The following is a 115,343-nucleotide window of genomic DNA, read 5'->3' on the forward strand; positions in this document are numbered from 1 at the left end:
GCAGCCAAGCTGAAAGAAGCCGTTGCCAAAATGAAGGTCGGCGATGGCCTGGAAGACGGCACCGTATTTGGCCCGCTGATCAACGCCAAAGCCATCACCAAAGTCCAGGACCACATTGCGGACGCCACTGCCAAAGGGGCCAAGGTCATTCTGGGCGGCACCCCGTCCGAGCTGGGCGGAACCTTCTTTCCACCCACGATTGTCACTGGCGCCACCCGCGAGATGGCATTTGCCACCGATGAGACCTTTGGCCCCTTGGCGCCTTTGTTCAAGTTCGAAAACGAAGACGAAGTGATCGAGATGGCCAATGACACCATCTTTGGTCTCGCCTCTTACTTCTACGCCAAAGACCTGAGCCGCGTTTACAAGGTCGCTGAAGCCCTGGAATATGGCATCGTCGGCGTCAACACGGGCCTCATTTCAACTGAAGTGGCGCCCTTTGGCGGCGTGAAACAATCCGGTCTGGGCCGCGAAGGCAGCCACCACGGCATCGAAGACTATCTGGAAATGAAATACATCTGCATGGCAGTCTGACATCGCTGACAGGTGCTATTGCTATAGCACCTTCCGGGCCCCGATTTCATATTGGGGCCCGGCTCGACCCCACCACATTCCACCGTCTGCACTTCGGTTCAGGAGTGGGGTACCGAATTGGATTGGGGCTCTGGCTGAAGCAGCTGCATGACACTCGCAATGGCCTGTTCCCAGACAACGCGCTGCTCTGGTGTGAGATCGGGGCCCAGAACATCCTCCAAAGCCGCCATCATAGCCCTACCGGCAATTTCCGTTTCCCGGGGGCCAAGGCAGTAGCGCCCATGTGTCCGTGCCAGGCTTTCGCCGGCAAGGGTCAGGCTCTGATTGTTGACCACGCCTTTGAGGCAATAGGTCAACATGGCAGCAAACATTTCCTTCTGTTTGGAGAAGTCACCACCAAATAGGGTTTCCACCTCGGGTAACAAAGCAAAAAGGTGGAGATAGAAACGGTCCGTCAGCTGAGCTTTTCTTGCGTAAACCTTGGAAAAACTGGACTGCATCTCTTTGACGTCCTTCCCCTCCATTTGGCCACCCCTTACAGTAGGAACATAAATATTATTCTCATTCACATCTTTATAGAACCAGTTGGCCAAGAGGCAAAACCAAAATCAATCCAACGTTGCGCAGCCACATGAGGCTACGCGCAAATAAACGGCATGAATAAACCCTGGTTGGTCTAACGCTTCGCTGCCTCCCGTATCAGGCCCCTATCCGGCCCGTATCAGGCTCCGAACCAAATCTCGCGCATGCGCCGGGGCCAAGCCTGCGCCTTGGTCCACCGGATTTTGACCAAACCGAAAAGACAGGTTGGACCGCGCCGCAGGCAGCAGGCAGACAGCTCCCAATAGTTCGATGGCAAGCGACAGTGCCGCAGCAAAGCCCGCGCCCTGCCACCGGTCTGTCGCCTGGATCAGGGCGGCCAGCGGTTCCAGAAAATCCTGCACCGGGGGGCGCAGGTCATCCGCAACCACAGCCAGGCCCGGACCATCGGTCAAAACACCAATCAGCAAAGCCGGGGCTGAGCGATGCTCCCCAAAAAATTGGGCCAGAGCCATAAAGACCCTCTCAAGCTGCAGCTCGGCCTCCTCTGTCTCTTCCATCGCGGCAAAGAGCAGCTGCACCAGTTCCTGGTTCAACTGCTCCAGGATCGCCCTATACAGCAGCTCCTTTGACTTGAAATGATGCAGCAAGGCCTGTTTGGAGACGCCCACCTCAGCGGAGACCAGTGCCAAGCTGGTACCTTGGTATCCCCGTTCGGCAAAATGGCGTCCAGCGGCGCGCAACAGGTCGCTTTGTGTTTGCTGTGCAGATGACATGGGCAGACCTCGGATCAGATGGCTCAAGCCTAGCACAACCATTCACAACCTACCATCTGGTAAGCAATCAGTCTTACCAATCGGTAAGTCATCTATAAAAGGCTCACATATGCAGCCGAGCACAAACATAGCCCCAGACCACATGCGCGGCCCGGGGCTATGGTCACTCCATCCTGGCTCCCTGGAGAAAGCCTCTGAACGGAAAGGAGTTAGGGGGTTGATCTTAGTTGAGAGACTGGGCTTCAGACTCAATCGCGGCCTGCTGCGGTCCGGTCGTGCTGATCGCGATCCGGCGCGGCTTTAGCGCCTCGGGCACCTCGCGGTGCAGGTCGATATGCAGCATTCCATCGGCGTGACTGGCGCCAGTGACCCGAACATGATCGGCCAGGGTAAACCGGCGCTCAAAGGCGCGGGTGGCAATTCCCCGGTGCAGAAAACTGCGCCCCTCGGCCTCATCCGCCTTGCGGGCAGAAATCACCAGGGCGTTTTCCTTCACCTCAACGGTCAGGTCTTGTTCGCTAAAACCTGCGACTGCAATGGAAATCCGATAACTGTCGGCGGCGGTTTTTTCGATGTTATAAGGGGGGTAGCTCGGCTGCCCCACATCATTGCTCAGGGCGCGGTCCATCAGATCAGCGATCTGGTCAAACCCAATAGTTGCACGGTTGAGTGGTGCAAAATCAAATCTACGCATGTTGTATCCTCGAATATGAGCGACATTCATGTGCCCTCCCATAGGGGACGGGCGGTTGCCATCTGGGCCCCGGTAACCGGCAACCCCGACAAAACATGAAATATGTACGCGCCATCCGATTTCAAGACCCGCCGACGCCCCCCCATTGCGAGGCGCGCGCCACAATGGGTTTAACCGCCGGGGCGCACAAACTTGGCCCCACCTGACGAACGGGCACCGCCAACCTGGACCCTGCCCACGCCTTGGGGCATGCGGCTGCCAATGCGCGTACTGGCGAGCTGTGCGCGCAGGATCTGCAACTCTTCCGCCAAATCCGCCCCCAGAGACACCCGTTGTCCGTCAACCTCGGCTTTTGCCGAAACCACCGAAACGATGCGCGGCTTGCCCCCATCAAAGGAAAACACCGGCGCCCCGGAAGAGCCAAAATCAACGTCACAGGACATGATCAACACCCCCTCCTGACGCGCCATCACCGCACAAAGCTCTTGTATTGACGGCGCTTCTGAGCGGTCATGGGCATAGGAGACAACCCCCACATTCGCACCTTTGCGCGGGCGACTGTCGGTCTGAAACGGAATGACGGTGGTATTGCGGATCGGCCGCTGCAATTGCAACAGGGCAATATCCCTGCGTACCCGGTCGGTCGAGACCTCTCCGTCAAAGATATAGTCAGGATGCACCACAGCATGGGCCACTGTGCGATAGGCCGAGGCGCGGCCATTGCGCCAACCGGCCAGGAACTCGATTGTTTGCGGCTTGATACGGGCGCCACTGCGGGCATCAAACAGACAATGCGCTGCCGTCAGCACCAGATCCGGCGCGATCAGCGCCCCGGTGCAAAAGCCCTCGCCGTTGACATCCAATCGCCCCACGGCTTCCCAGCCACGACCAGCATCAGAGGTCTCCATACGTTGCAGGCGACTGTCAGCCGCCTGTGCCATCACCGGAAGCAGCCCAACAAGCCCAAACAACCCAAACAGCGTGGCAAGGCCCTGTCCAATGAAACGCAAACCCGGCACCTCTGTCTCCTCACCTCGTTGCTGGCATGTTTACCTGCAAGCTCCGGCAAAAATACGGCAACGCCACAGGAAAGACAGCCCCAAAGGGAAATATTTAAATCCTCTATCGGGACTGTTGCAGCAGCAGGGGATCAACGCAGTATTGGCACCTCACTTACGCGCTGAGTTTTAGCCGTCATGGCAGCTGGCTTTGGTCCCCCCGTGGCCCAGTCCAACAGCTCAACCGTATGCAGGATAGGCACATCCGTCGCCGAACCTATCTGCATCATGCAGCCAATATTGCCCGCAGCAATCAGATCCGGGGATTTCGCCTCGAGGGTTTTCACCTTGCGCGCCTTCAACTGCCCCGAGATTTCCGGCTGCATCAAATTATAGGTCCCCGCTGAGCCACAGCACAGATGGCTGTCGGCAGGCTCCACCACCTTGAAACCCGCGCGTTTCAACAGGGTCTTGGGGTGGTGTTTGATCTGTTGCCCATGCTGCAACGAACAGGCCGCGTGATAGGCAACCGTCAGCTCTTTCTCCGCCCCGGCCGGGAAGTCCAACTGCATCAACAGCTCCGAGATATCCAGACAGCGTTCAGAAATACGCGCCGCATCCGCAGCCAGGGGGGCATTGCGAAACATATGGCCGTAGTCCTTGACCGTCGTACCGCAGCCCGAGGTATTGATGACAATTGCGTCCAGCCCCTTGCCGTCGATCTCGGCGCTCCAGGCACGGATATTCCTGGCAGCCGTGGCGTGGCTTTCGGTCTCGCGCCCCATGTGATGGGTCAATGCGCCACAACAGCCCGCGCCTTCAGCAACCACAACCTCGCAACCCAATCGGGTCAGCAGCCGGATGGTGGCATCATTGATATCGGTGTTCAGCGCCTTTTGCGCACAGCCGGTCATCAATGCCACCCGTTTCTTCTGTGGCGCCAGCGCAGCAAAGCTCTGCGGGTCATCATTGCGACTGACCGGCGGGATCTGCTGTGGCGCCATCTCCAACATCGCCCTGAGCCGCGCGTCCGGCACCAGACCCTTGAAAGGGCGCGCCATCTTGGCCCCCAACAGGGCCAGACGGAACCGCCCCGGATAGGGCAGAATACGCGCCAGAACCACCCGCAACAGGCGATCCATAAGGGGGCGTTTGTAATTCTTGTCGATATAGGCGCGGGCGTGATCCACCAGATGCATGTAGTGCACCCCCGACGGGCAGGTGGTCATACAGGCCAGGCAGCTGAGGCAACGGTCGATATGCTTGACCGTCTTGGCATCCGGCACCCGGTTGTTCTCCAGCATGTCCTTGATCAGATAGATCCGGCCCCTGGGACTGTCGAGCTCATCGCCCAGGACCTGATAGGTCGGGCAGGTCGCGGTACAGAACCCGCAGTGCACGCAGGCGCGCAGGATCTCATTGGCACGTTGCGTGCCCGGGTCCTGCAGTTGTTCTTTGGTGAAATTTGTCTGCATCTCAGACCTCCTGCGGTCGTTCTTCGGGGCGCGGCGGGCGCACATGGGGTAGCATCTTGGGCTCGCAGGCGCCGATCATCTGATAGTTCTTGCGCGCCTGCGCTAAGCCAATCGGATTGGCACCTCCCTCGTCAAACTCGGGCGTTTGTCCGGGGTCATCTTCCCAGAAACAGACCGCACAGATCTCATAACGTCCCCGCGCGCAAATCGTCAGGCAATTACAACAATGGCAGGGGAGATGCGGTGTTGGCCGGGCCAGCCGCCGCGCCGTCCCGCGCCTTGCCTGGCGGCGCTTTCCAGGTGACTTCATCCCATGATCCCCGGATTAAGCAGGCCTTTGGGATCAAATTTCTGACGCAGCCCTTTTGCGATCGCTGCCAACGGGGCCACCTGCGGCTGAAACCGGCCCAGCCGGGTTTTGGTTGCGGCACTGCCCCGCACCAGGGTTGCATGTCCCGCAACCCCTGCCTGCGCCATTCTGGCCCGCAGGTCAGCTCCCGCGTCGCATAGGGCCCAGATCAACCCGCCGCCCCAGTCAAACTGCAGGGCCTCGGCCTCCAGCATCGGCGCCAGCAGGGGCGCATCCGACGGCCGGACCGAGATCCGCCAAACATCTCCGACCCGGCCCCGAAACCCGGCAACATCGCGAACCCCCTGCCACAGCGCCTCAGAGCCTGCGTCGATCGCAACCGCGCCAAATCCGGCCAGCTCTGTGGCCAGTTTTTCCTGCCGATACCCAACCGAGGGCGCAAACCCTTCCAGCCGCACATGCACAAGCCCGGTCTTGGGATCATAGGCGGCGCCGCTCACATCATAGGGAGAGCCCAAAGCCGCCGACATCGCCCGCACCGCCACAGTCAAGTCAACCACAGCGACACTGACGGTCACAACAGCTTCGGGAATAGGCAGCACTTTCAAAGACAGCTCGCTCAACACGCCAAGCGTACCGTGGGCGCCCGCCATCAGCTTCACCAAATCATAGCCGGTGACATTCTTCATCACCCGGCCACCGTTCTTGACCACCTGACCAGTGCCATCAACAAAGCGCACGCCCAACAGGTAGTCGCGCGCTGCCCCGCCCTGAATGCGGCGCGGGCCCGAGCTGTTGGTGGCAAAGACACCTCCAATCGTCGCCGCGCCACTGCTGCCCAGCACCGCGCGCGCGTCCATCGGCTCAAAGGCCATACGCTGGCCTTCCACGGCCAATATCTGTTCGATCTCCGCCACTGGCGTTCCCGCCCTGGCCACCAGGGTAAGGGATCCGGGCTCATAGAGTTCAATGCCCGTCAGCCCAGACGTGCGCAGCACGTCCCCCTCCAGGCCAAAACCGCGCGTACCGCCGCCTTCAATACACAAAGGCGCACGCGCCTCGGCAATCACCTCAGCCAGTTCAGCCTCATCCTGTGGAGTATACATTTTCATCTTTCCAAAAATACCTTGGGGGTTTGGGGGCAAAGCCCCCATGACGCTACTTCCGTCACTCAGCCGCCAGAACCGGCAGCCAGAACCGGCACCCGACGTCCCTCGGTCACCGGTAGCGGAAAGACCTTTGCCGGGTTCAGCAGCCACTTTGGGTCAAAGACATCCTTGACCCAAAGCTGCGCTTCCAGATCCACCGGCGCATATTGATACAGCATCAAATCGCGCTTCTCGATGCCAACCCCGTGTTCCCCTGTGAGACAGCCGCCTACATCCACACAGAGCTTCAGCACTTCAGCGCCAAACTGTTCACAAAGCTCCAGATCCCCCGGCTTATTGGCATCAAACAGGATCAACGGATGCATATTGCCGTCACCGGCGTGAAACACATTGGCCACGTCCAACCCATATTTCTGTGACAGCTCACCAATCCGGCGCAGCACCTGCGGCAAGGAGCCAACGGGAATGGTGCCGTCCAGGCACATGTAGTCATTGATCTGCCCCATGGCGCCAAAGGCCGATTTACGCCCCAGCCAGATGCGCGCCGCCTCCTCAGCATCCCCGGCTTCGCGCAGTTCTACCGGGTTGTGAGTCCGGGCAATCTCGGTAATCAGCTCCAGCTGATGGGCGATTTCTGCATCACTGCCCTCAACCTCGATAATCAGCAAGGCCTCGCACATCGGATAACCAGCCTTGGCAAAGGCCTCGCAGGCCTCGATGCAGGGGCGATCCATAAATTCGATCGCAACCGGCAAAACCCCCGCCTTGATGATATCGCTGACACAGGCGCCGGCGACTTCGTTGCTGTCATAGCCGATCAGCACCGGGCGGGCCCCTTCGGGTTTGCGCAGGATACGCAGCGTTGCCTCGGTCACGACCCCCAGCTGCCCTTCGCTGCCACAGATCACCCCAAGAAGATCCAGCCCCCCGGCGTCCAGATGGGCGCCGCCGATCTCGACCACGGTGCCATCCATCATCACCAGGGTCACGCCCAGCAGGTTATTGGTAGTGACGCCGTATTTCAGACAATGCGCCCCACCCGAGTTCATGGCGATATTGCCGGCAATGGCGCAGGCCAGCTGGCTTGACGGATCCGGAGCATAGAAAAACTCTTCCTCCTCCACCGCACCGGACACGCTGAGGTTGGTGCGCCCCGATTGCACCCGGATCACCCGGTTGTCGTAGTCTGTCTCCAGCACCTCGTTCATCCGCGCCACGCCCAGGATCACGCTGTCGGCTGTCGGCAACGCCCCCCCCGCCAGCGAAGTGCCTGCCCCGCGCGGCACCACCGGCACGCCTTCCTCATGGCAGATCCGCAAGATATCCGAGACCTCCTGCGTTGTGCGCGGCAATACAGCCAGCAGCGGCGGACAGCGATAGGCCGCCAACCCGTCGCACTCATAGGCACGCGTCTCCATTTCATCCTGGATCACGGCATCGCCTGGCAGCACCGCCGCCAAGCGGGCAGCAAGATGCGCCTTGCGGGCCAGAATGGTGGAATTGGGGACAGGCATCTCCATGGGGCTCTCCTTTGGTGGCGCTGCATCTGGTAAAGTAATATTACCAATTGCCCCTTTCAAGCAAGCGGGAAGTTGTCACACCCGCTAGACCTGGCAGGCAGACACGCCTTCGTGACTGTACCACCGCCCCAGAAGGGCTAGGCTACCCTGATGAAAAAGCACCTACTTATGATCCTCGCCACCCTCATGGCGCTGCCCACTCTGACTGCTCTGGCCGATGCACCAAAAATCGAAGCTGTCACCGCAATGCCCTCTGGTGCCGCTTGGCGCTTTGATGTCACCCTGTCCCACCCCGATACCGGCTGGGACCACTACGCCGATGGCTGGCGGGTGCTGGACATGCAGGGCAATGCGCTGGCACTGCGGGTTCTGGCCCATCCTCATGAACAGGAACAGCCCTTTACCAGATCGCTGAGCGGCGTCTTGGTGCCCGCTGGCACGACCCAGGTGCAAATACAGGCGCGCTGCCTGATCGATGGCTGGGGAGAAGACCTGTTTGTGGTCGACCTCAAGTAACTGGCGCGGCCCTTTGTCCAGGGGCTACGCCTGTCACTTCCTTGCACAGAGGGGCATCTTGTGACACTGGTCAGGCAAATCGACACCTCCACTTTTGCTATGGGACCCTCTGCCATGACAGCCTCAAAACGCGTCGTTCTTTCCAGCGATCACGCCGACATCCAGCTTCGCCAGACCATTGCCGACCACATCGCAAGCCAGGGCTGGGAGGTGCTTGATATCGGCCCCACCACATCGGAAAGCACGGATTATCCCAAACACGGTCGCGAAGCCGCCGAGCGCGTGGCCTCAGGGGATTGTGATCTGGGTATTATCGTCTGCGGCACCGGCCAGGGCATCATGATGGCCGCGAACAAGGTCAAAGGCATCCGCTGCGGCGTCTGCGCCGATACCTTTTCAGCCCGGATGATCCGCCAGCACAATGACGCCAACATGCTGTCAATCGGCGCACGGGTTGTGGGCAAAGGGCTGGCGCTGGATATCGTTGATGCGTTTCTGTCCGCCGAATTTGAGGGCGGTCGCCATGCCACACGTATGGCAATGATCGAACCTGCCGAAGGCTGAAAACCTGCGCGCCGGTCCGGCCTGGTGCGGAACTGGGCCTGACCGTATCAGCTGCCATCAGCTGCGATGGTAGGGACTGCCTGACAGGATGGTGGCGGCGCGGTAGATCTGCTCGGCCAGCATCAACCGCACCAGCATATGGGGCCAGACCATTTTTCCAAATGAGAGTGAGAAATCCGCTTCAGCGCGCAGGCTGGGATCAATGCCGTCAGCGCCGCCAATGATCAGCGCCAGATCCTGACGCCCGGCGTCGCGCCAATTGCCCAGACGGCTGGCAAAATCAGGCGAGCTGAGCAGCTTGCCACGTTCATCCAAGGTGCAGATCACCGCGCCCTTGGGCAGGGCCTTGCGCAGCAGGTCGGCCTCGGCTCCCATGCCGGCGTTTTTCTTGTCTTCGACCTCAACAATTCGGGCCGGACCAAGGCCCAGCGCCCGCCCGGTGCGGTCAAAGCGGGTGAGATAGTCGTCAATGAGGGTCTTTTCAGGCCCAGCGCGCAGACGTCCAACCGCGCAGATATGAATACGCATCGGAAAACCCTCGCTGGAAGTTGCCGCCTGAACCGCCTCTCACGTCAGGGAAACGAACAATGGCACGTAAGGAATACCCCTTAGTGGCAAGACAGAGATGGCACCAAAAGCGGCGCCACCTCTCGGCGGTCTAAGCCGCAGCTTAGGTCTCACTCTGACCTGGGGTCACGCCGGGCTGCCAGAGCTTTTCGATCTGGTAGAACTCGCGCACTTCCGGGCGAAACAGATGCACAATCACATCGCCGGTATCAATCAAGACCCAATCGCCGGTGTCGCGGCCTTCAACCTTGCTGAGAATGCCATACTCTTGCTTCAGGCGATCAGTCAGCTTTTCTGCGATACCCGCCACCTGACGGCTCGAACGGCCCGTCGCAATGACCATAAAATCGGCGATCGCCGTCTTGCCGCGCAAATCAATTTGCACGACGTCTTCGGCTTTGTCATCATCCAGAGAGCTCAGGATCCGCTCCAGCAATACCACATTGGTTGGGCGGCTCTTGGCAGCACTCTCGGCTGCCTCGCTAGCAGCGGCAGCAGCCGCTTGAGGTTCGGTCGACAGAACACTGTCCTCCATAAGGCGCGCCGACCCTCCCCCGGCGCTGGGGATATGCTAAAAATAGCAATTCCCGCGCCAGATTTCAATAAATGCGGCAACGGGTCTCGAATCATCGACACTCTCTGCCTGATCTGCGGCCCCACCGAAAGAGGGAAGGCATCATATTTACAGGGATTCAAAGGAAAGATTGCCCAGTTTACGGCGATCTCGCCAAGCGGACCCTTGATCGCCCGCCCGCCCCCCTGTATCTGACGCACATGACCCTCGTATTGGCCCAGACTATTGAGTTGCAAGATCGCGCCCGCCTGCGCGAGCGATTCTATGGTGCCGCCCGCACGGTCCTGGCGCGCCTATAAGGCCGCAGCCCAAGCCCAAAGCCAGCTATATACACCTGAAAATACGGGAGAGGACACATGTCCCCCAAAACGCTCTATGACAAGATCTGGGATGCGCATGTTGCGCATGAAGCAGAGGACGGCACCTGCCTTCTTTATATCGACCGCCACCTGGTTCACGAAGTGACCAGCCCGCAGGCCTTTGAAGGTCTGCGCCTGGCCGGCCGCAAGGTGCATGCGCCAGATAAAACCATCGCGGTGCCGGATCACAACGTACCAACCACAGCGGGCCGTGAAGACCCCGCGCAGATGACGGCCGAAAGCCGCATCCAGGTCGAGGCGCTTGACAAGAACGCCCGTGAATTTGGCGTGCACTACTACCCAGTCTCTGACGTGCGCCAGGGTATCGTGCACATCGTTGGCCCCGAACAGGGCTGGACACTGCCCGGCATGACCGTGGTTTGCGGCGACAGCCACACCGCCACCCATGGGGCCTTTGGTGCCCTGGCCCATGGTATCGGCACCTCCGAGGTGGAGCATGTGCTGGCCACCCAGACCCTGATCCAGAAAAAGTCGCTCAACATGAAGGTTGAGATCACCGGCAAGCTCAGCCCTGGCGTCACCGCCAAGGACCTCACCTTGGCCGTGATCGGTGAAACCGGTACCGGTGGCGGCACTGGCTATGTCATCGAATACTGTGGCGAAGCCATCCGCAACCTGTCGATGGAAGGTCGCATGACCGTCTGCAACATGGCTATCGAAGGCGGCGCCCGCGCTGGTCTGATTGCGCCAGATGAGACCACCTACGCCTATGTCAACGGTCGTCCCCATGCCCCCAAAGGCGCCCAGTGGGAAGCCGCGCTGAACTGGTGGAAGACACTTTACACCGACGAAAACGCTCATTTTGACAAGGTTGTCACCCTGCGCGGTGAAGACATCCAGCCGGTTGTGACCTGGGGCACCTCGCCCGAGGACGTGCTGCCGATCACTGGTGTGGTGCCAAACCCAGAAGACTTTGAAGGTGGCAAGGTTGAAGCCGCGCGTCGTTCGATCGAATATATGGGTCTGACCCCTGGTCAAAAACTGACCGACATCGAGATCGACACCGTCTTCATCGGCTCCTGCACCAATGGCCGCATCGAAGATTTCCGCGCCGTGGCTGAGGTGGTCAAAGGCAAGAAGATCAAAGAAGGCATGCGTGCCATGATCGTTCCTGGCTCTGGCCTGGTGCGGGCCCAAGCCGAAGAAGAAGGTCTGGCGGATATCTTCCGCGAGGCCGGCTTTGAATGGCGTCTTGCGGGCTGTTCCATGTGTCTGGCGATGAACCCCGATCAGCTGTCCGAAGGTGAGCGCTGCGCCGCCACTTCGAACCGCAATTTTGAGGGACGTCAGGGCTACAAGGGACGTACCCATCTGGTGTCCCCAGCCATGGCTGCCGCAGCTGCCCTCACCGGCAAGCTGACCGACATTCGTGATTTGATCTGAAGGAGCGAGACAGATGGAAAAGTTTCAAAAACTCACCGGCATCGCCGCACCTATGCCTTTGGTCAACATCGACACCGATATGATCATCCCCAAGGTGTTCCTGAAGTCGATTGCGCGAACAGGCTTTGGCAAGAATCTGTTCGACGAGATGCGCTATAATCGCGACGGCACCGAAATTGCTGATTTTGTGCTGAACAAACCGCAGTATCGCAACGCCGAGATCCTGGTGGCCGGCGACAACTTTGGCTGTGGCTCTTCGCGCGAACACGCGCCTTGGGCGATTGCAGATTTTGGCATCAAATGTGTGGTCTCGACCTCCTTTGCCGATATCTTCTTCAACAACTGCTTCAAGAACGGCATCCTGCCAGTTGTTCTGCCACAAGAGCAGGTCGACCTGTTGATGAAAGACGCGGAAAAGGGCGCCAACGCCCGCATGACCGTGGATCTTGAAGCCCAGGAAATCACCACCTCGGACGGTGACGTGATCAAGTTCGAGGTTGATAGCTTCAAGAAGCAATGCCTGCTGGAAGGGCTGGATGACATCGGCCAAACCCTGCAAAAGCAAAGCGCGGTTCAGACCTATGAAGGCAAGATGGCGCAGGAACGTCCCTGGGTCTAACGGTCTTGGTTCCAACCATGCGCGCCTGTAGGCGGCGTAAATAAAAATAGGATAAAGCCGCTCCAGCACTCTGGGGCGGCTTTGTTCGTCCGGGCCACACCTTTGGAGCAAAGCCCGGCTGTTGAAAGTTCTGGCCGCGCAACCTGAGCGCAAATCAAGACAAGCCCGCCACAAATCTGCCGCATTCTGGCGCCTGTGACGCAGCCGCCCCAGTTGCAAATCAGATTGGGGGTCGAAAGCCCTGCAACCACAATATCTGGTATAAGCTTGGCAAGTTGCTGATAGGCTTGGTCAAAATTGATGTATTCTCGCATCAGGCCCCATGGCTTTCTTAAGGAAAATCAAATTTCCGCAATTGGAAACTTGAGCCAGGCCGCCGATCCATGCAGAAATGGGGCAAAATTGAGGCGCGCATTCTGGGCAGTCCAGGATGCATCAAGTTGGAACAAGGGCACGGCAAAGTACCGTCCAGTCCAGTTTGAAGGGAAAAAAGCAGTGTTTGCTCGCATATCAGGCGCGGCAGCTCGTGGTGTATTGGTTGCATTGCTGATTGCAATGCCGTCGATGTTACTGCCGGTTTCTGCCACAGAATCTCCAGAGATCATCGCCCTTATGGCGATCCTTGGCGGAGCTTTGACCTTTGCCGAGTATTTCTCTAACTATCCCAGCTTTGTCGAATTCCGCGAGGCGCCGCCGCTGAACCGAATGCGGTTTGTCGCGGCCTTTGTGATGGTCAGCCTGCTCAGCCTGCTGGCGCGTCATGCGCTGGACCCAACCGGCCTTACCGCACTGGTGCAGAGCCTGGGCACGCAGCTGGGCGAGGCTATGGATTTTGCCTACTCACCGGTGCAATTGACAGTTCTGATGTTGCCGCTGGACACCCCCAGCGAGAGCCTTCACCTAACCCGGAGCGCCGCTGGCATCGCCTATATCGTATCGGCATTGGCGGTCTTGGGCTTTATTGTCGCCATCCGGATCGGCAACTGGCCTGTCGCCAATGGCGCCTTTAATGTCTGGGTGAACCTGCCGCTGTTTGATCCGACCACCGGGGGTGATGTCGTCACCCGGCTACAGCGTGATGGCCGCATCAATATCGTCATCGGTGTGTTGCTGCCCTTCGCCATTCCCGCCACGATCAAGCTCATGTCCGGCCTTATTGATGTCAGCCACCTGACCTCCCCGCAGATGTTGATTTGGGTTATTGCGGCCTGGGCTTTTGTCCCGGCCTCCATGATCATGCGCGGGCTTGCGATGCTGCGGATCGCCGATTTGATCGCGCAGAAACGACGGGCCGTCTACGCCCATGCCGAAGCCCTACAGGCCGCATGATGCCCCGGGCGATATGGAGATATCTCTCCATGTCGCCCTATCGTTTTGTTCTGTTTTGCGTGTTATTCGCCCTTTTGCCCCCGCCGCTTTGGGCACAGGCCGAAACTCTGCGCATTGCCACCTTCAATACCGAGCTGTCCCGCAAGGGGCCGGGTCTGCTGCTGCGCGATATTGAGCGCGGTGAGGATGCGCAGATTGCGGCAGTGATTGCCGTCATTACCAAGGTGCAGCCCGATATTCTGCTATTGCAGGGCATTGACTGGGACCACGGCAATCTGGCGCTCAAGGCGCTGGAGCGACAACTGGCACAGGAAGGGGCGCACTACCCGCATCTCTTTGCCGGTCAGCCCAATGCGGGCCTTGCCACCGATCTTGATCTGGATGGCGATGGCCACTTGGGTGGCCCCGGAGATTCACAGGGCTATGGTGACTATACCGGACGCGGTGGCATGGCGGTACTATCGCGCTACCCCTTGCTGGTGGATGAGCTGGTCGACCTGAGCCCGCTTGTGTGGCGCGACATCCCCGGCGCCAGCCTGCCCCGGCACCCGGATGGCAGCCCCTTCCCGTCGCCGCAGGCGCAGGTGGTCCAGCGCCTGTCCTCCACCGCCCATTGGGTCCTGCCGGTGGCGCTGACAAACGGCGACCGGCTGACGCTCTTGTGTTTTCAAGCCACGCCGCCGCTGTTTGACGGGGTCGAAGACCGCAACGCGTTGCGCAATGCCGATGAGATCCGCCTCTGGCAGGTCTTTCTGGACGGCCAGCTGCCGGCAGAGTTGGCATCACCACCAACCCAGAACTATGTCTTGGCCGGTGGCGCAAACCTGGACCCCGACACAGGCCAGGGCCGCCGCAAAAGCATAGCCAGGCTGCTGCAGGATCCCAGGCTGCAAGACCCGCGCCCCCAGTCGCCGCAGGCCGGAACGCAGACCGTGGATTGGGGCCAAGGGCGCCGCATGCGGGTGGACTACCTGCTGCCCTCGCAGGACTGGCAAATTGCGGCCTCCGGGGTGGCCTGGCCTGACAGCGCCACCTCCCCCGCCGCAATTGCCAGCCGCCACAGGCTGGTCTGGCTGGATATCATCCTGGACGAGACTGCAGGCCGCTAGGCCGCCGCTTCCCTGAGCCCTCTGCCCGCTTGAGGTGCCAGCAGCGCCTTGGGCAGGCAATGTGGCAAGGCCTGCTCTAGCGGCGTCGCTTGAAAATCGGGCAACAGCTGCTGGAGCAAATCCCCGCTGAGGCTATGCGGCGTATCCCAAAGGTAACGCATCTCCAACAGGCAGCGCCCCAGGGGCCAGAATGGGCGGGCCAGCTGCAGGGGAAGCCAGGACATCTGGCTCAGCCTGGCAGGCTGGCCCAGATGCGCATTCACCGCCGCCAGCAACTCATGCCCCGTGAGGGTATAGCCTGCAAAGGGAACATCCACAAAGCGCGGCAGTGCGGCGCGTTTTTCAGCCAGCCCCACCGCGGCCCGGGCCACATCTGGCAGATAGCCCCAGGCATGGGGAATATCCGCCCGCCCCGGATAGATGAACTTCCCTTTGTCCAGCTTCGCTGTGATCATCACATCAAACCAGTTCCCCGACGCCTCGGTATCCAGAAAATCCCCCGAGCGCAGCACGATCACCCGAGCCTTGGAGGCACGATAGGCCGCCTCCATTTCCACCCGGATACGCCCCAGCGGGTTTTGCGCCGCATGCGGGCTCTGCTCGGACCAGGGAAACGGGGTTTGGGGGCCAAAGACGTAGACATTGCCGGGCAGAATGACCGTCGCGCCGCTCATTTCAGCCACCTTGATCACCTGCCGGTGTAGGGTTGGCACCTGTTTTGCCCAATCCGGGTAGGCGGGATTCCAGCTATTTACGATCACATCCACCCCTACAGCGACCTGCGCCAGGTTTTCCGTCCCGCGCCGAAAGCGCTTTACCTGCCATCCGGCCCGTTCAAAGGCATCCGCCGCCGCGCGGCCAAACCGGCCCGAAGCGCCAAGTATGAGAGCTGTTTGTGTCATCGAATCTTCTCCTATCCTGAACACTGACCCGAGTTTTCTCCATTCAATAAAGATATGGCATTGCCAAAATTTTCAGATCTGCCATTCATTATTGAATGAATAATCCACATCTCACCGATTGGTCGCTCGTCCAAAGCTTCCTGGCTGTGGCCGACTGCGGCTCGCTTTCAGCGGCGGCACGCCAGCTGGACCGCAGCCAGCCCACCCTGGGCCGCCACATTCAAAGCCTGGAGGCCAGCCTCAGCCAGCAGCTGTTTGAGCGCCACCCGCGTGGCCTGCGCCTGTCGCAGGCCGGGACCGCGCTGTTGCCCATGGCGCGGGAGATGCAGGCCCAGATGTATCGTTTGTCGCTTCAGGCGGCGGGCCAGTCCGAAGAACTGGCCGGCACCGTCCGGATCACCGCCAGCGTTTTTGCCTCCCACTACCTGTTGCCGCCCATTCTGGCAGATATTCGCCGGGCAGAACCGGGCATTGAGCTGGAGCTGGTGCCGACAGATGAAAGCGAAAATCTGTTGTACCGGGCCGCCGACATTGCCCTGCGCATGTATCGCCCCAGCCAGCTGGATGTGATCACCCAGCATATCGCCGATCTGCCCCTGGGGATTTTTGCCGCCCATGCTTATCTGGCGCGACGCGGCACCCCCCGCAATGCAGCGGAGCTGTGGCAACATGATCTGGTTGGCTATGACAGCAACGCGTTGATCCTGAACACCATGCGGGCGATGGGATGGCAGGTTGATCGCAGTACCTTTGCCATGCGCTGTGACAATCAGGCGACCTACTGGCAACTGGTGCGGGCCGGATGCGGCATCGGCTTTTGCCAAAGCGATGTCGCCCGCGCCGATGACACCGTGGCAGAGCTGGATCTGGGCGTCGAAATCCCGCCCCTGCCGGTCTGGCTCACCACCCATAGCGCCATGCGGGAAACCCCCCGCATCCGGCGGGTATGGTCGCTGCTGGCAAAAGGCCTGAAAATGGCCGGTAAATCGGCGCTTTCACCTTTGAAATCAGGGGCTGTTATTGACCCTGAGGCCCCAGAGGAGTAGGCCGTTGCCAACTGTTTTTAGGAGGCACATATGTCCAATCCATCGATTCTGATTCTGCCCGGCGACGGTATCGGCCCAGAGGTCATGACCGAGGTTCGTAAAGTCATCACCTGGTTTGGTGAAGCCCGCGACATTCAGTTCGATGTGAGCGAAGATCTGGTTGGTGGCGCCGCCTATGACAAACATGGCGTCCCTCTGGCGGATGAGACCATGGCACGCGCGCAGGAGGTGGACGCGGTTCTGCTCGGCGCGGTTGGTGGCCCCGCCTATGACGATCTGGATTTCTCGGTCAAGCCTGAGCGCGGATTGCTGCGCCTGCGCAAGGAAATGGATCTCTATGCCAACCTGCGTCCGGCGCAGTGCTTTGACGCGCTGGCCGATTTTTCCTCGCTGAAGCGTGACATTGTGGCCGGTCTGGACATCATGATCCTGCGCGAGCTGACCTCGGGCGTCTATTTTGGCGAACCTCGCGGCATCTTTGAAGAAGGCAACGAGCGCGTTGGCATCAACACCCAGCGCTATACCGAATCTGAGATCGAACGCGCCGCCCGCTCGGCCTTTGAACTGGCGATGCGCCGCAACAAAAAGGTCTGCTCGATGGAGAAGGCCAACGTCATGGAAAGCGGCATCCTGTGGCGCGAAGTGGCCACCCGTGTTGGCAAGGACTACCCCGAGGTAGAGCTGTCCCACATGTATGCCGACAACGGCGCCATGCAGCTGGTACGGGCGCCAAAACAGTTTGACGTCATCCTGACCGACAACCTGTTTGGCGACATCCTGTCGGACTGCGCCGCGATGCTGACCGGCAGCCTGGGCATGCTGCCCTCGGCCAGTCTTGGCGCGCCGATGGCCAATGGCCGCCCCAAGGCGATGTACGAACCGGTGCACGGCTCAGCCCCTGACATCGCCGGTCAGGGCAAGGCAAACCCAATCGCCTGTATCCTCAGCTTTGCCATGGCGCTGCGCTACAGCTTTGACATGGGGGCCGAGGCCGACCGTCTGGAAAACGCTATCGAAAAAGTGCTCTCGGACGGTGCCCGCACCGCAGATCTGCTGGGTGAAGACGGTGTTGACCCGATTTCAACCAGCGAAATGGGCGATGCCGTGGTCGCGGCCCTGCAGGCCAGCCTGTAATCCTATTGCCAATGGCGAGCGCCTGATGGGCGCTCCCTTTGGAACCGCATTTGAAACCAAAAAAGAGGGCGGAAACGCCCTCTTTTCTTTTGGAAACAGGTAGTAAATTTGGCTAGGGTGCCGGTCTGGCGACAGGCAAGGCCTCTCTGGCGAGGTGACGATAGTGTTCCAGCCTTTCGAGATGATGCAGGCAACGGGCCAGCCAACGCATTGCATCGGTGTGGGAAAACACCTCGTTCAGATCAAATAGCCCGGCGTGCTCTCCCAGCAGCAAGCCACGGCGATGCCGGTCCTTGCGGTGATTGACCAAAACCGCAAGTCGCTGCAACCGCGCCTGCTCAGTTTCATTGGACAGCCCCTCTATCAGCCGCCTGAGCACCGCTCCGGTGATCACGGCTGGGCGCCGCAGCAGCGGATCCTCATTCAGGACCGATATCCGCCCCGTCTGGCTCAACCGTTCCAGCAGCCGCAACACATGATCCGTCTGGTGCAGCAAGGCTGACAGCCCCGCCTCCTGTTTTGCATGATCCGCGGTCAGGCGAATATCCGCAAGAAAGGCCTCGATCTCGGCCAGCGCGGCGCGGCAGGGGGTCAGCGCTGCAATCCCACGATAGTCCGCCGGGGCCTGAAGGGCAGAGGCCATCGCCCTATAGATCCGATGTTCAAGCACCTCCAGCGCGGCCTGCACCGCCAGGAGCGCCATAGCCGGATCCGACAGCAAGGCCCGGTCCAGGTTGACCAATGACGCCTTGGGGGTCTCTGGCATCAGCCAGCTGATAAACCGCGCAAACTGCGCCGTGATCGGCAGGAACAGCATCGCCCCAACCACATTAAAGCCGGTATGAAACACCAAAATCGCTGTCATGGTATTGCTCCGCTCGGCCAATTCCTGAAGCGCCCCCAGTCCAAACACCAACACAGGTACCGCTATCAGGCTGGTCGCAACATTGAAGAGCAGATTGGCAACCGCAGTCTGCCGCATTGGCCGCGACCCTCCAAGCGAGGCCAGCAAGGCCGTGCAGGTGGTGCCGATATTCATCCCCGCCACAATCGCAACGGCCTGCGTCAGGCTGATGGCACCACTTTGGATCATGACCAGGGCCAGAGCCATTGCCGCCGAAGAGCTTTGCATCACAACCGTCAGCCCAGCGCCCAGGGCTGCAAGGACCAGCAGGCCAAATACGGTGCTGGACGGCAACATCTCGGGGCGCAGGATATCGCCAGCATCCTTCATCCCTGCCTGCATCAGATCAAGACCGATAAGCAAAAGACAGAGCCCCGCCAGCATCCGCCCGGCCCGCGCCCAACCACCCCGCGCCAAAAGGTCCAGCAGGCTGGCCGGAAACAGCAGCGCCATCGCCAGTGTGCCCAGCTTGAGCTTGAAGCCCAGAAGGCTCACCAACCAGCCCGTCGCCGTGGTGCCGATATTGGCCCCATAAATCACCCCAAGCGCCTGCGGCATGGTCAACAGCCCGGCCCCGACAAAGCCAACCGTCATTACCGTTGTCGCACTGGAGGACTGGATCGCGGCGGTGGTCAACCCGCCTGATATGACGCCGGTAAAGGGGGTTGTGGTAAATCTGGTCAGGATTGCCTGTAGCCCGGTGCCGGCCGCTTCGCGCAGGGCCTCGGTCATCACCTTCATCCCCAAAAGGAACATGCCAATTCCGCCGAGAACATAGAACAGTTGCTCTGTCATGCTTCCCCCTTTTCCGCCTCTCCCTATATGCCCAGCAGACCGAACCTGTGCAAGGCGGCGCCAGGGTAGCACCAAGGTTGGGCCAGGGTTGCGTCAAAGCAACCGCAGGGCGAGGGCAGACCGCGAAACGGTCAGAAATCTAGCTGCCTCACCGTTTGTCGGCCCCTGTCATTTAAGAACCTGTCCGCCCTCGCTGCAATTAGGGTTAGTGACAGCACTGCCCCCAGTGCTGTACTAGTGCGCCCGCACAGGCCATTTTTGTAGAAGCTGTTTCATCTAATGCCACACTCCAAACCACGGCCACTCATCTCTGTCATCATTCCGGTCTATGATGTGGCCGACCATGTGGCGGATTGCCTGCGCAGTCTTCAGGCGCAGACCTTAGGTGATTTTGAAGCGCTGGTCATCGACGACGGCTCAACAGACAACAGCGCCTCCATTGCCGAAAAGGTGATTGGACAGGACCCTCGATTTCAACTGATAAGGCAACAAAATCAAGGTCTTTCCGGCGCCCGCAACACTGGATTAGAGCTGGTACAAGGCACCTTTGTTGCCTTTCTCGACAGCGATGACAGACTGGATCCCAACTATCTGTCACGGCTCTGGCAGGCCCTGGAGACAACTGGGGCAGACTGGGTTTCCTGCGGCATCCGCTTTTGCTTTCCCAATGACCAATATATTGATCATTCCGCCATTCACGGTCGCGCAGAGCAGCACAGTTCCGGCCAGATCACCCGCTACCCGCAACACAGCTGGGAAGACGCGATCCCGCATTTTCCCTCTGCCTGGAACAAGCTCTACCGCCGCAGCCTGATCGAAGGGCTGCGCTTTCCGGAAGGCACCTGGTTTGAGGATCACGAGTTCTACTACCAAGCAGCAGCGCGAACCGATCACCTGCTGCATATCGAGGCGCCGCTGTATTTGCAAACACGCCTGCGGCAAGGGCAGATAACTGGCCGCGACAGTGATCGGGTGTTTGAGCAGTTCTCGGTTCTGGATCGCGTCAAACGGCTGATGGACTCTGCTGATCGGCCTGACGCCGAGCGGGCCTTTGAACAGATTACCAGCCGCCTGCTGTTTGAACGCAGCACAGCCCTGCGCGCACCCGAGCGCCGGGCGCGATACGCCAGCGCCTGTGCCGCCTATCTTGAAACCCATAAATTGACCTACACTCCCGATTGGGATCCTCATATCTCCCGGGCCTGGGGGGTGGAAATGGCAGGCACACTGCCGCTGAGCGTGGTGATCCCCTGGGGAGGCAGGGAGAGCGGCCTGCTTCGGGAAAGCCTGCAATCCCTCGCCCGTCAGGGCGCACCTGGGCGGGAAATCCTGATCCTGTGCAGCTCTGACCATGCCTTGGCAGAGGCCAAGGCCATCGCGGAGGAGCACCCAGAAGCGCGGGTCCTGCAGCATACAGGCAGGGGGCTGGGCGCCGCCTGCAATGCCGGGTTACGGGCGGCTCGGGGGCTCTACGTCAATTTTCTTGTTGCCGGAGATACCCTCACGGAAATGGCGCTCCATGATTGGGTTGATGGGTTGTTGACCTCACAGGCTGATTTCGCCGTGTCGGTGTTCCGCCTGGGGCTGGAGGGGAAAGATTACCACTCGTCCTTTTATCAAGATGATACAGTCTCGCTGGACCAGATGGCCGCAGCTGCTTTTACCTTTTCCCCCGAAGCAGCCATCGCGCTGGACGGTCAGGTTTCGCCAAAGCTCTATCGCCGGGCCTTTCTGACAGAGACAGGCCTGCAGTTTGGAACCGGGGCTTTGCCCGGCTGGACCCTGGCTTTGCACGCGGCCCTATTGGCGAAGAAAGCGGCCTATTTCCGGCACTCCGGCTGCAACGTGAACCAATCCAGCGCGGCCCAGGCCCAATACCAGCCCCCGCATCAAGGGAGAGCGGGGTTCCGGCAGGTCCTGCGCTCTTTTGATCAGCTGGCCCTGGATCTCAATCCAACCATGGTGGCACGGCTTCCAAAGGGCTGGCAGAGACGCCTGTTTGCCCGCGCCCTGCGACAGCGGATGGCGCAGCTCAAACCGCCCTGTCGGAATCTGAAGCTGGCGCTATTATCTGCCTCTGCCACCTGGGTCGCCTTTCGCCGTGGGTTGACCCGCGAGCAAACACCTCTAGACCCGGGAGAAGGACGGCGGATCGCGACCTTGCTGAGCATTGAAGCCCGGCTTCGCCGCACGTCCTGAACCACCCCCGCTTTGGGCGGCGGGCAACCGATAAAACACCATATGGGCACATCAAAATCGCCATGCAGTCGTTCTTAGTTCAAGATACCACAGTGTTTCGCTACACGGCGAGGTTCTCACAGTTCCCCTACGCCAATATTTCGTTTTTTGATCGCGAGCAGAAAAATATCCTGTTCCACCTGTCGCTCCGCCAAGAGGACAGCATCTGTGTATGCTGCAAGCGCACCGGAGAGCAGTGGGCCGCAGAAAAAGCGAAGAAACACCCCCTGCCCAAAACCGGGGTTGAGGTGACCATAACCTTTACTCCGCCGCATGTGACTGTCGCGCTGGACGGAAAGAACGTCTTCACCTTTGGGCGCAGCCTGCTGGGCCGCTCCTACCCTAATCTCGATAAGATCAGTTTTGTCAGCTATCAGGGCGGTATCTCCGCTGCTGATGTTGATTTTGGCGATAGCGTCAGTCCAAAACTCGCCCTTGGTGCGCTGAGCCGCAACAATCAGACCCTCTTAAACAAGGGACGGCTGTGCCTAAGCAACCGTTTGGAGCTGCGCGCCCGGCTGAAGGTTCCACCCCAGACTGGCGCCCTGACATTAGACCTCCCCGGAGAGAGCTCTCCGCCAAAGGTCATTCTTTACCCAGACACAGGGAAAAAGGGCAGCCTGGGGAATGGCTCCCAGGTCTCGGATGTCATTGTGCTCTTGCCCGGTCGTGTCTGGCAGGGCCGTGCCCAGGAAGAGGCCCTGGACCTGGGGCTGGTGCATGCGGATGGCAGTGCGGCCTGTCCCCGTCTGCTCCTGACACGGGAAGATTTGGTCAAACAGATCGAACTGATCATTGCGGAAACTGATCTGGGCAGCGACTCCCTGGCCGCCATGCAGGTTTTTGAACATGTTCAGTTTGGCGGGCTCCTGGACCAGCTTTCCAGCCAAAGTCGGGCGAGCCTGGCCAGTGCCCAGCGCTTTTTTGGCCTGAGCGACTATATCAGACCCACCAAAGACATGTCAGAAGAAACCACCAATGCTGCCAAGGCCCCCGAGCTGACACCGCGAGACCCGGTTGTTCAGGCCCACGCGGAGTTTGGCCAGGCAATGTGGCAAAAGCCAGAAAGAGATCCGCTTGAGGTCCTGAGCGCGCTTTTGACTGATCTCCCCAAAAACCTGCACCCCCACCTCTTTCTCGCACTCAGTGAGTTTTTCTGCCACCCCAGCCGCGATTTTGGCGGTTTCCACGGGCTTTTTTGCCGCGAAGGGTTTGGCTCCAGCCTGTCTCCTGAGGCCGGTAACCTTTTTAAAAACTCGGCTCTGCTGCCCTTCCTCTTTCTCGAAGAGCGGCACGATCAGATTTGCCCGACCCTGCGGTCTCTGATTGCCCCAACTGCCGGTTGGATTGTCACGCCGGCCCTGGCCTGGCTCATGCGGCGGACTATTGCAGCAGAAGGGCTAAACGAGAAGACCCGCGAGAATATCCTAAACGCCTATATGGATCTGATCGACAAACAGGCCTCAAACTACTGGGGGCGGGCCCATTGCACCGCGCTTACCGAGGTTGCCGTCCTGTTGCTGCAGCAGCGCCGCAGCTTTGCAGATGATACGCAGCAATTGATCCTGAATTTTGTCATCCGCACCTATGGGCTGTCCCGGCAATTCTGGCATCAGCTTGACGAACAGTTCAGCTACGACACGTCCCCCGAACTCGCCGCTCTGCGGCAGGCCTTTGCAGGTGTCGAAGCCGCCCCCGGCCACTTTGCCACCTCTGCGCCCAAAGATCGACAAGACCGCACAGAACTGGCGCAGGCCCTGGCCTTTTTCCAACCTTACCAGTGTCGCGATCTGCGGCGCGTGCGCCGCGAATTGCTGGGCCCATCCGGGGTTGAGATTGCCCCCGCAAAAGAGCTGAACCACCAGGCCTTGATACGGGCCGACGTTGTGGTCGAAGAGGCCGCCCTGCGGCATATGGCCTTTCCCGGTGCCGAGCCGGTGCACGAGGATCTGGTCCCGGTCACTGCGACAGCCCTGTCCGGTTTTTACCGCGATGTACCGCGGGCGCCCTACTTTAAACTGCAAATTGAGGTCAGCCAGCGACTACAGGCGCTGCTACAGCAGGCCGCTACGCAGCCCGTTTCCCCTGACCAGATTGCGGAACTGGGCACCGATCTGCATCTTTTGTCGGCACGGCGCAGCCAGTTTCTGGGCCTTGGATTCACGCTGGCGCTGCTCCGGGGGCTGTCCCCCTATGCCCAACAGACAGAAGCCATTGCGGCCCTGTTGAAACAGTTGAAATCCCAGATACAGGGGGTGGACGACACAGAGCTGTCAGCGTTCCGCACTGCCACAGCCCCGCGCCTGGCCCTTGTGGCCCTGCGCGATACAGCTGGCACAAAACAGCTGTTTGAAAAGGTCTGTGCAATCCTGCCGACTATTGCAGACGACCTTCCAGCCCCTCGCCCCCTGCCCAAAGCGGCCCCAGATATGGCGGGCTCTCCGCTGTTTGATACCATTGTCACGGTATTCTCCTGCCTGCCCAACCTGAACAGTCGCATCCCGGCGATGCGCAGCGGCTGGCTGGCCCTGCTGGAGGCATTGGGCGTTCCCTATGTGATCATTGTCGGCAACGGCGATGGCAGCAAAGACGGCGATATCGTGCATGTGGACGCGCCTGACAACTACGAAGGTCTGCCGCAAAAGACCCTGGCCACCATTCGCTGGGTTTATGAAAACACCCGCTTTTCCCATCTGCTGAAGATTGACGACGATTGCTTTTTGAACCCGGATGTCTTTTTCCACGGCCAGAGCTATCGAAAATTCGACTATTATGGCCGCATCCTGACACGCCGCCCCGGCGATATGGATCGTTCCTGGCACAATGAAAAATCATCCTCGGATCGGGGACGGCTTGAATTGGACAAGTCGCCTGAGCCTTCGACCTACACGGATGGCGGCACCGGCTATGCGCTCAGCCGTACCGCCATGGCGGCTGCCATCGCCGCAGAAGAAAGCCCCGAAGGGCAGCATCTGATTCAGATGTCCTTTATGGAAGACAAGATGCTGGGGGACCTGCTGGCGCAGCAGGGTATTCACCCTATTGATGAGGACTATCGCACCTCTATTCGCCGCCGTACCTGGGGCAAGGCAACGCCGGTCTCACGTTGGGTCAACAGCTTTGATGCCAGCCGCGCGGCTCCGGTGGCGCTGGTGCATCTGGATGAACACGACAGCCAGGCACAGGCCTGTGACACCCTGGCAGCAGCGACGCTGACACCAAAAAAGATCTGGCCAAGCTATCAGGATGCCGCCCTTGTCTATCAAAGCAATGCGCTGGAATTGATCAGCAGCGAAGAGCGTCTAGACGCCGCGCGTAACGCCGAGGTGGCCGTTGTTGCCTGCATGCATAATGAGATGTTCATGCTGCCGCAGTTCCTGGCCCATTACCGGCGTCTGGGCGTTGACAGCTTTCTGATCGCCGACAATTGCTCTGACGATGGCACCCTGGAGTTCCTGATGGAGCAGCCTGATGTCGCGCTGTTCTCCGTCGATACAGATTACAGCCTGTCGCAGTATGGCGCCGGCTGGCAACAGGCCATGATGGCAGCCTTTCGCACTGGAAAATGGACCCTGATCGCCGACACCGACGAGCTGTTGGTCTGGCAAAAGAACCAGACACAAACCCTGCCGGATCTTCTGAAAACTCCCGAATTCCAGGGGGTGGATGCCGCGCGTATCTTTATGCTCGACATGTACCCCAAAGCGTCATTGGGCAAGGCCACCTTCAAGACCAATCCCTTTGACGAAGCCGGCTATACCGACAGCGACCCCTTTTTGGCCAACTGGACTGGACAGGGTCCGTTTTCCAATATGCCAACCTGGACCAGTGCTGTGCGTCACAGGTTGATTGCCGGATCGCGCACGGATCTGTTTGTCGCCCAGAAAATTGCCTTGCTGAAATATCAGCCCTGGATGCGCCTCTCTGCAGGCTATCACTTCCTGGCCGACGTTCAGCTGTCCAGCCGCGAGCTGATCTTTGGCCATTTCAAATACAATGCCGATTTCCATCGCAAAGCCCAAATCGAAGTGTCGCGACGCCAGCACTTTAACGATGCAGAGGAATACCGGAAGTATCTCGCCCTGATGTCAGAGGGACGCGATGTGATCTACCAGGAGGGGCTCTCTGTGCCCTGGCACCAAGCGTCCTTTGTCAAATCCCGAATAGAAAACAACGGGTAGCCGTAGGGGCAACCCTCAAAAAGCCACGATGATAAATCCAGCGGCACGGCAGCTATTCGACAACACGTCGGGTAATCGCCGTACCGTCTTGGATTGCAGCAGAGGGGTAGATCACCACCTGCTCTCCTTCGGACAGGCCGCTGACCACCTGCGCCTGGGTGCCATTGTTGTGGCTGATTTCGACCTGCCGCTGGGTGGCAATGCCGTCAACCATAACAAAGACCGACCAGCTGTCACCCGCCCGGAACAAGGCGCTGGAAGGCACCCGCAGCACATCCTCTGCGCGCCAGACGATGATCAGGGTTTCAACCCGGTAGCCATGCCCCAACCCGGCCCGATCTTCAGCCGGGGAGGCCAGCGCAATCACTACAGGAACCCGCTGCTCCTCCACCCCCAGCGCCGAGACCTTGGTGACACCAAAGGGATCAATCCGCGAGACCTCTCCATGCAGGGTGGCCGTCCCGCCCCAGTCCTCGATCAACACCGGATCGCCGCGTGTGACCTGCACCGCATCTGATGAAATCAGGTCCACCACAATTTCCAGATCGCCTTCGATATCGCCGATCTCCATGATCGGTTCACCCGCAGGCAGGGTTGTGGCGCTTTGATGCATGACCTGCAAAATACGGCCACTGGCCGGGGCATAGAGCGGGATATCATCCTGCGGCTTGTCGCGCAGGGCGGCGCCAAGACCAAGATCCTCAAAACCAATGAGCTGCGCCTGTGCATTTGCGAGATCTGCTTCGCGGGTGCTGATTGCCGCCTCGGCCATCTGCACCTGGGCTTCGGAGATGCGAAACTCGCGCTTGGCCCGGTCATAGGCCGCCGGACTGGCAATATTGCGTTGCGCCAATTTCTCGGTGCGTTGCAGCTCGGTCTGGGCCAGATCACGGCTGGCTTCGGCGGCGCTCAGATCCGCATGGGCGCCACGCAGGGCCGCCTCTGCTGATCGCAACGCCGCCTGTGCCTGCTCCCGCGTCCGCAGATCCAGCGCAACAGGGTTGGTCGGCAACATCGTCACAATGACCGTCTCTCCGCGCACCACCGGGTCACCGGGGTTGACCTCAACCCGCTGCAACCGCCCGGCAACCGGGGTCGAGACCACATAGGGTTCGCTCACCCGGGTGCGACCTTCCTCATCAATGGAGATCTGTAGCGCCCCGCGGCTTACCTCTTGCAGATCCACCATCAAGGGGCGGGGCCAAAAGGCTGCCGCCAGGGCCGCCAACATCAGCCCCCCAACAAACAGCATCAATACCAGACGCGACTGTTTTTTTGCCTGTGCCATGGGTTACTCCCGTGTCTTTAATGCGTCGATCAGATCAGACCGGTCGAGATCACGCTTGACCAACCAGCCGGAAACCACTGCTGCGGTAAGAACCACAAGCATCGCCTGGCCATAGCTTACCGGGTCAAAGACAGCCGGGATCTGATATAGATCCGTTGAAAACCCCGCCGCGATACCAAATGAAAGATAATAGCCCAGCAGTGCCCCAACCGGCAGGGCAATCAATGTCACCACTGCCAGCTCTCCGAGCAGCACAAAAGCCGCCTCTCCCCTGCTGAAACCAATCACCCGCAGGCTGGCCAGATCGCGGGTCCGCTCTGCATAGGCGATACGGGCGGCGTTGTAGACAATGCCAAAGGTTATGACAAAAGCAATGGCTCCCATCACATAGCGCATAGCCCCAGCGCCGGTATTCATCACAACCATAAAGGCCTCGCGGGCCTCTTCTTTCAGGCTCACCCCCGCGACCGTGGGCATGTCCTGCAGGGTCTCGTAGATCGCGTCAGCCCTGGCCGCATCAATAGTGAGATAGGCCCCTGTCACCCGCCGCGGTTCCCGCAAGACCTGGTTCAGCGCCGTCAGATCCATATAGGCCGGCGCCCCCAGCAACGCCTGCGCCACCGAGGCAACGGGGATTTGCAAGACTGGTTGCCGTCCCTCCCGCACCTCAATGGTCAGCATCTCGCCCGCCTTAATATGTAAAATCTCAGCCAAGACACTGGACAGCACCACACCGGATTTGGGCATGTCGATTGCTGCCGTTTTTTCATCCAATGCCCGGTTCAAAACCGGATCCTGTGGCATTCCGGTGATGGCGCTACGATAGCTGTGCACCCCGTTGCGCAGCACCACCGGGACATGGCGCACCGGTTCGGCCCGCGACACGCCGACAATGCGCCGCAATTCAAACAGCGCCTTGTCGCTCACGGGTTGGGTGAAACTCACGCTGACGTCGCTGCGGTCCACAACCGAAAAGGTCAGATCAATGGTGCGGTCAAACCCCGCATAAATCGTGATCATCGCCACCGACAATCCCATGCCACAGGCAATGCCTATCATGGCTCCGGCCATGCGAACCGGCTGTCGGGTCAGGCGTCGCAGAACCATGCGGCTGGGCTGATCCAGCAGCGCCGCCAGGGTTTTGCCCAGGCCACGGGCCCGGCTGTAATCCGGCGGCGCAGGCGGGCGCATCGCGCTCGCAGGGGTCAGTGCAAAAACCTGCCGCAGCACCAAAAGCCCCCCTGCCGAAGCCGAAACCACACTCACCGTAACCCCCGTCACAAAGGAGGCAGGGTCGAGGCGAAAGACCAGAAAGGGAAATTTGAAATACAGGCTATAAATCCCGACCATCGCCCGCCCGCTGGCAATTCCAGCCAAACAGCCGATCAGTGCACCGCCCAGCGCGATGGCGAGGATCAGCTTGAAATAATGGCTCCCCACCTCAAAGTTGGTATAGCCAAAGGCTTTCATCAGGCCGATTTCCTCCCGCTCGGCTTGCACCATGCGACTGATGACGATGTAGAGCAGGAAAGCCGCCACCGCGAGAAAGATAGGCGGCACGCCCTTGGACGCCGCCGCCAGGCCAGAGATTTCTTCAGAGATGAACCGGTTCGAAAACTGGTCCGCCAGGGGATAGCCACCGCTGCCCCCGTAAGGCGCCATCAGGCGATCGCCGTGGTCCAGAATCGCCTCGACATTGGCCCCCCGCGTCAGCCCAAGCAGGGCTTCATTAAAGGCGCCCTCCAGGTCATAGGCGGCGGCAAGCCCCGAGCGGTGCATCCAGATCACCCCAAAGCGCGCATCATCGGGCACCAGTTCCCCCGGCGCGGTAACATAAAGAAACTCTGGGCTTTGCGCCAATCCGGTGATTTTAAACTGGCGCCGACTGCCGTTCATTGTCGCCGCCAATGTATCCCCCGGAAGCATATCATGCGCCTTGGCAAAACTCTGCAACAGAACAATTTCCTCGGTCCGGCCCAAAGCCGGAAACCGCCCGTGGGTGAGGTAAATGTCATTCAGCGCCGGACGCCTGCGCTCTGGCAGCGACAGCGCCTGGGCCTGCACCGGCAGGCTTTGGTCTGGCAGATCAATCAGGGCGCGCCCGGTGACCCGTGTTTCCACGGCGGCAACACCTGAGATTTGCGCCAGCTGAGAGGCCAGACGCTCCGGGGCGCGTTTCACCGGTACAAAGGCATCGACCAGCCGGTAGCGTTGGTAATAGGCCTCTCGCGTTTCCCCCAGCGAGGCAACCAGCCCTGTCATCATCACCAACATCATTACCCCAACGGCGATCACCATGCCGATCGCCAGGGCCTGGCCCTTGATGCGCCAAAGATCGCGCAGCAGTTTGCGGTCCAGCGGGCTCACCAGTGGATCTCTGAGGGGCTGATTTTTTCGCTATTCTCCACCACTTTGCGGATGCCCCCATCGGCAAAGTAGATCACCCGGTCCGCCATGGCAGCCGTATTGGCGTTATGCGTCACCATCAAAATGGTAGAGCCCATCTCAGCATTCACATCGCGCAGCACCTCTAACACGGCCCGTCCCGTCTGGCTGTCCAGCGCCCCGGTTGGTTCATCGCAGAACAAGACCTCCGGCCGTTTGGCAATAGCGCGGGCGATGGCCACCCGCTGCTGTTCCCCGCCTGAGAGCTGCGCCGGGAAATGATCCACCCGTTCGCGCAGCCCGACCAAGGCGAGGGCCTCATCAGGGTCCATCGGCTCTGCGGCAATTTCCGTCACCAGTTCGACATTTTCGCGCGCTGTCAGGCTGGGCATGAGATTATAGAATTGAAACACAAAGCCAACATGATCGCGCCGATAGCGTGTCAGCTGTGCATCCGTCATGTCGCTAAGACAGTGATCGCGAAAATAGACCTCTCCTGTGGTCCCCCGGTCGAGGCCGCCAATAATGTTCAGCAGGGTTGATTTCCCAGACCCGGACGGCCCCAGCAGAACGACGATATCGCCAGAGGGAATTTCCAAGTCAACGCCGCGCAGAGCATGCACCGCCGAATGGCCGCTGCCATAGACCTTGGTCAATCCGCTTGTACGAAAGGCTATTGAGCGCTGCATGGTTATGCCTTGTGTCTACGATCTGCCCATCCCGGCACCGCAGAGTGTAACGCCCTGCCCGCAGCCCGCAACTGCAGACAGAGCTAACGCCCGCACGTAAACCCCAAACTTAGCCGCGCGGCACCTGATAGGCTGCGGCCAACTGGACAAGATGCTCAGCCATCGAAGTTGGCCAGCGTGCGCCCTTCCAATAGGCCTCCAGATCCACCGCACCGGACAAAATGGCCTGCAACCGGGCCTGGAAGCTGGCAATGTCGCCGGCGCGGAAAATCATATCCGGACAATTGGACAGCTCTTGCGCGCCGCCCAAATCGCTGGTCAGCAGCGGGATATGGTTGGCATGCATTTCAATCGCCACCTGTGGCAGGTTGTCGTTCCACAGAACTGGGACCACACCCAGATCAATCCGGGACAGAATGTTGGGCAAATCATTCTGGGTAAAGCCGTCAAAATACTCCAACCCGGCCAGATTTTGCCCTAGTTCGGAAAGCTCTGCCATGGTCTGCGCATCCCCACGCCCGGCGGCAACCAGCAGCCGAACGCGTCTTGCCATAGGCGCGGGTAAAGCCTTGAGAGCCTTGAGAAGGAAGAAGAACCCCTTGTCTCGTCGCATATAGCCAAGATAGCCAAGGGTGATCACCTCCCCCGCCTGCACCGGCAGATCGCGCGGAGCCGTCCGGTCAAAGTTGCCCGCATGGGAGGTGCCAATATAAGAGGTCTGCAAGATATCAGACTGCAGCCCATAGCGGCGCGCAATCCCAGCGGTGAAATCCGAAACCGCCAGCACCCGATCACAGTGGGCGTTGATCAAAGAGACCATTTCTTCGCGCCGCCTGGCAAAGGGCGTTGGGCCTGTTGCCGGCAAGGTCTCGCCCGCGCGGGTGTCTGTGTCTGTGTCTGTTTTTTGCCAGGCACGGCGTATCGATTTGACCGTCATCGCAAGGCGCCTGCCCACCCGGATAGAGGGCTGATACAACAGTTGGAACATCCGGCTTTGAGGCGAGAAGCCGGCAGATTTCAACCGGTAAGCAAGCCCATGCGCAAGACGCAGTTGTTTCTGGTTATGGGCATGGGGCAAACACTGGCCGCACTTCTGCCCCGCTTTGAAATCCGTGCAGGTCTCGCGCTCCTGAAACCACAGGTTCACCTGCGGGCAAAAGGGATAATAATTGTGCAACGACAAGATGACCCGCGTCTGGGGCCAGCGTGATTTCAAGGCAAGCACCCGCGCAGGCAGACCTTCGAGATTGTTGAAATGCACAACGTCATAGGGGCCAGTGGCTGCGATAAAGTCGTAAAAACAGTCCTCAGTTGCCCTGTCTGAAATCTGGGCGTCGCTGCCAAATGAGAAATGTGCCGGCGACAAAACCGCTGAATTGACAATTTCATAGCGACGTTCGCGGTCTCGGGCCGGCCCATGGCGGCTTTGCTCCCACCGTGGCGGACGCCTGCGCAGATCATAAGAGATCCCCGCAGACAGAAAGACAGCCTCTATGTCGTCTTGCTGGTCCAGCGCCTGCAGGATGTTGCGCTGATACTGGGAAACCCCGCCGCCCCGGTTTTCTTCATCCAGATAATCGACCCAATTATAGTAGAGAATTCTCATGACGGCTTTGACCCTTTTGCAGAGAGTCTTGCCTCCAGCGTCTCCAGCCGCGCAACCAATGCTACGTTTTGCTTGTTCATCGTTTTGCGCAGCGCATCTATCTCTGCCAACAGCAGACCGGCAAAGAGCCAGCCATCAGAAGCGGGGCCTGCGTCCTGCACCGGCAGCTGCCCGCGAAATTGTTCCAATGTATCTGCAAACTCCGGCAGTTCCTGCGCCAGTTGATCCAAACCCCCAAGCGTCCGGGCGCGCACCTGTTCAAAGGCATCACCAGAGCGGGCGAAACCCTCAACCTGTTCCTCCTGAAAATAGCTGCTAAAGCGATCCCGCGTCGTATTTATGGCCCAGTCAGAGGCCCTGGAGTTTTGCAAAATTCGCACCACTTCGAGGGTCTCATCGTCAATGCGGGGGTTCGGATCCCCAGGTAAGAGGGTCAGGCCGTGATCTGGCATTTCAATACCAAAGATCGACAAAAAGTCGCGAAACAGCGCGTTGTCTTTGCGGCTCTCTTTGCTGTAGCGCCGCAGAATTATTGACTGAGCACCAAACAACGAAATCCACGGCCGCAAAGCCAGGGCATAGTCGTAGTGCACGGGTTCGATCGACTGCGAGATCGCTGCATTGAAGGAGGGCGTTTTGCAGCCCATCTTGACCAACTGGTTATACCAGGACCTCAGGTGGCTCTCTGGCGCCCTCAGATAGGCAATGACTTTGATGTCGATATCCGGTGCCGTTTCCACGATCTGCTTCAGGTCTGCAACCGCCTGAGGAAAACACCCCAAACGCATCAGCTCTTCGGTACTTACGATCATGCGAGACCGCTTGCTGGCGCGCAGCTCTTCAAACAGCGCTGCCCAGACCTGTTGCGGCGTCTCGGGTTTGGCGTAGCCATGCAACAAATCTTTCACCCCTGCGGCCTGATACAGGCTAAAGGCCAGGTCGGAGTGTTTGGAGTATTCTTGTTTGGTCTTCGCATAGAGCAGATCGTGCTGCCTCAGCAGTTTTGGGTTCAGATACAAGAATTCCTGAATGGCCGTCGTACCGGTTTTGAAGTGACCGATGTGGAGAAATAAAGTCTTGCGCATAGCCTCATCAGTTACTGTAAGTCCGTTAAAAGGACCAGTCGCTCTCAGGGGCTTTTTCCCCCTCACCCACAGGCTGTCAAGCCCAAGCCTTTTTTCCAGTCTCCCCCCCTTACTTCAAGGGTCGCAAGCCGCACAGTTTTCTTTGTGGGTCGTTTTTCTTTGTGCGTCGTTCGCAATTTGGTCGGGTCCGTAAACGCGCTGGCGGCAACTGCAGACAGGCCCGGCACGGTCAAGCCCCCAACCACGCCATAGCCGTGACCGCAGATCCTTCACCTCAGGCGATGTCGCCTGACGCGCTGTGTCGCCGGAAAGACGACGCTTTCCAGCCTCAAGGAATTCCTTCGACCAAGTGTAATACAGGCTGTCAGAGATACCCTCGCGGCGACATAACGCCGAGATGCTTTCCTCCCCGCGCAATCCGGCCAAAACAATGCGAATCTTCTCCTCCGCTGAATAGGTCTGGCGGGTCTTGCGGCGGATGTTTTTGACCAGCTTGTCAGCTGCGTCTTTCGATGTTCCGGGCGTCTTGTTCAAATCCTCAAATCTGTCCCACAGGTGCTGACGTCAGACAACATTCGGGAAACACCACGGATGAAACAAAGTCCAACCCTGCGAAGGTCTTTGAAACCGGGAACGAAGCCGCCCCCTACAATGACCTTTTCAACCACGCGCGGTCTGTTCCCCTCGCCTTTTTTGCCACTTTGGAAACGGTAAAAGACAGAGGCGGCTATACCCAGGCTGAGGTCGGTTATCGGACCTGGGATAAATATACTCTTCAAATGGCGGCCAAACGCAAACTGCCTTTTGAGGGTGTCAAAGCCATCCTGCAAGACGACTCCAAGCGAACAAACACAACACAACACAAGACCTTACGGCTCTGCTTGAAGACCTCCCCAAACTGAAACACACGCCCAAAGAAATGTGGGGCCGTGCCACCGAAGTCTTGAGAAGCTTGCGTCTGAATGGCGTCGGGGCTGGAAACGAAAATACGATCCTGACCGAAGACCAAGCCTGGCGCGCGGTCAAACTGAAGGCCCGCGCACAGGGGTGATGCTAGCCGTTTAGAACACGCACTTCAGCGGCCCAACCCATGTCCTGTATTTGCTGCCGAATTTCGTCTTCGTAGTTCGGATTCATGATGATCACGGTACCAACGCCACGAGACTTTGCCGTCTCTGGCGAAACGATCATGGTGCCGCTAACCGGCATGAAGCACCCCTGTTTGGCGACATTCAGGTCAATCACACAGTCAATGGGCGCGTTCTCGGCAGTGTTGAACAAGAGTGAAAAGGTAACCCCTTTTGAGGCCCCGCCCCAAAGCGCAACGGGCGCAATTGCCCTGCGGCCCTCAAAGTACGTGGTCCATTCCGCCATCATCTGACGTTTGTTTTCCAGGTAGTTCAGGCCCAATTGTCCCGAGGGTTCCGCAGGCTTTGCTTGAACTGGTGTTTCTGGGGTCCGCGCCGCAATCCACATGTATTGACCATCATAGACCGGCTCCACATCGCACTCCAAACCCTGCTGAGCCAGGAGAAAACGGATGGAGTCCGGCGTATAGATAGAACAATGCTCGTAGAAGAAATCCTGAAATGCAGTGTGCTCCAGGATCCAGTTCGCGTCTGGCGTTTCGATAAATAGCGTCCGCCCCGGCGCCAGAGCCGCCGCCAAGGCTGTTGCAAAATTCTGGACATCCGCCACATGTTCTATCGTGTGCCGGGAGCAAACCACATTGGCCTCGGCAGGAATCTGATCTGTATTTTGCGGCGAGAAAAAGTTACGATAGACCTTGGCTCCATCCGGCAACTTGTCTTCTCCGGTAAAGGAAGGATCAAACCCTGTCGCCGATTTCATCCGCCCACCAGCCCGCTTGTGAACCAGGCTCAGAAAGTCGCCTTCGCCGCATCCGATCTCAACATAGTGGATATCTGTACCCTCAGGCACGGATGCGATGACACGATCCGCCATCGCATCCAGATGTGCCAAGTAATAGGCTGAGGAAGTGACGTCATTGTTGTAGGTTTCATCGTAAGAGATCCGAGCAGGGTCAAAAGAGGCGTTCCACACAAAGCTGCAGTTGGCACAGCGGACCATAGTGATTGCACCTTGCGGAAATGCGACCGCTTCAGCCTGTGTCGGGAGTGCTACATTTTGCAAAGACGGGATATTGGGGCGTTCATCGAGCAACAGGTTGCTTTCAATGTTTGCACAAACGGGGCACGGACAGGCACTAGCTGATGTCATTTTGTCCTCTTGTTTTACTGATCACAGCGCTGTTATTGATGCACAGTCGTTGAATTTGCTATGTAAATTTTCTTGGTTTGAAACCGTTCACTTGAGATGAGTTACATCATCTTTACGCGTTCCAGTTGCCCTTACCTATGCGAAAAATGAGAAATGTAAAATATGACAAAAGCAGTAATTTTGGCTGGTGGGCTGGGCACTCGGATCAGCGAAGAGTCCCACATGCGCCCCAAACCTATGATCGAAATCGGTGGGCGACCCATTTTGTGGCACATCATGAAGATCTACTCGCATTTTGGCGTCAATGACTTTGTGATCTGCTGTGGCTATCGCGGCTATATGATAAAAGAGTATTTTGCGAATTATTTCTTGCACATGTCGGATGTTACCTTCGACATGTCAAACAATCAAATGCACGTGCATAATCAGCGCTCAGAGCCCTGGAAAGTCACTCTTGTTGACACTGGTGAGCACACCCAAACCGGCGGCCGCGTAAAGCGAATTCGCGACCATCTGGATGATACATTCTGCCTGACCTATGGCGATGGCTTGAGCAACATCAACATTGCCGATCTGATCGCCTTTCACAAAAGTGAGGGGCGCGTTGCCACGATCTCAGCGGTTCAACCAGAAGGCCGTTTTGGCTCGCTGGAAATCGTAGGCACAAAAATCAACCGTTTTCTCGAAAAACCCAAGGGTGATGGTCAGTGGGTCAGCGGTGGCTTTATGGTTTGCGAGCCAGAGCTGTTGGACCATATTGAAGGTGATGCAACCATTCTGGAACAGGGTCCGCTGATGGGTCTGGCCGACAAAGGCCAGCTCTCCGTCCGCAAGCACGATGGGTTTTGGGCCGCGATGGATACGCTACGGGATCGAAATGCGCTGGAAGCGATGTGGGCTGACAAGAAAAACGCCCCCTGGCGGGTCTGGGCGTAAACATGTCTGATTTCTGGCAGGGCAAGCGCGTTTTTCTTACCGGGCACACCGGCTTCAAAGGCAGCTGGATGGCGCTGTGGCTGTCCCAGATGGGGGCACAGGTCACGGGCTACGCGCTGCCCCCTGACACCGAACTGGCTTTGTTTGACCAGTTTGACATTGCCAGCCGCACCCATAGTCAGTTTGGCGATATCAATTCTTACGATGCCCTGCGCGCTGCTGTGGACGCAGCAAAGCCTGATATTGTCTTTCACTTGGCCGCCCAGTCGCTGGTGCTGCGCGGCTACAGCGACACGCTTACGACATGGCAAACAAATGTCATGGGAACAGCAAACCTATTCGAAGCTCTTCGCGTTCTAAAGCGCCCGGCAACTGTGATCGCGATCACCACAGACAAAGTGTATCGAAACAACGAAACCAATCATGCCTTCGTCGAGGATGATCCGCTTGGCGGGATTGATCCCTACAGCGCCTCCAAGGCCGGTTCTGAACTGGTCATCAACAGCTACAGATCTGTATTTTCGCAAGAAAAACACCAAATTAGATTAGCATCAGCGCGGGCTGGCAACGTAATTGGCGGCGGGGATTGGTGTGAAAACCGTCTGGTTCCTGACATCGCCCGCGCACTGATTGCACAAAAGCCCCTGCTGACCCGCAATCCCAATGCCGTACGTCCCTGGCAACATGTGCTGGAACCCTTGGCCGGCTACATGCAATTGGCGGAGCTCTTACATGCCGATCCGCAGTTTGCTGATGCCTATAACTTTGGCCCAGACATCACTGACAACCGCACGGTTCAGGATGTCATCATAGAAGCGCTCAAATCCTGGCCGGGAACCTACGCGCCAACACCTAACAGCGACATGCCACATGAAGCCAATCTGTTGATGTTGAATATCGACAAAGCCAAAAATAAACTGGGCTGGGCACCGCGCTGGAACTTTGAAACAGCGGTATCTAAAACCATGCAGTGGTATCGCCAAACCCATGAAGGGGCGGACCCTGTTGACCTGTCTTTGGGCCAGATTGCAGAGTTCACCCGCTCATGAAAATCATGCCTCTCTCGATCGCGGGTGCCTACCATATTGTGCCCGAAAAACGTGGGGACAACCGCGGAGCCTTTGCCCGACTGTTTTGCACAGACCGCTTTGACGCGGCTGGGCTGAATACCAAATGGGTGCAGATGAATCTGTCCCGCAGTTCGCAACAAGGCACAGTGCGCGGCCTGCACTTTCAGCGCCCTCCGTTCAGCGAGATCAAGCTGGTGCGCGCAGTTACTGGCAGGGTCTATGATGTCGTGGTTGACCTGCGTGAGGGGTCAAAGACCTATGGTGCGCATTGTGGCGTGACCTTAGACAGCGACCAGATGGACACTCTCTATATTCCGCAGGGCTGCGCCCACGGATTTCAAACGCTGACCGATAATGTGGAATTACATTACATGCATTCGGCGCCTTATGCTCCTGATCACGAAGACGGCGTGCGGTTTGACGATCCGACACTTGCAATTCGCTGGCCGCTGTCCGTCACCGAAACATCGCCGCGCGATCGCGCGCTTCCTCTTCTCTCAGATATGAAGCCGTTAATCCTATGAAATGTCGCCATTGTAGCACTGATTTGTCGCTGAAGTTTTTGGACCTGGGTTACGCGCCCCCCTCGAACGACTACCTGTCTGCCGATGACTTGAACAAGCCAGAGGTCACCTACCCTTTGCGTGTCTTGACCTGCACCAAGTGTTGGTTGGTCCAGACCGAAGACTATGCCGCACATGATGCCTTGTTTCGCGAGGACTACGCCTATTTTTCCTCGACCTCCAAGGGCTGGCTTGCCCACGCAGAGCAGTACTGCGCGCAGATGACCAAAAGATTGGGGTTGAATGACAGTAGTTTTGTTGTCGAGCTGGCCTCAAACGATGGCTACTTGCTGAAAAACTTTGTCGCCAAAGGCGTCCCCTGTCTGGGTGTGGAGCCGACCCGTTCGACCGCAGAGGCGGCTGAGGCATTGGGGATCCCGGTGCTGCAAGAGTTCTTTGGTGCGGATTTGGGACGCAAACTTGCCCAAACAGGCCCCAAGGCGGATCTGATCTTGGGCAACAACGTCTATGCCCATGTGCCCGACATCAACGACTTTACCCGAGGTGTTGCTGAACTTCTGGCCGACGACGGCGTGGTTACGTTTGAATTCCCGCATCTCGGACGGCTGATACAGCACAACCAGTTCGACACCGTCTATCACGAGCATTTTTCCTATCTCGCGCTGCATCCAGTCTGCAGTATTTTCAAAGCCGCCGGCCTAAGGGTCTTTGATGTGGAAGAACTGCCAACGCATGGTGGCAGCCTGCGCGTCTTCGGCTGCCTGGACAGTGCATCTCATGTTGCGACGCAGAATGTCACAAAGATTTTGTCCGAAGAAGTTGACGCAGGCCTTTTGAATGAAGACACCTATCGCGGCTTTCAAGACCGGGCCGAGAAGGTCAAAAATGGCCTGTTGCGGTTTTTGCTGGACGCCAAAGCAGAGGGTAAAACCGTCGTCGGGTACGGGGCGGCTGCAAAGGGCAACACGCTGCTGAATTTCTGCGGTGTGGGGCCGGATCTGATCCCCTTCATCAGTGATGCTGCCCCCTCCAAAATCGGAAAATTCATGCCCGGAAGCCATATTCCGATCAAAGCTCCCGCCGCATTGGCCGCAGCCCAGCCCGACTACATTTTGATTTTACCCTGGAATATCGCGGATGAAATCATGACGCAAAACAAAGCCTTGGCACAGAACGGCAGCATGTTTGTTATTGCCGTACCCGAGCTCAAGCTCACGTGACACCGCGCGTTCTCATAACCGGGGCGACGGGCTTTGTTGGTCGCCAGATCCTTGCGGCTTGTGTTGCCCGCAAGGTGAACATGCGATTGGTGGTCAGAGCGGGATGGCAGGACAAACTGGGTGACCTACCAGACACTTGCGAAATTGTAGAAGTAGAAGATCTTTTTGCCCAGAGTGCCGATTGGTGGGCCGCGACCCTAACGGGGATCGACACCCTCATTCATTCCGCATGGTATACCGAACCCGGAAAATATTTGACCTCGCCCAAGAACACCGAATGCCTGATCGGAACACTGCAAATGGCGCGCGGCGCCGTGCAAGCAGGCCTGCGCCGGTTTGTCGGGGTCGGCACCTGTATCGAATACCAGTTGGGGCCCAAAATCCTCACGCCCGAGACAGCTCTGGTGCCCAGCACGCCCTATGGTCAGGCCAAAGCCGCCGCATTTCACGCCCTAAGCGGATTGTTTGGCGAAACCAAAACCGAGTTCCTGTGGTGCCGTCTCTTCCAACCCTATGGCGAAGGAGAGCATGCACAACGGTTGTACCCGTATTTGCACAACCGCTTGTCAGCCGGCAAAACCGTTACCTTGGGGTCCGGCAGAGAGGTGCGCGACTTTATTGATGTCAAAACCGCCGGAGCAAATATTTTTGATGCGGCGCGCGGCAAAGACGTCGGCGCGATCAACATCTGCACCGGCATCCCAAAGTCAGTCCGTGAGTTTGCCACGGAAGTTGCCCAGATATATGGTCGACCTGACCTGTTGAAATTTGGAGCGCTGGAAAGCAGTGCAAGCGATTGGGACCATATTGTCGGCCAGCCATACCAGCCCGATGTACCAGATTCATAACGTCGGAATTGCCGAATACCTATGCCGACGAAGCACCCGTTTGGTTAGCCAACAGTTTGTCAGTTTGGAGGCTTGGGCAAATCGTTGGGCTGAAGCCACGGGTGAGGAATAGCTCCCATCGACGGGTCCACAGGATGCATATCCACGACTGGATGCGCCAAGGGGACGCAAGCCACTGACCAGTGGTCTCTCTTGTAGGAATCGGCCAACCTGTATTATAGGTATATAGCCACATGGATTTGCTGCGTCGCTGTCAATTCAGAACATACCAAAAAAGAGGGCCGCCAAGATGGGTGAATTTGAGACCCTGGATCGTCGTCCACTTTATGCGCGGGTAGCGGACAGTATCCTGAGCCTGATCGCCGAAGGCGGGTTGCGACCCGGGGATGAGCTGCCCTCTGAGGCCGAGCTTTGTGACCGCGCCGGTGTCAGCCGGGTTGTGGTCCGCGGCGCGCTTGCACATCTTGCGGGCGCTGGACACATCAAGATTGCCAATGGCCGCAAGGCCCAGGTCACTGCCATCAACCCGGACATCCTTGCCAGCACCTTTCGTCAGGGCCTGGCGACCGACCAGTTTTCAGTTGGCAAAGTGATCGAACTCCGCCGGGGCATAGAAGGGGCTACAGCCGGTCTTGCTGCGCAAAACCGAACAGAGAAACAGGTGGAAACCCTGGCCACGCTTTGTGATCAGATGGCGCAGACCCAGGACACTCCTGAAGTCTTTGCCGATCTCGACTATCTGTTTCACCTCACCATTGCCGAGGCGACGGACAACCCACTTTATGTCTATATCGTCACGCCGCTGCGCAGCGTCATCACACAATCAATCACCGCAGGCCATCTGGCGCAGCCCTCCGAGCTGGCACAACGCCGGATCTTGGCGGATCACCGCGCCATTCTAAAAGCCATCGCGGAACGCAATCCTGAGGCCGCTACAAAGGCAATGCAGGCGCATTTTTCAGCCGCGAGCGAGGCGCTGCAGCAAAGCAAGGCTGCCCCAACCGCAGGGCCGACACCATGACTGATGCTGCCCCCAAACCGATGGATCTTCGGCATTTTGGCGCCCCGGTTTTTGAACTCTCCCGGCTGGGAACAGACTGTCTCTGCCCCGGCATTGGTGGAGGTGACTTAAATGCAGCTATGGCAGTGCCCCGCACCGGAGCTTTGAGTCCGGTTGAAATGGTCGGCGCTGTCGCGTCCTTGCCGACAGGTGAGACTATTCTGCCCCCTATGCAAAAAGGTGATACATGATGAAACATAATTCAGAAGCCGCGCAGAAAAAGACCCGTGAGGTCTGCGAACTGGCGCCAATCATGCCCGTTCTGGTGGTGCGGGATGCCGCAAATGCCGCCGCCCTGGCCAAGGCCCTGATCACCGGCGGCCTACCCGCGCTGGAGGTCACCTTGCGCACCCCGGCGGCCCTGGATGTTATCGCGGAGATGTCCAAAGTCCCCGGCGGCGTTGTCGGCGCAGGGACCCTGATCACCCCGCAGGACGTGCGAGAGGCCAAAGCCGCCGGCGCTGTGTTTGGCGTTTCCCCCGGTGCCACGGATGCGCTGATAGAGGCCTGCCTTGCGGAGGATCTCCCCCTGTTGCCCGGCGCCGCTACCGCAAGCGAAGCCATGCGTCTGCTTGAGCGGGGTTTCACAACACAAAAGTTTTTCCCAGCCGAGGCCTCTGGTGGCGCCCCCGCGCTCAAGGCAATTGGCGCCCCCTTGCCGCAGATCCACTTTTGCCCAACAGGCGGCATCAGCCTGTCGAACGCCAAGGACTATCTCACTCTCTCCAATGTTCTGTGTGCAGGTGGCAGCTGGGTGGCCCCGGATACGCTGGTCACGGCCCAGGCCTGGGATGAAATTGAGGCTTTGGCCCGCGAGGCAAAGCAGCTCCTGTCCGACTAAGCGGGCGCAGGTCCGGCGCCTGCATGAAAGGGTATTCGCAAATGGAGCGGCGGCGGGCCCCCCGCCTGCCCCTTCACCACTAATCGTGGTGAGTCGGGGCTTGTTTTGAGGGGGCCAGATAGGGGCGGGTTACATCGCGCAGGCTCACCTCCAGTGTCTCAACAGCCAAACGGATGCTGCCGTCCCCTGCCAAGGTCAGCCGTACATGGCCGGCGCCATCCTCGCCGGGCTCAAAATGCACCGAGAGCAGCGATAGAATTGTATCTTTGTCGCCGCGATCAATCCCCTGCGAGGCAACCCCCAGAACCCCGTCGATGACCAACAGGGACTGAACCCGCTCAAAAGGACGTCCGCGTTTTTCCGCACTGGAAATATCCTCCCAGCGAAACCGGTTGAGCAGGAGCGCAAAGCGGTGCTCCCTGGCACGCCAACTCATCTCGCTGATGGGAAAGACCGCATCCTGTACAAGCGTCGAGACCACCTGCAGATCCTCGGCGCTCAGCGCACCAAGGTTCAGCGGGGCCTCGCGCCCGTCGTGAAAGCGCGCGTCAGACATCGGTCAGTTCCCCTTAATACGTTCGATCTGGGCGCCAACACCCGAGAATTTACGCACCACCTGCTCGTAGCCACGATCCAGGTGATAGACCCGATTGACAATGGTTTCTCCCTCTGCGGCGAGACCCGCCAGGATCAACGAGACCGAGGCCCGCAGATCGGTGGCCATGACCGGCGCGCCTTTCAGGTGGTCAACGCCCGTCACCGTGGCGAGCCCCCCCTGTACGTCGATCTTTGCCCCCATGCGGATCAGCTCAGGCGCGTGCATAAAGCGGTTCTCAAAGATTTTTTCCTCCAGCACACTGGTGCCATCGGCGGTGCACATCAGGGCCATCATCTGGGCCTGCAGGTCGGTAGGGAAGCCTGGAAAGGGTTCGGTGGTGACGTTCACCGCTTTGACACGATCTCCCCGGCGCTTGACCTTCAGGCCCGCCTTGGTCTCGGAAACATCAACACCAGCCTCGTCCAGTTTCTCGACAAAGGCGCCAATCAGATCTAGGCGCCCCCCCAGCAGCTCGACCTCGCCACCACAAATCACCGGTGCCAGCATATAGGTGCCCAGTTCAATCCGGTCAGTGACCACCGGATGCGTCGCCCCATGTAGGCGGTCCACCCCCTGAATGGTGATGTCCTGGCTGCCGGCCCCCTCGATCTGGGCGCCCATTTTCTTCAAGCACTCTGCCAGGTCAACAATCTCGGGCTCGCGCGCGGCGTTTTTGATCACCGTAGTGCCCTTGGCCAGGGTGGCCGCCATCATGATGTTTTCCGTGGCCCCAACAGAGGCAAAACCCAGCTCTATCACCGCCCCTTTCAAACCGCGTGGCGCCTTGGCGTGCAGATAGCCGTCTTTCAGTTCAATTTCGGCGCCCAGCGCTTCAAGGCCATGAATATGCAAATCCATCGGGCGAGCGCCAATAGCACAACCGCCCGGCAGGGAAACCACGGCCTGCCCAAGGCGGGCCAGCATCGGCCCCAACACCAGGTTGGAGGCCCGCATCTTGCGAACGATCTCGTAGTCGGCGACATGGTTGTCGATAGTATGGCTCGACAGCGCCTGAACCTGGCCCTCCTGCAGGCTGGAGACTTCCGCCCCCAGGGATTGCAGCAGCTCGGTCATTGTTGCGATATCGCTGAGCCGTGGCGCATTGGTCAGTGTCAGCGGTTCCTCGCTGAGCAGGGTCGCGGGCATCAGGGCGAGGCAAGCATTTTTTGCCCCGGCGATTGGGATCTGGCCGCTCAGGGGGCCGTTACCTTTTACCAAAATCGAATCCATCTGCCTCTACCTTTCCGACTCTTCGGTCGTTGTGTTCTGTTTCACTGCGCGCGCCTTGGCCTGCGCCTTGCGGCGCGCCATATTGGCCTTCAACGAGGCTTTGAGCCGGTCCTCACGCCGAGAGGTGGCTTGGCTCGATTTCTGTGGTTTTTTCTCTGCCATAAACCTTCTGTAACTTAGTGAGAAAAAACCGTCCAGAAGCTCTTGCGCCCTTCAGCGTTTATCCCTAAAAGCCCCCTCACGGCGCTGCTGTAGCTCAGAGGTAGAGCACTCCCTTGGTAAGGGAGAGGTCGAGAGTTCGATTCTCTCCAGCAGCACCAGGTTAACCCCCTGAAATTGATATTTTTCTATGACATAGCAGAAAAATACCACCTCTCTGTTATGTGAAGATGGGACATCATGGGTCTAAGAATACCGCACCCGGCGCCGATCAAAAACAGGTATTCAAAACAGGTATTCCCTGTGAGTCGCCGCGCCAGCGGACCTCGCCAAGGCTATTACAAGGTCCGCTCAGCACGATCCCGGCAGGCGGCGCGCTCCCATCAGTGAGAATCGCCAAACTGGTGCGAGCCCCTCTCCTCCCCCCCCATGGCAAACTGTTGCAGGTTACATCCTAGCGCTTGTCGCAGGGCCATTGGGGCGATATGTCGGCCATAACAGCCAGAGAGAACCGATATGCCCGTTTTTCTAGACACTTCTGACGCAGATTTTGAAACCGCCTTTGTCAGGCTGCTCAATGCCAAACGCGAAGACAGCCCGGATGTAGACGCCGCTGTCGCTGAGATCATTGCTGATGTACGCAGCCGCGGTGATGCTGCGGTGCTTGAGCTCACGGCGAAGTTTGATCGCCTGGAACTTACAGCAGACCAGCTGGCCATTTCGGAATCCGAAGTGGATGCCGCCATCGCCAGCGTGTCACCGCAAGAACGTGCCGCGCTTGAACTGGCCGCAGATCGTATTCGCGCCTATCACGCGCGGCAAATGCCGACGGATGCGCAATGGAATGATGCTTCAGGAGCCACATTGGGCTGGCGCTGGTCGCCGGTTTCGGCGGCAGGGCTTTATGTTCCCGGCGGGCTTGCCTCCTATCCCTCCTCAGTGTTGATGAATGCGATTCCGGCACAGGTGGCTGGGGTCGCGCGCCTGGCCATCACTGTGCCAGCGCCAGATGGTGAACTAAACCCACTGGTCCTGTTGGCTGCGCGACTGTCCGGCGTCACCGAGATCTACCGAATTGGTGGCGCCCAGGCGATTGCCGCACTGGCCTATGGCACCAAAACCATCGCGCCAGTGGACAAAATTACCGGCCCGGGCAATGCCTTTGTCGCCGCCGCCAAGAGACGCGTTTTTGGCAAGGTTGGCATCGACATGATTGCCGGCCCTTCCGAGATTCTGGTCATCGCCGATAAGAACAATACCCCTGACTGGATCGCGCTGGATTTGTTGAGCCAGGCAGAGCACGATGAAAGCGCACAATCGCTGTTGATCACTGACGACGCTGATTTTGGTCGCGCTGTAGCCACCGCAGTTGAGGACCGTCTAAAAACGCTGGACCGCCGCAAGATAGCAGGTGCCAGCTGGCGTGACTTTGGTGCCGTGATCACGGTTCGTGATCTGGACGAGGCGGCCGCTCTCTCCAATCGTATTGCCCCCGAGCACCTGGAGCTTTGTGTTGCTGACCCGCAAGCGCTGAGCCTCAAAACCATCCATGCCGGGGCCATTTTCCTTGGCCAGTACACTCCAGAAGCCATTGGCGATTATGTCGGCGGCCCCAACCACGTCTTGCCAACGGCCCGCTCGGCCCGTTTCTCTTCGGGACTTTCAGTGATGGATTTTGTCAAACGCACGACGCTCAGCCAGATGACCCCGGCTGCTTTGCATGCCATTGGTCCTGCGGCCGAAGTTCTCGCAAAAAGTGAGCGGCTGGAGGCTCATGGCCTCTCAGTAACCGCCCGACTAGAAGCCTTGAATGCAAGATAAGAGAAACAAAAGCAGGGGCGCTGCCCCTCTTGGCCTGGGGCCAATTCACCCCGGGATATTTGGAGCCAAATGAAACCTAACCACCTCTCGGTTATACGCGCGCGCAAACCGAGAGGCTTCACTTGGCGCGGTCATCGGCGTCCCCGCCTGTACCGCACCCCAAGCCTAAAGGCAGAGACTGCATTTTTTCCAGCTTCATTTGGCCTAAAATATCCTCGCCGAAGGCAAAATAACTTTTTTAACGCTATCTTTTCGCGGCATTTTTGATCGATTTCTTTTGTCCAGGCACCTATTCGGGTGACTGTGTATTTGCCCCGGGCCACGCCATGGATTAGAGAGAATGTTAAACCGCTTTTCCAGCAGAGACCAAAGCCCATGAGCCGCATCAGCCAAATCGAGTTGGACGACAGCAATCTGCCACCGCCTACGGCGGAGATCGAGCAGGAGCGAAAAGTAGCGATTTTTGACCTAATCGAGGAAAACTCCTTCACGCTGCCTTCGCGCGCAGATCGCCCTGTTGTCGATGGGCCCTATCATCTGGGCCTTGCCATTCGTGAAAAACGCTTGGTGTTTGACCTGCAAACCGAGGCCGGACAAAAGGCAGCAGAATTCCATCTGTCGCTCTCGCCTTTCCGGCAGGTGGTGAAAGACTATTACCAGATCTGCGAAAGCTACTTCTCGGCTGTAAAAACCCTGCCTCCCAGTCAGATCGAAACCATCGATATGGCGCGACGGGGCATTCACAACGAAGGCAGCCGGGTTCTGCAGGAGCGCCTGGAAGGCAAGGCGGAAGTCGATACTGATACCGCCCGCCGTCTCTTTACGCTCATTTGTGTGCTGCATTTTGGGGGGTGATGGGTGAGCGAGTTGCCGCAGTCCGTATTGTTCTGCTGTGATCACAATGCGGTCCGCTCGCCTATGGCTGAGGGGATCATGAAAAAATTCTATGGCACCGGCACCTATGTGCAGTCCGTGGGCGTCAAGAATGATCTTGAGATTGACGGGTTTTGCGTTGCTGTCTGTCAAGAAATCGATGTGGAACTGTCACGTCATCGATCACGCTCTTTTGACGAGATGGAGCAATGGGGGGATGATCTTTCGTCCTTTGACCTGGTGATTGCCCTCTCGCCTGCCAGCCAGCGTCGCGCGCTGGAATTGACGCGGGTCTTTCACCTGGATGTTGAATACTGGCCGATTATGGATCCCACCGGGCTTGGCGAGACCCGTGAGGCCAAGCTGGACAGCTATCGGCAGACTCGTGACCAGATTATCCAGCAGCTGACGTCGCGCTGGGGAGAAGCTACGGAGATCATATGACCCAGACCATTGCCCGCTATTTTTCTGCCTTTAATGCAGGTGATATCACCACCATGCTGGACTGTCTGTCCGAAACGGTCTCGCATCATGTAAACGAGGGTGAAATCCGCCAGGGCAAAGAACGTTTTGCCGAATTCTGCGCCCATATGAGCCGCTGCTACAAAGAAGAATTGACGGATATTGTACTGTTTGGCTCTGAAGATGGCGCCCGTGCGGCGGCCGAATTCACCGTCAATGGAACCTACCTTGAAAGTGACGAGGGGCTACCTGAAGCCAAAGGGCAGACCTACTGCCTGCCTGGTGGATCTTTCTTTGAACTGCAGGATGGGAAAATCACCCGCGTCACCACGTATTACAATCTCGCCGACTGGATGGCGCAGGTTTCTGGCACATCTGACCGGGCCTGATTGTGCCTGTGAGTGCTGTTCGTCTTGAAATTCTGACCGGGGCGGCGCTGGAGGCCGCTTTGCCAGAACTTGCCAGGCTTCGGATCGCGGTGTTTCGGGACTGGCCCTACCTGTATGATGGCGATCTGAGCTACGAAGAAGCCTACCTGCAAAGCTACCGAAACAGCCAGGAGGCCATCGTTGTTGGCGCGTTTGATAGCGGCACTCTCGTCGGCGCGTCGACCGGCACCCCACTGGCGGATCATGCTGAGGATTTTGCCACAGCTTTTGCGGGCAGCGGATTTGATCTGAATGCTGTTTTTTACTGCGCCGAATCGGTGCTGCTCGCCCCTTACCGGGGGCAGGGTCTGGGGCATGGTTTTTTTGACGCCCGCGAATCCCACGCCCGCGCCCGTGGCTATTCTGTTTCAGCCTTTTGCAGCGTTTTGCGCCCCAGCGATCACCCAATGAGATCGAAAAACTACGCGCCGCTGGATCCCTTCTGGCGCAGGCGTGGCTACGCGCCACTTGCAGGGGTTGTTGCGCGGTTTTCCTGGAAAGATCTCGACAGCGCCTGTGCAACAGATAAATCGCTGCAATTCTGGGCGCGAGATCTGACCGCAACGCCTTGAGGTGCAGATCCCCCAAAGGGAGTTGCCATTTCTTTCCTGGTCTGGCCAGTTGTAGCAAATCACCATGAGCAAGGACCTGACCCCATGAAAATCGCCACCGCAGCCTACCCGCTTGATTGGCTCGACAGCTGGGCACAGTACGAGGACAAGCTTGTGTCCTGGGTGGCAGATGCTGCTGGGCAGGGCGCTGATCTTTTGGTCTTTCCTGAATATGGCGCGATGGAGCTGTCGACCCTGGACGGCGCCGGTGTGGCTGCGGATTTGCAAGCCTCAATCACCTCTGTGTCCGACCGTATGGGCGAAGTGGCGGCGCTGCATCAAAAGCTCGCTGCTGACTATAACGTATATATTCTAGGGGCTTCGGCTCCGGTGCAGGCTGGGTTTGATTTGCCGGTAAACCGGGCCGAATTTTACAGCCCCTGTGGTGCCCGGGACCATCAGGATAAGCAGATCATGACCATGTTTGAACGTGATCCCTGGCAAATCGGCGGCGGTGGACCGCTGAAACTGTTTGATACCGCCCTCGGCAAGATTGGAGTTTTGATCTGCTATGACAGCGAATTTCCACTTCTCGGGCGGGCTTTGGCAGACGCAGATATTATCCTGGTGCCCTCCTGTACCGAGGCCCTGGCAGGCTATTGGCGGGTCCGGATTGGCGCCATGTCACGCGCGCTTGAAGGGCAATGTGTTACGGCGCAGGCCTCGGTTATTGGCACCGCGCCCTGGTCGACTTCGGTGGAGGTCAATGTCGGCATGGGAGGCATCTTTGGGCCACCTGATACCGGCTTTCCTGCAACCGGGGTAATTGCCGAGGGAGCGCTAGGTCAGCCAGGCTGGACCCTGGCGGAGGTTGACCTGAAAACCATTGCAGATGTGCGTGCCGCAGGCGTGGTGCGCAATCGCAGCCATTGGCCGGAACAGGAGCAGAGGATAAAAACCTCTAGAATCCTTCTGAAGCCGTGATTGCGCCCTTGAAATATTGGGAAAATAGGCTCATTTAGTCCCAGTTCCCGCAGCTAGGCGGGCGAATGTGAATATGGAGACAACATGGCCAAGGAAGATACGCTCGAATTTCCCGGTGTCGTGAAGGAACTCCTGCCTAATGCGACGTTTCGGGTCGAGCTGGAAAACGGCCATGAGATCATCGCACATACGGCAGGCAAGATGCGCAAGAACCGCATCCGTGTTCTGGCTGGCGACCGGGTACAGGTGGAAATGACCCCCTATGACCTGACAAAGGGTCGGATCAATTATCGCTTTAAGTAAGCTGTTGATCCGCCAATTGAACCAAAGCCCGGCCATTGTGCCGGGCTTTTGTGTGTGAAAGCGGCTTTTGGCCACTGCCTCCCGTCGTGGTGCACAGCCGCCCATTCGGCGGTGGGACGGAAATATTCAGCGGAAAGATGAAGCCCAGGGCTGGCTCTTTCTTGTTTGAGTTTTCCGCTTTATGACGGGGTTAAATGGAAAAGGGGCCAGAGCGATGGCATTTATTCTGGGATCAGGCAGCCCGCGACGGCTAGAGCTTTTGGCGCAGCTGGGCATTGTACCCGATGCAGTGCGTCCGCCGGATATTGACGAGACGCCTGCGGCACGGGAACTCCCACGTGCCTATTGCACCCGCGTAACCCGCGAAAAAGTGGGCGCGGTCCCTGCCGGGGCTGATGACCTGGTGCTATGTGCCGATACCACTGTTGCTTTGGGCCGCCGCATTTTGGGAAAACCTGAGGATGCCGGACAGGCCGCCGAGTTTCTGTTGGCCCTGGCGGGGCGTCGCCACCAGGTGATCACCGCAGTTGCCCTGCGTCGCGGCGCGCAGATCTGGCAGCGTTCGGTCGTGAGCCAAGTCAAAATGAAGCGCCTTTCCGACGCCGAATTGAACGCCTATCTCGCCAGCAATGACTGGCAGGGAAAGGCCGGAGGATATGCTATTCAGGGCCTGGCCGGAGCCTTTATTCCCTGGATCAGCGGCTCCTTTACCGGAATCGTTGGCCTGCCTCTGGCAGAGACCGCAAATATGCTGCAGGCCGCTGGCTGCCAGCTTTACAAGGAGGCCGCCGCATGAAGGGTCGCTCAATCATTCTGGACCATATTCAAGGTCGCGAAGCCGCCGCTCTAATGCTGGATGGAAAACTTGATGACTTTCTGATCGACGGCGATGCGCCGCTGCCGGGCACCATCTACCGGGCCCGGGCAGACCGCCCGGTCAAAGGCCAGGGCGGCATGTTCCTCTCCACCCCGGATGGTCCCGCCTTTTTGCGCCAGGTCAAGGGCTTGGCACCAGGGCAGATGCTGCTGGTGCAGGTTTCTGGCTATGCGGAGCCCGGCAAGGCCATCCCCGTAACCCAGAAGCTGTTGTTCAAAAGCCGGTATGCCATTGCCACTCCCGGCGCCCCGGGGATCAATATTTCCCGCGCCATTCGCGATGAGGAAGAACGCGACAGATTGCTGGAGATCGCCCATGGCGCCCTTGACGGTGCCAGCTATGGCATGATCCTGCGCTCGGCCTGTGCCGGTGCGGATGCGGATGACGTGGCTGAAGACATCGCGGCCATGGCAGATCTGGCGGCGCAGGTGCTTGCAGATGCAGAGGGCGAGATGGAGGTTCTGACCGAAGGCGATGGCCCCCACCTGCGGGCCTGGCGTGAGTGGTCGGAACCCGCAGAAGTGTTCCGTGAAGCAGGCGATTTTGAACGCCACGGCGTTCTTGATGCGCTGGATGTGACGCTCACCATTCGCGAATCGCTTCCCGGCGGTGGCCATCTGTTTATCGAACCGACACGGGCCCTGGTGGCTGTGGATGTGAACACCGGCAGCGACACCTCTCTGGCCGCCGGAACCAAAGCAAATATCGCCTGTGCAAAACTCCTGCCCCGCGCCCTGCGCCTACGCGGCCTTGCGGGTCAAATTGTGATTGATGTCGCCCCCATGCCCAAAAAGGACCGCAGCACCTTTGAGAGCGCCCTGCGCGCGGCCCTGCGCGCAGATAGCGAAGAAACAACCATGGTGGGATGGACCAATCTGGGCAATTTTGAGCTGCAGCGCAAACGCGCCCGCGTTGTGCTGTCAGAGCTGCTGTCATGAGCTGCCCGATCTGCGGGCTTGAGACCAAGCAGGCCCATCGCCCGTTCTGCTCAAAACGCTGCGCCGATCTGGATTTGGCCAAGTGGTTGAATGGCAGTTATTCCATTCCCAGCGACAACCCAGAAGACGTTGAAAACGCACTGAAAGAAGTGGAAGAAGCAGAAGCCAAGTCTGCCGGTACTCTGCCAACACAGCATTAGTGTTTTTCTTTTAAAAACCCTCTGGACACCATCGCACGGACGTCATAGAAGGCCCACACCCAAGGTTAGAAGCCTTTCCCGTGCCCGGGTAGCTCAGGGGTAGAGCAGTGGATTGAAAATCCTCGTGTCGGTGGTTCGATTCCGCCCCCGGGCACCACTAAATCACTGAAATAGTTGATTTATTTGGTTCGTTGAAGCCTTCCGATTTAGCCCGTAAAAAGTTACACACAGTTATACACTCTTTTACGGGCATGCTTTGGCAGAAGATTCCAAAAATCGAATTCTCAAAAACAAACCCCTTCGAAAGGGCTTGGCGATACTGCTGACAGCCCGCAGCCCCTTTTGGCTCATTCGGCTGTGGGATCCGGTTGCACAGAAATACGTCCACCGCTCCTCCAAAGAAATATCCCGTGTGGAAGCCAGAGAAGCAGCCTTTGAGTTTGCCGATAATTTTCACAGCAAGGCCAACAGTGACCATGCCAAGAAGAAGGCCACCAGCTTTGAACACTATGCCAAGAAACTGATGGCAATGCAGAAGGGCCAGTCCAAATGGTCCGAGGGTGACAACAAGCTGCTGAACCGGTCAAAAGACGGTTTGATCTGCTATTTCGGAAAGCACGATGTCGCCAAGATCACCACGGGCATGGTTCGGGATTACCTGACGCATCTTGATGGAAACCGTAAGAATCCCCTGGCCCATTCAACCAAGTCCAAGCACGTCATCATCATTCGCAAGGTGCTGACGATTGCTGTTGAGGACGGCGTCCTGAACGTTCTGCCCGTGATGCCAAAGATCAAGACCGTGGATACGCCGAGGCACACCTTCACGGACAGCGAGTACAAGCAGTTCATGCGGGCTGCTGGCGAATGTGCCAAGCGTGGCGATGTGGTCCGGGGCGTTAGAATCACCGGCCACCATGCCAAGATGTTCCGGTTTGTCGTCCACACCTTCTTGCGCCCCACGGAAGGAGAGCTGTTTGGCCTGAAGCACAAAGATATTCAGGATAAAGGCGAGCCTGCGCACTTGGAGATGAACGTCCGTGGCGGCAAGACAGGTGGACGCGTGAGTGTCACCATGCCTCTTGCGGTTCCAATGTATCAGGGAAGTCTCAATCCCTTCGACAAGGGGGCTATCGACAAGGAAGCCTACGTCTGGATGCCGGACTATTCCAACCGCAGGACTGCCATCAATACTGCCCGACGCATCTTCAATCACATTCTGGCGGAGGCAGATCTGGTAGATGAGGATCGCAAACTGTCCCCCTATTCGCTTCGCCATTATGCCATCCAAGCGCGGCTCAGAGGCTCCAAGGGGAAGGTGAACCTCTACACGCTGGCCAAGAATGCTGGGACATCTGTTGACCAGTTGGAGCGTTTCTACCTCAAAAATATGGCCCCAACCAAAGAACTGATCGAGAACTTGCAGACCCATGGTGATGACTAGAGGGAGGTCGAGTTGATGTCGGTAGTTCCATCATCCTCCATACTTGCTGCTTAGAGGCTTGGTACAGAAAACAGCAGGCCACGCGGTATTTTTTCACCGTCAGATACAATTGAACAAAGAGCATCAAGACGGGCACCCGTGAATTTGCGGCGCATGTCTTCAGGCATGTTGTTTAGGATCACCCGAGCTTCTTCACTTGATGGCTTTTCGCAGTAAGACCATGCCTCCTTAAACCACGATGGAACCTCATATGGGACGCCAAGGTATTTGCGGTCTGGGTTTGCGGGGCGAAGTCGCCGGAAGAACTGCGGAGCACTTTCATAATCTGGATTGGATATTTCGGGGTCAATTACAATTGCCCGGAAGCCACTGCGAAAGGCGATTGGGTATTCATCGTCTTCCAAATCTGGAAGGCTAAAGTAACCTGCTCTGTAACGGTCATAGGTGGCGAGTGATAGGAATCCGATGACACCCACGACCATCAGTCTGAACACCCATTTCCACATACATTTTTCTCCTATCCCAGTTTGGATTAGTATGTTCCTGCCTGCGCAACGTAAAGCTGTTTCCCTGAGGTGACTTGTCTCTATTTGAGGTGTGTTGAAAACTGAAGCTTGGAGCCTGCTCTCTGGAAGTGTTCCTAAAGCGCGTTGCCCTCTCTGCACGACCCAAAGGACGCCATAGGGGTAACAAAGGAGACCCCAATGGCACTTGAGAAACAGTTCAAACTAGAAGCGGCAGAGAAGCCAAAAGCGATCCAGCCATTTGCCCAACGTCGGCAGAAGTTCATCGCAGCCGTGGATAAACAACTGGCCGGTGTGCCCGACGATGGCACCAGCACAATCACCAGCACATGGGCTTGGAAATCCGATGATGGAGATTTCATCTTTCCCCCGGCTTTCGCTGTCCCCTGACCCTACTATTCGATGACGTCATATCTGCTGACCTACTGGAATTCGGTTCGGCACCATCCGGCGGAGATTACCTTCTGATCGCATGACGCTTCGGGCTGTCTATGTGGTTTTCTGTATCGCGTTCCTGATACGAAAGAGAGCTTCGAGCTGTGTGGAATATGGCTATGTGTGTCGGTGGGTATCGATGTATGTTTCTGTGTGTGAGGTTATTTATGGGCTGACGGTCGGGAGTTTTTCGGGGTCTGGCGGATTTGGGAGAATGTCCCCCAGAAACTGTGTTTAGGGGCAGATTATCCCCCCGAGGTCGGTGACAGGCTGAGGTGTTCATGGGGAATGGGAAAAATAGTAAAAGTGCCATATGGGTGTATGCGTATGACATTTACTATTTTTTCGATCTGGCGCGGGGTCGGCTCATTGGATGATCCATAGCAGCCCATGTCGAACCGTCTTAATCGGCGCATATGTAGTTCCGAACCGTCTGCGGATACCACTTTCCGCCCTTGGCAGTTCGGACGGCTCTGTCGTTCAACAGCCGTGCCGCACCTGAAAACGTACCAGCATCAGAAATGGCCTGTTCAAACTCGACCCGTACCGTTTCGAAGAATTCCCGCTTCTCTAGCCGCCTTTGCGCCGCCAGTGCCTGAGCATTGCGGCCAAGCACAGTTCCTCGCTTCTTTGCCACTCTGAGTGCTGCTCTGGTGCGTTCTGAAATCTGTCGGCGTTCCTCTTCTGCGAAGCAGGCAAGCAGGTGCAGGAAGAAGGTCGAGACGTTTGGGTGCTCGCAGACGACCAGCTCAACGCCTTGGTCGATGATCCCGGATATGAAAGACACCTTCCGAGAGAAGCGGTCCAGTTTGGGGATCAGTAGCTTGGACCTGTTCTTCTTGACGAGGTTGATCGCATTCCACAGCTCGACACGGTCATCGCTCTTGCCGGATTGGATTTCGGTGAATTCGGCAACCACTTGGTCGGTGGGCTGAAGGAACTGCTCGACCATCGCCCTCTGCGCTTCCAGCCCCAAGCCAGACCGCCCCTGCCGTTCCGTCGAAACCCGATAATAGGCAACATATTCTGTCAATTTGAACCCTCCGTACAAAACAAACCTTGGTTTGTCGTAGAAGGCGTCCTGAGTTTGGATGGTGTTGGGCAACGATCAAGGAGCGGTTTGGCCAGATGGCAGCAATGCGCAGATACCCGACTTTGCAAAGTCGGCAAAAGTAAGTTCTTCAGAAGCAGCTTTCAGCAGCGGCTATCTGCTTCGAAGCTTACACCGCGTGCCACGACGCGTCGTCACCAACCCGCAGACATAGGCAAAGCCTAACCTGCTGGGTGAAGCAGCCGGGACACCCCATGAGCCGGCCTTCCTCCGGAGGTCATGATTGTTGCGATCGCAGCCCGCATTGCCACCGTTCGCTGCGGACGCAAACTCAAGCCCAACGCCAACTGGTTGTGCCCAGGACGGTGCGGCCATTGAGACAGCCAAATGGTTTTATGCTATTGTCAGAAAACTAAGGCTTGGGAGAAACTGGAATGACGAGTGCTCAAGGTGGATGCCTTTGTGGTGAGCTGAGGTACGAAGTCAACAATCAGCCCGCAAGAACGACCATGTGTCATTGTCGATTCTGTCAGCGCGCGACGGGTGGGGCATATTTGGTTGAACCAGTGTTTGATACCGCAGACTTCGCAATAGTTTGCGGCAAGCCGAAACTTTATACGCATCTATCCGAAGGCAGTGGAAAGGAAGTATATGTTCATTTCTGCGACAACTGCGGGACAAAGCTATTTTTGACTTTTGAACGTTTCGAAGGTGCTGTTGGTGTCTACGGTGGAACGCTCGACGACCCCAATTGGCTGATAATCACGCCAGAGAACTCCAAGCACATATTCTTGGGAGTGGCGCAGAAAAGCACCGTAATCCCACCGCATTTTAACACCTTTGAGAAACACGCAACTGAGAATGATGGCACCCCAATAGAACCGACCATTTTTGACAGGCCTCATATCATTGCTGACATTTAGAACGATCCAAACGGATACTCTGGGCTCACGGCGGACATGAGGCGGTGCGGCATTGGATCGCGCTGTGCAACTCTTGCGCGGCGTCGTTCACGGCCCGGAGCTGGCCCTGGGCGGTATCGCAGCAGAGGACCGCTCAGAACCCAGACTAGCCGTTGCTGCGCCTTGCCTTGCGTTGACAGATTAGATAGCTCCATATATCGCTATATCACGAAATAACGATTCTGGATCTGATAATGCAGCACCCTGAGCTCTTGGATGTCTTTCGAGCATTGGCAAACGAAAACCGGCAAGCAATCTTGTTTCAGGTATTCTCTGACAAGCAGGACCATACCGTTGGCGAAATAGCAGAACGGGTCGGACTGGCGCAATCAACCACCTCTGAGCACCTTTCGATTCTTCGAAGGGCAGGCCTTTTGCAATCCGAAAAAGTAGATCGTGAGGTTCGCTATCGGGTCAACAAGCAAACGGTGAATCAGGTTCTCATCCAGCTTCAGAACTGGCTCACCTGTTGTTGAGCACAGGGAAACTCGAACTGCCACGACCAGTATATCGTTATTTCGCGAAACAACTAAGGAACTTCAAGTGACACGCCCAATCGCGCTGACTGTTTTTGCTAGCCTCCTCGCAGCCCTTGGCTTCTTCGCGTTTAGCTACGTGTGGCCAAAAATTTCTCTCTTCTACCCAAAATACCGTGTTGAAAGGTTCAGATCATTGTCGGATGCCTTTCCCGCAAGACACATCGCGTCTTCAACCGCCACTGCGGAATTCGAGGTCAACCCGACCCCGATTGCCCAAAACTATAACTATGACAGCCATGAGCGGCTCGTGGATGAATTTCTGACCCGCAGCGAGACAACGGCGTTTCTGGTTGTTCACCAGGGGGCAATCGTGCATGAGGCCTATTTTCAGGGCAACACCGAGGCGGATCTCGTGACGTCCTTTTCGGTTGCAAAGTCGTTTGTCAGCACTTTGGTCGGAATTGCGCTTGAAGATGGGTTGATCGATCAACTCGACGATCCCATTACCAAGTATGTCTCAGAGCTAAAGGAAACGGGGTTTGATGGCGTAGCCATTTCCGACATCCTGACCATGTCGTCGGGCATCGATTTTTCGGAAGACTATGACGATACATCCACGGATGCCTTCACTATCTACAACAAGCTGTTTTTGTTTTTCCGCCCCATAGAACGCGTTATGCTTGACTATGGCTCTCAGGGTGATGCCGAACATCAGTTTCATTACGCCAGCATCAACACCCAGGCGTTGGGCCAATTGATCGAAAATGTCACCGGGATGTCTGTTGCAGAATATCTAGCACAGGAGATTTGGCATCCACTTGGTGCAACTTCCAGTGCGAGCTGGACGACCGACATCTACGGGAATGTCCTCTCATTTTGGGGCCTGAACGCGACTGCAAGAGATTTTGCAAGGCTCGGTGTGTTATTCGCTGGTGTTGGTCGCTATCAGGGAAAGCAGATTATTTCCCTAGACTGGTTAGCCAGCGCGACCAGCCCGCAGGAAGATCGGCTTGAACGCGGGGAAATCGAGGGTTTCTGGGGGTACGGATACCAATGGTGGCTTCCAGAAGGTTCACGTGGTGACTTCTCTGCAATCGGCATCTGGGGCCAGTTCATCTACGTCGATCCGGCCACCAACACGGTCATTGTGAAAACTTCGGCGGACCCAGACTTTAAGGCACATGAGCCGGAAGCCATCGCAGCCTTTCGTGCCATCGCCGATGCCTTGGTTCAGGCGAAATCAAGTCACCCTTGACGCCACAACATTGCGTCTTTTGCGGCAGCACTTGGCGCCTTCCTATGTCATTGGCAAGGCGGTTGCGACCGAGGGCAAGGATTGGGATTTCCAAGTCCTCACGGCATATCGGGGACGCGCCATCCGCGCGTCCCCCCCTTTTTCCTCAGACCTCGACCGCAATCTTGCCAATCGGGTTTGAGCAGCAGGCCAGGATATAGCCTGCCCCGATATCATCTTCGGAAATCCCGCCATTGTGGACCATGTGGACCTCGCCCTCGGTTTTCTTGACCTTGCAAGTGCCGCAGACCCCGAGGTTACAGCCCGACGGGATGTTCAGTCCGACAGACCGCGCCGCTGCCAGAACCGTATCGGTTTCGACCACCTTTGCGGTGACGCCAGAGGTGCTGAAAATGATTTCGGCCTTGCTGTCGTCATCCGGGATCACATCGTCTAGCGCGGGTTGTTCTGCTACGGTTTCGACGGGTGCGCCAAAGCTTTCCTGATGGTAGTTATCCATGTCGAACCCAAGCCCGACCAGCGCTTCGCGCACGGCGGTCATGAAGAGGTCAGGGCCGCAGCAATAGACTTCGCGCTCAAGATAGTCCGGCGCCATGAGACCAAGCATGAGCTGATTGAAAAAGCCCTGATAGCCGGTCCAAGGGCGATAGAGATCGGGTTCCTCAACGACGAATTTCAGATCCAGTCCTGATGAGCGGCTGGCCATCTGCTCGAGGCGCTGGCGGAAGATGATCTCGGATGGGCGTTTGGCGCAGTTGATGAACACCACATCGAGATCGCGCCCTTCGTCCCACATGCAGGTGGTCATAGACATCATCGGCGTGATCCCCGAACCAGCCGAGAGAAAAAGAAACTTCTTGGCGCGGCTATCCACATTGGTGAAGAGTCCGGCCGGACCGATCGCCTTGATCCGCATTCCCGGCTTCAGGTTGTCCAGCATCCAGCGCGTTCCGATACTGTCGTTCTGCGCCTTTGCCGTGATGGTAATCGACCGGGGCCGCGAGGGGGAGGAGGAGATCGTATAGGTCCGATGCACCACCCCGCCGGGCTGATCCGGGGCGGGAATTTCCAAGGTCAGGAATTGGCCCGGATCATAGGCGAACTGTGCTCCCGAAGGCGACCTGAATGAGAAACTTGCCGTGCCCGGAGTTTCCGGAACGACCGAGACACATTCCAGCATTTCGGTGTCCTGCCAGATCGTGGGCGCGGAAGAAGGGGAGAGGGTCATCATGTTTACTCCGCCGCCAAGGCGTTGGGACGCAGATGCGCAGCCAAGGTCGCGCAATACCATTCTACGAATTGCAGCACGCCGGTTTCCTGGGTCGAGGAATAGGGGCCAGGCGCATAGGCGGGGCTATCTATGCCCTGCTGGTTGTCTTCAACCACCTGACGGTCCTCGTCATTTGTTGCTTCCCAGACCTCGGTCAGCCGCTTCAGATCATAATCGCTCCCCTCGACCGCATCCTTGTGGACGAGCCACTTGGTCGTGACCTCGGTTTCGGTGGGGCTAATCGGGGTGACGCGGAAGACGATGGAATGATCGGCAAGGAAGTGGTTCCATGTGGTGGGATAATGAAACTTCAACAACGAACCTGCATCCGCAAAGGGAGCGCGTCCCAGCCAGCGACGCACCGCAGATTTGCCATCCATCGTATAACTTTCCGCCCCTTCCTTGAGCGGCATCCGGGCCAAGCGGAATTGACCGTCGTCATGCATGTAGAACTGCGACGGCAAGCCCACGGCTTCGCAGCGGTCAAAGTGCTTTTGCAGATGCGGAGGCGTTGCCCCCTGCTCGATGCCCGTGACCGTAGGGTCATCGGGAAAGGTCCGGCAAAGGGCGGGGTGGTTGCCGCCGCAATGATAGCATTCGCGGTTATTCTCCCAGACCAGCTTCCAGTTGCCCTTTTCGATGATCGTACTTTCATGGGCGATCTTGGCATTGGCGAGGTCATGGGGCTCAAGATAAGGACGCGCAATCTCGGCGAAGGCTTCGAAATCAGGCGCTTCATCGGCGAGGCAGATATAGACCAACCCGGCCAGTTCCCGGCAATGAACCGTCTTCAGCCCGTGCTGACCCGGGTCGAAACCCGGCCCCATATCACGCGCCCAGAGCAAGGAGCCATCGAGCTCGTAGGTCCATTGATGATACGGGCAGACCAGTTTCGGTACATTGCCCTTGCGCGCCTTGCAGATAATCGAACCACGGTGACGGCAGGTGTTGTGAAAGGCGCGGATCCGGTTGTCGGCGCCGCGCACGATGATGACCTGGTAGGCGCCGACCTTGTGCGTCACGTAGCTGCCCGGTTTCTCAAGCTCGCAGGCGGGGATTGCAAACAGCCACTCGCGGTAATGGATGGCTTCGAGATCGGTCTGGAAGATGTCAGGATCGTTGTAGAACGCCTGTTCAAGGGAATGGCCCGGCACACGCCGCGCCAGAAGCTCGATTGCTGAATTCATCTCTGATTCTCCTGCCGCGCCCCGCGGCGTTTCTTGGGCAGATGACAGGAGGGACCAATCGGCGGCGCGAGGAAGCCGTCCGACATGGAAGCCCCCACCGCCACCCGCGATTTGACATATGCGCAAGGCTGGTTTCCGGACTCCGAAGTGGCTCTCGCCCGGCTGCGGCACCTTCCCGGATTCCTCGTTCCAGTGGTTGATTGCCGTAACCTGATCTTCGTTACCGTTGCGGGGGCAGCGCCGGAGTTTCACCGGCTTCCCAATTCTCCACTCCCCCGCGAAGGAAAGCGGCACCTTACATTGGGCAGTGTATGGAGAAGGTGTTTTGTCGCTGAGTTGCAAACGACATTATCAAGATCGAAAACGCACTGATGTTAAAAGACCTGTAAGATGAGAAGATATTGGCTCGTTTTCACCACGAAGCAGACCTTGGCACGACAGGCCGCGCTTGACCGGAAGCCAACCGAAGGCGTGCTGTTTGGCATGAAAAGCCGCAGCGAATGCTCACTTTCAGCCCTTTTTTGACGCATGCTGCGCAGTTCTTGAATCTCCGGTCTGGCTGCTCGGCAAGCACCCCTTTGATGTGAAGCCGGGTCGGTATGGGTTTGAGTACTTGATTGCCGCTAGAGAAAGGTAAAAGCGGGAGGCCGCGAAACCTTTTCGATTGTCCGAATGGGCTTCATTCGAGTCCGTTGCAGCTGGCTTGGTAGCTGTGCCTGGTCGCTGCTGTATTTTGTCACCAAGAGTGTTTCTGCCCAAGCGCCATTCGCCCGGACCAGTTGATGCTGATCAAGCAAGATGTGGTAGTACCGTGCAATTTTGCAAGACGGCCGTTCCGTGACACCGGGTAGCCGAAGAAGCCTTTTTGCCGCCACGATATGGGTGGGATTGTTCTGCGGCAGAGCGATCCTGTGTTGCGGCGAGACGAGAAGTTCGCGGTTCGGTGTCTTCGGCCCGAGCGCATTGGGACGAATCCGAATAGGTTTCATCTTGTGAGGACCATTTTTGAACTTGTAGCATCTGCAAGAAATGTACCTCACCGGCTGCATTCCGTTGTCTAGCGTTTCGACCAAGTCGCCCGGGCGTAATGTCTCGACCAGTCTGGCGCCTGTTGCCGTATCGATCAGCGTTCCCTTCAGAAAACACACCGGCCCCGACTGAAAGCTGAAATCCGACGCTGACTGAGACGCATAGTTCAACCACTTAACCTGGGTCACCGACCCGTCCGGGAGGGAGATCAGAGTGCCCCAGTTGCCATCGTCACTCAGGTACGGCTCAAGCTCGGAATAAGTCGTGATCCCAGGATAGTCGACGAGAAGAATGTCGCCATCGCTTGCGGAATAGTCCTCAATCACATCATTGTCGCTGTCGGAGGTAATCACGAACGTGTCGGCACCGCCATGTCCGTAGATCGTATCATTGCCTGCGCCGCTGCGGATCTCGTTATCGCCGTCACCGCTATAGATCAGGTCGTCGCCAGCCCCCCCCATCGAGCGTGTCATTCCCCTGATCACCATAGATCGTGTCACTGCCGTCGCCGCCATCGATCCAATCATTGCCCGCGCCGCCATGCACACTATCCGCGCCAGCACCGCCGTAGATAACATCGTCACCATCGGCGCCATATACGGTATCTGCCCCGTCGCCTGCATCAATGGTGTCGCCGCCATCGGCAGAGCCAAAAGCGTCATCTCCGTGTATGATATCGTCTCCGGCGCCGGCCGCGATTGAGTCTGCGCCTTCGCCACCTGTTATTGTGTCGTTCCCGGACGTCCCGTATAAGGTGTCGTCACCACCACCACCACTGATTGTCGCCATTGTCGCCTACTTATTCATTCAGAGGCAGACTTAGCAAAAACAACTTTCGATTCGCCTAAGATTGACAAATCGTTTTCAGGTCGGGAGCGATCGCTTTGAAATGCCCCCTCTTGTCAAAGACTGCATTGGTCGCTCTTAGCGTCATCGGAAAGACCTTGCAATACCAGACCCCAGCAGAGAAATTTGAAGCCTGTGTTGCAGCGACCCGTTGAAATTTCACCCGCCTGGCAGACTATGGCTTTAGTCCCGCTGTTTGTCTGCTCTTTGATCTTCCGATGCATACTGGCAAAGGCGCGATCTCCAGCACATGGGGGCCGACCCTCTCCCCGGGAACAAAGCGAAGCCACTAACGGCGCTTGAAAAACGACCCCCTGACGACGCATACATTGTTTCGGAACAGGTATATATAGAAGCGTCGAGCCCACCGCAGATGCGTTTTCGCTGAACCGCAAACCTCTCCAGAAAGCAGGATCATTTTAGTAGAAATCTTTTTCAGGTAAATATTATGGAACTTCAGTTTCGAACAACCTTGCTCCCGGATGCTGATGATCTTCGGGAAACAATCACTCGTTTAATCGACAGGCTCGAAACCTCATTCCGGCATTTGCTGCTTGAGGTGTGGGACAGCCCCAAAAACAAGGCGAAGGCCGAGGAAAAGCTGAAGCGCATTTTCTCTGGTCAGGGGCGTCCCGACAGCCGTATTTTTGCCGCACATGACGCGATGGTGAATGCAGCGCTCTCACAGGACGAACCCGGCTTTAACACGACCTGCCTGCAATTTCTACAGCTCCCGGATGAGGTGGAGGCAACTGGCCTCAGGGTGCGCGGCCTGTCAAAAATAGAACTGGGCTCCACCGCATGTGACCTTCTTCGCCGAGCGTATTGCGATGATGTCGGGCTTACAACCGATCTGCTCGCTCCTGGCGCCGAGGCGAAGAAACAAGCGACTGCCAAGATCAATCAAGCGATAAACATGATGGAAAAATACGCGCCTGACTGGGCAAGGGAATTTGATCTCCTCGCGCCGCAGGTTTACCTTGCCACCAACCGAGATCCGAAGAAGAGCGGCTTTGGCGGCGCCACGGTCTTTGCCGCTTTCGGTTCCATCCTGATGAACTTCAACAAGATTGATATTCTGCCGAGGGTTCTGATGACACTGGTGCATGAAAGCTCTCATGCAAAGTTGTTCCTGTATCACCTGGATGACCCTGTCATCTTGAATGAAGATACCGAGCTTTTCAGCTCTCCCCTTCGCTCCGCGCCGCGCCCCATGGAGGGGATTTTCCATGCGGCTTGGGTTTCCGCGCGAATGGTGCAATCCGCAAATTGTATTCTCGACAATGGTTTGTGCGGACCGGACGCCAAAGAGCTGCGCCGCCAAAGCAGCCAGGCGGCGATCGTCTATCAGGATTGTGCCACTCAAATTGAGCAACATGCGCGTTTGACACCGCTGGGACAGCGGCTGTTTGATGATGCACAGAGAGCAATGTCCGATGTACGCTCCTGACACCATCGGCGCGGCCTTTCTGAAACAGATCGAGGCAACCCCAGACGCCATACTCTTCGAAACCGGGACCAAGGCCGTCACCTACGCAGACTTCAGCGCGCGCCTTGACATGATGAGGGGCGCCTTTGCAGAGCACGGCGTTGCCGCGGGTCAGGTGGTGGGGCTTGCAAATACCCACCAGATCGACACCTTCGCTGGAATTTTCGCGCTCTGGGCATTGGGGGCATCTCCCCTAGTGCTCGACTTCAGAAGTCCGCCTTCGGACATTTTGGAGCAGGCCATCAGGGCGCGTGCGTCATGCGTCTTTTCGGACTTCAGGAAGCTGGCTCGCAACGACGGGATTCTGGCGTTTCCACAAGGTGTTGAGGCGACGGCGACACCGGACGCGCTGACTTTGGCACCCGAGCCGCGCGGCACCGCAGATTTCATTATGAGCTCTGGCACCACCGGGGCGCCGAAGCTCTACCCGGCCTCGCATGGGGAGCTTTTGAAGGCGATAGAGCGGATGGCCCTACGTGGGGACAGGGGGCAGTGGGGCAATGCGGTGTCGTGCCTCAACCTCAGCTTTCCGGGAACACGTTATATTTGGTACCGTAATGCGATCAATGGACGAAAGATCATCACTGTCCCGGTCTTTTTCAGCTACGGCGAACTCGATGCGGCCCTCCTGCATCAGGATGCAGAAGAAGTCACCTTGGCGCCAGTCTTGATCCGCGGTCTGGTCCAGCACATTAAGGCGCAAGGGCTGGTCGGGACCGGGCCACGCTACGACCGGTTGGTAAAAATGCAGAGCATAGGCGGGCCTTTGCTTGGTAGGGACCTGACCGAGGCCAAATCGATCCTGTCAGACAAGCTCTGCGTTACCTATTCCTCCACGCAAACGGGCATCATATCCCGCCTGGAGGGGGATGCGATTGACAGCCACCCGACCTCCGTCGGAAAGCCGCTTCGGCATCATCTGGTCAGGATCGTTGACGACCATGGCCTCCCGCTGCCGAACAACGAGATCGGTCATATTGAAACGCGGGTTGCTGACAATACCGCGCGGCCTGGTGATCGGGGCTACCTAGATGACGAAGGCTATCTGTACGTTGTGGGAAGAGTTCAGGAGTACCTGTGCCGAAACGGTGTATCCTTTAACGCGCCAGACCTGGAAAACCGGATACAGCGGGTGACTGGCGCCGCTCTGTGTTGCGTGATCCCCGCAGCAAGTGAGGCAGGGGACGAAGAAACACCAGAGGTATGCCATGCCATTTGAACTGAGCACCTGCGTCGAAGACGCCTTCAAAACCTGTTTTCCCGATGCCAAGGTATCGCAGGACAGTGATTTTTTCGATCTGGGCGGGGATTCCCTGAAAGCCGTTGATCTGTGTGGTCTTATTGGGCGATGTCTCCGCGCGGAGGTTCATCCGTCCATTCTGTTTTCACATTCGACCCCGGCAACGCTTACAGATGCTCTTCGGCGCGAATGCGGGTCCCTATGAAATTTTCGATGTTCGCGATGAGGTAGGGGAGGTTTTCCGCCCTGAAGTATTGGCCATGCCCACAGGGCAGACTTGCTTGCTCATATGCAGGAAACAGGTTTTCTACCCGCTTCTGGGTCACGTATTGATCCTGCATGAAGGGGTTCCGTTCCGGTGCCTCCACGCCGAAGTTAAGCAACGCAGGAACGGTTATTGCGCGGTCGGGAATGGTATCAATAGCAGCAACAGATTTAATGTCGTGGCCAAGATCCATGAGCCTCTGCGCAAGGCAGATGGCATATGGCGCCCCTTGGCAATTCCCACCAACAAGCGCGATGTCTCTGGGCAGCATGCCTGTCAGTGCGTCCGCCAGATGACCCGCCATTTTGGCACCGACCTCATCCCGCTCGAGTGACGGTTTCATTATGAGGTTGAGAGAGCGGAGTGCCACAAATTGCTGCTCTGGGTTAAGTGCAGCATGAAAATTCACGGGTTCCTGCTCTGCATTGAAGAACCATAGGATCGGGGGGAGAGTTCCGCCTGAATTCAGATATCTTGCAACCCCGTGAGGTCCGACGGCCCGGCCCGGCCATTTTTTGGTCAAACGCGCAATGGAACGAAACGTGGCGTCAATTTGCATGCCTGAGGTCATCATGAGGTCTCTTGTTTCTGCGATATTGCAGACTAAGGTCTACGCGTGCTTACGGCGACCCGACAGTTGGCAGGTCGCCGCTCTCTTCAGAATCAGGAATATCGTGCCGGATTGGCTTAGAAGCCACCGCCCGGCGCGGGCGGTTCACCGACTTTCGGGGCGGCTGCTGCCTTGCTGCCCTTCAATGTCAGGATTTTATTGGGATCTAATTTCATGGTAACGTCCTCTCTCGAAAAGTTTTGATCACGCAAAGATATTCTGTTTCGCTTTGTAGGCGGAGACAGAAAATTCGTTTCGACTTGCCGTGTCAATGACGTTTTGAAGCCTATCCTGAAGGGCCGGCTGCTGTGCCTCATAGCGGCGTTGAAAAGGCCGTGGTTAGTCCGCGTGTCAGGGTAAACTGCTAGTGGCTGCTCTTGCATGCAGAGCAAATACGTTGCGGCCTCAATGAAAATCACGGCTGGGAAAGAGGCGCTTGGCTTGTTCTCGGGGATGGCGGGCGCTGGCGCGTGGGGCGTCATCGGCTTCGGGGTGGGTGATGCCGATGGCGTCTTCCATAGGGTGGCCAAGCTCTGTCAGGTGATGTGACCTGTCTTCAATCCTCTGCGCAATCAGATGGACAACGATGCCTTCACGTTGCAAGTAGCCACTCACCCGCAGCAATCGCCCCCCCATAACGATGCGGCGGAACTGTTTGTATACCTTTGGCCAGACCACGATATTGGACACCCCGGTTTCGTCTTCGAGCGTCAGGAATATCACGCCAGATGCCGTCCCAGGACGCTGGCGGGTGATGACAAGGCCGCAGACACTGACACGGCCCAGCGGCACATGTTGCAGCTGATCATGCGGTGTCAGGCCGGGGATTGCGGGGCGCAAAAGCTCCATGGGATGGGCGCGCAATGTCAGGCGGGTGGCGATGTAATCCTCAACAACTTCTTCGCCTAAATGCATTGTGGGCAAAGTGATATTTGGTTCAAGAATGCATTCGCCATCAATCGGGTCGTTAAACAGCGGCAAAGGCGTTTGGCTGCGAATGGCTTTCACTTGCCAGAGCGCATCACGTCGGGTTAGCCCCATGCCGATGAAGGCATCGGCTTCGGCCAGACGTTCCAGAACCGCAGGCGCAACCCCGGCCCGCAACCAGACACTTTCGGGATCCTGATATCCATTGCGCCGTGCCGCTGCGATCCAGTTTGCATCTTCCTCGCGGAACCCTTTGATCTGACGGAATCCAAGGCGCATGGCCAATGCCCCATCGGTGCGGCGTTCCAGTATATTATCCCAAGTGCTGGCGTTGACACAGATGGGGCGCACCTCGACCTGATGTTCCCGGGCATCGCGCACAATCTGGGCCGGGGCGTAAAACCCCATGGGCTGGGAGTTTAACAGCGCACAGGCAAAGATCGCCGGATGATGACACTTCAGCCAAGCGGACACATAGGCCAGCATGGCAAAGGCCGCTGCGTGGCTTTCGGGGAAGCCGTATTCGCCAAAGCCCTCAATCTGGCTAAAACACTGATTGGCGAAATCTTCTGTATATCCACGATTCAGCATGCCGCTTACAAACCGATCCCGAAAGGTGCCGATGGTGCCCATTTTGCGAAAGGTCGCAAGGGATCGGCGCAGCTTGTCGGCCTCTTCCGGGGTGAAACCCGCGCCGACGACGGCAATCTGCATCGCTTGTTCCTGAAACAGAGGCACGCCAAGGGTTTTGCCCAAGACACCGCGCAGATCTTCAGAGGGAAAGCTGACCTTTTCGCGCCCTTGGCGGCGGTTGATATAGGGGTGCACCATGCCACCCTGGATGGGGCCGGGACGCACGATGGCGACCTCGATCACCAGATCATAAAATTCGCGTGGTCGCATGCGCGGCAGGAAATTCATCTGCGCCCGGCTTTCGACCTGAAACACCCCCACCGCATCGGCAACGCAGAGCATATCGTAGGTTTTTGTGTCGGCCTGCGGCACGCTGGCGATATTTAGGTTTTGATGTTCATGCTGCTTCAAAAGATCAAAGCTTTTACGGATACAGGTCAGCATTCCAAGGCTAAGCACATCAACCTTTAGAATGCCAAGCGCGTCGATATCGTCCTTATCCCATTCAATAATGGTGCGGTTATCCATGGCGGCGTTTTCAATCGGACAAAGCTCATCCAGCCGACCCTTGGTGATAATGAAACCGCCGACATGTTGTGACAGATGGCGCGGAAAGCCGATAATTTCGCCGATTAGGCTGATCGTCTGCGCAAGGCGGCGGTCGTTCAGATCAAGGCCCAACTCGCGAATGCGCGCTGGGTCTGCCCCCCCATCAGACATGCCCCAAATCTGGCCTGAAAGCCCGGCGGTGACATCCTGTGATAGGCCCATGACTTTGCCAACTTCTTTAATCGCGGCGCGAGAACGGAAGCGGATCACTGTCGCACATAGCCCGGCACGCTGGCGACCGTAACGCTGATAAATCCACTGGATCACCTCTTCGCGGCGTTCATGTTCAAAATCGACGTCTATATCTGGTGGCTCGCCACGGTGTTCAGACACGAACCGTTCCACCACCATGGTGATGGTTTCGGGGCTGACATCGGTGATGCCCAAGAGATAGCAAATGATCGAATTTGCCGCTGATCCGCGCCCCTGACATAAAATACCCTGACTGCGGGCGTATTGCACAATGTCATATACGGTCAGGAAGTAGGCTGGAAAATTAAGCTTTGCGACAAGTTTCAATTCCTTTTCAAGCTGCGCTTTGGCCTTGCCGCTGGCTCCATCAGGATAACGTCGTTTCAACCCGTCTCGCGCCAGACGCTCCAGCCGTGTTATGGGGCTTTCGCCATCCGCAATCTCATCTGGGTATTCATAGCTCAACTCGCTCAGATCAAAACTACAGCGCGCAGCAATTTCCATCGTGCGCCTGATTGCTGCCGGGTGATGACGAAACAACCGCGCCATATCGACATGGCCTTTCAGGCGACGTTCAGCATTTGGCAAAGCACGGGTGCCGATCTGGTCAATGGTGATGTGATGGCGCATGCAGGTCAGAACATCCACCAGTTGTTTGCGTTTGCCATGGTGCATCAAGACATCCCCCACAGCCACCATGGGGGTGGACCCACGCAACGCCAGATCAGCGCAAGCGGTGAAATGGGTCTGATCGCTGCCATCATATTGCGGAGCCGCGCCCAGAAAGACGTGGCCGGGAAAGCGGCGCTGGACAGGATGGATATCACCTAGCGCCGTATCCAGATCACGGGGTATCGCGATCAAGATCATTCCCGTGGCGTGATCTGTCAGATCCTTCAGGTCAAGGTGACATTCTCCTTTTGGCGCGCGTCGTTTGCCAAGTGTCAACAGCCGTGTAAGTTGTTGATAAGCCGTGCGATCTGTGGGCAGCGCCAGCCAGTCAACGCTGCTATCGCGCAGCACCAGCCGACAGCCAACAATCAGCTTCGGCAATTTTTCTGCGGGAATATCATCCTTCAAAACCTTCAATGCGGAATAGGCCCGCACGACACCGGCCAGCGAATTACGATCCGTGATGGCAATCGCCGTAAGGCCCAAATCAGCGGCGCGTGTGATCAGTTCTTCGGGGTGGGATGCCCCGGTGAGAAAGGTGAAATTGCTGGTGGTGCAAAGCTCGGCATAGGTCATGCGAATTCCCCCTGCACAAACCAGCCGTGATTTTGCGGCGTGTAAAACAGCCAAAGCCTGCGCCCCTGTCGCGTTTCGACCCGCCAGTAATCACGTATGCCAGAGCGCCAATTTTCATCCTCCATCCACCATTCAGGCACGATGCGTTCCGGCCCTGTGGCACGCCCTGTCGTCAACGCCATGCGGCGCCACCGAAATCGCGCGGGCGGTCGTGACCCATCCCCAGCAATGGGTTCAGGCGGGAACAGGCGAATGGGGCGGGGTTGCGAATGTGCCCATGCATCGCTGGGCGATGAAAACGCCGCAGGGGCAATGATAAAGCTACGCTCTGGTATATGGCTGTCGGCGGGAAGAAACTGCTGGATGTTCTCAAGACCAATCCGTGCGCCAAGTCGCGTGATCAGGTCATCCAGCTGATTCTTGCCGCCATTTGAAACATGGCTGATCTGTTGCACAGGCAGCTTTTCGACCTGCGTAGCACTCAGGCGTATCTGGTCAATTCCAAACCCTGCATCAACCGTATCAATCCCGCGTTGAAACAGGGGCAAAATGCGAGGGGCATCATGCAAAGCACGGGCCAGCCGCAGTTCAACGTCTTGTGCCTCCCGATCCACCCGCCGCAGGGACAAGAGCAGGATGCGCGCCCCGACACCATCAACGGCAAGCCGTTCACACAGTTTCACCAAAAGGCGCTCCACCCCTGCCATGACATCAGCGCAAAGGCCAATGGGTTCGGGAAAGCTCATGCGCACCGCGTAATGTGGTGGGTCTTTCAGTGGCGTGATCTCTTCGGGTTGCGCCCCAATCGCTTGATCTAAGCGCAGTAAAAGCCCCCGACCAAAACGTCGCGCAAGCGGTGCGCGCTCTGTGGCGATGAGATCGCCAATTGTGCGCAGCCCAAGCCGTTGCAGCGCCACATCGGTCTTGCGCTCGATACGCAGGGCGGCGACAGGCAAAGTCGCCAGTGCGGTCTGCATATCATCTGGTGTGGGTGTATTGCCATAATGCGCCAACGCCCAGGCCGCGCCACGACTGACACCAAGCCCGATGCGCACCGCAAAACCCGCGCGCGTCAGGCGCTGGTGCATATCCTCAATCATAGCGGCTTCATCGCCGAATAGGTGGGCAGAGCCTGTGATATCCAGGGTCAAACCATCAGCGCCCTCCAGCCCAACCCAGGGGCAATAGCGCGTTGCCCAACGGCGTAATGTCAGCAAAAAACACTGATCCGCCTTTGGATTTGCCGGCATGCTGTACAGCTCCGGGCAAAAGGCGCGGGCGTCTGAAAACGGCATGCCTTGGTGCAGGCCCTGCTTTTCTGCCGCTTTGTTCAGGCAATAAATCCGGTTTGCGTTGCGCTCAATCAGAGTCAGCGCAAATGGTCCCTCTATTGGACGCGCGCGTATAACCCGGTCACTCGCCAGGCGGGGAAACCACAACGATACGATCCGCCGGGTTGGATTTTGTCGCGTCCCATCGAACATACCAATCACACAATGTTCCTGATTTGTTCTTAATAAGACACCAGCGCATCAGAGTCGAGTCCGCTCGTTCAGGATCGAACACCGGATCACAGTGCCAACGGGTTTCGGCAGCATTGCTGCCCATCCCTTCGGGAATAATGCACAGCCCGGTTGCGCCCCCATTTTTCGCGGCCAGTTGCAGCCGCCGCCCCGCCGTCAGATCAAGCGGTTGGTCCAGTTCTATGATGACAAGCGATACACTGCCATCGCGCAGGGCTTCCTCCATCACAGCAAGCCCTTCCACCTGATTTTTGACCTGCGCCAATAGTATCTTAGATGGGTCACAGTACGATAGCAGCCCAACAGGGTGTAGCAGATCAGATTTCCACTCTTGGCGGATCCAAAGCACGCGGGCATGGTTCTGCGCCGCCGAAATCACAGCGAACTCAAAGGCACTGGCACCACATCCTTCGTGGACACGGGATTTTGCCAATGGGAAACAGATAAGGGGTTTGGGTTGCATGGCAGACATATTATCGAAGCCTCCCATGAAATGAAACTGGGTGTCGTATGGGTGTCAAAATGCTTGTGCTTGAACGCTGCGCTCTGCCCAGAGACTGAGGGAAATTGAAAATCCTCGTATCGGTGGCGCGCCTCTGGCGAAGCACTAAACAACTGAAATTATTGATCTACGCCCCTCTTTGAAACCGTCTGATTCACCCCATAAAAAGTTACACACAGTTATACACTCTTTTGCGGGCTTGCTATGGCGGAAGATCCCAAAAATCAAACTCCCCAAAACAACCCCCTTCGAAAAGGCTTGGCGATACTGCTGACAGCCCGCAGCCCCTATTGGCTCAACCGAAGGCGCGCTGTTCGGTATGACGGCATCGACCAAGGCAATCTTGGTCTCGGTCGGCACGTTCAGGCCAAGGTTTTGCTATCCATCGCGCGAGCCAACTTCGAAAACGGTCACATGATCCTTCATGGCTTATTTCCCGACTTGGCTAAGCGCTTCGGGAAGCCAGGTGACGAGGTCCGGAAAGACCGCAAAGAGGATCAAAATACCCACCTGGATCAGGAAAAATGGAATAACGCCGCGGTACACTTGCCCGATGCCGATCCCGTCGGGAAGAACGCCTTTAAGGTAGAACAACGTGTAGCCGAAAGGCGGCGTGATATAGGCCATCTGCGCCGTGATCATGAAGAGCACGCCGAACCATAGCGGATCAAAATCAAGTGTGGTGATAATCGGCAAGAACACCGGCACGCAAAGCAAGATGATCCCGATTTCATCCAGGAACAATCCCAAGAAGATCAGCACCAAAACCATCACGCCCAAGATGATCCAACGTGAGGCCTCGAAGCCTTCAACAAAGCCAAGGATCGAATCTGCGCCGCCTGTGGCCACAAAGACCGAAATAAATGCACGGGCACCAATGGTAATCCAGAGGATCATAGCCGTAACGCGCAGAGTTTCTGTCGCGGCGCCTGACAGCATGGTGAAGGACAGGCGACGCGTGAGCGATGCAGAGATTGCGGCGCCTAATACGCCAACAGCGGCGGCTTCGGTCGGGGTCGCGACCCCCGTGTAAATAGAACCAAGCACCCCAAAAACCACAAAAGCAGGCAAGATAAGGCTTTTCAGTTTGGCCAGTTTTTCACCCAACGGCAAATCATCCACCTGTTCTGGTTTTGGTGCCAGCGCCGGATTAATCCATGTCCGAATGAGGATGTAGGCGATGTAACTGCCTGCCAAGATAAGACCCGGCACGATCCCTGCCGCAAACATTTGCCCGATCGAAATTTGTGCTGTGATGGCATAGACGATGGTTACCACAGATGGCGGGATCAAAATCCCCAAGGTGCCGCCCGCACAGATCGCCCCCAAGGCAAGCGGCGGATGATAGCCGCGCGACAACATCGACGGTAAAGCCAAGATCCCCATCGCAGCCACTGCAGCGCCAACAACCCCGGTCATCGCCGCGAGGATGGTGCAAATGATGATCGTGCCCACGGCCAAACCACCATTCAGGCGCGCCGACCATGTTTCCATGGCATCATAAAGCGCGTCAATGATGGCAGATTTCTGCAGGATTGAGGCCATCAAGACATAGAGCGGGATCGCCATAAGTGACTCCGACGTCATGGTCTCGAATGTGTTGAGAACAGCCACGATCAAAGCGGATGGGCCCCACAACAAGACAGTCGAGATAAAGGCAATCGCGCCCAGAACAAAAGCAAGCCCTGCCCCGCTCAACATAAAGGCGATGAGAGAGGTGAACATGAATAGAAGAACGAAAGAGCTTTCCATCACACGGCCTCCGGCTCAAACAACACGCCAATTGCCTCGGCAAGGGCCTGAAGCATCAACAGCAATGCACTGAGCGGCAAAAAGGCTTTGGCCGGCCAAATGATTGGATTCCACGCGGAGTAGCTGGTCTCCCCATAGCTGAAAGACTGCATCACCAAAGGGACACTAAACCACAACAGGATGGCGCCAAAGACTGCGGACAAAAACAGACCAACCAGTTTTAGCCCCACAGCGAGACGCCCCGTCGCTTTGGCCGAGACGACATCAACCGCAACATGTCCGCCGAGGTGGAGTAAATATGGTCCTCCCAAAAGGAAGAAAGGACCAAAAATCAAGGTCGCCAATTCCGGTGCCCATGAGGTGGGCGACGACAACACATAGCGCGAAAGCACTTCCCACAGCATCAGCAAGACGATGGCGTAGATCAGCCATTTCGCAAACGCGAACAAACCTCGGTTGAGCGCGGTGATGCGCCGGGACAGTGTTATCATAAGAAGCTCCGCGAATGCGGCACCATCCCGCGCGCGCCTATCCCAGGATGATTGGCGCGGGATGATGCAGTTTTAGGTGCAAAATGGGTTAGATCTAGAGCAGGCGCAATTCCTGCATCAGCGCGATCTGAGACTCCATCATACGGGTAGAAACCTCGTCCGAGGCGGCCTTTTTCCAAGCCACCACAGCCTTGGCCCGCGCTTGAGCGACATCTTCAGGATCAAAATCAATGATCTCAACACCTGCATCTTGGAATTTCTTAATGTATTCGCCATTCGCAACGAGAATATTCTGACGCAGGGTCCCGGAAATTTCCCGAGCCGCCACCGCGAGAGCGGCTTTTTGTTGCGCGTCCAAGGTTTCAAATGCGCGCGTATTTGCGACATAAGATGTTGCAGTGGTCGGCTGATGCACGCCCGGCAAGATGAGGTATTTTGCAACCTCGTGGAGGCCCTCTTCATAGTTGGCTTTGATGTCGCCGCGATCCGCGATGTCGATCAAACCTTTGTCCAAAGCCGAATAGACTTCGGAGGTGGGAAGCGGTGAAACAGACACTCCAAAATCCGCCATCACAGCAGAGGCAAGCCCGACAAAACGCCCCTTCAGACCATTGAGATCGGCAATTGCCCGCACGGGCACACGCGAATGGATCGGTTCTTGGCCATACACCGTTGGCGCAACATAAGTAAGCCCAGCAGGTGCATAGCTTTCACGCGCCAATTCAAGCCCGCCACGTTCATAGAACCACGCCTCGTATTGGTCCGCCTCGGGAAAGCCGAACGGAACAGTCGAAGAAAACCCATGCGCCGGGATTTTACCAGCGGTATAGCCATCAAACGTTTTCATCATTTCAAACGCGCCGCCACGAACAGCATCAAAGGCCTGTGCGGATGGAACGATTTGCCCACCCGCAAAAGGCGTAATTTCAAGCGAACCGCCGGTCAGTTCGGCCACGCGGGCGCAAAATTTTTCCTCATAAATCATGGGCGTCGTACCGCCGCCCCAAAGCGCCTGCATCCGCCATTTGGTCACCCCCTGCGCACGAGCTGTTGTGCCCGAGGCAAGAATTGCAGGTGCAGCAAGAGCCGCCGCGCTGAAACGCAAAAGATTACGCCGTGTAGCGTTTGTCATAGGTTTTCCTCCCTGAAGTTTTGAAATTAGATGCCCTCCAGCATCTGTTTGGCGCAGGCGACAGTAACATCCCCCGCCTCGACGATGGCTTTGGCCACTCGGTCGACATCACTCCTCTGAGCGCCTGCGGTAATGGCGATATTGCGGGCGTGCAAAGTCATATGGCCTCGCTGAATGCCCTCGGTCGCAAGCGCACGAAGCGCGGCCATGTTTTGCGCCAAACCAACGGCCACGGTCACTTCAGCAAGCTCTTGTGCGCTGGTGACCCCCATCAGTTTGAGCGCAGCCTGTGCGGCCGGATGGGTGCGGGTTGCTCCACCAACAATCCCCATCGCCATCGGCAACTCAAGTGTGCCGACCAGCGCCCCATCCCTGGAGAGTTCCCAGCGACTGAGTGACGTGTAATGGCCGTTGCGGGCCGCATAGGCATGGGCGCCGGCTTCGATCGCGCGCCAGTCGTTACCGGTGGCAACGACAACGGGGTCAATGCCATTCATAATGCCTTTGTTGTGGGTTGCGGCGCGATAGGGATCAATGATCGCCAGTTCGCAGGCCTCGACGATGCCCCGTGCAACCTGTGCCCCGCTCAGTGTTTTTGTCGTCAGGGCATCCGTTGGAATACGCACATTTGCGGTCACCATACGTTTGTCGGCCAAGTTGGACAAAATGCGCAAGCGCACCGTTCCGCCTGTGATTTCTTCGACCCGTGGCGCCAGCATTTCCGCCATGGTGTTGACCGTGTTGGCCCCCATCGCATCGCGTACATCCACCAAGAGATGCATGACCACCATCGGACCGATGGCCGAACTGGGGAAGACATGAACCTCGATATCTTTGCAGCCCCCGCCAAGCCCCGTCAGCACGGTGTCTTTCGAATTGGCTTTTTCAATCAACGCGTTCCGGTGTGCCAGCAAGGCCGCCCGCGCCCCGAACGGATCATCCAGACCAATAACCTGAACCTGCGCCCGCATGATTGGCGTGGTGGAACTCACCTTAAACCCGCCACCCGTCCGCGCAATTTTGGCCATATAGGACGCGGCAGCAACGACAGAAGGCTCCTCAACCACCATAGGAACCAGATAGTCCTTGCCGTTCACGACAAAATTTGTAGCCACCCCAAGTGGCAGCTCAAACGTGCCGATGACGTTCTCGATCATCCCGTTTGCCACCGCTATCGGAAGTGCATTGTCGTCTGAAAGCGCGGCTTTGGGGAGGGCATCAAGCCCCGCAGCGAGTGCAATGGCATCGCGTCGTTCAGCAGGCTCCATATCCCGCATGCCCTCAATCCGTGAATTCACAACAGACGGGGTGGTCGTCGCGCTAACAGTCATGGTGTCTCCTCCTGATCTCCGTCGGGAAGATTGTAAATTTGAGCGACGTTGTATTGGTACAGTTTGGACAATTTTTTCTGGACTGTACCCATTGGAACGTGGACACACTGCGCAGATGACACAGACAAAGACAGATCGCATCTACAGAACCCTGCACGACAGGATTAAGTCGGGGGAACTCGCTGAAGAGACAAAACTGATGTCGCTTCGCCGTGCGGCTGAGCAGTACGGCGCATCAAAAAATATTATGGTCGCCGTTTACGACCAGCTGGTGGCCAACGGCCTTGTGTACGCGCGCCAGGGTGCAGGCTTTTTCGTCGCCCATGGCGTGGCAACGACAGCGGAACCCGCCAATCTGCGTGAGGCGCGCGACAGCGTATCCTTGCTCCATGCTCAGCTGGATCGCCCCTACAAAGTGCTCGTTGGGGATGGCCGCCCCCCGGAAAGCTGGCTGTTGAGCTCAGCCCCCTCTGTCACACTTGCATCGGGCGAAGGCGGATATGGCGCACCGCACGGATTGCTTGCTCTGCGCGAATACATTGCGGCCTCTCATGGCGCTGCGGGCATCCATGTCCAGCCCGATCAAATTGTGACAACCTTTGGCGCGAACCATGCGCTTGATCTCGTGATCCGCCGCTTTTGCCGCTCTGGTGAAACAGTGTTGGTCGATGATCCGGGGTATTACCCCCTTTTTGCCAAGCTAAAACTGGCGGGCGTGAATGTCATTGGTGTTCCGCGCGGACCACTAGGCCCCGACTGCGCCGCCCTTCAGGTCGCGGCTGATCGCTATCAACCCCGCCTATTCTTCACCCAATCTCTTGCACAAAACCCGACAGGTTGTTCGATTGACCTATCGACCGCCCAAACCGTTTTACAAATTGCGGACCGTCACAACATACTTATCATTGACGACGACCCTTTCATAGATTTGCCTGGCGTATCCGGGACACGTCTTGCCTCATTGGATCTCTTTCACAGGGTTATTCAGATCGGCACCTTTGCCAAACTTCTCACGCCAACTTTGCGCTCCGGCTACATCATTGCCGATCCCGAAATTTCTCACAGCCTCGCTGAGCTCAAGATGATTTTAACCGTCAACAGTTCAATTCACACCGAACGCCTGATCGCAGACATCATGCGTACACGGCGGTATGAAAAGCAATGCGCCCGTCTTGCAAAGAAGTTGAAGCAGGAGCGCGAAATCGGGATCGAGCAACTGACAAAAATCGGGTTTGGGATTGCGCCCGAACAGGCCGAGGGGCTTTACGGATGGCTTCCACTACCTGAGGGTGCATCAGACATAGATGTTGCTCAAAAAGCTGCAGAGATCGGGGTATTCCTTGCTCCGGGGGCTCTTTTCAGAATTGATGGAAATACCGATAGCCCAGCACTTAGGCTCAATTGGAGCCGTGTAAATGACAGTCGCTTTTATTCTTTCTTGCGCTTGACGTTGTGATCGTCGTTTCTCGCCGATCATTAGAAAAGCACGCGAGTCCCAATACCTTCTATCGTGCTATCGTGTCTACGGATAGATTTTGGCGATCTTATGGATGTTCGGGCCTGTCATGGGAAGCAGCCAAAGCGCAAACACACCTGTGGCCGGGAGAAAATCCGGTTATGGACCGCAGGCATGTGTTTGCGATGCGGCGGCGATTGCCGATGCACCAACACCTAATCTGGACCACTCCGGTGGGGCGGACCAATGTTGGTTCATTTCACGCGTCAAAAACCAGCCGTATTTCTGCCTAGTCCGGCGACTTGTTGGCGGCCACTATGCGGTCGGCCAGAGTGCTATCAGCGACTGCCCGTGCAAGTATCAATGCGCCAACCAGCCGACTGAGATGCCTGATTGCAGCGTCCTCTCTCTCCCCCTCTCCGGCGCCATCACTGGTGCCGCCCGTTTCAGCTGCACCCGACAATAGCGACAGGGTGCGCCGAATGCTCTGATCAAAGGCTTTTTGGACGTCTTCCTCGTGGCGGGGTGCCTCAGTGGCCAAGGTTGCGTAGGTGCATCCAAGCCCCCGATGCGACAGGTGCGGCTCTGACAGGTACCAATCGGTGATAGCTTGCAAAGGGTCACCCTCGGCCTGTTCCAGCACCTTCTGCCAATGGGCTTCGTTTTCGCCCAGCCCATGGGCCGTTGCCTCGGCGATCAAAGCCTCCTTGCTGGCAAACTGCTTGTAAAAGGCACCGTTGGTCAGCCCGGATGCCTTCATCAGCGCAGCAATACCGGTGCCATCATAACCATCCTTGCGAAACATCTCGCTGGCGGTCTGCACCACCCGTTCCCGGTTTTTCGCGGCTTCTGTACGGTTCATGCGCATGTGGGTCTCCTGACAAGATCTCCCGAGATTATAGTCATAATCTTTTTGTTGACAATAAAGATTATGGTCGTAATCCTAAATGCAATTCAACAGGAGGGGCGCATGTCAGCCACAGTATCGGACCACATCATTGTCGCGGCGGCGCGGCGTACACCGCTGGGCAGTTTCATGGGCGCATTTGGCGGCCTGCCCGCCACCGAACTGGGGGCAACAGCGATCCGTGCTGCGCTGGCGGATGCGGGCATTGGCGGCGATCAGGTCTCGGAGGTTCTGATGGGCTGCGTGTTGTCGGCGGGCCTGGGGCAGGCACCGGCCCGTCAGGCGGCGCGCGGCGCGGGATTGCCCGATGCCACCGGTGCCACCACCGTGAACAAGGTCTGCGGATCGGGGATGAAGGCAATCATGCTGGGCCATGACCTGCTCCGCGCCGGCAGCGCCCGGATCGTCATGACAGGCGGGATGGAAGCCATGTCCTCGGCCCCATTTGTGCTGCCCAACATGCGCGCCGGGCATAAGGTCGGCTCGGCCCAGGTCATCGACCACATGATGAACGACGGGTTGGAGGACGCCTATGACAGAGGCCGCCCGATGGGCCAGTTCGGCGAGGCCGCAGCTGAACGCTATGGGTTCACCCGCGAGGCGCAGGATGCCTATGCCACCGAAACCCTGGACCGGGCCCGTACCGCCGTTGAATCCGGCGCCTTTGATTCCGAATGCACCCCCGTCACCCTGCAAACCCGCAAGGGCACGCGGACTGTCGAACGCGACGAACGGCCCCTGCAGATCGACCCGCAAAAGATCCCATCCCTGCGCAGCGCTTTTGGCGAGAGGGGCACCATCACGGCGGCCAGCGCCTCGGCCAATGCGGATGGTGCAGCGGCGCTGGTGCTGACCACAGCCGCCATTGCGGCAGAACAAGACATGCCGGTGATGGGGCGCATCCTGGGCCATGCCTCCCATGCGCAGGACCCAGCCTGGTTCACCACAGCGCCGATCCCGGCGATCCGCAAGCTGCTGACGCAGGTGGGATGGAGTGTGGATCAGGTCGATCTTTTCGAAATCAACGAAGCCTTTGCGGTTGTCGCCATGGCCGCCGCACAGGAAATCGGTATTGCGCGCGACCGTCTCAACGTGAACGGCGGCGCTTGCGCCTTGGGTCATCCGATCGGCGCCACCGGGGCACGCATCGTGGTGACGCTGTTACATGCGCTGCGGGCGCGTGGGCTACAGCGCGGCATTGCCTGCCTGTGCATTGGTGGCGGCGAAGCCACCGCCATCGCCGTGGAGATTGTGCAATGACCCTTCGCTCCGACACCGACATCGCCGCCGCCCCGGTTCCGATGCCCGAATTGCAGTTTGGACTGGCCGACCCCGCTGTTGCCGCAACGATGACAGGGTTGGAGCAGATGCAGGCCATCGTTGCAGGGCGCCTGCCCGCCCCCCCCATCGTCGAAACCACGTCGCAATGGATCCACGAATTGGCACCCGGCCGGATCACCTTTCTGGGGGATCCGCATCCGCGTTTTCTCAACCCGATGGGGCTGATCCACGGTGGCTGGTCGATGACATTGCTCGACTCGGCCCTCGGCTGCGCGGTGCAAAGCACATTGGAGCGCGGTGAAACCTATGTGTCGCTGGGCACCGAGGTCAAATTCATCCGTCCGGTACTGGCACAAACCGGGCAGGTCCGCTGCATTGCCGAAGTCCATAGCCGCGGCCGCAGCACCGCAACCGCAGCAGGCCGGATCGAGGATGCCACCGGCCGACTTCTCGCTACCGGCACCACCACCTGCTACATCCGAGCGATGGGCTGACCGCCATGAAGCTCATTGCTCTGCTATTGTGCCCCTTCGGGTTTGCCACCGGGGCCTTTGTCTTTTCCGGTGTGCTTGAACCGATGGCCGCGGCGCTGGGGATCTCGGTCGCGGCCACCGCAACGCTGCAATCCGGTTTCGCCATCGCCTGCGCGATATCGGGACCGTTTCTGGCGCATTGGTGCCGCACTCTGCCCGCTAAACCCGTTCTGATCAGCGTAATGATTGCACTGACGCTGCTGAACGCGGCCTCGGCTCTGGCGCCCGATTTCAACAGCCTGTTTGTCCTGTGACTGCTGGCCGGGGGCATTACTGCCGTCGCGGATCTCCAACAGCGATATGTCGCGATAATCACCGCCGAAATAGGCCAGATCGTCAGCGCGCAATACGATGTCGCCGCCTTCGGTCTTTAGCGTTCCGGCTTGAAACCGGAGCGAGGCTTGCTGGATGATCTCGACGATCCGCTTGATCGTCAGGTCATGTCGTTCGAGCAGATAGGGTTCGATTTCAATGCGGATTTCGGGTTTCCGTTGTCCCCAGACCCGAAGCTGCGAAATCTCCGGCCGCGCCATCAGTTCTTCCTGGAACCTACGGGCAACGCGTTGCAGGGGTTCCGGGTCGGTCTGGCCGTGCACCTGAAGATAAAGGGCCGGCACTCGACGATGACCAGATACTCTTGACGCCATCCACCCCCTCAAGCGCGCGTTCCAGCGGTTGAGGGATCTGTTCGTCTACCTGCGACGTGTGTGCACCGGTATATGTTGCCTGGATGATGACGGTGTCCGGCGGCACTTTGGGAAAACCTCAATCCGGATCGAATTCAGGCTGAATGCCCCTGCCACCAGGATCATGACCATCAACAGGTTGGCGGCGACGGGGTTGCGGATGAACCAGCCAGTCAGAGCATGCATTGGATCAGTTCTCCGCGGTTTGGGGCGCGACTTCGGTTCCTGGCAGGAATGACGCCAACGGTGTCTTCACGATGCGCCAAGCGGTCACGTCGTGGTCGGGTGAGCGTGCGATGACATCGGCCTCGTTGCGCAGGACCACCTCCGCGCGGAACCAGAGCAGGTTCGAGAGACCCATCCAATGAGCGCCGTCGGCGATCACGGCCCAAATCGTCGGGACCTTGTAGAACCCGATCAGGCCCAGAAAACCGAGAAACCAGTATTTTTGCATTTTCATTTGGGACACCCTATGTCATTTTACACATACAGATGAACGAACGTTCGTTCATTATTCTAGATACTGCCTTGCAATCAGGAGTCAAGAAGGTGGACAAAAATGATAGCGCCCCGAAACTTGCGCAAGAGAAGCTTCGGGCACGGCGGCTCATGATCGTTACCGCAGCGGTGCATTGCTTTATCGAAAAGGGCTACCACCAGTCAGGTGTGCGGGACATCGCGGCAAAGGCGGGGGTGAGCCTTGGAAATCTCTACAACCACTTCAAAAGCAAGGATGAAATCCTCTACGAGATCACCAAAATCGAAGCAGAAGAACTGGATGAATTTCGTGAAATTCTGTCTCATGCTGAGGATCCGCAAACGTCATTCGAAAACTTCGTCTGGGCTTATCTCGATTATGCGGCACGACCGGAGAATGCGCTGATGGCACTGGAAATTTTGTCTGTTGCGGTTCGCAACCCACCCATCGCCAGCGGTTTTACGCGCAATCGGGCTGCGCTGATCGCGAGCCTGGTGGATGTCCTGCAAGCTGGGTCGGAAACCGGTGCCTTTGTCCAACACCAGAACGCGGCTGAAACGGCAAAGCTGGTCCTTGACCTGATCGAAGGGTTGGCTGTGCGCTCCGTCATGAGTGAAGCGTCGCCAAGCAAGGATGCAAGAGACGCGGTGTGGGGGATTCTCAAACGGTCGATTCTCGCTGCTGACCCGGCAAAATCACAGGTTCGGGAGCGTATGTGATGGCATCTCAAAGGTTGGAAGGGCTTGATCTCGCCCGCTACTTGGCCTTCGTCGGCATGGTTATCGTCAACTTCAAGATTGCGATGGGTGTCGAAGACGGGACCGGTGTTCTGATGACAATCGCCACCTTGCTGGAAGGTCGTGCGGCCGCAACATTCGTCGTGCTTGCGGGCATTGGTTTAGGTCTTGCCGCTCAGCGCAGCGCATATGATCAGACCGCTCTCGTCATACTAAAACGAGCCGCTTTTCTGTTGGTCATCGGATTGCTGAACGCTGTCATTTTTGATGCGGATATCCTGCATTATTACGCCTTCTATTTCCTGTTCGGCGTGCTGTTCCTTCGTGCATCAAACGGATGGCTGATCGTAGCGATCGTCGCCATCAACGCGGCGTTTGTCGTGATGGTTTTCGCCTTGGACTACGACGCCGGATGGAACTGGGACGACTACACCTATTCGGACTTCTGGACGCCCGCAGGCTTTGTGCGTAACCTGTTCTTCAATGGCTGGCACCCGGTCATTCCCTGGCTCAGCTTCCTGCTGATCGGTCAGTTTTTGAGCAAGTTGCAACTAGGCATCCGCCGCACACAAATCTGGCTGATCAGCGCGGGCATCAGCGCATTTGCGCTGGCCGAGGTCTCGGCATTATATCTTGCCAGGTTCCTTCGCTGGGTTCCGGAGCTATCGGAACTGGCCGATCTGTCGACGACGGCCCCCATCCCGCCCATGCCGCTCTACATTTTTGCCGGGGCGGGCGTTGCCTTGGCGGTCATAGGGATATGCCTGCTGGTATCGGACGTTCTGGATCGCATTGGGATTCTTGGCGTCGTCACCGCTGCGGGCCGTCAAACCCTGACCCTTTACATTGCCCATATCCTTGTCGGCATGGGAACGCTGGAGGTCCTTGGCATGTTGGGTGAGCAGAGTATTGGTTCAGCCTTTTTTGCATCACTGGCATTCTGCGCCCTGGCAACGGTGTACGCATTTCTGTGGTCCCTCATCTTCAAGCGCGGGCCAATCGAAGCGTTGATGCGGAAGGTGGCGGGTTGATCATGGCGAGGCTTCAAGCTCAAATTCACACAGAGATGAACGGTAGCATGTTGACGTGCTGGGCGATCTTTGGAAGTGCCAAAAGGGCTCATCCGCGATGGGCATCATGCAGGCTTTAACAGAATGAGAGCATCAGAGCGCATAAGTGCCGCAACAGAACGGCTTTTTGCAGTTGGTCACGACACCAATGACTCTCTCCGCAGTCGGCGTGCGAAATCCGTTTTTGCTGCCGTTTTGCTTGTTTTCGTGATCTTTACGATCGTCGAAGCGGTCGAACCGGATCGCTCAATCATCGTGAGGTGTGTTGACGGTGTCTCCGTGCTCGCGTGCCTTTTCGGCATTGCAGCCCTTTACCTGACACGGAGCCTTCCGATCGCCTTTGCGATTGTCATGGGATCGGGCGTTTTGGTTCAGGCAGCCTACTACGCCATTAATGGCAATAGGGATGGAGACTTCTATGTCTTCTTGTTGATCCCGGCAGCAGCGATTTCGCTGCTTGGCCCCTCGAAATCAGTGTATTATCTGATCATCGTACTGACTGCCGCTTCAGCTATCCTTATGGTGGATCCATTTCTTCCGGGGCTTCAGAGCAGTTGGAACGAAACCCCAACAAACCCGAAGGGCTGGCTTTTTCATTCCCCAGACAAGTTTAGGCTTCGACAACACGAAGCTGAATCCTTCTTCGCGATCACAATTCTTGTCTATGCTTTGCTCTACTCAAGCGCGGTAGCCCTTCGAGAAGCGAACGCAAGAACCGAAGCCTTATTGCTGAATGTGTTGCCCCGATCAATTGCGTCACGACTGATGGACGATGACAATACCAAACTGGACCGATCCATTGCTGACAGATTTGACGACGTGACCGTTCTCTTTGCGGACCTCGTCGGATTTACAGATCTCTCGCGACGCATAGGTTCGGATGAGTTGGTCCGGGTACTGAACAGACTGTTCAGTGAGTTCGACAGAATTGCCTCCCGGCACGATGTCGAAAAGATCAAGACCATTGGCGATGCCTACATGGCGGCCTGCGGATTGCCGGAACCCAATACCAATCACGCGGAAAACATTGCCAAGGCCGCATTTGAGATGCTGCAGGCTGTACATTCCTTCAATGAAGACAGTGGGTATCGCCTGGAATTGCGGATTGGCATCAATACAGGTGAAGTTGTGGCCGGTGTGATTGGGGAACAAAGACTTTTGTACGACCTCTGGGGTGAAGCTGTGAATATTGCGAGCCGCATGGAAAGCACCAGCAAGCCGGGCATCATACAGACCACGGAGGCAACGATGGTCTTGTTGAGGAACCAGTTTGAGTTCGCATCATTGGGCGAAATTGATGTCAAGGGCCAGGGCCGCATTGCTACTTGGCAGTTGGTCGGGAGAAAGACCGGAAGTGAACCTGCCTGATAAGGCATCCGTTGGATCTCGCCCACCTCAAGGCGACACTCGAAGCCATCGCTTCAGGTCACCCTGTTAGCCGGCTCGGAGCAGCCGACGATATCCTTGCGCAAATCCCCTTGCCAGCGGTCGGGATACCTGAGCCCGGCCATCCAGTGCAGACCCATCATCCGGTTCAAGGATGGCGGCCGGCCGATCCAGCCGAAGGGGGCGGTGGGCGACAGGTAGACCCGCCCGGCCTGCACCGCGTCGATGCCCTGCCACAGCGAGTCGAGCCGGGCAAAGGTGTCGACGGTCTTGCCATCGCTGCGTGGGTTTTGCCGGGTCAGATCACGGCGGCTTTGATCGAACCAGTAGAGCACCTCAATGGTCTGGTAGGCCTCCAGACCGTCAAGCGCGTCGTGCCAGGTCGGATCGAGTTCGATCCGGCATTCCGGCCCGTCAATTCGCCCCTGTCGTGGACAGCGGGCGCGGGTGGATCAAGGCGTGCGGATCCGGCCAATAAAGCGCACCACAGCGTCTGACGCCGGCGCGAGTTGGACAATTTGTTCGTACTCGCGCAGATCCATTCGCTTCCCCTCCAGGGTTTGGGAATTTATGCAGTAAAACGGCAAGGCCAAATCGTGCAGTGTCTCGCAGCCGGCGTCAGAATATGCTGACAAAATCATAAAAACATAGCCTTGAACTTTTTTGGACTTGCAGCAAGAGATGTGGCAAGTGGGAACAGTGCATGATTTTGCGTAATTTCACCACTCGAGTGGGGGGCGACATTGACTGACACATCCCATGTGGGGCCCGACCCCCTGAGCAATGCACGCATCCTTATCGTCGATGACGAGCACGGCATGCGGCACTTCCTCGTTAATACGCTGCACCCGTTGTGCCGTGGTGTGGACAGTGCTGAGAATGCGCAGGCCGCCGAGAGGCTGCTGAAATCCCGCCAATATGATGTGATGGTTCTGGACAATATCATGCCGGGGCAGAAGGGGCTTGACTGGCTGGGGCAGCAGAGGGCCAAGGGTGGATTTACCGATACGATCTTGATTACCGCCTATGCCGACTTGCAGACCGCGATTGACGCAATGCGAGCCGGGGCTTCGGATTTCCTCGTCAAACCGTTCCGGTCTAACCAGATCCTTAATGCGCTGCGCAAATGCCTCGAAATGGCTCAGCTTCGGCGAGAAAATGCGCTCTTGCGGCGTGAGCTGGATACGGTTGCCAGCGGCAATCGCCGCAAGGAACTGATCGGTGCATCGCCGGAGATCGGCGAGGTCCGCGCCCTTTTGGAACGTGTCGCGCCCCTGTCCACCCCGGTTCTGATCACCGGGCCGTCGGGGTCGGGCAAGGAGGTGGCCGCGCGTCACCTGCACGGCCATTCCGGGCGCGGTTCCGCGCCTTTCGTGCCGATCCAGTGCGGAGCTATCCCGGCGGACATGATCGAATACGAACTGTTCGGTCATGGCCCGGGCACTTTCCCCGGCGCGCAGCCCGCATGCGAAGGATTGTTGGCGCAGGCCTCGGGCGGTACGGTTTTCCTCGACGATGTCAGCGAGCTGACGGCCAGCGCCCAGACTGCACTGCTGCGCGTCATCGAAGATGGGGTGATCCGCCCCATCGGGACCGGACGTGATGTGCAACTTGACCTGCGGTTCGTGATCGCCACAAGCAAGCCGCTGCAACAGGCCGTCGCGGAGGGCCACTTTCGCGAAGACCTGCTGTTTCGGATCAACGTGATCGAGGTGGCCATGCCGCCGCTGAAGGAGCGCGGGATAGATGTGCTGGACCTCGCGGAGCTGTTCCAGACGGAAATCTCGGCCGCGCTGAACCTGCCCGGCGTCGAGATGTCCTCGACCGTGCGACAGGCCATGCTGCGCCACGATTGGCCTGGCAATATCCGCGAGTTGCACAATTTCGTGGAACGCGCACTTATCTTTGGCCGCTTCCCTTTGGAAACCTTGGGACCTGTGGTCGCGCCCGGCGACATCGCTACGCTGGAGGACATGGAAAAGCGCGAAATATTGCACGCCCTCGAAGCGTTGGATGGCAACCGGTCCGAAGCGGCTCGGCGTCTAGGCGTCTCACGTAAGACCATCGATCGCAAATGTGCGGCCTGGGGAGTATAGCCGATGCTACGCCTGCCCAAGGCCCTGCGCTCTGTCCGAGTGCGGCTACTAGTGATCGCGGTACTGCCGATGTTGGTTCTTTTACCTATCCTGCTGGGAAGCTCCGTCTTGCGCTGGTCAAGCAAGGTCGACGCCATTCTGCTCAATAAGGTTACCGGCGATCTCACTATCGCGGACCAATATCTTGGCCGTTTGATCGAGACATCTGGCGAACGGGTCGATGCGGTCGCGCGCTCTGTCGATCTGCTGCGCGCGCTCGAAGGAGACGATGCCACTGCGTATCTTGAACGCCAACGGGAGCGGCTGGGGTTGGATTTCCTGCGGGTCGTGCATTCCTCCGATTGGCCGGTTGTGCAAGCGGCCCTGAGCGGTGAGTGGCACAGCGCGATCGACGTGTTCGATGCCCAGACGCTTCGAGCTATGTCGCCGGACATGTCCACACGAGCCGAGATTCCGCTGGTTCCGACGCGCGGGGCGGTGCCCACCGACCGCACCGTCGAAACCCGAGGCATGGTCATCCATTCCGCCGCGCCATTGATCCTGCCCGACGGGGCACCAGCGGCGCTGGTAGGCGGCATGCTGCTAAACCACAATCTAGACTTCATCGATACGATCAATGCCTTGGTCTACCGCTCCGAAAGCCTGCCAGAAGGAAGCCAGGGCACAGCCACGCTGTTCCTCGACGATGTCCGGATCTCAACCAATGTACGTCTGTTTGAAAACGTGCGTGCGCTTGGGACCCGCGTCTCTGCCGAGGTGCGAGCGGAGGTTCTGGGCGAGGAACAGATCTGGCTCGACCGCGCTTTTGTCGTGAACGATTGGTACATCTCGGCTTACGAGCCGATCCTCGACAGCTTTGGTGCGCCGGTGGGGATGCTCTATGTCGGTTTTCTCGAAACGCCATTCAGCATGGCCAAGCGGAATTCCATCATCACGCTGGCCGTGGCGTTCGTCCTGATCGCGCTGGCCTCGGTGCCAGTGTTCCTGAGGTGGGCAGGGCGCATTTTTCGACCGCTCGAAAGCATGACGCGCACCATCGATCGCGTCGAAAACGGCGATCTTGGTGCGCGCAACGCGCTGGTCGAGACTGACGGCGAAATCGCGCAGGTCGCACGGCATTTCGATGGGCTTCTGGATCGGCTGGAACAGCGCGACCGCGAATTGCGCGACTGGGGCGAGACGCTGGAACATCGCGTCGCCGAGCGAACTCAGGAACTGCAAGAGGCCCACTGGCAGCTGGAAGAGACAACCGAGCGGCTGATCCTGTCTGAAAAGCTGGCCGCGGTAGGGGAAATCACCGCCTCGGTGGCGCATGAGATCAACAACCCGGTGGCTGTGATCCAGGGCAACCTTGACCTTGCGCGCAGCAACCTTGGCGCGGCGGGCGCCCCAGCGGCAGAGGAGTTTCGCCTGATCGACGACCAAGTCTATCGCATCGGGGTGATCGTCTCCAAACTGCTTCATTTCGCCCGACCAGAGGACTATTCAGGCGTCGATCAAAGCGTGGACCCAGGCGAGGTGGTGCGCGATTGTCTTGTCCTGACCCGGCACCAGGTCGAGGCCTCGGGCATTCGGAGTAGCTTGGAGACGGGTAGTCGGTCGTTGGTGCGAATCTCGCGAACCGAATTGCAGCAGGTGGTCGTGAACCTGATCCTCAACGCGGTCCATGCCATGCCCGGTGGCGGTACGCTGCGGGTGCTTACTGAAGAGGACGGGCCGGAGGTGGTTCTCACCGTTCAGGACACCGGCTCGGGGATCGAACCCGACACTCTGGCCCGGATCTTCGACCCTTTCTTCACCACCAAGCATACGCAAGGCACCGGGCTGGGCCTGTCGATCAGCCGCCAGATTGTGAGTCGCGCCGGGGGAACCATCACGGCCCATTCCACCCCCGGAGAGGGCAGTCGCCTCATCGTCAGGCTTCCGATAGAAGAAAATGCATTGATGCGCGATCCGGACATAATGTCGCAAGATCACCTGAAGCAAGCACCGGCTCTTGGACAGAATGGGGCGAAATGGGCGCCTCCGGATCAGGATGAAGGGACAGAATGGCTTTCAGCTCATTGATATACTTATGAAAATTTCTTGACCGCGCAACCGGTAGACAGCTTTTTCTGGTTTTGCATGCCATTGCATGCCCCCACGCGCGCCGAGAGGACGGCGCGCCGGGGACATCAAAGGGAGGAAAAACCATGAGCAACGCCTCGCAGGGTGCGTTGGGCTTTTTGCACAAGAGCCACATCGTCGCCGAACCCGGATACAACCGCTGGCGCGTGCCGCCGGCATCCATCGCCATCCACCTGTGCATCGGATCAGTCTATGCCTGGTCGGTGTTCAACCCGCCGCTGACTCGAGAACTGGGCGTCGTAGCCTCCAGTGCCGATGACTGGAGCCTCAGCTCGGTCGTGTGGATCTTTTCTGTGGCCATCGTGTTTCTAGGCCTCGCCGCAGCTTTTGCGGGCAAGTGGCTTGAAGAGGTCGGACCACGCATGGTCGGCGTCGTCGCAGCGTTCCTCTGGGGCGGCGGTTTCATTATTGGCTCGCTGGGCATTTCCAGCCACCATTTGTGGCTGGTCTATCTGGGCTACGGGGTGCTGGGCGGCTGTGGTTTGGGGCTGGGCTATGTCTCGCCCGTGTCGACGCTGATCCGCTGGTTCCCGGACCGGCGCGGGATGGCGACGGGCATGGCCATCATGGGCTTCGGTGGCGGCGCAATGATAGCGGCTCCGGTCAAGGGCTGGCTGCTGGGTCTCTTTGCCAAGGCGCCGGATTTCTTGGGGGCACAGGACGCCGTGGCAACAGTGGTCGAAAACGGCCGCGTCTTCGCGGAAACCGCCGCCGGCAAGGTCGAGGTCGTGATCGCATCCGCCGCACAGGCTGCCAGCGTTGGCGGCGAAGCGGGCGTCTACGTGGTCGGAACCGGCGCAACAGGCGCCGCGCAGACCTTCATGACGCTGGGTTTCGTCTACTTCGTCGTGATGATCCTGGCTGCCTTCCAGTACCGCGTCCCTGCGAAGGATTGGAAACCGGCTGGCTGGACTCCCAAACCTGTGGCGTCGGGCATGGTCAGCGATAACAACGTTCATATCGACCAAGCGTTGAAGACGCCGCAATTCTGGCAGCTTTGGGTCATGCTCTGCTTCAACGTGACCGCCGGCATCGGCGTCATCGGGGTCGCCAAGACGATGATGTCGGAAATCTTTGGCTCGGTCATGCCGCTGGTGGTCACCGCCGGTTTTGCCTCAACCTACGTCCTGATGATCTCGGTCTTCAACATGGTCGGCCGGTTCTTCTGGGCATCGACCTCGGATTATATCGGGCGCAAGGCGACCTACATGTGCTTCTTTGTGCTAGGCACGATCCTGTACCTGTCGATCCCCTATTTCGCCTCGGCCGTGGCGACCAATCCAGCGATGATCTACCTGATCGGCTTCTACGCCGCGACGATGATCATCTTCTCGATGTATGGCGGCGGGTTCGCAACAATCCCGGCTTATCTGGCCGACATGTTCGGAACCATGCATGTGGGCGGCATCCACGGGCGGCTTCTGACGGCCTGGTCAACTGCCGGCGTGCTGGGCCCGCTCGCGATCACCTCGCTGCGGCAGATGTCTGTGACATCGGCCATCAACGACTTGGCAGGCAAGGTGGACGCGGCGTCCTTCGCCGAGAAGTTCGGTGCCCCGATCACTCAGCTTCAGGAACTGGTTGCGGCAAAGACCGTCACCATCGCCAAGCTGATGGAGATCGCCCCCGAGGGCACGATCGACCCGACACCCTCGCTCTACAATACAACCATGTATTGCATGGCGGCGCTGCTGATCGTGGCGTTCTTTGCCAACCTGCTGATGAAGCCGGTCAAGGAACACCACCACCACGACGAACCGGAGCTCCAGGCTGTTCCGGGCGAATGACGCGTTTGAGGGGGCACCTGTCGTGGGTGCCCCTTTACACCATGTTTTGAATATCTGATTGAATTCAAAAATTATGATCGGGATTATCTATCGTGCTCGATAAGCTGGAAATGTTCATAGCCCTCGCAAAGGAATGCCATTTTGGACGCGCCGCCGAGCGATTGAACATAGCGCAACCGACACTGTCGGCTGGTATCAAGCAACTGGAAGCGCAGTTGGGTGTGCAATTGGTTCATCGAGGCTCGCGCTTTGGCGGGCTGACGCCGGAGGGACAGACGGCGCTCACTTGGGCCAAGCGGATTGTCGATGATACGCGGCAGTTACGCGACGAGATGCGCATCAGTCGGCAGGGCCTGACCGGAGAGGTGCGGCTGGCGGTGATCCCGACCGCGCAAACCTGGGCCGGACAACTCTGTACCGCCTTTGCCGAGCGCCATCCCAACGTGCGCTTTACCATCCTGTCGCGCAACTCACGCGAGATCCTGCAGATGCTGGATGATTTCGAGGCCGATGCCGGGATATCCTACCTTGAGAACGAACCGCTTGGCCGGGTCGAAACAGCCGAACTTTATGACGAAAGCTATATCCTGGTCTGTGCCCGCAACTCTCCATATGCGAACAAGCCAAACGTGGCCTGGTCCGATCTGAGCGGGCAGAAGCTGGCCCTGTTAACGCCGGATATGCAGAACAGACGCATCATCAACCAGCTTTTTGCCGACAGCGGCGTGACACCTGCGACTTGCATCGAGTCAAACTCGATCATCGCATTGGTCGCCAGCGTCGCATCGGGACACTGTATGACCGTTCTGCCCAAGGATATCGCCAGCTTCGTGTCAGGGGGCAAGGACCTTGCGCTAGTGCCGCTTGATGGCGCGTGGCGGCAGCAGAAGGTAGGCTTGATTCTGCCGCATCGCGACCCGCGCACACCAGTGCTGGCGGCGCTTCTGGCCGAGGCGCGGCGCCTGTCGGCCCCTGCTTGATCCAAAACCCCTATCGACCCACGGAACGCCGTTATTGATCCGCACCTCGGTTCGCGGCCAAAGCTGGCGGAAACTGGAGGATGACAGCCATGGCCCACCGCGCCACCGCCATCGACGTCGAAGCGACCGCCCGGATCGTCGACGCCCACAGCGCCCTCGAAGGGCCGCTCTTGCCGATGCTGCATGCCATGCAGGAGACCTTTGGATATGTCCCTGCGCAGGCGCATGGCCCGATCTGCGAGGCGCTGAACATCACCCGTGCCGAGTTGCACGGGGTTATCACGTTCTACCACGACTTCCGCGAAAAGCCCGCCGGGCAACACGTGTTGAAGATTTGCCGCGCCGAGGCGTGCCAGTCGGTTGGTGGCGCGGCGATGGCAGAGGATCTGCTGGCAAAGCTGGGACTGGATTGGCACGGCACCACCGCAAATGGCGCAGTGACGATCGAGCCGGTTTATTGCCTTGGTCTGTGCGCCTGCGCGCCTGCCGCGATGGTCGATGATCGGGTCGTCGGCCGCGTCGATGCGGCGAAACTGGACAAGATGCTGGCGGAGGCAGGCGCATGAAAATTTACGTTCCCATGGACAGCGCCGCCAAGGCGCTGGGGGCCGAGGACGTGGTTGCCGCCCTGCGCGCCGCCGCACCCGAGGCCGAGATCATCCGCACCGGCACCCGCGGCATGATCTGGCTGGAGCCGCTGGTCGAGATCGAGATTGACGGGCTCCGCCACGGTTTTGGCCCGGCAGAGCCCGGTGACGTGGCCGCGATCCTTGACGGCAGCAGCGCCAAGGCGCTTGGTCCGGTCGAGGCGCTGGACTGGATGCAGCGCCAGACCCGGCAGACCTTTGCCCGTGTTGGCATCGTCGATCCGCTGTCGCTGGCCGATTACGAGGCGCATGGTGGTCTGGTTGGCCTCAAGCGCGCGCTGGGCATGTCGGGGCAGGAGATCGTCGAGGAGGTCAAGACCTCCGGCCTGCGCGGGCGGGGCGGGGCGGGGTTTCCGACCGGCATCAAGTGGCAGACGGTGCATGACGCCGAAGCGGCGCAGAAATATATCGTCTGCAATGCCGACGAGGGCGACAGCGGCACCTTTGCCGACCGGATGCTGATGGAGGGCGACCCCTTCACCCTGATTGAGGGCATGATCATCGCGGGCCTCGGCGTGGGCGCAACCAAGGGCTATGTCTATCTGCGCTCGGAATATCCCGACGCCATCGCCGTGATGTCCCGCGCGGTGGAGATCGCCCGTACCAAGGGCCTGTTGGGCGGCGATGTGCTGGGCTCTGGCCGGGCCTTTGACATGGAGATCCGCAAGGGCGCGGGCGCTTATGTCTGCGGCGAGGAAACCTCGCTCCTCAACAGTCTTGAAGGCAAGCGCGGCGTGGTGCGGGCCAAGCCGCCATTGCCCGCGCTGGAGGGCTTTCTTGGCCGTCCGACCGTGGTGAACAACGTGATCTCGCTGGCCACCGTGCCGGTGATTTTCGAGAAAGGCGCGCAGGCCTATGCTGATTTCGGCCTTGGCCGGTCGCGCGGGACGGTGACGCTGCAAATCGCGGGCAATGTCGCCCGTGGGGGGCTTTTTGAGACCGCCTTTGGCATCACGCTGGGCGAGGTGGTCAACGATCTGGGCGGCGGCAGCGCCTCCGGCCATCCTGTCAAGGCGGTGCAGGTCGGCGGGCCGCTGGGCGCCTATATGCCGGTTTCCAAGTTCGACACGCCCCTGGGCTATGAGGAGTTCGATCAGGCGGGTGGTCTGATCGGCCACGCGGGGCTGACCGTCTTTGACGACAGCACCGATATGCTGGGCATGGCGCGGTTTGCGATGGAGTTCTGCGCCGTCGAGAGCTGTGGCAAATGCACGCCCTGCCGGATTGGCGCGGTGCGCGGGGTGGAGACCATCGACCGCATTGCCGAAGGCGATCCCACCGCATTGCCACTGCTGACGGACCTCTGCGAGACCATGAAAGACGGCTCGCTCTGTGCGCTGGGCGGGTTCACGCCCTTTCCGGTGATGTCCGCTGTTACCCATTTCCCCGATGATTTCGCCCGCCTGAAGGAGGCCGCAGAATGAAAGATTTCATCCTTCCAGACGACCGCGACATGGGCACCCCCGCCAAGCTGGGCAAGCCGGTCAGCCTGACCATCGACGGCTTCGAGGTCACCGTGCCCGAGGGTACATCGGTGATGCGCGCCGCCGCCGAGATCGGCATTTCCGTGCCCAAGCTCTGCGCCTCTGACAACCTGGAGGCCTTTGGCTCCTGCCGCCTCTGTTCGGTGGAGATCGAGGGGAGACGCGGCACGCCGGCCTCCTGCACCACGCCGGTTGCGCCGGGCATGGTGGTGGACACCAATTCCGCCAAGGTGCGCAAGATCCGCAAGGGGGTGATGGAGCTTTATATTTCCGATCACCCGCTGGATTGCCTGACCTGCGCCGCCAATGGCGATTGCGAGCTTCAGGACATGGCGGGCGCCGTGGGCCTGCGCGATGTGCGCTACAAGGCGCCGGAGAATGGCGGGCTCGCGAACCATTTCACGGCGCGCAACAGCAGCGGCGAGGCCAATCCCGAATGGCTGCCCAAGGACGATAGCAACCCCTATTTCAGCTATGATCCGTCCAAATGCATCGTCTGCAACCGCTGCGTTCGCGCCTGCGAAGAGGTGCAGGGCACCTTTGCGCTGACGATTTCGGGCCGGGGGTTCGACAGCCGGGTGTCGGCAGGCAACGCGGGGGATGATTTCCTGTCCTCCGATTGCGTGTCTTGCGGCGCCTGCGTGCAGGCCTGCCCGACGGCGACCTTGCAGGAAAAATCCATCATCGAGATGGGCACGCCGGATCGCGCCGTGGTCACCACCTGCGCCTATTGCGGCGTGGGCTGTTCCTTCAAGGCCGAGATGCAGGGCGACGATCTGGTGCGCATGGTGCCCTACAAGCACGGCAAGGCCAACCGGGGACATAGCTGCGTCAAGGGGCGCTTTGCCTATGGCTATGCCAATCACAAGGACCGCATCCTGAACCCGATGATCCGCGACACCATCGACGAGCCCTGGCGCGAAGTCAGCTGGGACGAGGCGCTGAGCTTTGCCGCCACCCGCCTGCGTGGTCTTCAGGAGAAACATGGCAAGCAGAGCATCGGCGTCATTACCTCCAGCCGCTGCACCAACGAGGAAACCTTTCTGGTGCAAAAGCTGACCCGCGCGGTCTTTGGCAACAACAACACCGACACCTGCGCGCGGGTGTGCCATTCGCCGACCGGCTATGGGCTGGGGCAGACCTTTGGCACCTCGGCTGGCACGCAGGATTTTGACTCGGTTGAACATACGGATGTGGTGATTGTCATCGGCGCCAACCCGACCGACGGCCATCCGGTCTTTGCCTCGCGGTTGAAAAAACGCCTGCGCGCCGGGGCCAGGCTGATCGTGATCGACCCGCGCCGCATTGATCTGGTGAAATCGGCCCATATTCAGGCCGCCCACCACCTTGCGCTGACACCGGGCACCAATGTCGCCGTCGTCACCGCGCTGGCGCATGTGATCGTGACCGAAGGGTTGATGGATGAGGATTTCATCCGCACCCGCTGCGATTGGGACGAGTTCCAGCTCTATGCGGAGTTCATCTCCGATCCGCGTCACAGCCCCGAAGCGACCCAGCTTTTGACCGGCGTTCCGGCAGAGGAACTGCGCGCGGCGGCCCGCACCTTTGCCCGGGAGGGCAATGGCGCGATCTATTACGGGCTTGGGGTGACCGAGCACAGCCAGGGCTCCACCACCGTGATGGGCATTGCCAACCTCGCCATGCTGACCGGCAACATCGGCCGCCCTGGCGTCGGTGTGAACCCGCTGCGCGGCCAGAACAACGTGCAGGGCTCTTGTGATATGGGCTCCTTCCCGCATGAGCTGCCGGGCTATCGCCATGTGAAACTGCCCGAGGTGCGCGCGATTTTTGAAAACGCCTGGGGGGTGGAGATCGACCCGGAACCCGGCCTGCGCATTCCCAACATGCTGGATGCGGCGGTGGAGGGCACCTTCAAGGGGCTCTATTGTCAGGGCGAGGATATCCTGCAATCGGACCCGGACACCAAACATGTGGCGGCGGGGCTTGCGGCGATGGAATGTGTCATCGTGCATGACCTTTTCCTCAACGAGACGGCCAATTACGCGCATGTCTTCCTGCCCGGTTCGACCTTTCTGGAAAAGGAGGGCACCTTCACCAATGCCGAGCGCCGCATCAACCGGGTGCGCGAGGTCATGGCCCCCAAGAACGGCTACGCCGACTGGGAGGTGACGCAGCTTCTGGCCAATGCGATGGGTGCGGGCTGGACCTACACCCACCCTAGCCAGATCATGGACGAGATCGCCGCGACCACGCCGAGTTTTTCCGGGGTGGACTATGCCCTGTTGGAAGAGAAAGGCAGCGTGCAATGGCCCTGCAACGAGGCGCATCCCGAGGGCACGCCCTTGATGCACGTCGACGAGTTCGTGCGCGGCAAGGGGCGGTTCATCGTGACGGAATATGTGGCCACGGATGAAAAGACCGGCCCGCGCTTCCCGCTGCTGCTCACCACCGGGCGGATCCTGTCGCAATACAATGTCGGCGCGCAGACCCGGCGCACGGACAACGTGGTTTGGCATGAGGCAGATGTTCTTGAGATTCACCCGCACGATGCCGAGAACCGCGGCCTGAACGATGGCGACTGGGTGCGATTGGCGTCCCGGTCAGGTGAGACGACGCTGAAGGCCAAGGTGACCGATCGGGTCAGCCCAGGCGTGGTCTACACCACCTTCCACCATCCCGACACGCAGGCCAACGTCATCACCACCGACTATTCCGACTGGGCCACCAACTGCCCGGAATACAAGGTGACGGCGGTGCAAGTTGCACCCTCGAACGGGCCCACGGACTGGCAGGAAGGCTACGCGGCACAGGCCGAACTGTCGCGCCGCATTCTGCCCGCGGCGGAATGACCATGCTTGCCCATGTCAGCACCCCGGGCCAAAGCCACCACGCCGAAGGCACGCGCGCCATCCATCGCGCGCTGCCCGAGGAGGTGCCCGTCGCGCTGGTTTTTAATGGCACGACGCAGGCGGTTATGATGGCGACACCCACCGATCTGGCGGATTTCGCCTGGGGCTTTGCCCTGACCGAAGGCATCGTCACCGATCCGGCGCAGATCAAGGATTTCGAGACCGTCGATCACGCGCAGGGCATCGAAGCGCGTTTCTGGCTGACCGAGGACCGCGCCCACGCGCTGGCCGCAAGGCGTCGTGCCATGGCCGGACCGGTGGGGTGCGGGCTGTGCGGGATCGACAGCCTTGAACAAGCGCTCCGCGCGGTGCCGCGGGTGCGGTCCGACCTGCGCCTGACGCCCGCAGACGTGGCCCGCGCGACGGATGCGCTGCGCGACCACCAGCGGCTGCACGACCTGACCCGCGCCACCCATGCGGCCGGGTTCCTTCTGCCCCATGCGGGCGTGACCTTGGCGCGCGAGGACGTGGGCCGCCACAACGCGCTGGACAAGCTGATCGGGGCTTTGCAACAGCACGGCCTCCCGCCCGGTAGCGGCGCCGCCGTGATAACCTCGCGGCTCTCGGTGGAACTGGTGCAAAAATGCGCCATGACCGGCATTCCCGTGTTGATCGCCGTCTCGGCCCCGACGGGGGCTGCAGTCCGACTAGCCAAAGAGGCCGGGATCACCCTTGCCGCCTTTGCCAGAGGTGGCGGCTTCGACCTGTATTCTCACCCCTATCGCATCACCAAAGAGGTCGAACATGTCGCCTGAAAAGATGGTCCGCATGGCGAACCAGATCGCCACCTTCTTCAAGACTCAGCCGAACGACGACGCGCCGGCCAAGGTTGCCGCGCATATCAAAGATTTTTGGGAACCTCGCATGCGCAGCCAACTGCGCTCCTACGCCGAAACCGGCGGGGCGGGTCTGGATGATATCGTCCTGAAGGCGATACCACTGGTCTGAGTGTCTCTATCAGGCGCTTTGCTCAGCGTAGCCACCAACTCAAGGACGCGCGTGTGATAGGTCTCGGCCATGGACGGATGTAGCAAGGGCAGGGTGTGCGGTACGTTTGGGCTCCGACGCCAGTTGTGTCTCTGGTTCCTTTTGTTTGGCTGAGCTGTGTGCGGTCCAACTTCGCGCGTGACGGGCACGGCGCCCAAGAGAGCGGCCACGATCGCATGTCCGGTCTCATGTAGCGCGATGCGGCGCTGGCCTGCGTTCGTCTGGGCGGCAACCCAGAGACCACGGGTGCGGATGAAGCGCGAGAGATCGTGCGAGGGCTGATCGAGCGGATTGTGGTTTCGCCAGAGGCGGGACGCGGTAAGCGACCTGTGCCGCGGGTTGAGCTTTATGGGTCCTTGGCGGGTATATTGGCGTTGAGCTTTGGCCGTAAGAGAGATTCCCAAAAGCAAAAAAACCGCCTCAGATGAGACGGTTGTGGAAGTTGCAGGAATTTGGTTGCGGGAGTAGGATTTGAACCTACGACCTTCAGGTTATGAGCCTGACGAGCTACCGGGCTGCTCCATCCCGCGACAGTATTCTTGTCCTATCGCCTATTGGCTACTTGAGGACATATGTTTGTCCTATCGCCTATCGGCTACTTGAGGACCTTATGTTTGGGCTATCGCTTTCGCTAGTTAAGCCCTTTGTTGTCTTTACCGTTAGGTTTAGAGACGATTGTTCCTTCAGTGATTTGGTATCTGAAGGATATTTTATCGTTTAGAGTTTTTGGATTTTACTAGGTTTGGCAGTGACCTACTCTCCCACGCCTTAAGACGCAGTACCATTGGCGCAAAGGCACTTAACTTCCGGGTTCGGGATGGGACCGGGTGTTTTGCTCTCGCTATCGCCACCAAACCAAGAAAAATCCAAGAACCTGCGGTTCTTGGATTTTTTTTGGTTGGCGGTCGGCAGGGTATTTGCTTTAGCAAATGCCCGAGAGACCGCGCCCCAGTTATGTCACGAGGACATTTCCAAGATCGCAGGGAAACAATCAACACTGACGACGTTACGCAAGTAAAGTCTGTCAGGCAGCAGGCAGAGTATTTGCATTGCAAATGCACGTTGCTGCACCTTTGTTATGTCACAAGTCAATTGGTGCTTATTTGGTTCTTGGCTGTCTATTACTAGATCAGATCAAGCCAATCGGGCGATTAGTACCAGTCAACTGAACGTGTTACCACGCTTACATCTCTGGCCTATTGACGAGGTGGTCTACCTCGGCCCTCAGGGATACCTTGTTTTGAGGGGGGCTTCCCGCTTAGATGCCTTCAGCGGTTATCCTGTCCGAACATAGCTACCCAGCACTGCCGTTGGCACGACAACTGGTCCACCAGTGGTTCGTTCACCCCGGTCCTCTCGTACTAGGGGCAACTCCTCTCAAGTATCCTACACCCACGGCAGATAGGGACCGAACTGTCTCACGACGTTCTAAACCCAGCTCACGTACCTCTTTAAACGGCGAACAGCCGTACCCTTGGGACCTGCTCCAGCCCCAGGATGAGATGAGCCGACATCGAGGTGCCAAACACTGCCGTCGATATGGACTCTTGGGCAGTATCAGCCTGTTATCCCCGGCGTACCTTTTATCCGTTGAGCGATGGCCCTTCCACTCGGGACCACCGGATCACTATGGCCGACTTTCGTCTCTGCTCGACTTGTCAGTCTCGCAGTCAGGCTGGCTTTTGCCATTGCACTCAACGAGCGATTTCCGACCGCTCTGAGCCAACCTTCGCGCGCCTCCGTTACGCTTTAGGAGGCGACCGCCCCAGTCAAACTACCCGCCACGCAGGGTCCCGGATCCGGATAACGGACCGCGGTTAGACATCAAGAGTGCGAAGGGTGGTATCTCAAGGGAGGCTCCACCGAGACTAGCGTCTCGGTTTCGATGCCTACCACCTATCCTGCACGTCACAATCCTGATGCCAGTGCGAAGCTGTAGTAAAGGTGCACGGGGTCTTTCCGTCTAACCGCGGGAAGCCTGCATCTTGACAGGCAATTCAATTTCGCTGAGTCGATGTTGGAGACAGCGGGGAAGTCGTTACGCCATTCGTGCAGGTCGGAACTTACCCGACAAGGAATTTCGCTACCTTAGGACCGTTATAGTTACGGCCGCCGTTTACCTGGGCTTCAATTCAGAGCTCTCACCCCTCCTTTTAACCTTCAGGCACCGGGCAGGCGTCAGACCCTATACGTCGTCTTGCGACTTCGCAGAGCCCTGTGTTTTTAATAAACAGTCGCCACCCCCTGGTTTGTGCCCCCGGATTCCACTTGCGTAGGACCCGGGCCTCCTTCTCGCGAACTTACGGAGGTATTTTGCCGAGTTCCTTCAACATCGTTCTCTCAAGCGCCTTGGTATTCTCTACCAGTCCACCTGTGTCGGTTTAGGGTACGATCTTATAGAGGGGCTATTTCCAGGAACCGCTCAGCTGCTCATTCAATCCAATAAGGATGAACAACACCCGCGATCCGTCACCACCTCATGGCCCAGGAATATTAACCTGGTTCCCATCGACTACGCCTTTCGGCCTCGCCTTAGGGGTCGGCTTACCCTGCTCAGATTAGCTTTAAGCAGGAACCCTTGGACTTTCGGCGAGAGTGTCTCTCACACTCTTTGTCGCTACTCATGTCATCATTCTCGCTAGTGATCTCTCCACGGGATCGCTCACGCGCCCGCTTCATCGAAAGGATTTATGTCTGTGCTACCGCTTCGCTACTTGAGCACGTTTGACCGCGCCCTCATATCTCAGCGATAAAGCAGACAAAATCCTGTGTCACACTACGCTCTGCTACCATGCACTATGTGCATCCTCAGCTTCGGCTCATGGCTTGAGCCCCGTTACATCTTCGCCGCAGGACGTCTTAATTAGACCAGTGAGCTGTTACGCTATCTTTAAAAGATGGCTGCTTCTAAGCCAACTTCCTGGTTGTTTTGGACATCCCACCTGCTTTCCCACTTAGCCATGAATTAGGGGCCTTAGCTGGAGGTCAGGGTTGTTTCCCTCTCCACTACGGACGTTAGCATCCGCAGTGTGTCTGCCGTATAGTACTCCCGGGTATTCGGAGTTTGGTTAGGATCAGTAAGACGGTGAGTCCCCATTACCCATCCAGTGCTCTACCCCCCGGGGTATTCGTACGACGCTCTACCTAAATAGATTTCGCAGAGAACCAGCTATCTCCGAGTTTGATTGGCCTTTCACCCCTAGGCACAGCTCATCCCGATCTTTTTCAACAGATGTGGGTTCGGTCCTCCAGTGCATGTTACTGCACCTTCAACCTGGCCATGCCTAGATCACTCGGTTTCGGGTCTGATCCCACGAACTCATTCGCCCTATTAAGACTCGCTTTCGCTGCGCCTACACCTAACGGTTTAAGCTTGCTCGTGAGACCAAGTCGATGACCCATTATACAAAAGGTACGCTGTCAGGCCGCAAGGGCCCTCCAACTGATTGTAGGCGTTCGGTTTCAGGTACTGTTTCACTCCCCTCGTCGGGGTGCTTTTCACCTTTCCCTCACAGTACTGGTTCACTATCGGTCAGTAAGGAGTACTTAGCCTTCGAAGGTGGTCCTCCGATCTTCAGACAGAATTTCACGTGTTCCGCCCTACTTAATACGTCCTCTCATGCTTCGAATACGGGACTATCACCCGCTATGGTCCTGCTTCCCAACAGGTTCTTCTCACACTCAAGGCTCGGCTGGTCCCCGTTCGCTCGCCGCTACTAGGGGAGTATCAATTGATTTCCTTTCCTCCGGGTACTTAGATGTTTCAGTTCCCCGGGTTTGCTCTTATAAACCTATGTATTCAGTTCATAAGTACCTGGTTAAGAACATTATAAATTACCGAAGCAATTATAATGAACTTTCAGGTGGGTTGCCCCATTCAGAAATTCATGGATCAAAGCTTATTCTCAGCTCCCCATGACTTATCGCAGAGTATCACGTCTTTCATCGCCTCTTACTGCCAAGGCATTCACCAAACGCCCTTCTCGCGCTTGATCTGATCCAGAAATAGAGAGCCACGTTATTTGCGCTACCGCCTATTCGGCTACTTGAGCGCAGATATGATCTCCTGCCGCTTCGCTACTTGAGGACTTGATTAAGTCTCAAACACCGAGCGCCAAAACATCAATGGCAATCAGGATCCAGCCGCTGGTAAGTAGCCGGACCACAATCTCTGAACCAAAAAGCATACTTTCCCATGTTTGATGCCCTATCGCTTCGCTACTTGAGGGCCTGATGTCGGTCAGACCCGGTATCAAAACAGGCGTCAAACATATGTGGTTCCAAAACCTATGCGGAATTGGAACCGGGTTAGTGTACTTGACTTGGACAACTCTGTCGTTTCAAACCGGCATACTCATGGACGTCCGAGGAAACAGACGTGTTCATAAGCTCGCTGTGTAAAACCCGAAGATCTCACCCAGCACCAATCTGAGATCATCCCCACACTCGGGGCGATCAACAGTGTTGTTGATTGTTTCTCTCTTTACGATATCAATTCGTCCAATTGGACGGTTAAGAACTGCGCACAGTGCTTAACGATCTAATTGTCTGTAATGGTGGAGCCTAGGAGGATCGAACTCCTGACCTCCTGAATGCAAATCAGGCGCTCTCCCAGCTGAGCTAAGGCCCCATCTTAATCCCGAAGGATGAGTGGTGGGTCGAGGAGGACTTGAACCTCCGACCTCACGCTTATCAGGCGTGCGCTCTAACCACCTGAGCTACCGACCCGGTTTTCGATTTGCAAAGCAAATCAAAACCCGTGTGCGACAGGGTATTGCAAAGCAATGCCCGAGAGCAGCACTCAGTGGTTATGTCACCAGGCAGCGCCAGATAACGGCTGCTGCCGCGACTTGTCTGAAGAGATATGAGGACGGCTCGGTCCATGTTAGTGTCCTACCGCCTTGCGGCGACGTAAGGACCTAACTGATGTTGAACAGTTTTGATTACTGTTCATTGCTAAGTGTATCACGACTTTTATGCGCTACCGCTTCGCTACTTGAGCGCGTTGGTAACTCAACCAAGTATCTAGATACATCCTTAGAAAGGAGGTGATCCAGCCGCAGGTTCCCCTACGGCTACCTTGTTACGACTTCACCCCAGTCGCTGAACCCACCGTGGTCCGCTGCCCCCTCGAAAGGTTGGCGCACGGCCTTCGGGTAGATCCAACTCCCATGGTGTGACGGGCGGTGTGTACAAGGCCCGGGAACGTATTCACCGCGTCATGCTGTTACGCGATTACTAGCGATTCCGACTTCATGGGGTCGAGTTGCAGACCCCAATCCGAACTGAGACATCTTTTTGGGATTAACCCATTGTTGATGCCATTGTAGCACGTGTGTAGCCCAACCCGTAAGGGCCATGAGGACTTGACGTCATCCACACCTTCCTCCCGCTTATCACGGGCAGTTTCCCTAGAGTGCCCAGCCGAACTGCTGGCAACTAAGGATGTGGGTTGCGCTCGTTGCCGGACTTAACCGAACATCTCACGACACGAGCTGACGACAGCCATGCAGCACCTGTCACTTGGTCTCTTGCGAGAAAACCAGATCTCTCTGGCGGGCCAAGGATGTCAAGGGTTGGTAAGGTTCTGCGCGTTGCTTCGAATTAAACCACATGCTCCACCGCTTGTGCGGGCCCCCGTCAATTCCTTTGAGTTTTAATCTTGCGACCGTACTCCCCAGGCGGAATGCTTAATCCGTTAGGTGTGACACCAACAAGCATGCTTGCTGACGTCTGGCATTCATCGTTTACGGTGTGGACTACCAGGGTATCTAATCCTGTTTGCTCCCCACACTTTCGCACCTCAGCGTCAGTATCGAGCCAGTAAGCCGCCTTCGCCACTGGTGTTCCTCCGAATATCTACGAATTTCACCTCTACACTCGGAATTCCACTTACCTCTCTCGAACTCAAGATCAGGAGTTTACAAGGCAGTTCCAGGGTTGAGCCCTGGGATTTCACCCTATACTTTCTGATCCGCCTACGTGCGCTTTACGCCCAGTAATTCCGAACAACGCTAACCCCCTCCGTATTACCGCGGCTGCTGGCACGGAGTTAGCCGGGGTTTCTTTACCAGATACTGTCATTATCATCTCTGGCGAAAGAGCTTTACGACCCTAAGGCCTTCATCACTCACGCGGCATGGCTGGATCAGGCTTGCGCCCATTGTCCAAGATTCCCCACTGCTGCCTCCCGTAGGAGTCTGGGCCGTGTCTCAGTCCCAGTGTTGCTGATCATCCTCTAAAACCAGCTATAGATCGTAGACTTGGTAGGCCATTACCCCACCAACTATCTAATCTAACGCGGGCCGATCCTTCTCCGATAAATCTTTCCCCCGAAGGGCGTATAAGGTATTACTCACCGTTTCCAGTGGCTATTCCTTAGAGAAGGGCACGTTCCCACGCGTTACTAACCCGTCCGCCGCTCACTCCGAAGAGTGCGCTCGACTTGCATGTGTTAAGCCTGCCGCCAGCGTTCGTTCTGAGCCAGGATCAAACTCTCAAGTTGAAAAGCAATCGCTTGCTTATCCTTGACGTTCGAACCTCTGCACATCTCCAATACTCAGGGCCACCTTTGGGGGCAGGCCCATATGTTCACCCGGCTAAGGATTGAACACGCATTGGAAGTCATCTGTTTGATGTACACAGTTTTCATAAGAAAACAGTGAACCGTTCAAACAGTGAAGCTGACACTCTATCATCGCGCTACCGCTGCGCTACTTGAGCGCCGCAATATTACTAAGAGCGTTGATATACAGACGTTGATCCATCGAAACGAACCAAACCGCCCACATATCTCTTCAGTTATCATCAATGTCAAAGAGCAACACCCAAAGGCCAAAAACAAGACCACCGCGCCAATTCCTTAGCGCAACCGCCTCATCACACCCCTCAGATGCCCCGGTCTCTCCCGAGCGTCACAACCGTCTCTCCGGCCCGTCCGGCCGCCGAAGCAACCCCACCAAACCGCGTCGCCGCTGCCGGTAGAGGGGGTTCTAGTGTTAACTCAACAAACCCGCAAGACCTAAATTACAAAATCAGTACCTTTTTTCAGAAGAGCCAGAAAATAAGGCAAATTCAGATGGTTAATCCAAAATTCACCACCACAGCCCCCCAAAAACCGCCCAGCCTTCATACCAAAAACAACACAGCTCAGCGCACACACAAGCCGCCCCCCGAGTCACCTCAAATCCCAAAACACACAGGGCCAATCACTCAGGGTCAAACACTCAGGGCCAGCGTTCATTCTGGGAAGAGAACTGCCGCAGGCGGCCGTCAGGTTTTAAGACCAAAACTGCGTACCATCACACCAAATCCACCAGAAAGCCGTGTCGCCAGCAGAGCCAGGATCACTGCCAGATAGATCAAAGGCTCAATCTGAAAGCCCTTCACCAGCATCACATAATGGATCCCCCCCAATAGGGCGGCGGGATAGGTCAGCAGGTGGAGCCGCTTCCAGCGGCGACCAAGGCGTTTGACCGAGACATTGTTTGAAGTCAGGGCAAGCGGCAGCAGCAGCACAAAGCCCGCCATGCCAATGGTGATATAGGGGCGTTTGGCGATATCGCCCAGGATCTGGCTGATGATCTGCACGTCAAGAACCAGCCAGACCAGCAGATGCAGCGCCACATAGGTGAAGGTCAGCACGCCAATGGCCCGCCGGAACCGCATCAGGTTCACCCCGGCAAAGCGGCGCAGGGGCGTCACTGCCAGGCCCAGAACCAAAAGCTGCAAGGCGCGCTCGCCCAGATCATGCTCCAGCGCCTTGACCGGATCCGCCCCCAGGCCACCGGTGCTGCCGAGATACAAAAGCCACAAGGGATACAGCGCCCCCAGAAGGTACAAGACCCAAGTGGGGATTTTGCGAAGGGCTGCATTTGTCCTGTCGATCATTGTGTCGATCATCCTGTGACCCGTCCTTTTCCGGTTTGCGCCTTGCGTCACTGCATCCGTTTGGGGCACGGGCAGAAGGGCTGGCATCAAAGATAAGGCACCTCCGCGCAAAGCCCAAAGGGGATTACACCGTGCTCACTTAGAGTTCAGCTAGGTTACAGGTCATGGTGGGATCCAATGCTGCTGCGACAAGCGAAAAGGCCACCCCCCTAAGGCGTGCCGCTTTAGACTGTGACCCGCGACGCGGACCCTGCAACGTAGCCCGCCAAGGGGAGTACCCCTCCGGCCTGATCTGTACTGCGCCCGGTTTTATCAGCCCGCAACTTTGTCAGCCCACCAGCCCTGCCCACCAACCATGCCCGCCTGGCAGTACCGTCAGAAATGTTTGGCGAGATCCATTCCCTCGTAGAGGGAAGCCACCTCTTGCTCATATCCGTTGAACATCAGCGTGTCCTGGCGGCTGGCAAACAACCCACCGCCGAGACGGCGCTCGGAGGCCTGGCTCCACCGCGGGTGAGAGACCTCTGGGTTTACATTACTATAGAATCCATACTCCCGCGCGTTTGCCATGTTCCAGCTGGTCTGGGGTTCTTTATCCGTCAGGGTAATCCGCACAATGGATTTGATTGATTTGAAGCCGTATTTCCATGGCACCACCAATCGCAGCGGCGCACCGTTCTGGTTTGGCAGGTCTTTGCCAAAGATACCGGTCGCCATCAGGGTCAGCGGGTGCATGGCCTCATCCAGGCGCAGACCCTCGCGGTAGGGCCAATCAAGTACCCGATAGGCGGTGCCGGGCATTTCAGAGGGGCGATAGAGCGTTTCAAAGGCCACGTATTTGGCCTCACTTTGGACACCAGCCAGGGCCAGCAGGTCGGCCAGTTCAAACCCGGTCCAGGGTACCACCATCGACCAGGCCTCGACACAGCGGAAGCGGTATATACGTTCCTCCAGGGTCATCTCGCTCAGGATTTGCTGGAAATCATAGTCGCCGGGGCGCTCCACCATCCCGTCAATCTTGACGCTCCAGGGCGCGGTGGTCAGCTGACCGGCATATTGGGCGGGGTCGCCTTTGCCGGTGCCAAACTCATAATAGTTGCAATAGCTGGTCACGTCCTCCCAGGAGTTTGGCTCCAGGGTTTCCGCCTGTGCCGCCCCCGGCAGCGCCCCCAGACCAGCCAGACCGGCCAGCCCCGTCATACCGCCAAGCCCCGCCATGATCTGGCGGCGGTTCATAAATGCAGCTTTGGGGGTCACATCTGCGGCGGTAAGCGTATTGGTCCAGCGGCGGGCCATGAGGGCATCTCCTAAAATGTATCGTTCCCCACTGGACTACCGCAGCAAGCCGCACAGGCCAAAACATATCCTGTCACGTCTGCGCGACGGCACTGTAACTTGGCATGATTTCATTCATCGGGCGAGAATGGCCGTTTTCCTGCATAAGGCGCACATGACGGCGGCGCAGCTTGCGCGGCTCGGTAACCCCAACCGAATGAGCGATGGTTTCAACCTCATGGATGATTTCCGTGGCGTAGCGCGCCACGCGTTTGTACTTGTCTTCGACCACCAGGCCTTTTTGAAAACGCGGGTCATGGGTAGTGATGCCCGTGGGGCAGGTGTTCTTGTTGCATTTCAGCGCCTGAATACAGCCCAGCGAGAACATGAAGCCGCGCGCCGAGGTGACAAAATCCGCCCCTGCCGCCAGCGCCCAGGCCACATCGCCAGGGTTGACCAGCTTGCCACTGGAGATCAGCCGGATACGATCACGAAAGCCGTATTCATCCCGCAGATTGCAGACCAGCGGCAGGGCTTCCCGCACCGACATGCCCACCAGATCAATCAGCGGCATAGGCGCGGCCCCGGTCCCCCCCTCGCCGCCGTCAATGGTGATGAAGTCCGGCGCCGCCTCGGGGCGCGAGGCAATCACCATGAACATCTCCCGCATCACCACTTCAGAGCCAACCACGGTTTTGATGCCAACCGGTTTGCCCGTCACCTCCCGCACATGGGAGATCATGTCCAACAAATCATCAAAGTTCCGCATCTCGGGGTGCCGATTGGGCGAGATGCTGGCCTCCCCCTCGGGAATGCCGCGAATGGCTGCGATCTCGGCGCTGACCTTTGCCGCCGGCAGGATCCCCCCCTTGCCCGGCTTGGCCCCCTGCGACAGCTTCAGCTCAAACATCCGCACCGTGGGATTGGCAGCGATCTCGCGCAGTTTGCTGTCGCTCAGGCCCCCCTCGGGGTTGCGCACACCATATTTGGCGGTGCCAATCTGAAAGACAATATCGCAGCCGCCCTCCAGATGAAACGGGCTCAGCCCGCCCTCCCCGGTGTTCAACCAGACACCGGCCTCACGCGCGCCACGGCTCAGGGCACGCACCGCCGGCTGCGACAGCGCGCCGTAGCTCATACCGGAGATATTAAAGAAGGAAGGCGCCATGTAAGGCACGCGCGCCTGCGCCCCGATGCACAGAGGTTCGGTACTGGCATATTGATCATCCAGCGGCGGAAAGGGCGCGTTTACAAAAATCGGCGTTCCCGGCACAGTCGTATTGCGGGTCGAGCCAAAGGCAACCGTGTTTCCCGCCCCTTCGGCGGCACGGCCAACCCATTCTCGCTGGGCCCGGTTAAAGGGCATCTCTTCGCGGTCCATGGCAAAGAAATACTGGCGGAAAAACTCACCCATGGTGCTGAACAAATGGCGAAACCTGCCAACGACCGGATAGTTCCTGCGGATCGCATCCTGGGTCTGCAACCGGTCCACGACAAACACCAGCACGCCCACCAGCACCATGGCGCCAAGCAGGAAAACAAACCCAAGTGCAAGAAACTCTATGGCTTTTGCGGCGAAACCCATGCAAAAACTCCTATATATAAAAATGTACAGGTTGCCCGGTGCTGCCTGTATCTAATCCCCAAAATGAAGGGGATGCTCACATTGAGCAACATACTTCAGATCACATTGGGAGAAGCCAGATGAAATATTTCGCCGCCACCATCGCCGTTAGCGCGCTGTTCATGACTTCCGCAGTCGCGCAGGATCAAAACATGGTCAGCTATTCGACAGAGCTGGACTACGAAGATGTCACGTTTGGCCTGGAAAGCGCCATAACCGACCGCGGTTTTGTGGTCGACCACATCAGCCACGTGGGCGAGATGTTGGAACGCACCCGTGCCGATGTTGGATCTGATGTGGTGCTGTTTGAACAGGCTGATGTCTATTCCTTCTGCTCGGCCACACTGTCCCGTCAGGTGATGGAGGCCGACCCGATGAACATCACCTTCTGCCCCTATGACATCTTTGTCGCCCAGCGCCCCGGCGAAGACAGCGTCACCGTGGGCTTTCGCAGCTTCCCAGAGGGCGCGATGCAGGTCATTCAGACCCTGCTGGACGAGATCGTGCAGGAAGCCATCGAAGAGTAACCTCGCCCGCAGCGCTTTGCCCAAAACAATGTACGAAACGCAAAAGCCCGCCAAAACTGGCGGGCTTTGTCTTTTGGTTTACCGCACTGTTGATCCGGTGGATCAGTGCACCACAGCGTCATCCGGTTTTGGCCGCTCTGTGGTGCCAAGGCGATCGCCGATGATCAGCCCGTCACCACCTGCCGAAACCGGCACGGTATCGCCGTCTTTGACCTCGCCGCTCAGCAGCAGCTCCGCCAGGGCGTTCTGCAAGGCACGCTGGATCACCCGCTTGAGCGGACGCGCCCCAAAAACCGGGTCATAGCCTTCATCCGCCAGCCAGGTCTTGGCACCCTCGTCCAGGGACAGGGTGATCTTGCGCGCGGCCAGGCGTTTGGCCAGGCGGGCGATCTGGATATCAACGATACCGTCCATATCTTTGCGCGCCAGGCGATCAAAGATGATGGTCTCATCCAGACGGTTGAGGAACTCTGGCCGGAAATGGGCCCGCACCGCATCCATGACGTCCCGTTTGGCATCCGAGGCATCCGCCCCTTCGGGCAGCTGGCTCAGCGCCTGGGCGCCAAGGTTCGAGGTCAGGATGATCAGCGTCTGCTTGAAATCAACCGTGCGCCCCTGGCCATCGGTGAGCATACCGTCGTCCAGAACCTGCAACAGCACGTTAAAGACATCCGGGTGCGCTTTTTCCACCTCGTCAAACAGCACCACCTGATAGGGGCGCCGACGGACCGCTTCGGTCAAGGCCCCACCTTCGTCATAGCCAACATAGCCGGGAGGCGCCCCGATCAGACGCGCGACGCTGTGCTTTTCCATATATTCCGACATGTCGATCCGCACCATGGCGTGGTCATCGTCGAACAGAAAGTTCGCCACCGCCTTGGTCAGCTCGGTTTTCCCAACCCCGGTTGGCCCGAGGAACAGGAAGGAGCCCAAGGGGCGGTTCTCATCATTGAGCCCAGCCCGTGCCCGGCGAACCGCATTGGCCACCGCCGTCACCGGCGCGTTCTGACCAATGACACGGGAATGCAGCGCGTCTTCCATGCGCAGCAGCTTGTCGCGCTCGCCCTCCAGCATTTTGGAGGTTGGAATACCGGTCCAGCGCTCCACCACGCCGGCAATTTGCTCAGGACGCACGGCCTCTTCGACCATCACACCCTGCTCTTCGCGGCTTTCCGCCTCGGAGAGTTGCTTTTCCAGGTTTGGAATGACGCCGTAGGACAGCTCACCGGCCCGGGCAAGATTTGCCTCGCGCTTGGCGATTTCCAGATCGGCGCGCGCCCGGTCCAGCTTCTCTTTCAGGTCCCGCGCACCCGCAAGCTTATCCCGCTCTGCCTGCCATTTTGCAGTCATTTCAGCGGATTCTTCCTGCAGATCCGACAGCTCCTTTTGCAAGACCTCAAGACGGTCCTTGGAGGCCATGTCATCCTCAACCTTCAGGGCCTGCTCTTCGATCTGCATCTGCAGGATCTGACGGTCCAGCGCATCCAGCTCTTCTGGTTTGCTGTCCACCTGCATACGCAACCGACTTGCGGCCTCGTCCATCAGGTCGATGGCTTTGTCCGGCAGGAAGCGATCAGTGATATAGCGGTTCGACAGGGTTGCCGCCGCGACCAAGGCCGCATCCGCAATCCGCACCCCGTGATGCAGCTCATATTTTTCCTTGATGCCGCGCAGGATCGAAATGGTGTCTTCAACCGTTGGTTCCTGAATCATGACAGGCTGGAAGCGACGGGCCAGGGCCGCGTCCTTTTCCACATATTTGCGGTATTCATTCAAAGTGGTGGCACCGATACAGTGCAGCTCCCCCCGCGCCAGCGCAGGTTTGATCAGGTTGGCAGCATCCATGGCGCCATCCGACTTACCCGCCCCGACAAGGGTGTGCATCTCGTCAATGAACAAAATGATCTCACCTGCGGCCTCGGTGACTTCGGTCAAAACAGCCTTTAGGCGCTCTTCGAATTCGCCACGATATTTAGCCCCGGCAATCAGCGCGCCCATGTCCAGGGACAAAAGCTGCTTATCGCGCAGAGATTCGGGCACATCACCGTTGACGATGCGCAGGGCCATGCCCTCGGCGATGGCGGTTTTACCCACGCCTGGCTCACCAATCAGAACCGGATTGTTCTTGGTACGGCGCGACAGCACCTGCATGGCGCGACGGATTTCCTCATCCCGGCCAATGATAGGGTCAATCTTGCCTTCGCGCGCCGCCTCGGTCAGGTCGCGGGCGTATTTCTTCAGCGCGTCATAGCCCTCTTCGGCGGTGGCACTATCCGCAGTGCGGCCTTTGCGAATATCGTTGATTGCTTCATTCAGCTTTTGTGCGGAGACGTCGCCGGCTTCCAGCGCGTCCTTGGCTTTGGATTTCACCATGCAAAGCGCCATCAGTACCCGCTCGACGGGCACAAAGCTGTCGCCGGCCTTCTCGGCGATCTTGCTGGCCTCATCCAGAACCTTGGCGGTTTGACCATCCAGGTAAACCTGGGCGGCATCGCCACTCACTTTGGGCAGCTTGCCCACGGCGATATTCACAGCCTCAACCACTCTGGCGGCGTTACCACCGGATTTGCCAATCAAATTGCTGGCAAGCCCCTGATCGTCATCCATCAATGCTTTGAGAAGATGTTCTGGCACCATTCGCTGGTGCTCTTCGCGCATCGCAATCGTTTGCGCCGCTTGCACGAAACCCCGTGCCCGCTCGGTGAACTTGTTCAAGTCCATGTCTCTCTCCTTTTACAAGCGCCCGAATAGATATGGTTGCGCCCGCTTTGCGGCACGCCCCGGTCCAGGCCTCACAGATCAATTTGGGAGGTCTTAGCGCCTCTTCAAGGTCATACTTGGGCAAAATTCATGGAAAATCCCTGATATGCATCAATGCCAGGGTCGGACTCCCATATTTTGGGGCTTTCCCCACCTTCAGCAGCGCAGTAGGAAAGCGCCAATCCCTCAGCCCAGATAGCCAACCCAGATTTCCGGAGAAGCCTCATGTCCCAGACCACAGCCGACGACCGCCTGATTGTTGCCATGGATGTTCCCGATGCTCTTGCCGGTTTGAAACTGGCCGAACAGCTGGGGGATGCGGTCTCTTTCTACAAGATTGGTCTTGGCATGTTGACCGGCGGCGGGTTGGCGCTGGCCAATGAGCTAAAGCAGGAATTGGGCAAGCGGATCTTCCTCGACATGAAGCTCTTTGACATCGGTGCAACCGTTGAAAACGCCGTGCGCGGCTTGGCCCAGTTTGATCTGGATTTTCTCACCGTGCACGGCGACCCCTATGTGGTGCAGGCCGCCAAGCAAGGCGCCGCGGGCAAGGAGATGAAGATCCTCGCCGTGACCATTCTCACCTCGCTGGATCGTGCCGATCTGGACAGCGCCCTGATCAAACCTGGTGAGATCCGCGATCTGGTGCAGGAACGCGCCGGCAAGGCCTTTGCTGCGGGGGCAGATGGGGTGATCGCCAGCCCGCAAGAGGCCGCGCTGATCCGCACCCTGCCCGAGGCCGTCGGCAAGCTGATTGTCACCCCCGGCGTGCGCCCCACGGGGGCAGAGCTGGGCGATCAAAAGCGCGTCGCGACACCTTCCTCTGCGATTGCCGATGGAGCGGATCATATCGTGGTGGGACGGCCCATCTGGCAAGCCACTGACCCACGGGCAGCAGCACTGGCCATTCTGGATGAACTCCGCTCGGCCTGAATTACCAACCCGCCAGCGCAGATTGCAATTACACCCCTCCTCTTCGGCGATTGCGGGGCCGGTTTCTGGCGCGCATTTTCTGGTCGTTTTGCCACTCAAAAGGGCTGCAAACCCCGTCCAATGCCGCAGCTGCCTAAAAAAGCATCAGAAAAATTACTTTGGGATCGCCTTCCCGTTGAACAAGGCCTGGTGCGCAGTCTCATAGCTTACCCTACGTCAACATTTTGTATTCAGGTGAAAATTTCATCGCAACCGCCTTGCTGTGCCAAATTGCCCCGTGACACGAAAGCCACATCCCAAGGCTGGGCACCAATCAGAACACACAATGAAATTTGCGAAACGCCCTGTGATGGGCGATTCTGATCCCGAGACACTCCCCTGACGAGCTCCTCTTCCTGAGGCTCGTCTTCCTCCCCCCGCCTGAGAGCGGGGGAATTTTTTGTCCCCTACAGACCAAAACTGAGATCACACCGGGGCAACAGCAGGTCTCTGGCGGCGCTTGCGGCTCAGCGCGCAAGGTAGCTTTGCAGTTGTTCGACAAAGTGCGGCACGGCCAGGGCGTGGCTGCAATAGCTCTGGGGCGCCATCAGGCGCCAGCATTGCCCCTCAGAGCCAAGCCGGACCTGTTTCACCAGATCCGCCGGTTGATGGCTGGCAAAGAACCAGACGGTTCCACGTGGCCGCTGGTAGCTTTGCGACCAGGTGAGATCGGTCTTCGGGATCGACAGACCGACTTCTTCCAAGGTTTCCCGCAGCACACAGTCCTCGGGGCTTTCTCCCTCTTCGCGGCCCCCTCCCGGCAGATCCCAATAGCCCGGATAAGGGATATCCGGCTTGTCATCGCGTTTGATGACCAAAAGGTCGAGCCCGAGAAACAGGGCCAGTTTTGCGCCGGAAAAAGACATGTTCTTCACTTGCAAGCTGATAGTCCTAAAGACAAGTCGAAACAGCCGGGGTAAAATGCTGCATCGCTCCAGACAGAGATAAAGCCTCCCCTGCGCCATGCAAGCCCTATGCCGTGATTGCCTCAGCCAGATTGCTCCGACGCGACGCTGCCCAAACTGTGGCAGCCCGCGGATCAAGCAGCATGACGAACTGTTCGATTTGACCATTGCCCATATGGACTGCGATGCCTTTTACGCCAGCGTCGAAAAACGCGACAATCCTGAACTCGCCAGCAAGCCGGTGATCATCGGTGGCGGCAAGCGCGGCGTTGTGTCCACCGCCTGTTATGTGGCGCGGATACGCGGTGTCCGTTCTGCCATGCCAATGTTTCAGGCGCTGAAGCTCTGCCCCGATGCGGTGGTGATCAAACCGCGCATGTCGGCCTATGTCGAGGTCAGCCGGGCGGTGCGCGCGATGATGGATGAGCTCACCCCCGAAGTGGAACCCCTGTCGCTGGACGAGGCCTTTATGGATCTTTCTGGCACTCAGAAACTGCACGGCCAGCCGCCCGCCGTGATGCTGGCGCGGTTGGTCAAACGGATGAAGGACGAGCAGGGGATCACCGGATCCATCGGGCTGTCGCACAATAAATTCCTGGCCAAGGTTGCCTCTGATCTGGACAAACCGCGTGGGTTTTCGGTGATCGGCAAGGCGGAAACCGCCGATTTCCTGCGCGACAAACCCGTGCGGTTGATCTGGGGGATTGGCCCCGCAGCGCAGGCCTCTTTGGACAGGGCTGGCATTCGCAACTTTGCCGACCTGCTGCGCTGGGAGCAACAGGATCTTGTCGCCCGCTTTGGTGGCACCGGAGAGCGGCTGTGGCATCTGGCACGCGGCGAAGACCGCCGCCGTGTTTCGGCAAATGCCCCGGTCAAATCAATCTCTAAAGAGACCACCTTTATGGAAGACACCGCCAACCTTGATGTGCTGGACGGCCATCTGTGGCGGCTGGCAGAACAGGTGGCGGATCGCGCCAAGGCCAAATCCCTGGCCGGGCGGGTGGTGACCCTCAAACTGAAGCGGGCCAATCATTCAGCCCTGACCCGGCGGATCTCGCTGCACAGCCCGACGCAACTGGCCGATGTGATCTACCGCCAGTCACGCGCCCTGTTGGATCAGGTTGGCGATCAGGGCCCGTATCGGTTGCTCGGTTGTGGCATCTCTGATCTGGCCCCCGAGGCGCAGGCCGATAGCGGTGGCGATCTGCTGGACCCACAGGCGGGCAAACGCGCCCAGGCAGAGCGCGCAACGGATGCGATTCGAAAACGGTTTGGCGACAGCGCCATCCTGAAAGGGCGCGCCCTGCGCTAGGGACTTGCCCCCCAAGACGCCTGCCCACCCCCCGTCAAACATGGCCCGTTAAACATGGCCCGATCAAGCATGGGCATTTGTGCGGGGTCGTTTTGTGAGGCCCCGATATGTGAAGGCCGTGATGAGGCGAATCTATTCGGCCGCCAGCGGTAAGTTGGTCTCGTCAGTCTTTATCCCGGCGATGACCCCGGCGACCTGCCCCAACAGCTCCCGGAAGGCTGCGAAATTTTCATTTGGGCACACCTCGGTCTCGTTCATATAAAGAGAGCGATCAATCTCAACCTGTACCGCATGTTGTCCCCGCGATGGGCGTCCGTAGGTCCGGGTAATATAGGCGCCGGCAAAAGGCGCATTGCGCGCCACCCGCAACCCAGCCCCAACAAAGGCCGCCTCGACCTGGTCCATCACCACTGTCCCGGCGGAAGAGCCAAACCGATCGCCCAGCACCACCTCCGGCGGGGCAGCGCCCCGTGCAGGCAGGGTTGCGACGGCCTCGTGCGGCATGGAATGGCAGTCGATAAGAATAGCATGTCCAAACCGCCCCTGCGCCTGTCGCATCAGACCCTGAAGGGCGGTGTGATAGGGGTGCCAATACTGCTGAATGCGCTGATGCGCCTCCTGCTGTTGCATTTTACCCCGGTAAATCGCCCGACCATTTGCCACCACGCGGGGAATCACTCCAAGCCCCGAAGCAACCCGCGGATT

General features: G+C 58.0%; 100 protein-coding genes, 5 tRNA genes, 3 rRNA genes, 2 pseudogenes and 1 riboswitch (2 of these 111 only partly in view). Of the genes and pseudogenes, 57 read left to right on the forward strand and 53 right to left on the reverse strand.

The features are described from left to right. Window positions 1-534 carry the final stretch of an NAD-dependent succinate-semialdehyde dehydrogenase gene (locus ARCT_RS0120930; RefSeq protein ID WP_027241825.1) on the forward strand. Its footprint begins 939 nt before the window's first position, so the window shows 534 of its 1,473 coding nt (coding positions 940-1,473); its start codon lies off the left edge, out of view; its stop codon occupies window positions 532-534. A 98-nt stretch (window positions 535-632) separates the two neighbouring features. On the opposite strand, the gene ARCT_RS26655 is transcribed toward ARCT_RS0120930, so the two are convergent. From ARCT_RS26655 to ARCT_RS0120970, 8 genes are all read right to left on the reverse strand, one after another. Then, the gene (locus tag ARCT_RS26655; protein WP_154665411.1) at window positions 633-1,127 is read right to left on the reverse strand and encodes a globin domain-containing protein; all 495 of its coding nucleotides are present in this window, start codon (window positions 1,125-1,127) and stop codon (window positions 633-635) included. A 114-nt stretch (window positions 1,128-1,241) separates the two neighbouring features. Next, window positions 1,242-1,892 (reverse strand): TetR/AcrR family transcriptional regulator, encoded by a 651-nt coding sequence (locus ARCT_RS26660; protein WP_051360922.1) that lies wholly within the window; start codon window positions 1,890-1,892, stop codon window positions 1,242-1,244. 181 nt (window positions 1,893-2,073) lie between these two features. Beyond that, the gene (locus ARCT_RS0120945) at window positions 2,074-2,544 is read right to left on the reverse strand and encodes an Hsp20 family protein (RefSeq protein ID WP_027241826.1); all 471 of its coding nucleotides are present in this window, start codon (window positions 2,542-2,544) and stop codon (window positions 2,074-2,076) included. Window positions 2,545-2,714: 170 nt separating this feature from the next. Then, window positions 2,715-3,485 carry a trypsin-like serine peptidase gene (locus tag ARCT_RS0120950; RefSeq protein ID WP_169731227.1) on the reverse strand — a complete coding sequence of 257 codons (771 nt, stop codon included), beginning with the start codon at window positions 3,483-3,485 and terminating at the stop codon, window positions 2,715-2,717. A gap of 209 nt (window positions 3,486-3,694) precedes the next feature. Further along, window positions 3,695-5,017: a glycolate oxidase subunit GlcF gene (glcF, locus tag ARCT_RS0120955; RefSeq protein ID WP_027241828.1), complete on the reverse strand. Its 1,323-nt coding sequence runs from the start codon at window positions 5,015-5,017 to the stop codon at window positions 3,695-3,697. A 1-nt stretch (window position 5,018) separates the two neighbouring features. Next, window positions 5,019-5,327 (reverse strand): CPCC family cysteine-rich protein, encoded by a 309-nt coding sequence (locus tag ARCT_RS0120960; RefSeq protein ID WP_084300913.1) that lies wholly within the window; start codon window positions 5,325-5,327, stop codon window positions 5,019-5,021. Beyond that, a complete protein-coding gene (locus tag ARCT_RS0120965) occupies window positions 5,324-6,433 on the reverse strand; it encodes an FAD-binding protein (protein ID WP_027241830.1) in 1,110 nt (369 codons plus the stop codon). Before ARCT_RS0120965 ends, ARCT_RS0120960 begins: the two co-directional genes overlap by 4 nt. 65 nt (window positions 6,434-6,498) lie before the next feature. Continuing rightward, window positions 6,499-7,956: an FAD-linked oxidase C-terminal domain-containing protein gene (locus tag ARCT_RS0120970; RefSeq protein WP_027241831.1), complete on the reverse strand. Its 1,458-nt coding sequence runs from the start codon at window positions 7,954-7,956 to the stop codon at window positions 6,499-6,501. A 150-nt stretch (window positions 7,957-8,106) separates the two neighbouring features. Here ARCT_RS0120970 and ARCT_RS0120975 point away from each other — a divergent pair, with 150 nt between their 5' ends. Both ARCT_RS0120975 and rpiB read left to right on the forward strand, forming a co-directional pair. Further along, window positions 8,107-8,472: a hypothetical protein gene (locus ARCT_RS0120975; protein WP_027241832.1), complete on the forward strand. Its 366-nt coding sequence runs from the start codon at window positions 8,107-8,109 to the stop codon at window positions 8,470-8,472. Window positions 8,473-8,586: 114 nt separating this feature from the next. Beyond that, window positions 8,587-9,036 carry a ribose 5-phosphate isomerase B gene (rpiB, locus tag ARCT_RS0120980; protein ID WP_027241833.1) on the forward strand — a complete coding sequence of 150 codons (450 nt, stop codon included), beginning with the start codon at window positions 8,587-8,589 and terminating at the stop codon, window positions 9,034-9,036. Window positions 9,037-9,093: 57 nt separating this feature from the next. Here rpiB and rlmH read toward each other — a convergent pair whose 3' ends face one another. Together rlmH and rsfS are read right to left on the reverse strand one after the other, a co-directional pair. Continuing rightward, window positions 9,094-9,564, reverse strand: a complete 471-nt coding sequence (gene rlmH, locus ARCT_RS0120985) for a 23S rRNA (pseudouridine(1915)-N(3))-methyltransferase RlmH (RefSeq protein WP_027241834.1) — start codon at window positions 9,562-9,564, stop codon at window positions 9,094-9,096. Between the two features lie 142 nt (window positions 9,565-9,706). After that, window positions 9,707-10,138 (reverse strand): ribosome silencing factor, encoded by a 432-nt coding sequence (gene rsfS / locus ARCT_RS0120990; protein WP_205855540.1) that lies wholly within the window; start codon window positions 10,136-10,138, stop codon window positions 9,707-9,709. A 239-nt stretch (window positions 10,139-10,377) separates the two neighbouring features. Here rsfS and ARCT_RS27670 point away from each other — a divergent pair, with 239 nt between their 5' ends. The 5 genes from ARCT_RS27670 (at window position 10,378) to ARCT_RS0121015 (ending at window position 14,997) form a co-directional block, all read left to right on the forward strand. After that, window positions 10,378-10,476: an isopropylmalate isomerase gene (locus ARCT_RS27670; RefSeq protein WP_240476354.1), complete on the forward strand. Its 99-nt coding sequence runs from the start codon at window positions 10,378-10,380 to the stop codon at window positions 10,474-10,476. 57 nt (window positions 10,477-10,533) lie between these two features. Then, window positions 10,534-11,940: a 3-isopropylmalate dehydratase large subunit gene (gene leuC / locus ARCT_RS0120995; protein ID WP_027241836.1), complete on the forward strand. Its 1,407-nt coding sequence runs from the start codon at window positions 10,534-10,536 to the stop codon at window positions 11,938-11,940. A gap of 13 nt (window positions 11,941-11,953) precedes the next feature. Continuing rightward, window positions 11,954-12,559: a 3-isopropylmalate dehydratase small subunit gene (leuD, locus tag ARCT_RS0121000; protein ID WP_027241837.1), complete on the forward strand. Its 606-nt coding sequence runs from the start codon at window positions 11,954-11,956 to the stop codon at window positions 12,557-12,559. Between the two features lie 495 nt (window positions 12,560-13,054). After that, window positions 13,055-13,888 (forward strand): hypothetical protein, encoded by an 834-nt coding sequence (locus ARCT_RS0121010; protein WP_027241839.1) that lies wholly within the window; start codon window positions 13,055-13,057, stop codon window positions 13,886-13,888. 29 nt (window positions 13,889-13,917) lie between these two features. Continuing rightward, on the forward strand, window positions 13,918-14,997 hold the full coding sequence (locus ARCT_RS0121015; protein WP_051360930.1) for an endonuclease/exonuclease/phosphatase family protein: 1,080 nt from the start codon (window positions 13,918-13,920) through the stop codon (window positions 14,995-14,997). Here the strand turns inward: ARCT_RS0121015 and ARCT_RS0121020 are convergent. Further along, entirely contained in the window at window positions 14,994-15,899 is a 906-nt protein-coding gene (locus tag ARCT_RS0121020; RefSeq protein ID WP_027241841.1) for a Rossmann-fold NAD(P)-binding domain-containing protein, read from the reverse strand. The genes ARCT_RS0121015 and ARCT_RS0121020 overlap by 4 nt on opposite strands. Before the next feature lie 95 nt (window positions 15,900-15,994). Here ARCT_RS0121020 and ARCT_RS0121025 point away from each other — a divergent pair, with 95 nt between their 5' ends. Then, complete coding sequence (locus ARCT_RS0121025) at window positions 15,995-16,945, forward strand: LysR family transcriptional regulator (RefSeq protein ID WP_027241842.1); 951 nt, start codon at window positions 15,995-15,997, stop codon at window positions 16,943-16,945. Between the two features lie 30 nt (window positions 16,946-16,975). Further along, window positions 16,976-18,079: a 3-isopropylmalate dehydrogenase gene (leuB, locus tag ARCT_RS0121030; protein WP_027241843.1), complete on the forward strand. Its 1,104-nt coding sequence runs from the start codon at window positions 16,976-16,978 to the stop codon at window positions 18,077-18,079. Between the two features lie 112 nt (window positions 18,080-18,191). Here the strand turns inward: leuB and ARCT_RS0121035 are convergent, their stop codons facing one another. Next, entirely contained in the window at window positions 18,192-19,778 is a 1,587-nt protein-coding gene (locus tag ARCT_RS0121035) for a Na/Pi cotransporter family protein (protein ID WP_027241844.1), read from the reverse strand. Window positions 19,779-20,057: 279 nt separating this feature from the next. Here ARCT_RS0121035 and ARCT_RS26665 point away from each other — a divergent pair, with 279 nt between their 5' ends. Then, complete coding sequence (locus ARCT_RS26665) at window positions 20,058-21,977, forward strand: glycosyltransferase family 2 protein (protein ID WP_036785252.1); 1,920 nt, start codon at window positions 20,058-20,060, stop codon at window positions 21,975-21,977. A gap of 62 nt (window positions 21,978-22,039) precedes the next feature. Then, on the forward strand, window positions 22,040-26,197 hold the full coding sequence (locus ARCT_RS27270; RefSeq protein WP_084300914.1) for a glycosyltransferase family 2 protein: 4,158 nt from the start codon (window positions 22,040-22,042) through the stop codon (window positions 26,195-26,197). Window positions 26,198-26,249: 52 nt separating this feature from the next. Here the strand turns inward: ARCT_RS27270 and ARCT_RS0121050 are convergent, their stop codons facing one another. The 7 genes and pseudogenes from ARCT_RS0121050 to ARCT_RS0121085 all read right to left on the reverse strand — a co-directional run bounded on the left by ARCT_RS0121050 (window position 26,250) and on the right by ARCT_RS0121085 (window position 35,434). Then, complete coding sequence (locus ARCT_RS0121050; RefSeq protein ID WP_027241845.1) at window positions 26,250-27,485, reverse strand: efflux RND transporter periplasmic adaptor subunit; 1,236 nt, start codon at window positions 27,483-27,485, stop codon at window positions 26,250-26,252. 3 nt (window positions 27,486-27,488) lie between these two features. Further along, window positions 27,489-29,852, reverse strand: coding sequence for an ABC transporter permease (locus ARCT_RS0121055; RefSeq protein ID WP_036785256.1), 2,364 nt, complete (start codon window positions 29,850-29,852; stop codon window positions 27,489-27,491). Next, window positions 29,849-30,559 carry an ABC transporter ATP-binding protein gene (locus tag ARCT_RS0121060; protein WP_027241847.1) on the reverse strand — a complete coding sequence of 237 codons (711 nt, stop codon included), beginning with the start codon at window positions 30,557-30,559 and terminating at the stop codon, window positions 29,849-29,851. The genes ARCT_RS0121055 and ARCT_RS0121060 overlap by 4 nt, the downstream gene beginning before the upstream one ends. A 109-nt stretch (window positions 30,560-30,668) precedes the next feature. After that, the gene (locus tag ARCT_RS26675) at window positions 30,669-32,165 is read right to left on the reverse strand and encodes a glycosyltransferase (protein ID WP_051360935.1); all 1,497 of its coding nucleotides are present in this window, start codon (window positions 32,163-32,165) and stop codon (window positions 30,669-30,671) included. Then, a complete protein-coding gene (locus ARCT_RS0121070) occupies window positions 32,162-33,250 on the reverse strand; it encodes a hypothetical protein (protein WP_027241848.1) in 1,089 nt (362 codons plus the stop codon). Before ARCT_RS0121070 ends, ARCT_RS26675 begins: the two co-directional genes overlap by 4 nt. A 258-nt stretch (window positions 33,251-33,508) precedes the next feature. Then, a pseudogene (locus ARCT_RS27675) lies at window positions 33,509-33,784 on the reverse strand (transposase); the annotation flags it as partial. 519 nt (window positions 33,785-34,303) lie between these two features. Beyond that, window positions 34,304-35,434: a class I SAM-dependent methyltransferase gene (locus ARCT_RS0121085; RefSeq protein ID WP_051360937.1), complete on the reverse strand. Its 1,131-nt coding sequence runs from the start codon at window positions 35,432-35,434 to the stop codon at window positions 34,304-34,306. A gap of 219 nt (window positions 35,435-35,653) precedes the next feature. Between ARCT_RS0121085 and rfbF the strand changes: the two genes are divergently transcribed. From rfbF to eda, 7 genes are all read left to right on the forward strand, one after another. Continuing rightward, window positions 35,654-36,427, forward strand: coding sequence for a glucose-1-phosphate cytidylyltransferase (rfbF, locus tag ARCT_RS0121090; protein WP_027241851.1), 774 nt, complete (start codon window positions 35,654-35,656; stop codon window positions 36,425-36,427). Between the two features lie 2 nt (window positions 36,428-36,429). Continuing rightward, a complete protein-coding gene (rfbG, locus tag ARCT_RS0121095; protein WP_036785259.1) occupies window positions 36,430-37,476 on the forward strand; it encodes a CDP-glucose 4,6-dehydratase in 1,047 nt (348 codons plus the stop codon). Next, entirely contained in the window at window positions 37,473-38,021 is a 549-nt protein-coding gene (gene rfbC / locus ARCT_RS0121100) for a dTDP-4-dehydrorhamnose 3,5-epimerase (protein ID WP_027241853.1), read from the forward strand. Before rfbG ends, rfbC begins: the two co-directional genes overlap by 4 nt. Further along, window positions 38,018-39,241, forward strand: a complete 1,224-nt coding sequence (locus tag ARCT_RS0121105; protein ID WP_027241854.1) for a class I SAM-dependent methyltransferase — start codon at window positions 38,018-38,020, stop codon at window positions 39,239-39,241. Before rfbC ends, ARCT_RS0121105 begins: the two co-directional genes overlap by 4 nt. After that, window positions 39,238-40,089: an NAD-dependent epimerase/dehydratase family protein gene (locus ARCT_RS0121110; RefSeq protein ID WP_027241855.1), complete on the forward strand. Its 852-nt coding sequence runs from the start codon at window positions 39,238-39,240 to the stop codon at window positions 40,087-40,089. Before ARCT_RS0121105 ends, ARCT_RS0121110 begins: the two co-directional genes overlap by 4 nt. A 289-nt stretch (window positions 40,090-40,378) precedes the next feature. Continuing rightward, entirely contained in the window at window positions 40,379-41,110 is a 732-nt protein-coding gene (locus ARCT_RS0121115; RefSeq protein WP_027241856.1) for a FadR/GntR family transcriptional regulator, read from the forward strand. A gap of 229 nt (window positions 41,111-41,339) precedes the next feature. Continuing rightward, window positions 41,340-41,990 carry a bifunctional 4-hydroxy-2-oxoglutarate aldolase/2-dehydro-3-deoxy-phosphogluconate aldolase gene (eda, locus tag ARCT_RS0121120; RefSeq protein ID WP_027241857.1) on the forward strand — a complete coding sequence of 217 codons (651 nt, stop codon included), beginning with the start codon at window positions 41,340-41,342 and terminating at the stop codon, window positions 41,988-41,990. A 79-nt stretch (window positions 41,991-42,069) separates the two neighbouring features. On the opposite strand, the gene ARCT_RS0121125 is transcribed toward eda, so the two are convergent. Genes ARCT_RS0121125 through ARCT_RS28455 form a run of 3 tightly spaced genes read right to left on the reverse strand, consistent with a single transcriptional unit; the run spans window position 42,070 to window position 43,980 of the window. After that, window positions 42,070-42,546, reverse strand: coding sequence for a DUF2948 family protein (locus tag ARCT_RS0121125; RefSeq protein WP_027241858.1), 477 nt, complete (start codon window positions 42,544-42,546; stop codon window positions 42,070-42,072). A 3-nt stretch (window positions 42,547-42,549) separates the two neighbouring features. Beyond that, a complete protein-coding gene (gene murA / locus ARCT_RS0121130) occupies window positions 42,550-43,818 on the reverse strand; it encodes a UDP-N-acetylglucosamine 1-carboxyvinyltransferase (RefSeq protein ID WP_027241859.1) in 1,269 nt (422 codons plus the stop codon). 6 nt (window positions 43,819-43,824) lie between these two features. Then, the gene (locus ARCT_RS28455) at window positions 43,825-43,980 is read right to left on the reverse strand and encodes a hypothetical protein (protein ID WP_169731221.1); all 156 of its coding nucleotides are present in this window, start codon (window positions 43,978-43,980) and stop codon (window positions 43,825-43,827) included. Window positions 43,981-44,063: 83 nt separating this feature from the next. On the opposite strand from ARCT_RS28455, the gene ARCT_RS0121140 reads away from it, so the two are divergent. The 13 genes from ARCT_RS0121140 (at window position 44,064) to ARCT_RS0121200 (ending at window position 52,858) form a co-directional block, all read left to right on the forward strand. Beyond that, a tRNA-Thr gene (locus ARCT_RS0121140) sits at window positions 44,064-44,138 on the forward strand. Between the two features lie 355 nt (window positions 44,139-44,493). Further along, window positions 44,494-45,798: a histidinol dehydrogenase gene (gene hisD / locus ARCT_RS0121145; RefSeq protein ID WP_027241860.1), complete on the forward strand. Its 1,305-nt coding sequence runs from the start codon at window positions 44,494-44,496 to the stop codon at window positions 45,796-45,798. A gap of 375 nt (window positions 45,799-46,173) precedes the next feature. Further along, the gene (locus ARCT_RS0121150) at window positions 46,174-46,653 is read left to right on the forward strand and encodes a UPF0262 family protein (protein WP_027241861.1); all 480 of its coding nucleotides are present in this window, start codon (window positions 46,174-46,176) and stop codon (window positions 46,651-46,653) included. 3 nt (window positions 46,654-46,656) lie between these two features. Further along, on the forward strand, window positions 46,657-47,115 hold the full coding sequence (locus ARCT_RS0121155; RefSeq protein ID WP_027241862.1) for an arsenate-mycothiol transferase ArsC: 459 nt from the start codon (window positions 46,657-46,659) through the stop codon (window positions 47,113-47,115). Further along, on the forward strand, window positions 47,112-47,522 hold the full coding sequence (locus ARCT_RS0121160) for a ketosteroid isomerase-related protein (RefSeq protein WP_027241863.1): 411 nt from the start codon (window positions 47,112-47,114) through the stop codon (window positions 47,520-47,522). Before ARCT_RS0121155 ends, ARCT_RS0121160 begins: the two co-directional genes overlap by 4 nt. Then, window positions 47,522-48,133 (forward strand): GNAT family protein, encoded by a 612-nt coding sequence (locus ARCT_RS0121165; RefSeq protein WP_154665412.1) that lies wholly within the window; start codon window positions 47,522-47,524, stop codon window positions 48,131-48,133. The genes ARCT_RS0121160 and ARCT_RS0121165 overlap by 1 nt, the downstream gene beginning before the upstream one ends. 84 nt (window positions 48,134-48,217) lie before the next feature. Then, complete coding sequence (locus tag ARCT_RS0121170) at window positions 48,218-49,096, forward strand: carbon-nitrogen hydrolase family protein (RefSeq protein ID WP_027241865.1); 879 nt, start codon at window positions 48,218-48,220, stop codon at window positions 49,094-49,096. A gap of 84 nt (window positions 49,097-49,180) precedes the next feature. Further along, window positions 49,181-49,399: a translation initiation factor IF-1 gene (gene infA, locus ARCT_RS0121175; protein WP_005620785.1), complete on the forward strand. Its 219-nt coding sequence runs from the start codon at window positions 49,181-49,183 to the stop codon at window positions 49,397-49,399. 214 nt (window positions 49,400-49,613) lie between these two features. Further along, a complete protein-coding gene (locus tag ARCT_RS0121180) occupies window positions 49,614-50,195 on the forward strand; it encodes a Maf family protein (RefSeq protein WP_027241866.1) in 582 nt (193 codons plus the stop codon). Then, on the forward strand, window positions 50,192-51,214 hold the full coding sequence (locus tag ARCT_RS0121185) for a ribonuclease E/G (protein WP_027241867.1): 1,023 nt from the start codon (window positions 50,192-50,194) through the stop codon (window positions 51,212-51,214). The genes ARCT_RS0121180 and ARCT_RS0121185 overlap by 4 nt, the downstream gene beginning before the upstream one ends. Further along, window positions 51,211-51,414: a DNA gyrase inhibitor YacG gene (locus tag ARCT_RS0121190; RefSeq protein ID WP_027241868.1), complete on the forward strand. Its 204-nt coding sequence runs from the start codon at window positions 51,211-51,213 to the stop codon at window positions 51,412-51,414. Before ARCT_RS0121185 ends, ARCT_RS0121190 begins: the two co-directional genes overlap by 4 nt. Window positions 51,415-51,496: 82 nt before the next feature. Further along, a tRNA-Phe gene (locus ARCT_RS0121195) sits at window positions 51,497-51,571 on the forward strand. Window positions 51,572-51,724: 153 nt separating this feature from the next. After that, window positions 51,725-52,858, forward strand: coding sequence for a tyrosine-type recombinase/integrase (locus tag ARCT_RS0121200; protein WP_240476355.1), 1,134 nt, complete (start codon window positions 51,725-51,727; stop codon window positions 52,856-52,858). Window positions 52,859-52,908: 50 nt separating this feature from the next. Here the strand turns inward: ARCT_RS0121200 and ARCT_RS0121205 are convergent, their stop codons facing one another. Then, a complete protein-coding gene (locus ARCT_RS0121205) occupies window positions 52,909-53,364 on the reverse strand; it encodes a hypothetical protein (protein WP_027241870.1) in 456 nt (151 codons plus the stop codon). Between the two features lie 198 nt (window positions 53,365-53,562). On the opposite strand from ARCT_RS0121205, the gene ARCT_RS26680 reads away from it, so the two are divergent. Continuing rightward, window positions 53,563-53,772, forward strand: coding sequence for a hypothetical protein (locus ARCT_RS26680; RefSeq protein WP_240476356.1), 210 nt, complete (start codon window positions 53,563-53,565; stop codon window positions 53,770-53,772). A 448-nt stretch (window positions 53,773-54,220) separates the two neighbouring features. Here the strand turns inward: ARCT_RS26680 and ARCT_RS0121215 are convergent, their stop codons facing one another. Further along, a complete protein-coding gene (locus ARCT_RS0121215; protein ID WP_240476357.1) occupies window positions 54,221-54,922 on the reverse strand; it encodes a recombinase family protein in 702 nt (233 codons plus the stop codon). Window positions 54,923-55,302: 380 nt separating this feature from the next. On the opposite strand from ARCT_RS0121215, the gene ARCT_RS26685 reads away from it, so the two are divergent. The 3 genes from ARCT_RS26685 (at window position 55,303) to ARCT_RS26690 (ending at window position 57,564) form a co-directional block, all read left to right on the forward strand. Then, window positions 55,303-55,791 (forward strand): GFA family protein, encoded by a 489-nt coding sequence (locus ARCT_RS26685; protein WP_051360939.1) that lies wholly within the window; start codon window positions 55,303-55,305, stop codon window positions 55,789-55,791. A 233-nt stretch (window positions 55,792-56,024) separates the two neighbouring features. Then, on the forward strand, window positions 56,025-56,306 hold the full coding sequence (locus ARCT_RS0121225) for an ArsR/SmtB family transcription factor (RefSeq protein ID WP_027241872.1): 282 nt from the start codon (window positions 56,025-56,027) through the stop codon (window positions 56,304-56,306). Between the two features lie 67 nt (window positions 56,307-56,373). Further along, the gene (locus ARCT_RS26690; RefSeq protein ID WP_036785269.1) at window positions 56,374-57,564 is read left to right on the forward strand and encodes a serine hydrolase domain-containing protein; all 1,191 of its coding nucleotides are present in this window, start codon (window positions 56,374-56,376) and stop codon (window positions 57,562-57,564) included. 145 nt (window positions 57,565-57,709) lie between these two features. Here the strand turns inward: ARCT_RS26690 and ARCT_RS0121235 are convergent, their stop codons facing one another. The 4 genes from ARCT_RS0121235 to ARCT_RS26695 all read right to left on the reverse strand — a co-directional run bounded on the left by ARCT_RS0121235 (window position 57,710) and on the right by ARCT_RS26695 (window position 61,839). After that, window positions 57,710-58,795, reverse strand: coding sequence for a 2Fe-2S iron-sulfur cluster-binding protein (locus ARCT_RS0121235; RefSeq protein ID WP_036785273.1), 1,086 nt, complete (start codon window positions 58,793-58,795; stop codon window positions 57,710-57,712). Between the two features lie 2 nt (window positions 58,796-58,797). Beyond that, window positions 58,798-60,021, reverse strand: a complete 1,224-nt coding sequence (locus ARCT_RS0121240; RefSeq protein ID WP_027241874.1) for an aromatic ring-hydroxylating oxygenase subunit alpha — start codon at window positions 60,019-60,021, stop codon at window positions 58,798-58,800. Window positions 60,022-60,130: 109 nt separating this feature from the next. Continuing rightward, window positions 60,131-60,334: riboswitch (cobalamin riboswitch) on the reverse strand. 310 nt (window positions 60,335-60,644) lie between these two features. Further along, window positions 60,645-61,523, reverse strand: coding sequence for a Hint domain-containing protein (locus tag ARCT_RS27275; protein WP_161631348.1), 879 nt, complete (start codon window positions 61,521-61,523; stop codon window positions 60,645-60,647). Beyond that, entirely contained in the window at window positions 61,480-61,839 is a 360-nt protein-coding gene (locus tag ARCT_RS26695; protein WP_027241876.1) for a calcium-binding protein, read from the reverse strand. Before ARCT_RS26695 ends, ARCT_RS27275 begins: the two co-directional genes overlap by 44 nt. A gap of 505 nt (window positions 61,840-62,344) precedes the next feature. Here ARCT_RS26695 and ARCT_RS0121255 point away from each other — a divergent pair. The 3 genes from ARCT_RS0121255 to ARCT_RS28990 are packed head-to-tail and all read left to right on the forward strand — an operon-like array spanning window position 62,345 to window position 64,830. Further along, window positions 62,345-63,346 carry an aKG-HExxH-type peptide beta-hydroxylase gene (locus ARCT_RS0121255; protein ID WP_027241877.1) on the forward strand — a complete coding sequence of 334 codons (1,002 nt, stop codon included), beginning with the start codon at window positions 62,345-62,347 and terminating at the stop codon, window positions 63,344-63,346. Beyond that, on the forward strand, window positions 63,333-64,604 hold the full coding sequence (locus tag ARCT_RS0121260; protein ID WP_027241878.1) for an AMP-binding protein: 1,272 nt from the start codon (window positions 63,333-63,335) through the stop codon (window positions 64,602-64,604). The genes ARCT_RS0121255 and ARCT_RS0121260 overlap by 14 nt, the downstream gene beginning before the upstream one ends. Next, complete coding sequence (locus tag ARCT_RS28990) at window positions 64,594-64,830, forward strand: acyl carrier protein (protein WP_084300921.1); 237 nt, start codon at window positions 64,594-64,596, stop codon at window positions 64,828-64,830. The genes ARCT_RS0121260 and ARCT_RS28990 overlap by 11 nt, the downstream gene beginning before the upstream one ends. Here the strand turns inward: ARCT_RS28990 and ARCT_RS0121265 are convergent. From ARCT_RS0121265 to ARCT_RS0121305, 8 genes are all read right to left on the reverse strand, one after another. Next, window positions 64,793-65,449, reverse strand: coding sequence for a hypothetical protein (locus ARCT_RS0121265; RefSeq protein WP_161631343.1), 657 nt, complete (start codon window positions 65,447-65,449; stop codon window positions 64,793-64,795). The genes ARCT_RS28990 and ARCT_RS0121265 overlap by 38 nt on opposite strands. Before the next feature lie 456 nt (window positions 65,450-65,905). Continuing rightward, on the reverse strand, window positions 65,906-69,109 hold the full coding sequence (locus tag ARCT_RS0121275; protein WP_027241880.1) for an error-prone DNA polymerase: 3,204 nt from the start codon (window positions 69,107-69,109) through the stop codon (window positions 65,906-65,908). After that, window positions 69,106-70,593 (reverse strand): Y-family DNA polymerase, encoded by a 1,488-nt coding sequence (locus ARCT_RS0121280; protein WP_027241881.1) that lies wholly within the window; start codon window positions 70,591-70,593, stop codon window positions 69,106-69,108. The genes ARCT_RS0121275 and ARCT_RS0121280 overlap by 4 nt, the downstream gene beginning before the upstream one ends. Next, a complete protein-coding gene (locus ARCT_RS0121285; protein ID WP_322786440.1) occupies window positions 70,523-70,897 on the reverse strand; it encodes a hypothetical protein in 375 nt (124 codons plus the stop codon). The genes ARCT_RS0121280 and ARCT_RS0121285 overlap by 71 nt, the downstream gene beginning before the upstream one ends. Window positions 70,898-71,563: 666 nt before the next feature. After that, complete coding sequence (locus ARCT_RS0121290) at window positions 71,564-72,859, reverse strand: TRAP transporter large permease (protein ID WP_240476359.1); 1,296 nt, start codon at window positions 72,857-72,859, stop codon at window positions 71,564-71,566. Between the two features lie 26 nt (window positions 72,860-72,885). Beyond that, a complete protein-coding gene (locus ARCT_RS0121295; protein ID WP_027241884.1) occupies window positions 72,886-73,377 on the reverse strand; it encodes a TRAP transporter small permease subunit in 492 nt (163 codons plus the stop codon). A 94-nt stretch (window positions 73,378-73,471) separates the two neighbouring features. After that, a complete protein-coding gene (gene dctP / locus ARCT_RS0121300) occupies window positions 73,472-74,509 on the reverse strand; it encodes a TRAP transporter substrate-binding protein DctP (RefSeq protein WP_027241885.1) in 1,038 nt (345 codons plus the stop codon). Between the two features lie 26 nt (window positions 74,510-74,535). Then, window positions 74,536-75,840 (reverse strand): hydroxymethylglutaryl-CoA reductase, degradative, encoded by a 1,305-nt coding sequence (locus ARCT_RS0121305; RefSeq protein ID WP_027241886.1) that lies wholly within the window; start codon window positions 75,838-75,840, stop codon window positions 74,536-74,538. 115 nt (window positions 75,841-75,955) lie between these two features. Between ARCT_RS0121305 and ARCT_RS0121310 the strand changes: the two genes are divergently transcribed. Beyond that, window positions 75,956-77,296, forward strand: coding sequence for an aminotransferase-like domain-containing protein (locus tag ARCT_RS0121310; RefSeq protein ID WP_036785278.1), 1,341 nt, complete (start codon window positions 75,956-75,958; stop codon window positions 77,294-77,296). A 289-nt stretch (window positions 77,297-77,585) separates the two neighbouring features. Here ARCT_RS0121310 and ARCT_RS0121315 read toward each other — a convergent pair whose 3' ends face one another. Then, on the reverse strand, window positions 77,586-78,158 hold the full coding sequence (locus tag ARCT_RS0121315; protein WP_161631344.1) for a TetR/AcrR family transcriptional regulator: 573 nt from the start codon (window positions 78,156-78,158) through the stop codon (window positions 77,586-77,588). 108 nt (window positions 78,159-78,266) lie between these two features. On the opposite strand from ARCT_RS0121315, the gene ARCT_RS0121320 reads away from it, so the two are divergent. Both ARCT_RS0121320 and ARCT_RS0121325 read left to right on the forward strand, forming a co-directional pair. Next, window positions 78,267-79,463 carry an acetyl-CoA C-acyltransferase gene (locus ARCT_RS0121320; protein WP_027241889.1) on the forward strand — a complete coding sequence of 399 codons (1,197 nt, stop codon included), beginning with the start codon at window positions 78,267-78,269 and terminating at the stop codon, window positions 79,461-79,463. After that, window positions 79,460-79,978, forward strand: a complete 519-nt coding sequence (locus ARCT_RS0121325; RefSeq protein WP_084300922.1) for a PaaI family thioesterase — start codon at window positions 79,460-79,462, stop codon at window positions 79,976-79,978. The genes ARCT_RS0121320 and ARCT_RS0121325 overlap by 4 nt, the downstream gene beginning before the upstream one ends. Before the next feature lie 23 nt (window positions 79,979-80,001). Here ARCT_RS0121325 and ARCT_RS0121330 read toward each other — a convergent pair whose 3' ends face one another. The 3 genes from ARCT_RS0121330 to ARCT_RS26700 all read right to left on the reverse strand — a co-directional run bounded on the left by ARCT_RS0121330 (window position 80,002) and on the right by ARCT_RS26700 (window position 81,163). Next, entirely contained in the window at window positions 80,002-80,634 is a 633-nt protein-coding gene (locus tag ARCT_RS0121330; RefSeq protein ID WP_169731209.1) for an efflux RND transporter permease subunit, read from the reverse strand. Next, on the reverse strand, window positions 80,567-80,770 hold the full coding sequence (locus tag ARCT_RS28995) for an efflux RND transporter permease subunit (RefSeq protein WP_154665415.1): 204 nt from the start codon (window positions 80,768-80,770) through the stop codon (window positions 80,567-80,569). The genes ARCT_RS0121330 and ARCT_RS28995 overlap by 68 nt, the downstream gene beginning before the upstream one ends. 123 nt (window positions 80,771-80,893) lie before the next feature. Then, window positions 80,894-81,163 carry a hypothetical protein gene (locus ARCT_RS26700; protein ID WP_036785281.1) on the reverse strand — a complete coding sequence of 90 codons (270 nt, stop codon included), beginning with the start codon at window positions 81,161-81,163 and terminating at the stop codon, window positions 80,894-80,896. Window positions 81,164-81,195: 32 nt separating this feature from the next. Between ARCT_RS26700 and ARCT_RS26705 the strand changes: the two genes are divergently transcribed. The 3 genes from ARCT_RS26705 (at window position 81,196) to ARCT_RS27280 (ending at window position 84,356) form a co-directional block, all read left to right on the forward strand. After that, complete coding sequence (locus ARCT_RS26705; protein ID WP_205855541.1) at window positions 81,196-81,900, forward strand: TetR/AcrR family transcriptional regulator; 705 nt, start codon at window positions 81,196-81,198, stop codon at window positions 81,898-81,900. Next, a complete protein-coding gene (locus ARCT_RS0121345) occupies window positions 81,900-82,949 on the forward strand; it encodes a DUF418 domain-containing protein (protein WP_027241892.1) in 1,050 nt (349 codons plus the stop codon). Before ARCT_RS26705 ends, ARCT_RS0121345 begins: the two co-directional genes overlap by 1 nt. Before the next feature lie 123 nt (window positions 82,950-83,072). Then, on the forward strand, window positions 83,073-84,356 hold the full coding sequence (locus ARCT_RS27280) for an adenylate/guanylate cyclase domain-containing protein (RefSeq protein WP_051360945.1): 1,284 nt from the start codon (window positions 83,073-83,075) through the stop codon (window positions 84,354-84,356). A gap of 53 nt (window positions 84,357-84,409) precedes the next feature. Here ARCT_RS27280 and ARCT_RS28705 read toward each other — a convergent pair. Then, a pseudogene (locus ARCT_RS28705) lies at window positions 84,410-84,799 on the reverse strand (hypothetical protein); the annotation flags it as partial. A 318-nt stretch (window positions 84,800-85,117) separates the two neighbouring features. On the opposite strand from ARCT_RS28705, the gene ARCT_RS0121365 reads away from it, so the two are divergent. The 9 genes from ARCT_RS0121365 to ARCT_RS0121405 all read left to right on the forward strand — a co-directional run bounded on the left by ARCT_RS0121365 (window position 85,118) and on the right by ARCT_RS0121405 (window position 97,334). Further along, window positions 85,118-86,470, forward strand: a complete 1,353-nt coding sequence (locus ARCT_RS0121365; RefSeq protein ID WP_027241895.1) for a sigma-54-dependent transcriptional regulator — start codon at window positions 85,118-85,120, stop codon at window positions 86,468-86,470. A 3-nt stretch (window positions 86,471-86,473) separates the two neighbouring features. Further along, window positions 86,474-88,537 (forward strand): sensor histidine kinase, encoded by a 2,064-nt coding sequence (locus ARCT_RS26715; RefSeq protein ID WP_084300924.1) that lies wholly within the window; start codon window positions 86,474-86,476, stop codon window positions 88,535-88,537. 125 nt (window positions 88,538-88,662) lie between these two features. Continuing rightward, window positions 88,663-90,384, forward strand: coding sequence for an OFA family MFS transporter (locus ARCT_RS0121375; RefSeq protein ID WP_027241896.1), 1,722 nt, complete (start codon window positions 88,663-88,665; stop codon window positions 90,382-90,384). Window positions 90,385-90,476: 92 nt separating this feature from the next. Next, window positions 90,477-91,364: a LysR family transcriptional regulator gene (locus tag ARCT_RS0121380; protein ID WP_027241897.1), complete on the forward strand. Its 888-nt coding sequence runs from the start codon at window positions 90,477-90,479 to the stop codon at window positions 91,362-91,364. An 89-nt stretch (window positions 91,365-91,453) separates the two neighbouring features. After that, entirely contained in the window at window positions 91,454-91,930 is a 477-nt protein-coding gene (locus tag ARCT_RS0121385; RefSeq protein WP_051361135.1) for a formate dehydrogenase subunit gamma, read from the forward strand. Then, entirely contained in the window at window positions 91,927-93,435 is a 1,509-nt protein-coding gene (locus ARCT_RS0121390; protein WP_027241899.1) for an NADH-ubiquinone oxidoreductase-F iron-sulfur binding region domain-containing protein, read from the forward strand. Before ARCT_RS0121385 ends, ARCT_RS0121390 begins: the two co-directional genes overlap by 4 nt. Beyond that, window positions 93,432-96,326: a formate dehydrogenase subunit alpha gene (fdhF, locus tag ARCT_RS0121395; RefSeq protein WP_027241900.1), complete on the forward strand. Its 2,895-nt coding sequence runs from the start codon at window positions 93,432-93,434 to the stop codon at window positions 96,324-96,326. Before ARCT_RS0121390 ends, fdhF begins: the two co-directional genes overlap by 4 nt. Further along, window positions 96,323-97,141, forward strand: a complete 819-nt coding sequence (gene fdhD, locus ARCT_RS0121400) for a formate dehydrogenase accessory sulfurtransferase FdhD (RefSeq protein WP_027241901.1) — start codon at window positions 96,323-96,325, stop codon at window positions 97,139-97,141. The genes fdhF and fdhD overlap by 4 nt, the downstream gene beginning before the upstream one ends. Next, window positions 97,131-97,334: a formate dehydrogenase subunit delta gene (locus ARCT_RS0121405; protein WP_027241902.1), complete on the forward strand. Its 204-nt coding sequence runs from the start codon at window positions 97,131-97,133 to the stop codon at window positions 97,332-97,334. Before fdhD ends, ARCT_RS0121405 begins: the two co-directional genes overlap by 11 nt. Before the next feature lie 492 nt (window positions 97,335-97,826). On the opposite strand, the gene ARCT_RS0121410 is transcribed toward ARCT_RS0121405, so the two are convergent. From ARCT_RS0121410 to ARCT_RS0121460, 9 genes are all read right to left on the reverse strand, one after another. Then, window positions 97,827-97,903 (reverse strand) — tRNA-Met (locus ARCT_RS0121410). Between the two features lie 210 nt (window positions 97,904-98,113). After that, window positions 98,114-98,228: ribosomal RNA gene (gene rrf, locus ARCT_RS0121415) — 5S ribosomal RNA — on the reverse strand. Between the two features lie 275 nt (window positions 98,229-98,503). Beyond that, a 23S ribosomal RNA gene (locus ARCT_RS0121420) occupies window positions 98,504-101,368 on the reverse strand. Window positions 101,369-101,927: 559 nt separating this feature from the next. Continuing rightward, window positions 101,928-102,003: transfer RNA gene (locus tag ARCT_RS0121430), tRNA-Ala, on the reverse strand. Window positions 102,004-102,024: 21 nt separating this feature from the next. Next, window positions 102,025-102,101, reverse strand: a tRNA-Ile gene (locus ARCT_RS0121435). Window positions 102,102-102,414: 313 nt separating this feature from the next. Continuing rightward, window positions 102,415-103,878 (reverse strand): 16S ribosomal RNA (locus tag ARCT_RS0121440). Together the 16S, 23S and 5S rRNA genes with 3 tRNA genes alongside form the textbook arrangement of a ribosomal RNA operon. 767 nt (window positions 103,879-104,645) lie before the next feature. Continuing rightward, entirely contained in the window at window positions 104,646-105,275 is a 630-nt protein-coding gene (gene msrQ, locus ARCT_RS0121450) for a protein-methionine-sulfoxide reductase heme-binding subunit MsrQ (RefSeq protein WP_240476360.1), read from the reverse strand. Between the two features lie 363 nt (window positions 105,276-105,638). After that, complete coding sequence (msrP, locus tag ARCT_RS0121455) at window positions 105,639-106,559, reverse strand: protein-methionine-sulfoxide reductase catalytic subunit MsrP (RefSeq protein WP_027241904.1); 921 nt, start codon at window positions 106,557-106,559, stop codon at window positions 105,639-105,641. Window positions 106,560-106,632: 73 nt separating this feature from the next. After that, complete coding sequence (locus ARCT_RS0121460) at window positions 106,633-108,123, reverse strand: FMN-binding glutamate synthase family protein (RefSeq protein ID WP_027241905.1); 1,491 nt, start codon at window positions 108,121-108,123, stop codon at window positions 106,633-106,635. A gap of 119 nt (window positions 108,124-108,242) precedes the next feature. Here ARCT_RS0121460 and ARCT_RS0121465 point away from each other — a divergent pair, with 119 nt between their 5' ends. Then, the gene (locus tag ARCT_RS0121465; protein WP_027241906.1) at window positions 108,243-108,689 is read left to right on the forward strand and encodes a DUF302 domain-containing protein; all 447 of its coding nucleotides are present in this window, start codon (window positions 108,243-108,245) and stop codon (window positions 108,687-108,689) included. 102 nt (window positions 108,690-108,791) lie between these two features. Here the strand turns inward: ARCT_RS0121465 and clpB are convergent, their stop codons facing one another. Next, a complete protein-coding gene (gene clpB / locus ARCT_RS0121470; RefSeq protein ID WP_027241907.1) occupies window positions 108,792-111,410 on the reverse strand; it encodes an ATP-dependent chaperone ClpB in 2,619 nt (872 codons plus the stop codon). 264 nt (window positions 111,411-111,674) lie between these two features. On the opposite strand from clpB, the gene pyrF reads away from it, so the two are divergent. Next, window positions 111,675-112,382 (forward strand): orotidine-5'-phosphate decarboxylase, encoded by a 708-nt coding sequence (gene pyrF / locus ARCT_RS0121475; protein ID WP_027241908.1) that lies wholly within the window; start codon window positions 111,675-111,677, stop codon window positions 112,380-112,382. A gap of 506 nt (window positions 112,383-112,888) precedes the next feature. Here the strand turns inward: pyrF and ARCT_RS0121480 are convergent. Further along, window positions 112,889-113,287 (reverse strand): NUDIX hydrolase, encoded by a 399-nt coding sequence (locus tag ARCT_RS0121480; protein WP_027241909.1) that lies wholly within the window; start codon window positions 113,285-113,287, stop codon window positions 112,889-112,891. 97 nt (window positions 113,288-113,384) lie between these two features. On the opposite strand from ARCT_RS0121480, the gene ARCT_RS0121490 reads away from it, so the two are divergent. Next, window positions 113,385-114,638: a DNA polymerase IV gene (locus ARCT_RS0121490; RefSeq protein WP_084300925.1), complete on the forward strand. Its 1,254-nt coding sequence runs from the start codon at window positions 113,385-113,387 to the stop codon at window positions 114,636-114,638. A 132-nt stretch (window positions 114,639-114,770) separates the two neighbouring features. On the opposite strand, the gene ARCT_RS0121495 is transcribed toward ARCT_RS0121490, so the two are convergent. After that, window positions 114,771-115,343, reverse strand: partial view of an N-formylglutamate amidohydrolase gene (locus tag ARCT_RS0121495; protein ID WP_027241911.1) — the 3' portion only. It continues 294 nt past the right edge of the window; only the last 573 of its 867 coding nucleotides appear in the window; its start codon lies off the right edge, out of view; its stop codon occupies window positions 114,771-114,773.

The organism is Pseudophaeobacter arcticus DSM 23566 (genome assembly GCF_000473205.1).
Classification (GTDB): domain Bacteria; phylum Pseudomonadota; class Alphaproteobacteria; order Rhodobacterales; family Rhodobacteraceae; genus Pseudophaeobacter; species Pseudophaeobacter arcticus.

Excerpts from the sequence above, each read along its gene's own strand:
- ARCT_RS26660 (WP_051360922.1), bottom strand. The coding sequence starts at position 1,892 with ATGGTTGTGCTAGGCTTGAGCCATCTGATCCGAGGTCTGCCCATGTCA.
- ARCT_RS0120945 (WP_027241826.1), bottom strand. The coding sequence starts at position 2,544 with ATGCGTAGATTTGATTTTGCACCACTCAACCGTGCAACTATTGGGTTT.
- ARCT_RS0120950 (WP_169731227.1), bottom strand. The coding sequence starts at position 3,485 with ATGGCACAGGCGGCTGACAGTCGCCTGCAACGTATGGAGACCTCTGAT.
- glcF (WP_027241828.1), bottom strand. The coding sequence starts at position 5,017 with ATGCAGACAAATTTCACCAAAGAACAACTGCAGGACCCGGGCACGCAA.
- ARCT_RS0120960 (WP_084300913.1), bottom strand. The coding sequence starts at position 5,327 with ATGAAGTCACCTGGAAAGCGCCGCCAGGCAAGGCGCGGGACGGCGCGG.
- ARCT_RS0120965 (WP_027241830.1), bottom strand. The coding sequence starts at position 6,433 with ATGTATACTCCACAGGATGAGGCTGAACTGGCTGAGGTGATTGCCGAG.
- ARCT_RS0120970 (WP_027241831.1), bottom strand. The coding sequence starts at position 7,956 with ATGGAGATGCCTGTCCCCAATTCCACCATTCTGGCCCGCAAGGCGCAT.
- ARCT_RS0120975 (WP_027241832.1), top strand. The coding sequence starts at position 8,107 with ATGAAAAAGCACCTACTTATGATCCTCGCCACCCTCATGGCGCTGCCC.
- rpiB (WP_027241833.1), top strand. The coding sequence starts at position 8,587 with ATGACAGCCTCAAAACGCGTCGTTCTTTCCAGCGATCACGCCGACATC.
- rlmH (WP_027241834.1), bottom strand. The coding sequence starts at position 9,564 with ATGCGTATTCATATCTGCGCGGTTGGACGTCTGCGCGCTGGGCCTGAA.
- rsfS (WP_205855540.1), bottom strand. The coding sequence starts at position 10,138 with ATGGAGGACAGTGTTCTGTCGACCGAACCTCAAGCGGCTGCTGCCGCT.
- ARCT_RS27670 (WP_240476354.1), top strand. The coding sequence starts at position 10,378 with ATGACCCTCGTATTGGCCCAGACTATTGAGTTGCAAGATCGCGCCCGC.
- leuC (WP_027241836.1), top strand. The coding sequence starts at position 10,534 with ATGTCCCCCAAAACGCTCTATGACAAGATCTGGGATGCGCATGTTGCG.
- leuD (WP_027241837.1), top strand. The coding sequence starts at position 11,954 with ATGGAAAAGTTTCAAAAACTCACCGGCATCGCCGCACCTATGCCTTTG.
- ARCT_RS0121015 (WP_051360930.1), top strand. The coding sequence starts at position 13,918 with ATGTCGCCCTATCGTTTTGTTCTGTTTTGCGTGTTATTCGCCCTTTTG.
- ARCT_RS0121020 (WP_027241841.1), bottom strand. The coding sequence starts at position 15,899 with ATGACACAAACAGCTCTCATACTTGGCGCTTCGGGCCGGTTTGGCCGC.
- ARCT_RS0121025 (WP_027241842.1), top strand. The coding sequence starts at position 15,995 with ATGAATAATCCACATCTCACCGATTGGTCGCTCGTCCAAAGCTTCCTG.
- leuB (WP_027241843.1), top strand. The coding sequence starts at position 16,976 with ATGTCCAATCCATCGATTCTGATTCTGCCCGGCGACGGTATCGGCCCA.
- ARCT_RS0121035 (WP_027241844.1), bottom strand. The coding sequence starts at position 19,778 with ATGACAGAGCAACTGTTCTATGTTCTCGGCGGAATTGGCATGTTCCTT.
- ARCT_RS26665 (WP_036785252.1), top strand. The coding sequence starts at position 20,058 with ATGCCACACTCCAAACCACGGCCACTCATCTCTGTCATCATTCCGGTC.
- ARCT_RS27270 (WP_084300914.1), top strand. The coding sequence starts at position 22,040 with ATGCAGTCGTTCTTAGTTCAAGATACCACAGTGTTTCGCTACACGGCG.
- ARCT_RS0121050 (WP_027241845.1), bottom strand. The coding sequence starts at position 27,485 with ATGGCACAGGCAAAAAAACAGTCGCGTCTGGTATTGATGCTGTTTGTT.
- ARCT_RS0121060 (WP_027241847.1), bottom strand. The coding sequence starts at position 30,559 with ATGCAGCGCTCAATAGCCTTTCGTACAAGCGGATTGACCAAGGTCTAT.
- ARCT_RS26675 (WP_051360935.1), bottom strand. The coding sequence starts at position 32,165 with ATGAGAATTCTCTACTATAATTGGGTCGATTATCTGGATGAAGAAAAC.
- ARCT_RS0121070 (WP_027241848.1), bottom strand. The coding sequence starts at position 33,250 with ATGCGCAAGACTTTATTTCTCCACATCGGTCACTTCAAAACCGGTACG.
- rfbF (WP_027241851.1), top strand. The coding sequence starts at position 35,654 with ATGACAAAAGCAGTAATTTTGGCTGGTGGGCTGGGCACTCGGATCAGC.
- rfbG (WP_036785259.1), top strand. The coding sequence starts at position 36,430 with ATGTCTGATTTCTGGCAGGGCAAGCGCGTTTTTCTTACCGGGCACACC.
- rfbC (WP_027241853.1), top strand. The coding sequence starts at position 37,473 with ATGAAAATCATGCCTCTCTCGATCGCGGGTGCCTACCATATTGTGCCC.
- ARCT_RS0121105 (WP_027241854.1), top strand. The coding sequence starts at position 38,018 with ATGAAATGTCGCCATTGTAGCACTGATTTGTCGCTGAAGTTTTTGGAC.
- ARCT_RS0121115 (WP_027241856.1), top strand. The coding sequence starts at position 40,379 with ATGGGTGAATTTGAGACCCTGGATCGTCGTCCACTTTATGCGCGGGTA.
- eda (WP_027241857.1), top strand. The coding sequence starts at position 41,340 with ATGAAACATAATTCAGAAGCCGCGCAGAAAAAGACCCGTGAGGTCTGC.
- ARCT_RS0121125 (WP_027241858.1), bottom strand. The coding sequence starts at position 42,546 with ATGTCTGACGCGCGCTTTCACGACGGGCGCGAGGCCCCGCTGAACCTT.
- murA (WP_027241859.1), bottom strand. The coding sequence starts at position 43,818 with ATGGATTCGATTTTGGTAAAAGGTAACGGCCCCCTGAGCGGCCAGATC.
- ARCT_RS28455 (WP_169731221.1), bottom strand. The coding sequence starts at position 43,980 with ATGGCAGAGAAAAAACCACAGAAATCGAGCCAAGCCACCTCTCGGCGT.
- hisD (WP_027241860.1), top strand. The coding sequence starts at position 44,494 with ATGCCCGTTTTTCTAGACACTTCTGACGCAGATTTTGAAACCGCCTTT.
- ARCT_RS0121150 (WP_027241861.1), top strand. The coding sequence starts at position 46,174 with ATGAGCCGCATCAGCCAAATCGAGTTGGACGACAGCAATCTGCCACCG.
- ARCT_RS0121160 (WP_027241863.1), top strand. The coding sequence starts at position 47,112 with ATGACCCAGACCATTGCCCGCTATTTTTCTGCCTTTAATGCAGGTGAT.
- ARCT_RS0121170 (WP_027241865.1), top strand. The coding sequence starts at position 48,218 with ATGAAAATCGCCACCGCAGCCTACCCGCTTGATTGGCTCGACAGCTGG.
- infA (WP_005620785.1), top strand. The coding sequence starts at position 49,181 with ATGGCCAAGGAAGATACGCTCGAATTTCCCGGTGTCGTGAAGGAACTC.
- ARCT_RS0121180 (WP_027241866.1), top strand. The coding sequence starts at position 49,614 with ATGGCATTTATTCTGGGATCAGGCAGCCCGCGACGGCTAGAGCTTTTG.
- ARCT_RS0121185 (WP_027241867.1), top strand. The coding sequence starts at position 50,192 with ATGAAGGGTCGCTCAATCATTCTGGACCATATTCAAGGTCGCGAAGCC.
- ARCT_RS0121190 (WP_027241868.1), top strand. The coding sequence starts at position 51,211 with ATGAGCTGCCCGATCTGCGGGCTTGAGACCAAGCAGGCCCATCGCCCG.
- ARCT_RS0121205 (WP_027241870.1), bottom strand. The coding sequence starts at position 53,364 with ATGTGGAAATGGGTGTTCAGACTGATGGTCGTGGGTGTCATCGGATTC.
- ARCT_RS26680 (WP_240476356.1), top strand. The coding sequence starts at position 53,563 with ATGGCACTTGAGAAACAGTTCAAACTAGAAGCGGCAGAGAAGCCAAAA.
- ARCT_RS26685 (WP_051360939.1), top strand. The coding sequence starts at position 55,303 with ATGACGAGTGCTCAAGGTGGATGCCTTTGTGGTGAGCTGAGGTACGAA.
- ARCT_RS0121225 (WP_027241872.1), top strand. The coding sequence starts at position 56,025 with ATGCAGCACCCTGAGCTCTTGGATGTCTTTCGAGCATTGGCAAACGAA.
- ARCT_RS0121235 (WP_036785273.1), bottom strand. The coding sequence starts at position 58,795 with ATGATGACCCTCTCCCCTTCTTCCGCGCCCACGATCTGGCAGGACACC.
- ARCT_RS0121240 (WP_027241874.1), bottom strand. The coding sequence starts at position 60,021 with ATGAATTCAGCAATCGAGCTTCTGGCGCGGCGTGTGCCGGGCCATTCC.
- ARCT_RS27275 (WP_161631348.1), bottom strand. The coding sequence starts at position 61,523 with ATGACACGCTCGATGGGGGGGGCTGGCGACGACCTGATCTATAGCGGT.
- ARCT_RS26695 (WP_027241876.1), bottom strand. The coding sequence starts at position 61,839 with ATGGCGACAATCAGTGGTGGTGGTGGTGACGACACCTTATACGGGACG.
- ARCT_RS0121255 (WP_027241877.1), top strand. The coding sequence starts at position 62,345 with ATGGAACTTCAGTTTCGAACAACCTTGCTCCCGGATGCTGATGATCTT.
- ARCT_RS0121260 (WP_027241878.1), top strand. The coding sequence starts at position 63,333 with ATGTACGCTCCTGACACCATCGGCGCGGCCTTTCTGAAACAGATCGAG.
- ARCT_RS28990 (WP_084300921.1), top strand. The coding sequence starts at position 64,594 with ATGCCATTTGAACTGAGCACCTGCGTCGAAGACGCCTTCAAAACCTGT.
- ARCT_RS0121265 (WP_161631343.1), bottom strand. The coding sequence starts at position 65,449 with ATGCAAATTGACGCCACGTTTCGTTCCATTGCGCGTTTGACCAAAAAA.
- ARCT_RS0121275 (WP_027241880.1), bottom strand. The coding sequence starts at position 69,109 with ATGACCTATGCCGAGCTTTGCACCACCAGCAATTTCACCTTTCTCACC.
- ARCT_RS0121280 (WP_027241881.1), bottom strand. The coding sequence starts at position 70,593 with ATGTTCGATGGGACGCGACAAAATCCAACCCGGCGGATCGTATCGTTG.
- ARCT_RS0121290 (WP_240476359.1), bottom strand. The coding sequence starts at position 72,859 with ATGTTCACCTCTCTCATCGCCTTTATGTTGAGCGGGGCAGGGCTTGCT.
- ARCT_RS0121295 (WP_027241884.1), bottom strand. The coding sequence starts at position 73,377 with ATGATAACACTGTCCCGGCGCATCACCGCGCTCAACCGAGGTTTGTTC.
- dctP (WP_027241885.1), bottom strand. The coding sequence starts at position 74,509 with ATGACAAACGCTACACGGCGTAATCTTTTGCGTTTCAGCGCGGCGGCT.
- ARCT_RS0121305 (WP_027241886.1), bottom strand. The coding sequence starts at position 75,840 with ATGACTGTTAGCGCGACGACCACCCCGTCTGTTGTGAATTCACGGATT.
- ARCT_RS0121310 (WP_036785278.1), top strand. The coding sequence starts at position 75,956 with ATGACACAGACAAAGACAGATCGCATCTACAGAACCCTGCACGACAGG.
- ARCT_RS0121315 (WP_161631344.1), bottom strand. The coding sequence starts at position 78,158 with ATGAACCGTACAGAAGCCGCGAAAAACCGGGAACGGGTGGTGCAGACC.
- ARCT_RS0121320 (WP_027241889.1), top strand. The coding sequence starts at position 78,267 with ATGTCAGCCACAGTATCGGACCACATCATTGTCGCGGCGGCGCGGCGT.
- ARCT_RS0121325 (WP_084300922.1), top strand. The coding sequence starts at position 79,460 with ATGACCCTTCGCTCCGACACCGACATCGCCGCCGCCCCGGTTCCGATG.
- ARCT_RS26700 (WP_036785281.1), bottom strand. The coding sequence starts at position 81,163 with ATGAAAATGCAAAAATACTGGTTTCTCGGTTTTCTGGGCCTGATCGGG.
- ARCT_RS26705 (WP_205855541.1), top strand. The coding sequence starts at position 81,196 with ATGAACGAACGTTCGTTCATTATTCTAGATACTGCCTTGCAATCAGGA.
- ARCT_RS0121345 (WP_027241892.1), top strand. The coding sequence starts at position 81,900 with ATGGCATCTCAAAGGTTGGAAGGGCTTGATCTCGCCCGCTACTTGGCC.
- ARCT_RS27280 (WP_051360945.1), top strand. The coding sequence starts at position 83,073 with ATGAGAGCATCAGAGCGCATAAGTGCCGCAACAGAACGGCTTTTTGCA.
- ARCT_RS26715 (WP_084300924.1), top strand. The coding sequence starts at position 86,474 with ATGCTACGCCTGCCCAAGGCCCTGCGCTCTGTCCGAGTGCGGCTACTA.
- ARCT_RS0121375 (WP_027241896.1), top strand. The coding sequence starts at position 88,663 with ATGAGCAACGCCTCGCAGGGTGCGTTGGGCTTTTTGCACAAGAGCCAC.
- ARCT_RS0121385 (WP_051361135.1), top strand. The coding sequence starts at position 91,454 with ATGGCCCACCGCGCCACCGCCATCGACGTCGAAGCGACCGCCCGGATC.
- ARCT_RS0121390 (WP_027241899.1), top strand. The coding sequence starts at position 91,927 with ATGAAAATTTACGTTCCCATGGACAGCGCCGCCAAGGCGCTGGGGGCC.
- fdhF (WP_027241900.1), top strand. The coding sequence starts at position 93,432 with ATGAAAGATTTCATCCTTCCAGACGACCGCGACATGGGCACCCCCGCC.
- fdhD (WP_027241901.1), top strand. The coding sequence starts at position 96,323 with ATGACCATGCTTGCCCATGTCAGCACCCCGGGCCAAAGCCACCACGCC.
- ARCT_RS0121405 (WP_027241902.1), top strand. The coding sequence starts at position 97,131 with ATGTCGCCTGAAAAGATGGTCCGCATGGCGAACCAGATCGCCACCTTC.
- msrQ (WP_240476360.1), bottom strand. The coding sequence starts at position 105,275 with ATGATCGACACAATGATCGACAGGACAAATGCAGCCCTTCGCAAAATC.
- msrP (WP_027241904.1), bottom strand. The coding sequence starts at position 106,559 with ATGGCCCGCCGCTGGACCAATACGCTTACCGCCGCAGATGTGACCCCC.
- ARCT_RS0121460 (WP_027241905.1), bottom strand. The coding sequence starts at position 108,123 with ATGGGTTTCGCCGCAAAAGCCATAGAGTTTCTTGCACTTGGGTTTGTT.
- ARCT_RS0121465 (WP_027241906.1), top strand. The coding sequence starts at position 108,243 with ATGAAATATTTCGCCGCCACCATCGCCGTTAGCGCGCTGTTCATGACT.
- clpB (WP_027241907.1), bottom strand. The coding sequence starts at position 111,410 with ATGGACTTGAACAAGTTCACCGAGCGGGCACGGGGTTTCGTGCAAGCG.
- pyrF (WP_027241908.1), top strand. The coding sequence starts at position 111,675 with ATGTCCCAGACCACAGCCGACGACCGCCTGATTGTTGCCATGGATGTT.
- ARCT_RS0121480 (WP_027241909.1), bottom strand. The coding sequence starts at position 113,287 with ATGTCTTTTTCCGGCGCAAAACTGGCCCTGTTTCTCGGGCTCGACCTT.
- ARCT_RS0121490 (WP_084300925.1), top strand. The coding sequence starts at position 113,385 with ATGCAAGCCCTATGCCGTGATTGCCTCAGCCAGATTGCTCCGACGCGA.